We start from the raw sequence: 115,343 nt of genomic DNA on the forward strand, positions 1-115,343 counted from the left end.
GTTTAGGTGATTTATATTTTAATTAGACACTTTCAATACCATCTCCGCTACAGTTTCAACATGCACCGTCTGTGGAAACATATCCACCGGCTGAATACCTTTCACCTCATAGCCGTTCTTGGTTAAATAGTTCATATCCCGTACCTGCGTCTCCGGATTGCAAGAGACATATATGACACGCTTTGGTTTCAGCTTCACTACACTGGACAAGAACGCTTCATCACTGCCGCTTCGAGGCGGATCCATGATGACGACATCCGCTTTCTCACCACGGGCTGCCATCTCCACCATGAATTTACCAGCATCACCTTGATAGAAACGGGCATTTTTCACGCCATTACGCTTAGAATTTTGGATGGCGTCTCGAACCGCATCCTTATTCAGCTCCACCCCGATGACCTTGCCTGCTTTTTGGCTGGCAATCAAACCAATCGTACCGATACCGCAGTATGCATCGATTACCGTTTCCTTTCCGGACAATTGCGCCATCTCAATGGCTTTTGCATATAGCTTTTCCGTTTGAACAGGGTTGATTTGATAGAAGGATTTAGCGGAAATATCAAACTTCAGCCCACAAAGGGTATCCGTTATCGTCCCTTTTCCGAACAGCACCTTTTCCTGGTCACCTAAAACCATGCTTGTATTCCGGTTATTCACGTTCATGAGAATAGTCGTTATCTCTGGATGGGCCTTCCTGAGGGCTTTGACGAAATTATTCTTCCCCTTAAATATAGGGGAAGCTACAACCAGCACCACCATGATTTCCCCGCTGACCTTTCCGACCTTAACCAGGACGTGGCGCAGGAAGCCTCGTCCAGTATCTTCATTGTAGGGTTGGATTTTAAAGGACTTCATCATGTCTTTAATGGTATTCCAGATTTCATCCGCTTTGGGATCGTGAATAAGACAACGATCCATAGAAATAAGCTGATGACTATTCTGAGCGTAGAGCCCGCCAATAATCTGCCGATCCTTATTCAAGCCGAATGTCGTATGGCTCTTGTTTCGATAATCGTACGGATGGTCCATAGCTAAAATGGGTTCTGGTTTCCCGAACGGTTTCATCAATTTATCTATCGTTTCCTGCTTGAAATACTTTTGCGCCTGCTCGTTCATATGCATCAGTTGACATCCACCACACTCATAATAATAGGAACACATTGGCGTGACCCGGTTTTCAGACGGAGTTATTACACGTTTTAGTACTGCGTCAATCTGTCTGCCACTTGTGGACACCGTTATCTCAGCCGTTTCGCCAGGTAATAGATGCTCTATTTCCAGCTGCTTTCCTTCCCATTGGATAATGCCTTTACCCTGTTTGGTCAGGCCTGTGCATGTCACCTCTGCTGTTACGGTTTTTTTGTTGCGTCCGCGTTTATTATTGCTCAGGTTCTTCCCTTGGAATTTGTTGGCTTTATGTGTGTCAGGTTTTGAATGCTTTTTTGAGTGGGATTTAGTTGATTGTTTACGTTTTGTGCTCGATTTATCTCCACTGTTCTTACGTTTGTTCATAGGCACATCCCATCTTTTCTTCTTGTGACACTCCATTATATACTAGCCGAACAGAGTAGTAAAATGGACAATGAAAAAAGACTGCCACCAAATATTGGATTGGGCAGTCCCTTTCATTATATCCATTACACGTGTAACTTCGTATAGTAGTGCTAATTCTTAATGTAATAGCTAACAGAATCTTTTACCAGCTATTAAAAGCTTCGTTTTAAAGTATTGGATCCTCCCAATCAAACTGAACTAATGTGACATATAGTAAACAGACTGCACCATATCAACTTTATAGGAGTATGTGATACCCCCTTAGTATGCCCACATATCACTTCAGTTGATTGTTGAGATTATGTTTCTCGCAAAATTTTCTCCATCGCTTTTCCCTTTGCTAATTCATCGATTTGCTTATCCAAATAGCGGATTTCCTGCATAGTAGGTTCTTCGATGTCTTCCACACGGACACCGCAAATCACTCCTTTGATCAAAGCTCGCGCCGGATTCATTCGGGGAGCTTCTGCAAAGAAAGTCTCAAAGTCTGTTTGTTTTTCCAGTTGCTCTTCTAACCCTTCCTGGCTATAGCCTGTCAACCAACGGATGATTTCATCAACTTCTGTTTTCGTGCGTCCTTTTTTCTCCGCTTTCTTTACATAATGGGGATACACGCTTGCGAAACTCATTGTATAAATCTTATGTTTGGGCATGATTCACATCCTCGTATGTAGGTTTTTCTTCATTTTATCATGAAAAGTAGTTGGGAGACATCTAGCTCAGCGATTATACCTTCCCTATTACATTTTTTTATTTATCCGATATAAATTCTCTTATTACGCTGGCATACAATGCTGGTTCCTCGAATCTTGGGAAATGCCCGCTTTGTTTAAAGATAGATAGCTTACGGTTGGACTGCCCATTCGAAAACGCTGTCAGCTGATCCTTACTAGTTACCCAGTCATATTTCCCTTTCAGCAATAACATCGGACAAGTAATAGAATCAAGGTGAGGTAACAGTGATTCAAATACTTTCCCTTCTTGGTATAATTTTTGTTGATGATTCGCTGCCCGTTCCCAATTTTTTTGAGGTATGCCGGATTTTTCAACAAGATGGTCAAAGAAGTGTTTATCTTCTCCATACACATACAAATTGTCTTTATGCTCTTCCAAGTCTTGAAGAAACTCTATGCATTTTCCCCAGACCTCTTCTGTACCCATTATATTCACTGCAGTCAGGCAGTCCTTAATCTTTTCATCTTTGCCTAATCGTTCATACTCCTGAGCAGCCCCTGCGATAAGTGAGCGAGCAGAACTCCCCAAATCCAACATCGGACATTCCAGCAAAAGAGATGTCACATTTTCAGGATAATGCAACTGATATTGCACAGCCACATACCCGCCAAAAGAATGCCCGATGATACCCCACTTTTTTATACCGAGTTGCTTACGAATAGCTTCGCAGTCATCTACCAAATCAAATATTCCAAATGACTCATTATCTTCGATTGAATCCGAGCGAAGCACCCCTCTTTGATCGATTGCAATGATCCTCATAAATTTTGAAAGTCTGTGCCCTTGATGTTCAATGAAATCATAGGAACCAGCCCCCGGTCCACCATGTAAATATAAAAATACAGGTAAATGGACCTCGCCGTGAATCTCATAATAGATTTTCTTCTTATTAGTAAGCATTATGTATCCAAACATTTTTTCTCCTTCCGTTCTATCCAATCTATCGATTTCATTCAATCATTAACACTCCTTTCAATCTTCCTTATCGACTGTAAAAAATCTTTTTTATTGCACAGTATGGTTGTACCATGCATTAATATGTCTTCTTAAAAATACAACTCTTGTTTTAACGTAAACCATAAGTTCACCTATAGTCGTTAGCATATAGCACGCCGGCGTTTTAGCGTATTTCTCCATCTGATTCCTGTACCGAATTTACTAACTAATACCACAAGAGTTTTAAAGATGTCGAACCAAGCCTAAAACATAAAGGCGAAGTAAAAGTGGTTTCTTTTACGCAATGGAATTATTTCTGCGTCGAGTCTTCTTCCACACAAAATGTTTTTAATAGTCTCGCCTTCATTAAACATACGAATCCTTAGATGGCTTTGCTCGTATTAGATAGAAAATATCTGATCGGTAGCGTTCTATATGTAAAACTTGAAGATTTGATTGCTCCAAAACCATACTTAAATCTCTATCACAATGGCATCCTGAAATCTTTGAGTATAGGGGGTCAATTATTTTTTGTGTAACAGAAAGTAATCGATTGGTACTGAGTCCATGTTCCATAAGCAATACGATCCCATCCTTCCGACACCAACGATTAAATTGATTTAGTGCGGTAATAGGATTAGGATAGCTACAGAGGGAAAGGGTAGAAACAATGCTATCAAAAGAGTTCTCTTCAAATATCAGGTCTTCAACATCTGCTTCTATAAAGTTTGCTTTTACTTGATAAACGGAAGCAGCTTCCTTGGCACTCTTAATCATATTAGGGCTGAAGTCAACACCAGTTATCTCAACTTGCTCTCTATCATAGTAAGGAAAATTGGCACCAACACCAATACCAACCTCCAGTACTCTTCCAGACGCATGTTTAATCAGTTTATTTCTCCAGTCAGCAAGCATTTTATTTCTACGATGTCTTTCATACATCTTTACCTGATTATCATACTTTTTGATTAGCTTTACGTTTCCCAATTACTATCCCTCCCAAAATCGATTAAAACGTGGGAAAATTGCTTGGCAGGATAAGCTTCCGCAGGGCAAATTTGGTCTCTACAGTATAGTTAATTCCACATCTACAAGAGTTACTCCTTTAATTTAAAAGCAACGCCATTCAATTAAACAACATATTTATAAATGTCCCCGAATGTTTAAGAAACCAATTTAATTCCGGTTTGGCACTTCAGCTTAATTTTCACATTTTTTCATAAAAGGCAGGGATTTATTGCGCAGTATAAGTCTACTAAGTGATACATTGGTTAATCTATGTAGTGGTAAACAGCCTGTCATTCTGTAGTACACTTCTTGTCATTAGGTGGTAAATACTATGTCAGATGTGGTACATTTCAATGGCTGTAATCTGATTTCCAGTTCAAATGTTTATACAATCCAATTAAGCCTTTCACTAAATCTAATAACAAGCTTAGTTTTGTCGTTAAACTAAAGGTTACCAATAAAGTAATTGCCCCATTGATTTAATAAGAATTGTAAGCATTATATCATAATAGACTTAAATATTGATTCAACGATAATGAAACCTAACTCTGTCGTGCTTTCTATGACAAATTATTTTGTGACCTCATATTTTATGAATAAAAAAATCCCGATGTTTACATCATCATCAGGACTGAATTTATTTATTCTATAATTTTTTTTGCAGGAGATTCTATTTTCAATCTAAAATCATAGTTGGTTTCATTTTCAAACATTGGATCCAAGTAACTTGATTGTGTATCACTAGTTGAATTAAGTTTGAAATCATGAAAAGAAGTAAATTCTTCTTCCTTCCATACCCAAAGACCTGTTTTTCCTTTTTCTTTATGAAAAACATTTCTTCTTAGAACATTTTCATGATTCGTTGAAAAGTAGTTTGCAATAAAAATGCGAGATGACCCAGCGGTTAGGATATTTCTTTCTATCACATTGTTTTTTATATCATGCTGTAATAGTAGCTGCCCTCCTGCTAGCCCTTTCGTATCATTTCGATAGATAATGTTTTTTGTAATGGAAGAGTTTATCGTTCCTCCCCGATTTTCATCATATCCACCAATCGATATTCCTGAATAGTGGTTGTTATACACAATGTTGTCTTTTATTTGAATCTTATCAGCATATTGTTTTGCATGCTCAGAGGTTGCCTCAATTCCGATATCACAATTATAAATAGTATTCTTATTGATCGTTATACTTTTTCCACCATCGACGTAAATTCCACCGGCACTATATTCTTCTCCATATGCTGGATTACCGTACGAGGATATTTCATACACTTCATTATTTTTAACGATGCCATTCCGAACATAGTCAGCTTTTGGATCATTTGATATACCTTCATGACCAATTAGATCGATCCCAATATTATCATTTCTGCGAACTACGTTATTTTCAACATTAAAACCATCGATATTCCCATTAAGAACAAGTGATTCACTCCACCCGAGTTTTAAATCCTCTATTGTATTATTTATAATATGAATATCTTTCATCCGGCCAGTTCCGTATATAGCAATCCCATGGGCATTCCCATCTTCTGCATGCGTTTCTATTTTTCGTACAACATTATTTTCTAGGGTAATATGGCTGCTTGAGCCTGTTACATACATCCCTATTACAGTTCCATTCGTTAGCTTAGTAGTTAAATCCTGAATAATGAGCCCACTAATCGTGATGTGATTTTTATTGTCTATGTTAACAAGGGACGTATCCTCTTCTAGATTCTTTACGTCCTCACCAGTAAGAACAACCTTGCCTTGATTGTAAGCCTTAAACGTGATTGGTTTTAGTTTTGTTCCACTATACCTAACAATTAGCCTTTCATTATAGATACCTTCTTTTATGTAGACAGTCGTCCCCGCTCTTGCTTCTGAAGCAGCTTTCTTTAGTGTGCGAAAAGGTTTTGATTTAGTCCCATTATTTTGATCATTTCCATTTGTCGCAACGTATATAGCCTTATCCTGTGTTGAATCTTTTGCATGAAAAGCATAAACAAGTAAAATAGCTGCTGCCAAGAGGTAAAGAATCACCTTTTTCATTTCCTCATTCCTTTATAGTAATAGTAGTTCGTAACTTTCATTTCATACTAAAGCATAAAAAAGCGGTTTAGACAATATGTCTAAACCGCTTTTTTATTTCTCTCTTCACCACAAAGAGAATGACATGGTAAAAACACTGCCTTTTCCAAGCAAACCTTTCTACTTCAATCGGTCCTTAGCAAAGGTCAAAGGTCAACATCTTTTTGAGGAGGGGAGTCTATTAGATTAGATGGATTCTCATTCCGCTATTTACTTTAAAACAATCATTTCGGCATGACTTAGGATTCTCTCATTTTCCCTGAATTAATCTAAGTGTTGCTGCACAGTATCGGCCAAAGACGACAAAACGATCACCCTAAATAAGTGACCGTCTCATATGACTGTTTAATTACCAGTATGGTTGTACTGTGCAGCAATTGGATCTATTGTTTATCATTTTTCTTGTTCAACATAAGCCTCAAACGTTTAAAGATAACAAATCCCTAATTGATTAAGTATAATTACAATAAAATTTCTCATTTTTGGCGTATTTGGCAAATGGATTGTCGTCCCCTGCTAATTACAGAAAAACAATATATAAAGTATAATGAAATAACTATCCCGTTAACAGAGCTAGTTGTAATGTGCTGATAGATAGAGAGGTGTAAAGGATTGACTGAAAATACTTGTGTTAGAATACCAGATGGACTATGGACTGGGCTAAAAAAACTTGGAATTAATGCTCATGATTTGGTTCAGAAAGCAAAAATGCAGCTTACTGTGATTACTGAACCAATTGTCACAGTTGAACAATATTATGCATTATGGCAAGCGTATTCCGATACCATCGATGACATGGAAGCTGGAATGCTGCAACTTCCGACAGTATTTGAAACAACGCATTATCCCCCACCTGTACTGGTAGCTTACCATGCCCGTAATTATCGAGACGCTCTTGAAAGAATGGCTCGCTACAAAGAAATGTGTCCTCCTGAAAAATTACGAATGATAGAAGAAGGCACAAATTGTGCAATAGAACTGGAATTCTTTGATACTGAACAAGCCGTCCCACCCCTACTTGTTGGAACTACTCTTGCTTTTTTACTGGAACTAGGACGACGAGGCACCGGCTATTCTATAAAAGCGAGATCAGTAGAATTTACACAGTCTTTTAACCAAGTACAGGCGCTTGAAGAATACTTTGGCTGCCCTATCCACATTGGAGCAGAACGCAATAGGCTAACATTGGAAAAAAGTGACCTTAATCGCCCTTTTACTTCCTACAACTCCGAATTACTAGGGATCTTAACACCAGTATTGGAGAAAACATTGGAGGAGCAGCGACATAGTCACTCCACAACGGAGATAGTTAAGTGGATTATGAAACGCAATTTAACGGGAAAACGACTCGACATACATGAAACAGCAAGTGAGCTGCGAATGAGCGAACGTACCTTACAGCGCCGGCTTACCGAAGAAAACACCAGCTTTAAGGAACTGCTAAAGGAAGCTCGCCATGAACAAGCAAGGCAGTATTTGGCTAATCCCTCTTTAGATATTAAAGAAGTGGCATTTCTAGTTGGATATAAAGATCAAAGCTCGTTTTATCGAGCCTTCCGCAGTTGGGAAGGTGAGACCCCTTTAAATTGGCGTGCTGAACATGCACTTATAAAGGAACTACATTGATAACTAACTTAAAGGAGACACGTATCTTGGAATTATTACATAAAACCGCTTTAGTAACAGGCTCTACAAAAGGCATAGGTAAAGCAATAGCAAAAGAATTGGCTAAAGAGGGAGTTAATATTCTCATAAATGGACGTAATTATGAGGAGGTAGAACGAACTATCCAGGAAATCAAATCAGAATTCCCGCTAACCTCACCTCAAAATGCTATAGCCGATATTGTGGATGTTCAACAAAGAGAGGAATTATTTAAAAGGTTCCCCAATGTAGACATTCTAGTTAACAATATGGGAATTTACGAAATCATGCAATACGAGGATGTTACGGATGAAATATGGCAAAAATACTTTGAAACTAACGTACTGGCCGCAAATGGATTATGTAAGCATTATCTGCCAAAAATGCTGGACAATAATGATGGTCGCATCATCTTTATTGCAAGTGAAGAGGCGGTAATGCCCTCTGGACAAATGCCTCAGTATAGTATGACAAAGTCAATGTTGCTATCATTGGCAAAAAGCTTGTCTATACTAACAAAAGGAACAGAAGTTACCGTCAATACGATTTTACCTGGACCAACGCTTTCTGAAAATGTACAGGATATAATAGAGGGTATTTACATAGATGAAAACATAACCTTCTCAGAAAAAGAAAAACAATTCATGATCAATAATTTGCCCCAATCCGAAATACAGCGATTTATCAGACCGATTGAAATAGGAAAACTAGCTGCATTCTTATGCAGTCCCTATGCATCTGCTTTTAGAGCCTCCCCAATCCGTATGGATGGAGGAATGGTCCCTACCATTTTTTAATCAAAAGGGCAGTCAGTAGGGGAGCTTATTTAATTAGTTATAATTCTCGTGCAGCACTTACCCTTGAAGTAAACCTTCCGAATTTTTCTGGGCCTCTCAAAGTTTCGGCAAGGTTCGGAGCGTTTACTTTTATAAAACCTTCACCTCAAGAAGGCCTTGTATGGATTCATTCAATGTCTTTAAAACGGTTTCGTGGTGTACCTTCTAACGCAATCCCTCCTGATGTGAGAGATGCTCATTTAATTTGTTATAATCATAAATCATTAAACTCTTACAAAATTAAAATATGCTTGTTAATTGCTAAAATCACCATAATTCCCTCTCCGTAATCTTAAAGTGTCCATTTTTATATTTACTGGGTATAACATTTTCCTTCTGTTGCCAACCTGCCGCATTTGAGTATTCTACATATATAGTAAAAGCGGCGGTTTGTTGGTTAAGAAGCATTCCAACAATCATTAAGTAAATATATAATCCCTGACTTTTTATTTTGGTTACTAGTAAATGGACTAACAACTTAGTAAAATTTAAACACTTAAAAAAGCCCAATAGAGTGCTCTATTGGGCTTTTTGCATTTCAAACATAGATAAAATATCGGAAAGGATCATTCTGGTTTAGATGGCGACGAAGGCCTGTTTTCATTCTCTCCATTTTGATTTTGATTTGAATTTATGCTCTCTTCTTGAGGTCCCGTTTCATCCTTTGAAGTAGATTTATCCTTCTTTTTCACATCATTTGCATCCGACTTTGGTTGATTCTCTAAACCTGTTTCACTTCTTGGTTGGGTTTTATCATTCGAATTTGTTTGATTGTTCTCTGTCCTCGCTTTTGATTTCGTGTTATCATTCGAATTTGTTTGACTGTTCTCCGTCTTCGCCTTTGATTTGGTGTTATCATTGGAATTAGTTTTGTCGTTCTCCGTTTCCACCTTTTGATTCGCTTCATTATTTCTGCTATTCTCATTCACATCCCTAGTTGAAGGGGGCTTCGAAGACCTTTTATTTTGGGATACTCCTTTTTCCGGTGTTGAACTTTTATTGCTCGGTTTTCTGTCTTTTTGTTGTCTGCCTTCATTATCAGGCGGTTCTTGCCTCTCATCAAATGCAGGTTTTTGTTCAGATTGGTCTTCTTTTGGTTGTAATGTAGATTTGGACTGATTCTGACGTGATTCTGGATTCGATTTTGCGTTCTGTCCAGAATCCCCTTTTCCTTGGTCCGCCTCAACCGGAACCTTGTTTTCGTCTGCATTCTCCATGTCTTCTAATTGTTTAATGGATTTCTCTTTTACTTCCTCAATGTCCTGTACAAGCCCTTGACCGCGTAGGGTTTGATAATGTCTATATTTATTCATTGATATGCCTGCACGTTCGGATTGGTCGTAAAACTCCTCGGTTCCATTGAAAACCTGCACATTTGCCACAATGTTTTTACGTTGAAGTTGCGTTTCAATCACTTCTTTTAGATTACGATCTAATGGAGGATTTGTATCTTTCGTTATTTTCACAATAGTGGTCTCAATACTTCCTTTTTCATCTGTCGTTAAGTATCCTTTGGAAACTGATTGGGATAAGATAAGATCTACCACTCGATAAAAATTCACACCCTCCGATTCGATGGAGTCGACGATTTCTTTTCCATCGGTATTCAAAGGTAAAAGTTTTATAACATTTAAATCCTCGTCTAAATGAACCTCAAGACTCGGGTTGATATCAATAGCAGCAATATAATTCGTTTTGGAATGATTTTGAACCCCCTTATACGCTAAAAGGGCAATAAACAAAACAGCTACCATTGCTACAGTAGATGCAATCCTTAAAGATAGATTTCGCGCCTTCGCTGTATACGTCTTCCTTTCACCCAGCATTGGTATGTCATCTTCGGTTAGTGGTATATTTCGAAACGTTCCATCATCACAGAGAAGAACATATTCGTTCTCTGTCACTTTGGTCACGACGCCCTCAATTGTATATTTTTTCATTTTTTCACACTCCCAGGACCGACTTGAACAAACGTTGAAAGCCGTCTCCATTCCGGATGTAGTTGAATCATAATAATTGTAATCAAATATTTTCGGTGTCGCTCGATTGATTTGGATCGGAACCCTGTCCTTTTGGTAAATGATGTTACAGGAAATACCCTTTTATTAACTAATTCGTCTACTAAATCGACATGTTGCATAAATTCAGCAGCCATTCCCATGACTTTAATACGCGTTTTGCGTTGTTTCGGGCTATGGCTCTCTAGCTGCTCAAATGAAATGTTAAACTTGCTTAATTTTTGATCGAGTTCTAAAATTTCTTCTACAAGAGCTGAAGTATTAGTTGATTGCTGGTACGATTCTAATGAAGCTTTCAATTCGGCATTATCATGCTCTAATTGATAATTATCTGAAGCAGGGTGTAAATGGCGCTTTTCTTTTCGGAAGTAATCAATGATATCCCGTTGAATTAAAAGGTACACATAGTTTAAAAAGGCACGCCCTTTATCGAACTCGAACGTATCTATAGCACGATTAAAGGCAATTAGTCCAATACTAGTCTCATCACTGCTCCAAGTTACATACTTTTTACATACATGGCTGACAGCATTCAGAATATAGGGCTCATAATGACGAATTAATCGTTCTCTTTCTAATTCATTTCCGTTTTTAATTTCTAACAGGATCTCTTTAAGTTGTAAATTCCCCATAATGTCCCTCCATATAGAACCTATTGAAATTAAAAAGTTCTCTGCTCAATATATCGGAGGAAAAGGCTATTTAATAAAGGATAGTAACCATTACAAAATATGGTTACTATCCTTTTTAGTTTCTGCCTCAGTTGTTATGGTCTGCCTGATGCTCTTCCCTGTTGCTCTGAAGCTTTCTCTTGCGCTTTTTCTTGTTTCTCTTGTGCCTTTTCTTGTTGCGCTTGAGCTTTCTCTTGTGCTTTTTCTTGTTGCGCTTGAGCTTTCTCTTGTGCTTTTTCTTGTTGCGCTTGAGCTTTCTCTTGTGCTTTTTCTTGTTTCTCTTGAGCTTTCTCTTGTGCTTTTTCTTGTTTCTCTTGTGCTTTCTCTTGTGCTTTTTCTTGTTTCTCTTGAGCCTTCTCTTGTTCTTTCTCTTGTGTCTCTTCTTGAGCTTCCTCTTGTGCTACTTCTTGGGCTTCTTCAGCTTTCTTTCGGGCTGCTAGGTAATTTTGCTCGGCCTTTTGTTGATTCTCTAAGGCCTTCGCAATGCCTGCCTTTGCTTCTTCCGGAAGATCTTCACGCTCTAAAAGGGCTCTTAGGTTTTCTGAACGCTTTTGACTGTTTTCAACTAATGTTTCTTCTACTGTAGATATGTCTTCTCCATTTTCTTTTGCTGCCTCCATATCCTCTTCAGCCTGTTTCACATGTTCTTCGTAATCTTCCAGTAACTCTTCTGCGTTTGCTTCATCACCTTTATCAAGGGACACTTCCGCTTCATTTAAACGATCATCGGCATATTCATCTTGAAGAAGTGCCTTTTCACTATTTTCTTCAGTTAGCTCATATTCTGCTTCCTCTATTACACGAGAAGTATCATAGAGTTCAGAATTTGGATCGACAGCTGTTTCATCTTCAGCTGCATAAACATTCCCTGCAAATAATAAAAGCAAGCCTAACGTACTAGATACGATTGTTTTCTTCATTGTTATTCCACCTTTTTTCTTAATAAAATTGTACATTCTTTTTAAATTCCTCTATCACCGCTTGATTTTTTTCATATTCTTCAAAAGGAGTCATAAAAATTAAAATTCCTGTTTGTTCATCTCCGCTATCCAAATAAATGTCTGTCCGAACACTTTCTTTTCGATTCGATTTTAAGGAAAGATATTTCTCATTTTCCTCAATTGCCTCGGTATTTCCAAACGATGATTTCAATTCATTTTTGATTTCATCTAATGATTTTTCATCTGATACAAGTGTCAAAATGGCCTTCACATTATCATTCTGAAACAAAATATTTTCTTCGCCATCGTTACTTGGGCTGTCGTGCTTTGACCACCCTGATGTTTCAGTAACCTTCACTGTTTCGCTTTCATATAGATAGTTCTTTTCTTCCTGTTCTTGTTCGGTGCTTTCTTGAGCGTTTCCACCATTTTGGCAAGCTCCCAATACCAGTAAAAACATTAAAAATAATAACATTAAGCCAATCCTGGATTTCATCCTATCACCCCCGTCCTTATCCTTTAGACACTAGTTAGAAGAGAGTTTTAAAGCATTGTTTTCGACGGTAGCTGGCTGGCGTAGAAAAATTCCCTTAGCCCCTTTAGCTTTGCGTCATCATTTTTCAATGATTTTGCCTTTCTCTCTATTCACTTATCTATACGTAACGCTTGTTTGAAATTTTGGGGGGATGAAGAAATTTTCTGGCGGATGTGTGCCACCCTTTTTGAAAAGGACAATCTTGGACATATATTCTTTTTTATTCGACTAATGATAAATTCTTAATCTTATGTTCAGGAATCTAGGAAACCAAACACTCCTAAAAAATACTTCTTTACTTGTTGCTTAGTATGCGTCGATAACAAAATATAATAGTCTCTCTACAACCTTCTTATAGAGCAATGCCAAAAAAAATAGTGGATAATATCAATCATATTATCCACTACCCAAGAGCTTTTTCATTATTTTATACTTACTTTCGCCTGGTAAAGTCAATGTTATAAATGCCAATAAACAACCACTCAAGTCAGAACCGGAACCGTATCCTGTATCTTCCGACCAGATCCTGCCAATCTAAAAAAGTTGTTGATCCTGCCTTCCTGCAGCAAGTTCTCCAACTCTTCTGCAGCAGCGGAAACAAGGTAGGTGTTGCTATTAGCTTGCTTGCCACTCCAACGCTGCTTAACAGCGGCAGTATGCGGTATGGGTGAAGCTGTGATCAGCCAATCCTGCAATCGATTGAAATCTTCCTTAGAGAATGCCGTTTCACTAATTGTTTGTCGGTTGTCTGACTCCTTATATAACTGGACGAAATCTTCTAAGATAGCACTGGCAGTAGGCAATGCACCGGCCCCTGGCCCATGGAGTTTTATGTTACCGGCAAGATCACCTTCGATGGAAACAGCATTATCTACTCCTGCTACATCATACAGTGGATGTCCTTCTGACACCGCCATCGGCTCGACTCGAAGCTGTGCCTTTCCTTCATTGACCTGGAGACTGGCAATATGCTTGATTCTCCAACCGGCAGTTTCGACAGCCTGAATGTCAGCAAGCGTGATGTTGCGTATTCCGCGCCTTGTCACCTTCGTCCAGTCAGGCTGATTCCCAAGCAATAAATCGCTTAAAATCATCAGCTTATAAAAGGCATCCCATCCATCCACGTCATTCCGAGGGTCTGCTTCAGCATACCCTAGCTTTTGAGCAGCGTTTAATGCTTCTTGAAAGCTTACCTTGTTTTCTGCAATTTCGGTCAAGATATAATTGGATGTCCCATTTAAAACGGCTTCAACATTGGAAATGTTATTCACTTGCAACAGTTGCTGCAGTGTCCCTATTATCGGGACACCCCCCGCCACCGCTGCTTCATATTTCAGTTGAGCGTGTCCCTTATCAGCGGTTCGCCGTAATGTTTTCCCTTCGTGAGCAAGGAGTTCTTTATTGGCTGTCACCACATGAATTCCTCTTTCCAAAGCGCTCTGCAAATAACCGGCTCCAGGTTCAATGCCGTTTATCGCTTCGATGATTACGTCGATTTCACAGATGTTGATCAGTTCTTCGAAGGAAGAGGTTACCAAAATACCATCGGCGATATCACGTTGTTTTGTTTCGTCCTGGATCAACACCCCGACGATTTCCACTTTTCTTCCTATTAATCTTTCGAACTTGCTTTGTCGTGTTTGGATAGTCTGATAAACACTGCTGCCTACTGTTCCAAAGCCGAGCAAAGCCACTTTGATTGTCGTCATACTTTTCCTCCTGTTCCTTCAAGCTGTGTTATGAGGTTGCACTAACCTTGTCGAGCTCCCGCTGCTTTAGTTCCCTGCGCAAGATTTTTCCGCTTATTTTTGTTTTTGGCAGTTCTGCAACTACTTCTATTTCCCGTGGAGCAGCATGTGCTGCCAAATGCTCTTTAACAAAAACGCGCAAGGCCTCCAGCAGTTCTGGTGTTTCAACGTAACCGGAACGCAAGGTAATGAATGCTTTTACCAGTTCGCCGCGGAGCGGGTCCGGCTTGCCGATCACTCCCGCTTCTGCTACAGCAGGATGTTCAATCAACTTGCTTTCCACTTCGAACGGACCGATTCGCTCACCCGCTGAATTGATCATGTCATCGCTTCTGCCTTGGAAAAAGATATAGCCATCCTCATCCTGTACAGCCAAATCACCGGACACATACCAGCCCTCATATAAAAAATAGGAGGAAAATTTATCACGGTTGCCCCAGATTTCTTTCATCAGGCCCGGCCATGGGGTACGTATGGCAAGCTGGCCAATTGATCCTGCGGGAAGTTCCTCCCCGCTTTCGTCCAATATACCGACCGTAATTCCAGGGAATGGCCGTCCCATCGATCCAGGCTTAATCGGTTCAGACGGAAGATTGACAATCAAATGGCCGCCCGTTTCGGTCATCCACCACGTATCATGGATCCTCAGTGATAAGTTATCCCACGCCCAGTTGATGACTTCAGGATTCAACGGTTCCCCGACGCTTAAAATGTGCCGCAACGACTTCAGATTATATTGGTTATATAAATCTCCCTGCGCCATCAGCATACGGAAAGCAGTGGGGGCACTGTACCAAATAGTGACGCCGAATTCCTCGATGATTTTATACCAGGTTTCCGCCCGAAACCGGCCGGCCTGAATGACAACTGCCGCCCGGTTCAGCCATGGTGCGAACAAACCATACACACTGCCTGTAACCCAGCCGGGATGGGAGGTACACCAATATACGTCGTCCTCTTGGATATCCAATACCCAATGGCCGGATTGAAAGTGATGGACGACAGCCCTGTGCGCATGCAACACACCCTTTGGCTTTCCTGTCGATCCGCTTGTGTAATGAATCAACATACCGTCCTCCGGATCGACCCATTCGACCAGTTCTTCTTCCGTCACGACCCCCGGTTTGGCTGCTTCGATTTGATCGACCAGCAATACAGTCTTTAAACTGGGCATCTCTGATTGAGGTACACGGCGGACAAGTTCCTTGTCCGTAATCAAAAAAGTTCCACTGCAGTCATTGATCCTGTCTTTTACGGCCTCTTCCATAAATGCTTCGAACAACGGACCGGCAATAGCCCCAATCTTAATGATGGCCAGTATGGAAAAATAACAAGCAGGGGTTTTCGGAAGGAAAACAAACACGCGATCTCCTTTGCTGACCCCCTGTTCCTTCAATACCCGTGCATAATGATCTGTTTTTTCTTTTACCTCTGCGAACGTATAGCTCTCTTTGTATTCGTCCTGGACAAAATACAAAGCAGTCTTGTTTCCATATCCCTCTGCAACGTGACAATCGATCGTTTCATAGGCCGCATTCCATTTTCCGGTTTTGGAAAGATTTAGCTGAACTGCGGCTTGTTCCCATGAGAATTCCGCAGCCACACGACGATAGTCCGTTAAGTTGTGTACGCCTTTATCGGCCTCAATCATTTTCACATTATTCCCTGTCATGCTGAACCTCCTCTATGTATCCAGCTTGGTCAAGCTGTCTCTGTTGTTAAATCCAAGCTGGCAAGTATTTCCGCCTTATAAGCAGCCTGCTCGCTGCTTCCTCTTTCTCTCGGTCTCGGTTCGGAAATCGTGATTTCACGCTCCACCTTGCCCGGTTGGCCCCGCAGTACAATGATCCGGTCGCATAAATAAGCAGCTTCATCCACATCATGGGTTACCAGCACCATTGTCGACTGAAAACTTCTCCACACTTCAAGCAGCAAATCCTGCAGCTGCATTTTGGTAAACGCATCGAGAGCGCTGAATGGCTCATCCAGCAACAAAATTTCCGGCGACGTCGCCAGTGCTCGTGCAATTGCCACCCGCTGGGCCATCCCACCTGAAAGTTGTTTCGGATACAATTTTTCACTGCCGGCAAGTCCGACACTTTGCAAGTAACGGCCTGCCTTGTTTTGCTTTTCCTCTCTATTCCCCTCCAAGCCGAAAGTGACATTATCGAGTACATTCAACCAGGGCAGCAGACGAGGTTCCTGGAACATAAAACCAGTCGTTTTCTGTATGCCGTCCACTTTTTCATCATTGATTTCAATCACGCCGTCATATTCGGTGTCCAGTCCGGATATGGCACGCAGCAGTGTGCTTTTGCCGCAGCCGCTCGTTCCGAGAAGGCCGATAATTTCACCTGGTTCCGCACGGAAGGAAACATCCTGGACAGCTGCTTTTCCTGCAAACTTCCTTCCGACTCTCTCTAATTGCAGACTCATCGCTTTCCCTCCTTACGATTTTGCAGCCCGATCTTGCCAGTGCAAGGTCCGGATCTCCAGTATTTTCAATATCCAATCCGACAGTTTTCCGATCACTGCGAACAAGACAATACTCGCTATGATCGTTTCCGGCGCAAGAGTGTTCTGACCGACGACCAGTAAATACCCAAGTCCCTGGCTCGCGCCCATCAGCTCTGCTGCCACAACAAACATCCATCCCAACCCGAGGCCGCTGCGCAGTCCGACCAAAAAAGAAGGCAATGATGCCGGAAGAATGATCCTTCTTACCAGCTGAAATGTGTTCAACCCATACATTTTCCCTACCTCGATTAACTTTCGGTCGACGCCACCTATACCACTGACAATATTTAAATAGACCGGAAAAAAGACACCGACTGCAATCATGGCAATTTTCGATGGCTCGCCGATTCCCATCCATAAAATAAACAACGGAACCCAGGCAAGGGATGGGATTGAACGAAAGGCCTGGATAAGCGGATCAAACAATGCCTCCGCATGCTTATAAAATCCGACCAATGAACCGAGTACGACCGCTGCTGCTGTTCCAAGCAGAAATCCCATAAACACCCGGTAGCTGGTAATACCGACATGTCCCCAAAGCGTGCCGTCTTCCGCCATCCCGACAATCGTACCTAAAATAACGGACGGAGCAGGAAGCTGGTAGGCGGGAAAGACTTCCAAACGGCTTAACGCTTCCCATACAACCACCAACAAAAGGGGAAATATACTTCCCAATAAAAAGGGATGGGTGAACGGATTTTTTAGTTTAGCCGCTAATGGCTTTCTCTTGCCTCTTGCTGTAAAGACGCCGCTCACTTCGCTTTGATTTTTAGCCATAACTGATCCTCCTCTCCGATTTATTTATTCCGATATTGTCTCTTCCGCGAAAGATGGATCGATTAGTTCGTCTGTCAATTCTTCAATATTGGCTTCCGGATCAATCGTCTCGCTTCCCTGCAGTACTTTTCCTGCCTCAATCAAAGCGTCCCTTTGTGTTTCACCGGGAACAGGCTCAGAAAAATCGTTTCTTTCCAGTTGCTTGACCGCCACTTCCTCTTTGATCTCTGCTTCTTCAGCCAATAACTCGGCAGCTTCCCCCGGGTTCTCCTGGACCCATTTCCTCGCTTTTTCGTAGACCTTGATCACACGGTCAACGTAGTCAGGATGTTTTTCTGCAAACTCCTCACGGACATTCAGGAAACCGTACGTATTAAAGTCAGGATTCCGATAAAAAAGCGCTGCATCCGATTCGAGTTCCAAACGAGCCATATGCGGGTCAAGCCCAGCCCATGCATCCACCTGCCCGGATGTCAGGGCGGATGCTCCATCGCCGTGCTGCAGATTGACGATTTCCACATCCTCTGCCGGAACACCTTCAGCTTCCAAAGCGCGCAGCAGGAAAATATAGGGATCGGTTCCCAGCGTGGCGGCTACCTTTTTGCCCTTCAAGTCCTCGAGACTTGTAATCCCTGAGTCTTTCGCAGTAACCAAGGCAGTCCATTCCGGTTTTGAATAAATGTACACATTCTTGATCGGTGCTCCATTTGCTTTGGACATCAACGCCGCAGCGCCGGCAGTCGATCCAAAATCGACGCTGTCACTGTTCAAAAATTCCAGGGCTTTGTTGCTCCCTTGGCTTAATGCCCATTCAATATCGATGCCTTCTTCTTCAAACTCCTCTTCAGCCCAGCCGAACTTTTTCAACACCAGGCTGGTCGGTGAATAGTACGCATAGTCAAGCCGGATTTTATCTGGCGCTCCTTCTGAACTTGCGCTCGAGGAACAACCGGAAGTAACAATAATAATTACCGTCAAAGCTGTCAGAGCCAAAAAACTTCTTATATCTATCAATGGGATGCGATTCATCGATATCCTCCTTGTCTTCTGTATGGTTTTATATTTCACATGCATAAGTCGTTATTGTTCCACGCAAGCGTTGCGCTTCCTTGTACGTACAACGGTTATGGACAACCTGGAGTCCAGCATTTCGGGCTATTTCGGCAGCTTCGTCTGAAACCACTCCCTCTTGAAGCCAGAAAATTTTCGGCCGTACTTCCGCTGCCTCCCGGGCAATCCCTATTGCCGCTTCTGGACTTCTGAATACTTGGACGATGTCGATCGGTTCCGGAATGCTTTTTAAGTCGGGGTATGCCTTCTCTCCTAGAATTTCTGTTTCCCTTGGGTTCACCGGAATGATTTTATAGCCAAGCCGCTGCATTTTTCTGGCTAGTCGATGACTAGGTCTAGCCTCTTTACCGCTCAGTCCGACAATCGCCAGTGTTTTTTGACGCTGACTCTCTTTTCCGTCAGTTTCGACCCGTTCTGTCGGGGACTGCAATGCCCAACGGATAACTCCCTCATCGTTGATGACAATTTGCGGGCCGCTCTCCTTTTGTTGCCCCGTCGCTTTCGCCAAGGCCGCATCCAGATCATTGATCAAGTCTCTCACAGACTCGATCCCTACCGATAACCGGACCAACTCTGCTTTGACTCCCGTTGCTTCCAATTTCTCCGGTGACAGCTGCTGGTGGGTGGTAGATGCCGGATGGATGATCAACGATTTGGCGTCTCCGACATTGGCTAAATGCGACCATAAAGCCACGTTGTTGATTAACTTGCGGCCTGCCTCTTTGCCGCCCTTGATGCCAAAGTTAACGATCGATCCGTAACCATGCTGCAAGGTTTCACTTGCCTGCTGGTGGGATGGGTGGCCCTCCAACCCTGGATAGGATACCCATTCTACGGCTGGATGGTCCTTTAAGTAGCGGGCAAGCTCCAGCGCATTCTGGTTATGTCTTTCGACGCGTAAATGTAATGTCTCCAGTCCCTGCAGCAGTAAAAAGGCGTTGAACGGACTGAGCGAAGCTCCGAAATCACGTAGCAGCTGCACCCTTACTTTGGTGCTGAACGCCAATGTCCCGAAATCCACGGCATAACGAATGCCATTGTAGCTTGGATCAGGTTCGGTAAACTGTGGGTATTTTTCCGAATTCCAATTGAATCTCCCACCATCGACGATGACTCCGCCAATCGAAGTACCGTGTCCACCGATCCATTTGGTTGCCGAGTGAACGACAATATCCGCTCCAAGTGTGATCGGCTTGCACACATGCGGGGTGGCAAACGTATTGTCAATAATCAATGGCACACCATGTTCGTGTGCGATTTCCGCGACTTTTTCAACATCGAGCACGTGCAGGCTGGGATTTCCGATGATTTCACCATACACTGCTTTGGTTTTATCGGTAATTGCTTCGCGGAAGTTTTCTGGTTCGGTTGGATCGACAAAGTTTACCTTGATGCCGTAACGTGGCAGGGTGGTCGAGAACAAATTGTATGTACCGCCGTACAAGTTGGTGGCAGCTACGATTTCATCCCCGGCACTCGCCAAATTAAGTATGGATAGCGTGATGGCTGCCATTCCGGAAGATACACCTACTGCCGCCACCCCTTCCTCCAATAAAGCCAAGCGCTTTTCAAAAACGTCGACTGTTGGGTTGCCCAAACGAGAATAAATATTCCCCGGTTCATCAAGGGCGAACAAGCGCTCAGCGTGTTCTGTATCGTGAAATACATAAGAAGTAGTTTGATAGATAGGGACAGCACGCGACCCTGTCGTTGGATCTGGCGATTGGCCGCCGTGAAGTGATAACGTTTCTAAATCGTAAGTATTTGCCATGTTTTTTTCCTCCCGTAAAATAACTTTTTTTATCAGCCAAAATAAAAAGTCCTCTTCATAAGAAGAGGACTGTTCTAACAATCTCTCCTCTTATCTGCCAGGATTTCTCCTGCAGGAATTAGCACCTTTCAAGTCACAATCGACTTGAAGGTTGCCGGGCTTCATCGGGCCAGTCCCTCAGCCTCTCTGGATAAGAGTTCGTATCAAATTGTCATTTCCTTTGCGTATCAATGTTCCAATTCCGATTTGATGATGCTTCCCCATTTTTCAAATTCAACCAGAAAACCGTCATGTCCGAAACTGGTATCAATCAAGGTATATTTTCCCTCTTTCCCGTTCTGTCTCAGCTGGTGGATAAACTGTTCCAGCGAACCCGGCGGAAACAGCAAATCACCGCTGTATCCGAGTGCTGTTACCGGTGCTTCAATCCGGGAAGCGGCCTGTTGCCAACCGCCCCGTCCACGGCCGATATCATGCGTATCCATTGCCTTCAACAAATACAGATAACTGTTGGCATCAAAACGTTTGGTCAGCTTTTTCCCCTGGTAATCAAGGTAAGATTCGATTTCATAGGCAATTTCATCATGAAAGTTCCCGGCAGGGGCGCGCTGTTTTCTTGAAAAACGCTCATTGAACAAGTCTCCCGACCGGTATGTGATCATCCCCACCATACGCGCAAGACTCAATCCACTCTCCGGTATGGTGCCTTCGGTATAATTGCCATTGTTCCAATTCGGATCACGTAGAATGGCCAGCCTTGCAATATTGTTAAATGCAATCGCATAGTCAGTCAAGTATGGTGTGACAGCCAATGGGAGCAAACGGTCCATTTTGTCAGGGTACATCACTCCCCACTCCAGAACCTGCATCCCGCCGAGCGACCCGCCTATAACAGCAGCCAAATGGTCGATACCCAATTTTTCAAGTGCAATCTGTTGGGCGCAGACCATATCGCGTACCGTTATAAACGGAAACTTCGCCTGGTAGGCTTCCTCTGTCCGGGGATCGATACTAAGCGGTCCTGTCGAACCATTGCAGCCGCCCAGTACGTTGAATGATATGATTTGGAACCGATCACTATCGATATAGCCGCCAGGGGTGATCATGTCTGCCCAATAGCCTGGCATCTCCTTTTCACCAACTGCGTGTTGGCTGCCCGTCAATGCATGACAGACAAGGATGGCCGGTGCGTCGGTCAATCCAACCCGTTCGTAGGCAAGTTCCACCTCTTGGATCACGGTGCCGGATTCCAACTCGAGTTCTCCTATATTGACGGTACCGGTCTTCCTTTCAACAGCTGTCTTCACTTCCATGCGACAGATCCACCACCTTTCTTTTTTTCAATTGATTTGATCATTTCTCAATCCATCCGCAACAGCGAATCCATATGGACATTTTTTATTACTTTTTGCAGTTGTCTGTCTCCCAGTTAACTGTCCAGGAAGACATAAAAAAATGCCTCTCCAGAAGATAGAGAGGCATTGGTTATCAATTCACTCCTTATCTTCCAAGCTTTCGCTCAGCAGGAATTAGCACCTTTTTAAGCCGTGGCTTAAAGGTTGCCGGGTTTCATCGGGCCAGTCCCTCCACCTCTCTGGATAAGTATTCGCAATATTCCGTTTTGATTGTAAACAAAATTCTAGCATGTAGCAGCAAACGTGTCAACAGGTTTTCTGCCTAATTCATTTTTTAAAATCATTATTAAGAAAAAATAAGAATAAACCGTTTATTCCTCGTATCCTGCGGGAAGATGTTAACTGTCGCGAAAGGACGGGCCCGTCAGCGATATCGAAGTCAGAAGAACACAGATAAAATTACTTAAAAAGGTGGTTTTTCACTTGTTTTTTCACAGAAAAGAACTTCAGTATCATGCAAAACCAGAAAAATCCGATCCACTCTTTGCCAAACAGCTACAGGAAATTTTAGGTGGACAATTCGGTGAGATGTCCGTAGCGATGCAGTATTTATTCCAAGGCTTCAACACGCGCGGAAATGAAAAGTATAAAGACTTGATCATGGACACTGGTGCAGAAGAACTTGGCCACGTTGAAATGATCGCCACCATGGTTGCACGTTTACTGGATGGAGCGCCAATCAATGAACAGGAAAAAGCGGCCAAAGATCCTGTGATCGGTGCGATTATGGGCGGTATGAACCCACATCACGCGATTGTTTCCGGTCTCGGAGCCACTCCGGAAAACAGTGCCGGCGTACCATGGAGTGCTGGATATATCATTGCCAGTGGCAACTTGATGGCAGACATGCGTGCCAATCTTAACGCAGAATCGCAAGGAAGGTTGCAGGTCGCCCGTCTATATGAATTAACGGAGGATCGCGGTGTCAAAGACATGCTTTCCTTCCTGCTGGCCAGAGATACCATGCATCAAAACCAATGGATGGCAGCCCTGCAGGAATTAGAAGAAAAAGAGGGCGGCAAAATCACTCCTACCACTGTGCCGGCTGAATGGGAAGCAATGGATTTCTCCCATAAACTGTATAACTTCTCTGAAGGAGAGGATAGTGCCCGCGGTATTTGGGCTTCTGGCAATGCGCCTGATGGCCATGACTTTCAATATGAAAGCGAACCGGTAGGCTTTGGAGGAAAACCAGAACTGAAACCAGCTCCTCCATATGTACATTCAACACCTCCCCTAGACAAATAAACAAGTGAAATAGACCTGTGCATGACTTGGTGCACAGGTCTATTTTTTCTGTTGACTTATCGTTGTCTATTTATTGGTTGTTTTTTTCTTATTAATCCAGGGAAGTACATATCGTGACACTTTTCTTGGAGGGAATTATGATTTATTTGCGGGAACTGGAAGAAAAAATCGAAGCATTGCGACATAAAATGTATGAAGCATATAATAAAGATCCAAGTGGACAAGAAGTGCTGCAAATATCCCAAACGCTGGACGAAGCCATCAATCAGCTTGAGCAGCAAAAACGACAGCAATAATTCGTTTGGTTCTCGCTGTCTGTTCAATAGGTTGTATTTTACCTCTTGCATTCAAAAATTATATGACGTATAATAGTCGTTGTCAGTCGGCGCTGAATATCAGCAACGAACAACCCTATTATTTTGCGCTCGTAGCTCAGTCGGATAGAGCGGTGGTTTCCGGTACCACGTCTGTCGGGGGTTCGAATCCCTCCGAGCGCGTATCCAGAGGGACGGCCTTTTAAGTTATTTGTGACTTGAAGGTCGTCCTTTTTGTTTTGAGTGTTTATGTGATGCTTTTTTGTCTCTCCCCCTGTGATTACTTCTTGTTGCGAGGACCTTGTCGCTTCTCCTCCCAATTCTTCTTGCTGATTCAATGAAATTTCAGTAGTCTTCGATGTTTGCAAAAAGGACGCAAATCCGATAGTAAGTTTGAATCGAGACGGAAAAGGACAATGAAGAGAAAATCGATGATAGAAAACCAACCAAAATAATTTCATAAGGCTGTGAAGAGTGATTCCACGCTGTAATGCTGACAAAATCATTTCATTCCCCCTAAGTGCGTTTCTACGATAAAACATAGCAGTAACATCTTCATCCGCTCTATGAAGATAGAGCCAACGCTAAAATACTAGTAAAAAACACTTCATCAACCTGCTCTACTCCCCTCTCAAAATGGTTCGGCTTTTAAAAACACTGATTGATAGTCTCAATGCTCATCCTCTCCTCCTTCTTGCCTCCCCCTCCCAACACCCTCTCTTTTCCACTCTGTCATATACTTTTTATGAGAAAAATGAGAAAAACTCCACAAGCCCGTCATAGTATGTATAATAAGTAGATAATTCAGAAAAGTCCGATTTGTTAAACATCCACTATATTTTCGGATCATCGAAGAAAACACCCTCAACCAGTAAGGAGGTCGAGCATGAATTCCAAAACACCTATTTTGGAAGTCAATCAATTACATACCCACTTTTTCACCAAAGCTGGCGTTGTTAAAGCTGTCGATGGTGTTTCATTCGCCATCAGTCCCGGTGAGACACTTGGAATTGTCGGAGAATCCGGATCCGGGAAAAGTATCACCGCCATGTCGATCATGAATTTGATCCCTTCCCCTCCCGGAAAAATAGTCGATGGCGAAATTTTGTTTAAAGGGGAAGATTTGCTAAAAAAATCGGAAAAGCAAATGCGGAAAATCCGTGGTAAAGAAATTTCGATGATTTTCCAAGATCCGATGACTTCTCTTAATCCCGTATTCACCGTGGAAAAGCAGATGGTTGAAACAATTTTGGTCCATGAAAGAATGAACAAAAAACAGGCAAAAGAGCGAGCCGTCGAACTACTTGATCTAGTCGGAATTCCAGAAGCACGGGGCCGCTTGAAAAACTATCCGCACGAATTTAGCGGCGGGATGCGACAGCGGGTAATGATCGCCATGGCGCTGGCATGCAACCCCGAGGTCTTGATTGCCGATGAGCCGACTACTGCCCTTGATGTTACCATCCAGGCACAAATATTAGACTTACTGGCCAGACTGCAAAAAGAACTGGGAATGGCCATTATCATGATCACCCACGACCTCGGCGTGGTGGCAGAAGTTTGCGACAGGGTCATGGTCATGTACGCCGGAAAACCTGTCGAATACACAGAAAAGAATACCTTGTTTGAACTGCCAAAGCATCCCTACACGGTAGGATTAATGAATTCCATTCCTCGAATTGCATCCAAACAAGAAAAATTGGCCGCTATTGAAGGGCTTCCTCCTGATTTACGGGCACTTCCGGGAGGATGCAGCTTTGCACCACGGTGCAGTCATGCAATGGAAAGCTGTTTGAGCCATGACCCAGCATGGACAGAGCAAGCCGCAAATCACCATGTCCGATGCCTGTTATATGAAGAAGATGCAGAAAAGGTGGTGTCGGAATGAGTACCTTATTGGAAGTAAACAATCTCAAGAAACACTTTCCGATAAAAGGGAGCAGTTTATTCGAAAAACAAGACAGAGCTGTCAAGGCCGTAGACGGTGTTTCCTTCCATGTCAACAAAGGGGAGACATTGGGACTTGTAGGAGAAAGTGGATGCGGCAAATCGACTACCGGACGGGCGATTTTAAAACTGTTAGAACCCACTTCCGGGCAAATCCGCTTCAAAGGAGAAGATATCACTGGTTATCACGGCGAAAAACTCAGAAAGCTAAGGCGCGACATGCAATTGATCTTCCAGGATCCCTACGCATCTCTCAATCCAAGGAAGACAATAGAACAAATTATTACCGAACCAATGAAAATCTTTGGGATGCCGAAAGTAGAACGAAGGCAGAAGCTTGATCGACTGCTCGAGGTCGTCGGGCTCAGTTCCTACCATAAACAACGCTATCCGCATGAATTCAGCGGCGGCCAACGGCAGCGCGTAGGAATAGCCCGTTCACTGGCCCTTGATCCCGAATTGGTGATCTGCGATGAACCTGTTTCGGCTCTTGATGTATCCATTCAGGCGCAGGTAATCAACTTGATGGAAGAACTGCAAGAGGAATTCCAATTGACCTACCTATTTATCGCCCACGACCTCAGTGTCGTACATCATATCAGTGACCGTGTCGCGGTCATGTATCTCGGACAAATCGTCGAAATCGGCGATGTCGAAGAACTTTATGCTAATCCAAAGCACCCGTATACCCAGGCATTGCTGTCAGCCATCCCGGAAGCGGACCCGAAAATATCCCGGGAACGAATCACCATTAAGGGCGACCTTCCTTCTCCTTCCAACCCGCCTGAGGGTTGCAAGTTCCACACCAGGTGTCCGTATGCAGAGGAAATCTGCCGCAAAGTAAATCCGGTGCTTAAACAAGTTTCTCCGGAAGGTCAGCAGGCTGCTTGTCATTTTGTGAAAGAAGTGGCGCTTGAGTACTGACTCCAGCGTCAATTCTATAAAAAATTTTAAGGGGGATAAAAATGAACAAGAAAGTAATATGGACTTTTTTTGGCATGTTGTTATTCGTTGTATTAATTGCCAGCGGTTGCAGCAGTGACGAAGCCGGGTCAGAGGATACCGGGGACGACACAGCTGAAGCCAGTGACGACACAGAAAGCGGTGACGATGGCGAAAAAACGCTTGTTTTCGGACGCGGTGCCGACTCCGTTCAACTGGATCCTTCGAAAATTACCGATGGTGAATCTATTTATGTGACCAACCAGTTGTACGATACACTGGTCCGTTACAAAGAGGACAGCACCGAGGTAAGGCCTTCTCTTGCTACAGAGTGGGAAACAAGCGAAGATGGATTGGTTTGGACATTCCAACTGCGAGACGATGTGACATTCCATGATGGCAGTGATTTTACTGCAGAAGATGTCGTGTTCAACTTTGAACGCTGGGCTACATCTGCTGACTTCATTTACTATGGCTACATGTTCGGTGCGACAGAAGACAACTTGAAAGGCATCATTGATAAGGTCGAGGCAACTGGTGACTACGAAGTAAAATTCACCTTAACCGAACCGAATGCCCCATTCCTTTACACACTTGCCATGCCGCCATTCGGTATCGCAAGTCCTGAAGCAATCGAGGAGTATGGAGAAGACTACTTTAAAAACCCGGTTGGTACAGGTCCGTTTGTTTTTGAAGAATGGGTGAAAGACGACAGCATCACGGTTGTTAAAAACGATGACTATTTCGATGAGCCGGCTAAGGTCGACAAAGTCATTTTCCGGACGATTCCTGATAATGGCGCCCGTTTCATGGAGCTACAGTCCGGATCCATCGATGTTATGAACGGACTGAACCCACAGGATATTGAACAAGCGGAGTCCGATGAGAATCTGCAAATCATCCGCAGGCCGTCGATGAACGTAAGTTATATGGCAATGAACACGGACCAAGACGGCCCAATGGGCAACAAAGAAGTTCGTCAGGCCATCAACCTGGCCATCGATAAAGAAAAATTGCTGACTCTTTTTGAAGGGGTAGGAAAAGCTGCCAAAAATCCGATGCCGCCTTCCCTTTGGGGTTACAATGATGAAATCGAAGACTATGGTTATGACATTGAAGAGGCCAAAAAACTGTTAGCTGAAGCAGGCTATGCCGATGGATTCAAAGTGACGCTTTATTCCATGGCCAATCCACGACCATACTTGCCACAACCGAAGGTCACAGCACAGGCAATCCAGGAAATGCTTGCAGAAGTAAATATTGAAGTGGAAATCGTAGAAAACGACTGGGATACCCATCTGGCTGCCACAGAAAACGGCGAACACGATATGGCCTTCCTTGGCTGGACCGGGGACAACGGCGACCCAGACAACTTCTTGTATGTATTGCTTGATAAAGACAATGCCAAAATGGGCTCTGCAGGAAACGTTGCTTTTTACAAAAGCGATGAAGTACACGACTTGTTAAAAGCAGCACAGACAGAAATGGATCAGGAAAAACGATCGGAGCTGTATATGGAAGCACAGGAAATCATCCATGAGGATGCGCCATGGTTCCCGATCGCCCATACGACACCACCGCTTGCAGCCAGCAAGGATGTAGTCGATTACCTTCCGCATCCAACTGGAAGCGAACCGTTCAACTTCTTGGATATCAGTCGCTAATCCGTCTTATATGAATCTTGTCCAGAAGTTACTTTGGCTGCAGCCAGAGTAACTTCTGTTTTCACCCCGCTTTACCCATGTTACGGAAAGGAGGAAAAGTGATGCTCAAATATATATTACGAAGATTGGTCATGCTGATCCCGGTGCTTCTCGGGGTGTCGATTCTGACCTTCTCGCTGATCCATTTGATACCAGGCGATCCGGCAAGGAGCATGCTTGGGGAGAAATCGACGGAATCCCAGTTGGAACAGCTTAGGGAGGAACTGGGATTGAATGATCCTTATGTCGTCCAATATGGCCGTTTTGTAGGAAAAATCCTTCGAGGGGATTTGGGTGAATCAGTAAAGTCCCAAGAAGAAATAAGCGTCGAAATTGCTAGCAGACTTCCTGCTACGGTGGAATTGACGGTGTTTGCCATGATTTTGGCCATGGTTGTCGGGATACTGGCAGGAGTAATTGCTGCTGTCAAACAGTACTCCTGGTTCGACAATCTTAGTATGAGCGGAGCATTGTTCGGTGTGTCACTGCCGATTTTCTGGCTTGGTTTGATGATGATTTGGCTATTTTCCGTCAAACTGAATATATTGCCTGCTTCCGGGAGAATGTCGAACGACATTGAACTTCATACCATCACCAATTTCTATTTACTGGATAGCTTGATTACCGGAAACTGGGCAGCATTTAAAGATGTATTTTCCCATTTGTTGATGCCTGGAATTGCACTTGGAACTATACCGATGGCGATCATCGCGAGGATGACAAGATCCAGCATGCTGGAAGTAATGAAACAGGATTACATACGAACGGCAAGCGCAAAGGGCCTCGCCCGTCACCTGATTGTTTTCCAGCATGCACTGAAAAATGCGTTTCTTCCGGTACTTACCGTCATCGGGCTGCAATTCGGCCTCTTGCTCGGTGGAGCAGTACTGACCGAAACCATCTTTTCCTGGCCAGGCATCGGCCGCTATGTTTACCTTGCAGTGATGGGAAGGGACTATCCGGTTGTCCAAAGTTCCATCCTCATTATCGCGGTTATTTTTGTTCTAGTAAATTTGATCACCGATCTATTGTACAAATACTTTGATCCGAGGATCAGCTACGATTAAGAAAGGATGTGAATGTTAAGATGGCAGCAATACCACAAACCTCCCCGACACCACCGGAAGTGCCGGAACAGAAAACAACGGCGACACCCAAGTCCTCCAGTCTGTGGCTCGATGCTTTTAGCAGATTGATAAGAAGCAAGACTTCCTTTATCGGCCTGCTTATCATTTTGCTTTTGCTCGTCGTGGCAGCAATGGCGCCCGTTGTGGCTACCCACGATCCAACAGATCAGCAATTGCTTGACCGCTACCTCGCTCCTTCCGGCGATCACTGGCTCGGTACAGATGAGCTGGGAAGAGATATTTATAGCCGAATCGTATATGGGACACGTATTTCCATCCAAATCGGTTTGATTGCAGTCGGGATATCAGCAGTAATAGGGATTTTGCTCGGCGGGATCGCCGGATATTTCGGCCGATGGATAGACCAGATTATCATGCGCGTGATTGACATCCTGATGGCGTTTCCAAGCATCCTGCTGGCCATCGCGTTAGTCGCAGTGTTGGGGGCAAGCTTAACAAATGCGATGATCGCCATCGGCATTGTAGGCGTCCCGCAGTTCGCCAGGATCGTCCGTTCCACTGTTTTATCCGTGAAAGAAACGGAATATATTGAAGCAGCAAGAGCAATCGGAGCTAAAAACAACCGGATACTGTTCCAGCATGTTTTGCCGAATTGTCTTGCGCCAATCATCGTCCAGGCCACGCTAAGCATTGGGACAGCAATTCTTGATGCCGCAGGTCTTAGCTTTCTAGGTCTGGGTGCGCAACCTCCTTCACCGGAATGGGGCGCCATGCTCAGCGATGGGAGAGCAGCATTACAGACTGCCCCCTGGGTGGTCGCCTTTCCTGGATTGGCCATCTTCCTGGTTGTCCTAGGCTTCAACTTATTCGGCGACGGTTTGCGTGACGCATTGGATCCACGACTTAAACAATAAGAGTTCTAAGGGCAAGTATCATGGATGTCTAAATTTGATGTCCATCGAGTCACGAAATCGTGTAAACTAAAGGTAAAGCCTGGACTGGCTTTACCTTGTTTTGTTGGATACTGGAGGTTCAGTCATGAAAAAATCAAGCGCTGTCATCGGTTGTTTAGTCATTGGTTTCCTGCTGGCTGCCTCTCCTTTCGGCGGTCAGGATACAACGAATTCTTTCAATTCTTATCCGAATTTACCAGCACCGATTGGTGAAGAAAGTATTTTGTTCACCTCCGCAGGGCAGGCGCCCGAGAATCTGCTGTTGGCCAAAATCGCAGAAGACTTACATCTCGAGGGGGACTACCGGCCACGTGCTTTGGCATCGGACCTTTACGATTATCGGACGCTCGTCATCATCGTCGGTAGTAGTCCCTATGGGCTGCAATACCGAAACAGGACATTTACAGAAGAAATGGACAGGACCAAGCAATTGCTTAATGAAGCGGAATTAAGGGGATTACCGGTCATCATCCTGCATGTGGCCGGTGCCAAACGAGAGGATAAACAAACTGTTGAGTTGTTAAAAGCTACTGCTCCGTATGCTGATTATTTTCTAGGTTTGAAATCTATCGGCAGCTCCACAGAAATTATCGAATTAATGGATGCCGCCAATGTTCCTGTAACACTTGTCAAAGATTTGGAAGACCTTCATACACCACTGAATTCGGCATTCCGTTAGCGGAGAAGGAAGGGGGAAACATGGCAGAATACAAGAATAATACCATTCCTGGGCTGATTGGAATTTTTTTATTAACCTATGGATTATTTTTCCCTAGTCTGTCTGCAGAATGGGTTTCTTTCATCATAGACAGACTGCAGGAAAGCATGGACATCATGGATAGCGGGCAACTGCTGATCGCCTCGTTCGCCTACATATCCAGAAACGGCTTCCTTTATTTTTTGATCTATTTCAGCACCTTGCTAATTGTCAGTGCCTTAGCCAAGACAGACAGTACTGCTTTTTCTTTCCTTTATATTGGTGCCACCATAACTGTTGTCTTTTTGACCAATCAGTTTTATGGAGAATCATCCTCCTACGCACCGCATTTTTTATCATTGGGTCTGCTCTTGACTTTAAACACCTATATTACCAAACAAAGATATTATTATTTAACGTTTGCAGTCATTTTATTTTTTTTAATCACCGCTATGCAATGCTTAAATCTGATTCCCCTGCTATCTCAATGGAGCTTTGGAGCAGATGATTTGGCGGTCAGTTTGAAAACTGCCGACAGTTTTATCACCGAGGATCAATTATTTACAGCGCTTTACTTTGTCCTGTTCGCAATCTTTTTTCTTATTGCCGTTATCTTCACGCTGCTGGTCCATTTATTCAACATGCAAATAACCACACTGAAAAGGTTCCAAGTACAAGAAAAGGAACTCAAGGAAACCCGTTACGCGTTAACAGAATCAAAGGTGTACGAGGAAATCCATTCACTTGTCCATGACTTAAAAACTCCACTGGTTTCTGTAAGGGGATTGATCTCCCTAATCGAAATGAAATATGAAAAATCGAAAGATAAAAAACTAAAGGATTATTTAACACGCGTCGATCATTCGATTGAAAAGATGAATGAAATGATTTCGGAAATTCTTTATGAGAACACAAAAAAAGAGATCCATGTAGATGAATTTCTTCGATATGTAATCAGTCATTTAACGCTGGATGATCAAAAAATCCGTCTCGAAATGGAAGTGCAGGAAGACCTGCCCTGTATCCATGTCAATAAAATTCGTTTTGCAAGAGCGATTGCCAATCTTCTGGAAAATGCAATCATTTCTTTTGAAGGAAAAGCAGGATTTATCCAGATCAATGTCAAACAAGTGAATGATACGATCCGTTTTCAAATCAAAGACAATGGCCCAGGGATCAAGGAGGAGCTTATGCAGGAAATATGGAAGGAAGGCTTTAGCACGAAAGATTCTTCAGGAATCGGCTTATCCTTTGTGAAGCGGGTGGTCGAAAATCATCACGGCACTATTTTCGTTACAAGTACCCCCGGTAGTCATACACAAATGGACATTTACCTGCCGGTTTCTTCCGAGCAAGGAGGGGCCCACTATGATATTGATTATCGATGATAACGAAGATATTCGTTTTACTATCAAAGAAATTTGTTCTTTTGTCGAATGGGAGGCTTGTGAGGCTTCTACCGGAAAATCCGGCGTGGAGCTTTTTCAAAAAGTGGAACCCTCCCTTGTGCTGATCGATTACCATATGCCGGATTGGGACGGCTTGAAAACGACAAAAGCTATCCGTGAATTGGATGATTCCGTTCCGATTATTATTTTAACGGTTGATGAGCGCCATGAAATTGCCGATCAATTTCTCCAGGCAGGCGCCACCGATTTTGCTTTGAAGCCGATAAAAGCCCCTGACTTACTATCGCGCATCCGCCTTAACATGAAGGTCGGCAAGTTGACGGCTGGGCAAAAAGATGTTTTTGTAGAAAAAGGCATCAAGGCGGAAACATTGAGGACTATCAAGCATTTTCTTTACCAGCAGGAACGGCCATTGACGATTTCAGAAATACAAGCCGGTTTGCCCGTTGCCTATCAAACGGTCCACCGTTATTTGAATTATCTGGCCGAGCGTGGGGATATTACGGTCCTATCCCAATATGGCAGCAAGGGAAGGCCAAAAAACAAGTATAAAATAACGTAAACAGCCGACTTGTTAAGTTTATTTATCAAAAATCAGGGAACGATGGTTATAGACCAAAATTCTTACTGTGATTGCCGATGCATTCGGTTTTTTCAACCGGCAAAAAAGGTCGAACACTTCTTACATATGTAAAGTGTTTTTTGTTTGACCTTTATTGACCTATTAGAGTAAGATGAAATTAGTCATTCATCATAAGGATGAAAGAACTAAAAAAGGAGGAACTATCCAATGAATTTAATACCTACAGTAATTGAACAAACAAACCGTGGAGAACGTGCATATGATATTTATTCCCGTCTGTTAAAAGACCGCATTATCATGCTTGGAAGCGGAATCGATGACAATGTGTCCAATACCATCGTCGCACAGCTGCTTTTCCTTGCTGCTGAAGATCCGGATAAAGACATCTCGCTTTACATCAATTCGCCAGGTGGTTCAATCACGGCCGGCATGGCAATTTATGATACCATGCAGTTCATCAAACCAAATGTTTCTACCATCTGTATCGGAATGGCGGCTTCTATGGGTGCCTTCCTTCTGGCTGCCGGTGAGCCTGGCAAGCGTTATGCCCTTCCTAACAGTGAGGTCATGATCCATCAGCCGCTTGGTGGTACACAAGGCCAGGCAGCGGATATCGAAATCCATGCCAGAAGAATTATTGAAATGCGTAGTAAGCTGAACCACATTCTTTCTGAGCGTACTGGTCAACCATTGGAAGTGATCGAGCGTGATACCGACCGTGATAACTTCATGGAAGCTTCCAAGGCGGTCGAGTACGGTCTGATTGACAAAGTAATGGAAAAAAAGCCTGACTAATAAAACGGTGAAACAAAGAGACCGGGACAAAACATAGTGCCCAAAACAAGAACCGGACGATAATCCGAAATCCTAAGGATTCGAAATCGTCCGGTTTTTTCTTTTTAATCGGCTGTCTTTGTAAAAATGCAAACTGATAGTAACTGTAACGGGAAATTCCATTGCCTATTCAAAAAGAGTGTTAACAAACGGTTCGGCACCATACTCCGCTTTCCGCAGTGCCGCACTCCAACTCAATTAATCTAGAAGGTTAGGATGACTCACCGAAGCTATGTCGTAGCGAGGAGAAGCACTTACCACCCAATAAGTTGAGTAGACGTCTACTCATTCACAGTGCTTCCCCTGTGTAAACAACAACATCTTGCAAAACAGAGGTGAACGGCCGATAGCTTGAAAAGATTTTCCGGAAAATCAGCAGGCTGTCTCAGTTTCAAGACAGCCTGCTAAATGTTATTCCGTATGAATGACACGGGTGCTTGCAAATAGGTCGTGTACTCCTTGCTTTTGGTTTGTGAAGGCGACGACTGCATAGAGTACAGGGGTGAAAAACATTACTCTATGGATAAATCTTCCGACCACCTCACGAAACAACAGATCACCCCAGGTCAACGAACGGTCATCTTCCCGTATCACCCGAAGGCCAAACAGCATCTTTCCGAGCGTCTGTCCAAAGAACTTGGTCATCAAAAGAAAATACACATAAAAAACAATCGAGCCCAATATCCCGGTCACTGTCCAGAAGCCAACATCGAGTTGCTGGCCCCCATTGATAAAGTGAAAAGGACTAAGCAGGATGCCGTTGACACTAAATACTACGAGCAAGTCCGTTATGTATGCCCAAAATCTCATCCAAAATCCTGCATACCGTCTTTTCAACATGGCTTGTGTTGAGTGTTCAACCGGTTGTATGTTTTGATCTTGATAGCTCATCTACAGCACCCCCTATCTTGAATACAGATACATGGCCCGAGGAGCGTCTGACTCCCTGATTAATTCCCGAAGGCCAGCCAATTTCATATCCGAACCGAAGAAACTTTTTGCAGTCATTCCAAGCAGCTGGTCAAAATGAAAACCGGTCTCATACTGAACTACTTGTGCTTCTCCCAATTCATTATCCTCTTCCATCATCGCTATCGTATCATCTAGCGTGCCAAGCCCATCAATCAACTGGTTATCCAAGGCTTGCTTGCCAGTATACACTCTGCCATCTCCCAGCTCACGAACCGTAGCCTCTTCTATTCCTCGGCCATCGACAATGACTTGAACAAATTCATCATACAGTTCGTCGACCATCGTCTGGAGAATGGCTTCTTCATCTTCCGTCATCGGTCGGGAACCGGACATAATGTCCTTATATTTTCCACTTTTTATCGTATTAAAGTCTATTCCGTATTCTTCCGCCAGTTCAGCATAATTGATGCTTTCCATAATCACACCAATCGATCCTGTCAAAGTCGCCGCATTGGCGATAATTTTATCGGCGGGGGCTGATACGTAATAGCCGCCTGAAGCAGCCGTGTTACCCATTGATACATATACTGGCTTATCAGTATTTTCCTGGATTTCTACAATCTTATCGTGGATTTCGGCACTTTCGACGACCCCACCGCCAGGAGTGTTCACGCGGAGAATTATGCCATCAATGCTTTTGTCCTCTCCTGCCTTTTCAAGCATCCGCAAAAAGTTTTGGTGGTTGTACCCTGAATTATTCAGTAACGAGCCAGAACCGGTATCCTGAATCACTCCTTCTAGCGGTAGTACGGCGATCTTATTGCCGCTATTCCCACTTTCCACCACCGTTTCATTAAATAATTCATCCTGCTGACCGAAGACATTCTCAAAGTTCGTTGATGCCAGACTAGTTGCGAACTGAACGCCAATCGAAATTAAAAACAAACCTGCCGCTATAAGCAGTGCCAGCCAACGTTTTCCATTCATCATTAAATCCTCCTCTGTCGGCTTCTTTCTGTTTTCCCCTTAAAATAGTATCGTAAATGCTGCCAACAATCTAGTGCAGCCGATTATTCTTTTACAGAAACAGATTAACGGTTATTGGTGTGACAAGGACAGGTAGTAAGATGATCGTCATACACTCCGATAGCCTGCAAAAAGGAATAAATAATAACAGGACCGACGAAAGTAAAGCCACGTTTTTTCATGTCTTTGCTAATGACAACCGACATCTCATTCTGGGCAGGAACTTGTCCGGCTTCTTTCCAATGGTTCACTATTTGCTTTTGCTCACTAAACTGCCAAATATAAGTGGAAAAACTCCCATATTCCTTTGCCACCAGCTGTGCTGCCACAGCGTTTTTTCGGACTGCATTTATTTTCAGCCGATGCCGGACCACCTCTCCCGTTGATAGAATTTTTTCCAACTCATCCTCTGGCATAGCTGCACACTTATCGATATCAAAGTGATGAAAAGCCTGACGGTAACCTTCCCGTTTGTTCAGGATTGTGCTCCAGGACAAACCGGCTTGTGCGCCTTCTAGATTGAGCATTTCAAATAAGTACGTATTATCCTTACTTGGAATTCCCCATTCCTGATCATGATACTGTTTCATCAATACGCTTGATTCAGCCCAGGGACATATCTTTTGTCCACTCATCCGTTTTCCCACCTTTTTTAGATCTTGTTTGCATACATATGTGGACGAAAAACCTAGTCCATTACTGTAATACGTCCGGTAGCTTTGTTTCGTTCCATATTTTGCTCAATCGATTTAAATTATTCCATTACAAAAAGGAGAAAGCTGTCCATGATAACAGGACAAAAAAATAACCAAGCCTCTCTAAAAAAGGCCTGGTATTGTTTATACGGTTGGTTCTGCTTGGCCGGGATTGATGAAAGCCGAGAGTTGATCAATTGCTGTGGTTTCGTCGCTACCCTCGGCGATAAGGGTAATCTCCTCTCCCGTTGCTATCGCCAGACTCATGAGCCCCATGATGCTTTTGGCGTTGACACGCTTGCCATCTTTCTCGATAAACAATGCTGCAGAAAACCCGCTTGCCTTTTGAACAAATTGCGCTGCCGGCCGTGCTTGTAAACCGGCCTCCAACTCCACCACCATCTCTTTTTGCTTCATTCCGTTCCCTCCTTCAAAGAAAACGCTTTCATAGCTATTTAAAAAAATACTCTCTTATATAAAGAGAGCTGTTGCAAGCTTTGCTGCAACCTTTTAACTATTATACCATATACCGACTTGTCCGGAACACAGCTAATTTCCGAGCGGTTCACCTTTTTTTAGTTTTTCGGCATATTCGTCAATTTTGCGTAACCTGTGGTTGATGCCGGATTTACTAATTTTTCCGGTTGAAACCAGCTCACCTAACTCCTTCAAGGAAACGTCTTGATGCTGTACACGAAGTGTTGCAATTTCCCTTAGTTTTTCTGGAAGGGCATCGATCCCGACCGTTCGATCAATGAATTTGATATTCTCCACTTGGCGGAATGCTGCACCAATTGTTTTATTTAAGTTGGCAGTTTCACAGTTCACCAGGCGGTTGACCGAATTCCGCATATCACGGACGATCCGCACATCCTCGAACTTGAAAAGTGCTTGATGAGCCCCCATATAGGTAAGCAGCTCTGTAATTTTCTCTGCTTCCTTCATATACGTAATATAACCTTTTTTGCGTTCAAGCTTACGGGCGTGCAGGTTGAATGAATTCATCAATTCGCATAGTGCATCATTGTGTTCTTTATGGAAATTGTAAATTTCCAAATGGTAGGAGGATGTCTCCGGATTGTTTACCGATCCACCCGCCAAAAAAGCACCACGTAAATAGGACCTGCGGCAGCAATCCTTGCTCGTGAATTTTTCCGAGATAGAATGATTAAAAGAAAACGGTTCTTTAAGAATTTCCAAATCATCAAGGAAAGTGCGAACCCCCTCTTTCATCCTGACAATATAAACATTGTTCTTTTTCAACTTCATTTTTTTTCGGACAAGCAGTTCAACTGGATAATCATAGAGAGCCTTAATCAAAGTATAAATTCTTCGAGCTATCGCAGCGTTTTCTGTTTGGACATCAAGCAGGTACTCTTGTCTCGCCAAGGAAATCGCCCCATTCATACGTACAAGGGCAGCCAGCTCCGACTGAGCACAACAGGTGTCTGTCGAAATTTTTGTCAATTCTTTCTTTATCTCTGATGCAAAAGACATTCCCTCACCTCCCCTGTTTTGCGAGTTGTTAAATCAAGGAATACAACAACTCAGATACTTTAGCCGTATCATGACGCAGCATTTTTTTAGAATGGTCAATTATGTCGCCTTCAATAATTTCCAAGCCCATATCAAGCAGACGATCAGTATCATACACAACCGGCGCGGCATTTTCTTCGGCATACAGTTCCCGGACGTCTCCTTCTATCGGCTGGTTATGGACAATGATCGAATGAATACAGCCTTCTCCAATATGATCGGTAATCGCTTGTACGTGGTCGGCCGCTGTATAGCCGGATGTCTCGCCGTATTGGCTCATGACATTGCACACATAGGTGACTTTCCCTTTTGTATGGCGCAGGGCATCCCCGATTTGAGGAACAATCATATTCGGCAGCGTACTCGTATATAAGCTTCCAGGAGCGACCACAACTAAATCGGCTTGCTTGATCGCTTCCACTGCTTCCGGCAAAGGCAGTACTGGCTCCGGACTCAAAAATACGCGCTTGATTTTTTTATTGGCAAGGGGAATATTTGATTCACCGGAAACAATCTCCCCATCTTCCATTTCAGCATGGAGAAACATGTTTTGGTTGGCGATGGGATAGATCCTTCCTTTGACGTTCAACACGCGCGATATTTCTTTAATCCCATTATAAAAGTCGCCTGTTAAAGAAGTCATCGCTGCTAATAATAGATTACCCATCGCATGCCCGGACAATCCATTGCCATTGGCGAACCGATGTTGAAATAAATCAAGCAGCATCGGCTCGGCGTCCGACAGTGCCGCAATCACATTCCGGATATCGCCGGGTGCGGGGATGGCCATTTCTGACCGCAGGCGGCCCGAGCTCCCGCCATCATCCGCAACCGTGACAATTGCCGATAAATCAATAGGATAATCCTTCAGTCCCCGCAAAAGCACAGGCATCCCGGTTCCCCCTCCGACGACGACTACGTGTGGCTGTTTCTGTTTATTCATAACTTAATGACCCTTTCTCTTCTCGATATCTCGATGGCTGACATGGGTAACGTAATCGCCGGAGAATTTTTTCGCCAAATGTTCTGCAATTGCTACCGAACGATGCTGCCCTCCAGTGCAGCCAATGGCGATCACCAGTTGGCTCTTGCCCTCTTTTTTGTATTGCGGCATCATAAATTCCAGGAGGTCTGTTACTTTTTCCAAAAATTTTTGCGTGTCTGTCCACTTGAACACATAAGAAGATACCTCCGAATTGAGACCGGTCAGCGGACGCATATGAGCAACATAATGAGGGTTGGGAAGAAACCGGACATCAAAGACTAAGTCCGCATCGATCGGAAGCCCATATTTAAAACCAAATGAAACAGTGTGAACCGAAAAAACTTGTTGCTCCTTTTCAGCATAGGTATCAACGATTTTTTCCCGCAAATCCTTTGGTTTCAATGTCGATGTATCGATGATATTATGTGCGCGGCCACGTAATTCATCTAGAATCGAACGCTCCTGTTCGATTCCTTCCAAAGGCAGACCTTCTGGCGCCAACGGATGGGAACGGCGTGTTTCCTTGTATCGTGAAACAAGCGCCTGGTCTTTGGCATCCAGAAAAAGGATGTGCTCCTCCAGCCACGCGTCCTCTTTTCCCAATGCATCCAAGGCATCAAACAGCGTATCAAAAAACTCCCGGCCTCGGAGATCCATTACTACCGCTACTTTTCGTATGTTGTTCGTTGCGTCTTTCATTAATTCAAGAAATTTGGGCAGCAATGCCGGCGGCAGGTTATCGACACAATAAAACCCTAAGTCTTCAAAGCTTTGCATGGCGACCGTTTTCCCTGCCCCCGACATGCCTGTAATGATTACAAGTTGTGTTTCTTTATTTTTTTCTGCCAAGCTCGATCTCCCCTTTTTTGCCGCTTGTTCCAGAAGCCGGAAGTCCAGTCAAGGACCCGGCGGATCTAATCGATAATCGATTAATGCATAATCGCTTGTATAAGTAAATGTGCCATATAACACCTCACTGCTGGTGAGGAAGTGATTGATGATAAAGCGATCGCCATCTGCCATTGGCTTTTGGATTGCCTGATCGACAGGTACCCATTCCAAGTTTCCTTCCCGGCAGTCCTCGGTCATCTCTCCAGCGTATTCCTTACTGAAAAAGGTAAACATCATCCACTCATCGACAACCTTGTCTTCTTCTTTGATAATAAAGGTGAACACTCCACCTAATCGAGGATTGATCAATGTTAAACCAGTTTCTTCTTTATATTCTCTAACTGCAGCTTCTTTGATTGTTTCCCCTTGCTCCATCTTGCCGCCAGGCATGGCATACCAGCCTCTTCTCGGCTTTTGCAGCATTAACAGTTTATCATCATCCCGCAGAATACTAGTCGTGACTCGACGCATATCATCACCTCTCCCTGCTTCCAGGTCCAGCTGTTTATTCCTGTTGTGTTACTAACTGCCTGAAAGAAGACATCTTTATTCATTATACTATGTTTAAAAGCATTCCTACAATGTTTGGTTCCTAGACAAAACTTACCGGTGGCTGCTTCAGCCAATAATTATTCACAGACAATTAAATTTATAATTTCTATACAACAAAAAAAGACACAGGCGGAAAACTCCACCTGTGCAAAAAGAATATATTTATTAAAAGGGGGTCAATTAGTTATTTCTATTGTACCCAATAATTGTTTCGTCCGTGTTACAACAGGGTTAAAAAGTATTTACGTTTAACATTCCTGCTGGATCCCTTTTAATTGACTGCTTTCAATTCTTCTACCAGGTTTTCAATATAAGCCTGGGCGGACTGAGCAGCAATGCTTCCATCACCAGTCGCTGTCACGATTTGACGCAGCTCTTTTTCACGAATGTCTCCAGCAGCAAAGATTCCCGGCACATTTGTTTCCATTTTTTCATTAGTCGGGATATATCCTTGTTCGTTGGTGATTCCAAGCGATTTGAACGGTCCACTTAGCGGTACCATTCCAATATAAATAAATACGCCATCCGTGGAATGGTCATACTCTTCATCAGACTTTTGATTATGGAGTGTCACGCTGCCCACTTTTCCATCCTTGCCATTGATCGTTTTCACCACAGTGTCCCAGATAAAGTCGATCTTCTCATTGTCATAGGCACGCTGTTGAAGGATTTTTTGAGCCCGTAGTTCATCCCGGCGATGAACAATCGTTACTTTGCTGGCAAATCGGGTTAAATAGACACCCTCTTCTACAGCAGAGTCTCCGCCGCCGACAACAATTAATTCTTTGTTTTTAAAGAAAGCCCCATCACAAACCGCACAATAGGAAACGCCGCGGCCGCCAAGCTCTTCCTCTCCCGGAACCCCGATCTTCTTATATTGCGCACCTGTTGTAATGATCAATGCTCTTGTTTTGTATTCTTTGTTTCCCGCAATAACGGTCTTATATTCTTTGCCGTCGATGACTTCCTTGATATCGCCATACGCATACTCGGCACCGAATTTTTTTGCATGGTCGAACATTTTGGTAGAAAGATCCGGCCCTAAAATATGGTCATAACCCGGATAATTTTCTACATCCTCTGTATTCGCCATTTGTCCACCAGGAATTCCACGTTCCAACATCAATGTATCTAAGTCAGCCCGGGAAGTATATACAGCGGCAGTCATGCCTGCTGGACCTGCCCCGGCGATAATTACATCATAAATTTTTTCATCGGCCATTCTCGATCAGCCCCTTTTCTTCTTCTGCATCTTTGTCTTTACATGCCCATTATCATATGAATCCATGGCCAGGTCTACTATTCTGCTCAATGCCATTCGGTCTTTAATTATAGTATGGATTTATTGATGATTGTGTATCCAAGGACCTTCGTCCTTGCTGAGAAAAGGATGCCGTTTGCAGCCTTCTTCCCAGAGAGTCAACGCCTTCGATGGATTACCGGTATGAAAGGCGGCTATGCTGTACCATTTATAATAGGATGCATGGCCTTGCAAATAAGATTTTGGCAAAGCTTTAAACCGTTGCACTGCTTCCGGATAATAGCCAGTTCTTGCAAGTGTGACAGCCACACGCAGCTTTTGCTGACTGTGCAGCGGATATACATTGAACAACGCTTCGATATGCGCAGCAGCTTTGTCGGTTTCGCCGGTGCGGTTATAAAAAACCGCCAAGTTCGTATGACAAAACAAAGACTGCGGTTCCTGTTCAAGCCATTTTTCCTCTAACGCTATTGCTTCCGCTTCCTCGCCGGAAAAGAATAAAGCAAAACTATATTCATGCTTTGCTGTCACATGATCTGGAAACAATGCCATCATCTCATGCAGCAAAGGCAGGGCATGGTCCCATTCCTGGCGTTCCAGATGATAAAAAGCGGTTTCCTGAAAAATTAACAGCTCATCATCGATTCCGTCCCAGTCTTCGTCCTCGTCTTCTATATCGAGAAACTCCAGCAATTCTTCTGCTTCCTGCCTGAATTCTCCTTCAGGAGCTTGGTCCAAATATTGCTGGGCGCTTTTCAAGGCATCATTCATCAGTCCTAAATGCGCAAAATTGTTGGCAATCAAATAATAGCAGTCCACATATTCTTCCCCGTGTGCCTCCAACACTTCTGTCAGTACTTGGTTGGCCATATGGTAAGCGCCTGCTTCTGTATAGATGATGGAAAGCTGGCAGCGAAACAGCGGCTCCTCCGGTGAAGCTTCGACTGCTTTTTTCATCCACTTTACCGCAATATCAAATTTCCGTTTTTGAAAGGCTTCGACACCTTTCGTAAAATAAAAATCGCCCTCAGGGATAAAAGGGATGACTTTATCAACATTAAGTGGTGTTCTCATCTTTTGCGAAGTATGCATTCGTCTCCCCCTGTATTACTTAATTCAACCGTATATAATAAACCGCCATGAAAGCTGACGCTCCATGGCCGAAGTTATTTACAGACTGATACCGCTTGAAGTATAACATATTTGGGAAAGGTAATATATAGGAACTGACCTAAAACATGAAAACAAGCGAAAAAAGTTATTTATTGGGGATTTTCGCATCAAATCGACGCTCTCAAACCCAGAACCACATTCTCTGACTACCTTGAATGTATGACTGGACCAACGCTTGAACAACATACTTCACTAACAAAGTTTATAGAACCACCGAACTGTTATCAGCACAGGAGATTCACGGAGACTCCTGCGGAAGGAAAGACCTCGGAGAGCGTTAGTCCGAGGAGGCTCACCAGCGTCAGTCGAAAGGTATAAGGTATTTCCGCAGTGCGGGATTAGCACCCTCTTAAAAAAGTATCGAAACAAAGGATTATTTTATCCAACTTTTTCCAATAAAACAAAAGAAAAAGACCAAATCTTTTTTTCGATTTGGTCCGCTGAATCCATATGCCCTTAACATTGACAGATGGAACACCTATTCTTTTTCCTCTGTTAAGTGGAAATGGCTGCAGAATGATTTGTTTCGACAATCCGCTTAAAATAACGGATTGTCATCGGTTCGGCCTGATAAGTGCCGGAATTCCAAGTAGATTGCAGGTAAACTTCAGCCACATCCTTGTTCCGTCCATTGCCTTCAGCCGCATCTTCAAGAGCGACAGCACTTTCAAAAACGGCAGCGAACTTTTCGGCGATCTCCTTGCAATAATACGTCCTTATATCCCTATCTGCCTTTTTCACTTCTTCCAGCCAGTCTGCCATACGCTTTATTTCTAATTCCAGCTGCTCACGTAATCCTTGCAGATTTTTCGGAAGAGCAGCGAGCCTTCGACTTACTTCCTGAAAAAACAGGTGGTCTGCCTGATACTTTTCCACAAGCCTCAAGACTTCCAACCCTAATATATTCCCGGTACCTTCCCAAACGGTTAGCACTTGGGCATCCCGTAACAACCGGGGAGTGACGAAGTCTTCGATATATCCATTCCCGCCATGCATCTCCAGCGCCTCATGTGCAAAATGAATCGCCTGCTCGGCGGTCTCTTTTTTCAATATGGCAATATACAACCGAAGCAGGATTTGCTCTTCTTCTGGTTGGTTCGGATTAGCGCACAGCAGCTGATCAAAATGATGGATCATAGCAAATACCGCGCTCGTCTCGACTTGCTGCTTAGCTGCTAGTGTTGTCAATGTATCCTGGATCATTGGAAGGTCCGTGAGTTTACTGCCAAAGGCGGTCCGGTTGCTTGCATAATCCCGCGCTTCCAAGAAGGCGCGCTTCATGATTCCAAGCGAAGCTACCGCATTGCAAATCCGTGATAAATTCAACGCTTCCACCATGTAAGCAAACCCCTGTTCAGCCTCTCCTACAAGATAGGCCTTAGCCCCATCGAATTCGACTTCGGCCGAAGGAACGGCACGAACACCAAGTTTATCCTTCAAGCGGCGGATGTGCAGCTTTTGGTCCTGGCGGTTTTCTTCCCAAGGTACCAAAAACAAACTGAGTCCTTTCGTTCCCTCTTTGGCACCTTCGATTCTTGCCAATACCATAGCAACACCGCATTGGCCTGCATTACTGGCGAAATATTTTTCCCCGTAAATCCGGTACCCGTCAGCTGTCTCGAGCGCACGGACCTGGTTTGCCCCTACATCCGAACCGCCTTGCCGTTCGGTTAGGAACGTTGCCCCTTCATATAATTCGATTTCACCAGTCGCAAGTACATGCGGTAGATACCTTTCCCTCAACCCCTTATCGGCATAATGATCAATCAAATAGGCTGTCGCCATCGTCAACGTAACCGGACAATAAAACCCTGGTTCTGCATGGGAGAGCAAGTATCCCTGGGCAAATGAATAAACATAGTTACCCTTTCGTCCTAAATCGGGAATTTCCTTGTGGATATGTCCGACAATCCCCGTGTTGTAGGTTTCTTCCACGGTACGCTTGTATCCTTCATTCACCCAGACCCGGGAAACCTCTTCTCCCATCTTGTCGTATTTGACGAGACGTGGCTTTCCTTCCCGATCCGTATAGACAGCCCGTTCATCAATTTCTCCGGCACAATATTCACCAAAGGCATGTAGCTCCCTGTCAGCCCATTGATAAAAAGAAACGGGTAAATATTTTTTCAATAACGAAGAAAGATGCGGATCCTCCTGATAAAAATTAGCCATGCCACTCCTCCTTAATGCTGCGGCTGTTTACGCAGCTGGGCTTTTAACAATTTACCTGTTGCATTTCTAGGAAGCGCTTTCAATTCTTCGTATAAACGAGGTATTTTATAATCGGCAAGTTTCCCGTCAAGAAACCCTCTGCATTCAGAGGTTAAGTCTTCCACTTCCTGGTCCAATACCACATACGCTTTGACCGTTTCACCCCAGTCAGGATGCGGAACGCCAACAACTGCAGCATCAGAAATCGCGGGGTGGCTGAGCAGCATATTCTCTACTTCCTTCGGGAATATATTGACTCCGCCAGATATAATAATATCCTTTTTGCGATCGACCACCCAGTAGTAACCGTCCGCATCCCGTTTTGCCATGTCCCCTGTATAAAGCCATCCGCCCTTCAATGTTTCTGCTGTTTTATCCGGGGCTTTATAATATCCTTTCATGTTTCCTTCGCCCTTCAGAATAATTTCTCCTACTTGACCCTGCTCGACCTCCCGTCCGTATTCATCGACGAGCTTTATCTCACAGTTCAATGCTGCCCGATGACCAATACTGCCGGCCTTGTACGGATGGTCGTTGAATCCGAGCAGTGTGCCGTTCGGACCGGCTTCTGTCAGACCATATACACACATGAGCCTTTTTGTCGAAAATTTTTCCTGAATAAAGGTTACCTCTGATCCTGAAAGCGGGGAACCCCCGTAAACCCAATATTCCATGGAGGATAAATCATACTCCTCGATTCCCGGATGCTTGGCAGTAGCCAAGTATGCAATCGGTGCACCGAAAAAGTGGGTGGTTTTTTCCCTTGATACTGTTTCGAGCAGTAAGTCCGGGCTGAAACTAGGGACAAGTACATGCACTGCTCCGACATATGTGCCTGCCACCATAAACAAATGCAACGGAGCGGAATGACTGAGCGGCATCATATTCAGGATACGACTGTCCGGTTTCATCGTCATTTCGATACAAATCATAACGGCCACAGACAAAATATTCCGGTACGTATACAGCACCCCTTTTGGCGCACCGGTAGTACCAGAGGTATATAGCAAAGCCGCTTCATCATCTTCTGTCAGCTGGCAGGATATCTCATCGGACTCCCCTTCCAGAATCAATTGGTCAATCGATAACCATTGATCAAAGTGCCGTCCGGTCTTTGCAAATATCCCTTCCACTTTGTCAGGCAGGTTACTGACCGAAGAAAATACAGCTTCATGGGTGAGGAACAGCTTGGCATCACTGTGTTCCATAATAAAAGCAGCTTCCTGTTCGACCAGTCTTGCATTGATTGGTACGATGATACCGCCAATCAGCTGAACTGCAAAATAACAAATCAAAAAATCCTTTGTATTTGGCATATGAAGTACAACCTTGTCGCCCTTTCCCAATCCTAATTCAAGCAGACTGGAACTAAGCTGATTGACAGCTGTATTCCATTGGCGATAGGTCAATCGTTCGTCCAAAGTGACAATCGCCTCATGATCTGGATACTTTCTGGATTGAACCGCTAATAAATCCGGAATGTTCATGGTGGATACACTCCCAACTTTTAATTTTTCTTATTCAGTGAGTTTTTGCCTAAACTCCTCTATCAGGGTTTCCATCTCCTGCTTGACAGTCTCCAGTTCCTCTATTCGTGTTGATACCTCCTCGATTTTGTTATTACCATACTCAATCGTCTTTTGCAGTTGCTGTTTGCCGCTTGGATCCTTGTCAAACAACTGAATCATTTCCTTTATTTCCTCCAGTTGAAAACCGTACTTCTTGCCACGGAACACAAGGCGTAGCCTGGTTTTTTCCCTGCTGGTGAATAATCTCCTGCCGCTATCTGTCCGTTTAGGATGAAGTAAACCGATTTCTTCATAATAGCGAATCGTTCTCGGGGTGATCTGAAAATCAGCAGCAAGCTCAGAAATCGTGTACGTTCTTTCTTCCATACCATCACCCTTGTCTGGTGGTTTCTTTACTGACCGATAGAAACGATTTCACAGCAACCTTTTACATGCAGAGAAAGGCGTCCGTCCGCAAAAGTAATGCAAAAATCGGGAAGCAATCCAAATGGTGAATTTCTTTTATTTATTCTTTGATGATACGTTAAGCATATCACTTACGTTAACGTAAACTTCAATCCTTTTTTACTCTGCTGTCCTGCTTTTCAAGACGGCGAGGATAAACAATAACAGTGAATAATTGATATTTTCCGTTTCTGTCCACTCTAGGACCACGGAATCACCGCGGGAAAATCGTTCAGCATGTTCCAGAGGGATTGCTCCCGGCTTCATGAGCAGCAGCGGTTTTCCTGCTTGATCTGAAATCGAGATGAAATCCCGATAATCTTTAACAGCACGCCACCTGCTCCCCGTCTGGTCGATATATACCAGCAAGGTACCTTTCTCCTCCCCTTTTGCCCGGCAAATGTAACCGATACAATCACCAGCTTCGTTAAATACATAAGAACGCCAGGAAAAGCCTCCTCGTTTTTGCATATAAAACAGGACATTATCATCAGCGTCAAGTAATCGGAAGTTTTTAGGAAGGAATATGCCGGTACTGGAGAAAAACTGAACAACTTTTAATAACAGATTCCTTTGAAAACCTGTTTCTTTCAATACACAAAGCCGTTCGTCGTCCAGACTCATGATCGATGTCTCCGTTGATAATGACCCATCCATCGCCATAATCTTATCAAGCTGTCTGCTTACTGGTATCCCTTTCTCTTTTTGCATGGTCAAATGGGATTGCTGCCCAAGATGCAAGTCGCGTACTCCCCTTGAAAGGACCGTCCCACCGACCATTGCCAGGGCGATCGATAAAATTCCCGTCTCCCATTGATGAGCGAAAAATAAAAACAACATGATCATGCACACGCTGCCAAATAACAGAATAATACCGTTATATAATTGATGTTTTCCATCTTTTATTAATAGTTCGGACACGTTCGTCATCTTTTTTCCTCCCTTTTTAAAAGAGACATACGATTATCTTTCATTTTGGTTTCAGATTTCAGAAAAATCAAGCGCTTTTTCTGTAACCTAACACGGACTATGCTAAAATGGACGAAGAAAATGTAGCTATTTTTTGGGAGGGGATTAGATGAAAATCGTCGTTGTGGGTGCGGGTGCACTCGGTGCTTATTTTGGGGCAAGATGGCAGGAGGCAGGCCAAGATGTCACATTTCTGGTCCGGCCTAAAAGGGCAGATCAACTAAGAAAAAACGGACTGCGGATAAAGAGCCGGGAGGGGGATTACCAGCTCGAAAGACCAGTACTTGTTGAAGATGCGGGGGAAATTCAACAAGCAGATCTTGTTTTATTGGCCGTGAAAGGATACCACCTCGAAGGGACAATGGAACCATTGCAAGTCTTGGTAGACAAAGGAGCCAAGGTACTACCTGTCCTGAACGGGATCGAGCATATCTCCATTCTCCAGAAGAGACTTGGCAAAGACGCCGTGCTTGGCGGCTTGTCCTTTATCATTTCCACGCTGGATGAACAGGGGGGTGTCGAACATACCAGTCCATTCCACGATCTCGTTTTCGGCCCATTGAATCCGGAGCAGGAAGAAATCTGCCGGGAGATCGCAGCAGCTTCCGAAACCGCTAATTTTTCAGCCAGGTGGAGCGAGGACATTGAAACAGATATGTGGAAAAAATATATGTTTATCACATCATTTTCCGGAATCACCACTGCTGCAGACCTTCCAATCGGATCAATTAAAAAACACCCGGAAACGTTCGCTGTAGCCAAAGCTATGCTGGAGGAAATGAAGCAGCTTGCCAATAAAAAACAAGTCGACTTGACCGATGACCATGTCGAACAGGCAACTCAACAATTGAACGGATTGGACGACGCCGCTACTTCCTCGATGCATCAAGACCGGCGGAAAGGCATCAGCTTAGAGGTCGAGCATTTACACGGGGGCGCACTTCGACTAGCTGCTAAAGAGCAAATAGAACTTCCGACCATACGTGCCATTTATGGACTTATCAAGCCGTTTGCCTGAATCGATTCTTCCATTTTACAACTGATCAAGCTGCGAGACCGCCGTGCATAAGACTGTTCGGTTTTCCTAGCGGTCCGCAGTTTTCTCGAAAAAGGAATAGCGAGGTGTTGCTTTTATGAATGCTTATAAAATGATAACCGGTACCTTATTCATCCTGACAGGAGCTATTTTTCTATCAGCACAATATATCTCATCGGCCATTCTTTCCACCAGCCATACATTCTGGTCCAATACAGCTCCTCTTCATGACCTTGGCAATGCAGGGTACATCCTGCTCACTTTGAGTATTGCTTCTTTTTTAATCGGAGCTCTCTTTATCGCCTCCGCTGCCGGAAATCGTTTCGAACACTAAGAAAAACCGGGATAGTCGACCCGGTCCTTTTATGCTGGTGCATAAGAAAGGTTTCATTCACTGATTGCATCTGAACTACAGCGCCAATATAATCGCTTCGGTCGTTCCCTGCGATTTTCATGGGGGACGGCGTCATCTAACTTGATGGAAAAGTCCTCTTCATCATGTGGAGTCTCCGTTGTCGACCTCCGCTATAGGGATGTGCTGCAATGTTAGGATCTTGATGATAACAGACACTTAAAGTTATACTATCTTATCTTTTGAAAAAGGCTGTTACCTTCTCTTTGCATCCTCACCCTAAGACTCAAGATGTATTTTCGCAGAAGCTTCGCCTGTTTTTTGGAAATTGCCTATACAAGGATTGGAAAACATAGTATATTGTCACCAGGTACTAAATATCTGACATGAGGTGGCATTATGCAAGCGGTTTATATCGTACTGACAAACACAGGATCCTTGATTAACTGGGCGTTGAAATCGGTTACTTCCGCTCCATATAATCACGCGTCATTAGCGTTGGATAAGGGTTTCCGACGCATATACAGTTTTGCCAGACGGGAACCGCTCAATCCTTTCTGGGGTGGTTTTGTCCGAGAAGACTTCGTTAAAGGAACGTTCAGCTGGTATCCCGACTCCACCTGTGCGGTTTATCGGCTCATGCTGACTTCCAGAGAATACCGAAAACTCGAGCGGATCATCTCCGTCTTTGAAAAAAAGCCGAAACGGTACTTGTATAACTATGCCGGCCTTGTCGGCATTCCGATAAACTATCCGATTGAAATGCCTGCTTCCTACTTTTGCTCGCAATTTGTCGCGGAAGTGTTGAGCAGGGCGGGACATCGGTTATTCTCCAAGCGCAGTGCCCTGATTACTCCAGAGGATTTTCGCCATCATCCCGAGCTAGAGTTGGTATACCAGGGGGGATTATATCAGTATCCGGAGTTGTACTGCCAAGAAATATACCAGCCGAAACAATATCAAAACTTCCCGTTCCGCAAATATATGCTGCAGCAGCTGGATACAGAAATTCTCCGGCTGATGGATCGTGAACATAAGCAATATTATTTCCGCGATGGCTTCCTAAAGCCGAAAAAGATTTATTTAACCCGGCAAATCGGCAAAGTAAAACAGGTAAAAAAACTGTGGAAAGGATTCATCGGGTAAGAAAACAAGCTGGGGTTAAGTGTTTGTGCGAACATCGCTAACAGTGGGGGGTTTAGTGAGAGTTCAAGCAAAAACAGTTTTTTCCATTATGTTGTTCACTATCTCATAATTAAACCGAGCCGTCTGTTTGAACGGCTCGGTTTTTTTCATTTTCTCTTTTCTTAGGCAACCGGATGGACTGCTTCGTTTAAAAGCTGATCCAATTCTTGCGTATAGTCGGTTTTCTGCTCGTCTGTATAGTGGAAAATTTTCGCGAGATAGTCAATCACGTTATCTTTATGTTCGCGAACCCAATTAATATGGAAGAACAAGGCACCGGTTCGGCGGACAAAGAAATCGACTGGTTTGTAGATCAGTTCCTCATCAATCGCATACCGGAGTTGTGCAAATACAAGCGGTTCGATACCTGCTTCAGCAGCCTCATTTTGCAAATCAGTATACATGGCGAAAACCCGCTCTACATTAGAACCATAGGTATCGACAAGCGAAGCTGCTTCTTCTTCCGTCAACCCGAGAGCGGTACCTTCGTTGACTTTTTGCTGCTTGAATTTTTCAAAGCCTTTGGAACCGCCGACATCTCCGCCGGATATTGGCATATGCAGGGTTTCAGAAGAAGAATAGAGAACCCCTTCTTCTTCTTTCAATTGCTTCACAACTAAATCTACTGCACTAATGGCCATTTTCCGGTAACCAGTGAGCTTGCCGCCTGCCATAGAGATCAAACCGGAATCTGATACAAAGATTTCGTCCTTACGTGAAATCTCTCCTGGATCCTTGCCCTCTTCTCCGATCAATGGACGTAACCCAGCCCAGCTTGATTCCACATCCTCCGCTGTGATTCCTACTTCCGGGAACATATAATTAATCGCTTCAATAATATAATCGCGATCCTCCACGGTCATGACCGGATGAGCGATGTCTCCTTCATAAGCTGTATCGGTTGTTCCGACATATGTTTTCCCTTCACGCGGGATGGCAAATACCATCCGGCCGTCCGGGGTGTCAAAATAAATCGCCTGGGTAAGCGGGAAGGTTTCCCCGTCAAAGACAAGGTGGACACCCTTTGTCAGCTGAAGAGTTTTCCCTTTTTTCGATCCGTCTTTCTCCCGCAGTGTGTCCACCCAAGGACCCGCAGCATTGATGATTTTTTTTGCGTATACTTCTTGTTGTTCACCTGTAGTCAAATCTTCAACCACTGCTCCGGTAACTTTGCCGTCCTTGTCGTAAATAAACTCGGTAACCTTCGTGTAGTTAATGGCATGTGCTCCCTGCTCGGCAGCTTTTTTCATTACTTCCAGCGTAAGCCGGGCATCGTCTGTTTTATACTCGACATAATAGCCTGCTCCGCGTAATTCATCTTTTTTAATTAACGGTTCACGCTCCATTGCTTCTGAAGCAGAAAGCATCGTTCTTCTTTCACTTTTTTTAACTCCGGCAAGAAAATCGTAAACCCGCAATCCGATATTCGATGTAAAGGGACCGAACGTTCCACCTTTATGGAAAGGAAGCATCATCCATTCCGGAGTGGTAACATGCGGACCGTTCTCGTACACGATCGCTCGTTCCTTCCCGACTTCTGCCACCATCTTCACTTCAAATTGTTTTAAATAACGGAGACCGCCATGGACCAGTTTTGTGGAACGGCTTGATGTTCCGGCAGCAAAGTCCTGCATTTCCACCAATCCCGTTCTCAGTCCCCTTGTCACAGCATCTAAGGCAATCCCTGCCCCTGTGATACCGCCACCTATAATAAATACATCAAGCGGTTCTTTCGTCAATTCCTCGAAAATTTCTTGCCTGCGCAAGTTAGAAAATCTAGCCATTTTCCGACACTCCTTTATTCTTCACGGCTGAGAGAAATTATCTTATCTATTCTTTACCCGAAACATGCCTGGTTCATGTACCATAATCAAAAATCAGCATTCTTTCCGGGATAAATATGAAAGTAAAAAAAGAGACCGCGACAACTTCTATAGGTATCCCCATAGAATTGTGCGGTCTCTCCACTTCTCCGGCCGTTTCTTATTAACTTGATTTCATTATAGCACGGGTAGATTCCGTTGCATAGTATTTTACTTGAATACTTGTGTGGCTTCGATTGCTTTTTTCCATCCACGGTAAAGATCTTCTTTTTCTTTTTCGTCCATTTCCGGCTCAAATGTCTTCTCCATTTTCCAGTGTTGCTTCAACTCTTCTTTGCTTTCCCAATATCCTACTGCCAATCCTGCCAAATAAGCTGCTCCCAGTGCTGTTGTCTCTGTGACAGCCGGTCTTTCAACCGAAACACCAAGCATGTCGCTTTGGAATTGCATCAGAAAGTCATTCTTGACCGCCCCGCCATCGACGCGCAGCGATTTCAAATCCATATTGGCATCTTCAATCATGGCATCGACTACATCTTTCGTTTGATAGGCCAATGCTTCCAGTGTCGCCCGGACGATATGCTCTCTTTCGGTGCCCCGCGTAAGTCCGAACATTGCACCACGGGCTTCACTATCCCAGTATGGTGTTCCCAGTCCGACAAAAGCCGGTACCATGTAAACCCCGGACGAATCGGTGATCCGCTTGGCATATTCTTCGCTTTGTGGCGCGTTATCAATAATTTTCAACCCATCCCGCAGCCACTGAATGGCAGATCCAGCAACAAAAATACTACCTTCCATTGCATATTCGACTTCTCCGTTCAATCCCCAGGCAAGCGTGGTCAACAAACCGTGTTCTGACTTTACGGCTTTATCACCTGTGTTCATGAGAACAAAGCAGCCGGTACCATATGTGTTTTTTGCCATCCCGTCGTCGAAACAAGCCTGGCCAAACAAGGCTGCATGTTGGTCGCCCGCTGCTCCGGCTATCGGAATTTTATGCCCGAAAAAGTGGTATTCGACGGTTTCCGCATAAACCTCCGAGGAATCCTTCACTTCTGGAAGCATGCTCTCCGGGACGCCAAGAATGTCCAGGAGTTCTTCGTCCCACTTCAGCTCATGGATGTTGAACATCAAGGTACGGGAAGCGTTGGAATAATCGGTAACATGCGCTTTTCCTCCGGACAGCTTGTAAATCAGCCAGGAATCGATTGTTCCGAACATTAAATCGCCGTTATCGGCCTTTTCCCTGGCACCTTCTACATTGTCAAGTATCCATTTGACCTTGGTACCGGCAAAGTATGGATCGATCAACAGCCCCGTTTTTTCACGAAACAAATCATTGTAGCCTTGTTCCTTCAATTCTCGGCAAATCGGCGCCGTCTGTCTGGACTGCCAAACGATTGCCTTGTAAATCGGCTTGGCCGTATTCCGGTCCCATACCACCGTAGTTTCCCTTTGATTGGTAATCCCAATGGCCGCGATGTTCTCAGGTTCCACATCCGACTTGCGCAACACTTCGGCAATACAGGACGTGATCGATGTCCAGATTTCGTTGGCGTCATGCTCGACCCATCCCGACTTCGGGAAAAACTGTTGAAATTCCCTTTGTGCCGTCTCGACGATTTCGCCCTGGTGATTGAATAAAATGGCTCTTGAGCTCGTCGTTCCCTGATCGAGTGCCATTATGTACTTTTCCATAGCTCATTCCTCCCATAATATTGAATGTAAACGTTTGTTTGGTTATATTTCCCCATTCTATGGTCCTACTAACCTTTTTCTTCAAGAATGGGAGAATTCCTGCAGAAACAACACGATAAAAGGAAAGGAGAATCAGTATCATAAACAACCGAGAATAAACTTAGTAAAGCATCCCCTATGTTATCTCACATGTTTATATAAATAAGAAAAGCACCAATTCCAACTATAATAAAAAAGAAAATATAATATATTCTTGTAAAAATTCGCTTTTCTTTCCTTGTAAAAGGTAATTCGGATTCTGCATAGCGGATATAACTTACCAGAGCCAAAATCGTTAATAATGCAAGAAACTGTCCGAAGGAGTCTGAAGCCAAGATAAACCGTAAACCCATGATGGCCACAAGAAAAACACCAAAATATCCTAGGATGGTGTAGAAATACAATCTTTTCTTCTCTTCTGTCATGCTTTCTCCCCCTTTACAGCAATAGCACTTATTCGGTTTAAAAACACGTGGGGATACGATTCAATGATTTCTTACAACTCCTACTCATTTCCCGAGTATGGACCACCTTTAAATCTCCCGCCGATAGCTCAATGAAATGTAATTTTCCCCATCGGCGTTACTGTAGGCTTCTCTTTCGCAAACAAAGCGGAATCCCATCGCTTCATAAAAGGGAATCCCTTTATTATTTCCTTTTAACACGGACACCCATTGCTCCTTGGCACCCTTTTGGCGCTGAATTTCTGTTAAGTGGTTTAACAATTTAGTTCCTATTCCTTCTCTTCGGCGGCTGGGGTCCAAATAGAAAACAAATATCTGGCTCGTTTGTTCCCCAGTCATTCCTCCGCCAATTGCCCCTACCACTTTACCATTATCTAGAGCTACAAAGTAACCGTCCCAGCCTTCTGTTTCTTCTAGTTCACGACGGATACGGTCCTCATTATAAAATACTTGGTCATTCCTTCTTAAATTCTCGGGGCTTTTAATATGGCCGATGGCAGCCCATCTTCCCTCAATGCATACTTTCGAGATACCCTCCACATGTTCTGGCAATCCCCTTTTTACCTCAATCATATTTTCCCTCCTTTTCTTTTCTCCATGTTAGTTTCTAGGCACAGAACTTCTTTTCCTTTTTGAGTTTCTATCCTGGTCTTTCATAGCGTCAATGGTTATTTTCATAGAAATACAAAAAAGAGGCCGGGACAAAAAGCATGGACACCAAATTAAAAAAACCGAACGAATCGTTCGGTTTTTTTAATCACGTGCTTTTGTCACAGTCTCTTGTAATCCTTATCGGTCTTTATGCAGAAAAAACGTATCCTCATCCTGCCGTTTATCCAACTCTTCCTTGGAATAGATGACCCGCATCGGATTTCCGCCAACAAAGGTTCCTGCATCTACGTCTTTATGTACGAGCGTTCCCGCTGAAACGATGGCGCCGTCCCCGATGGTGACTCCTGGCAAAACCGTTGTGTTGGCTCCGATCATCACATTTTCTCCGATGACGACTTCACCGAGTCGATATTCGCGAATCAGGTACTCGTGTGCCAAGATCGTCGTATTATAGCCAATAACCGTATTTTTACCGACCGAAATTTTTTCCGGGAACATGATGTCCAACATAACCATTAAAGCGAAAGCCGTCTGGTCGCCGACCTTCATTCGCAGAAAAGTTCGGTACAGCCAATTCTTCACAGACAAAAACGGTGTGTAACGGGCAATCTGAATGATTGCAAAATTTTTAACTACCTTAAGGAACGGAACAGTTTTGTAAATATGCCATAGCGAATTAGCCGTATCCACCCGATAACGCTCGGTTTTACGCACGCTCATCACACTCCCAGTATATCCCTCAAATCGCTCATCTTTTCCAGCATGTAATCAGGGTTGTATGATTGTAAAAATTCCCGTCCTTTAACCGTCCAGGCTACGCCGGCTGTATGGGTGCCCGCATTTTGTCCTGCTTCAATATCATGATAGTTATCACCAACCATTAAGGTCTCGGAGGCTTTGGCATCCAGCTCCTGTAAAGCCTTCAAAATCGGTTCCGGATGCGGTTTAGCGTGGGTGACATCCTCTAAGCCTATCACCGTTTCAAACAGATGATCCATGCCGGTCAATTTCATTCCCATCATCGCCGTCGATTTGATTTTGGTTGTAACGATTCCGAGTTGATACCCCGCCTCCCGCAGGTGCGTTAAGGTTTCAACAACGGTAGGATAAGCCGTAACGTACCTGTCGTGATTTTTCAAATTATGCTCACGGTAGGTGTTGATCATCTCTTCTACTCTGTCCGGGTCGATTTTCATAAAGCTGTCTTTTAAGGGAGGGCCGATAAACTCCAATATTTCTTCCCGGGCATAAGGCTGCTTTGCATACTTGCCCAGCGTATGGGTGAACGAAGCGATAATCAGTTCATTTGTATCAATCAATGTTCCATCTAAATCAAAGAGTATCGTACGAATGTTCATGTGCGGGCTCCTTTCTCTGTCTCGTTTCTGCCCTGTTCCAAAAATAAGCAATGGCCGCCGTTAATAGAATCGCAGTCGCCAGCCGAATGGCCAACAGCGGCCATACTGGTATGCCCAGCGGAACGAACACCAGGGTATCCTCCACGACCGCATGACAGGATACAAGAAAAATAAGCGCTAAATACATATCCTTTTTCGAAACACCGTCTTCCTTGACCGCCTGAATCATCAAGCCTGCACCATAAGCAAGCCCGAGTGTCAAACCCGCGACTAGCGTCATGGAGGCGTTCTTTTCCATTCCAAGAAACCTGGTGAACGGTGCAAACCAGTTGGATAGTTTATCCATCCAGCCAAGCTCACGGAAAAACTGCATAAATACCATCAGCGGAATCACAATCAACGCCAGCTGGATTACACCCATAGCAGCCGTCTGCAGTCCTTGCGTAAAGATTCCTGTCCATGAATCGGGAACATGCTCCGCCTTGGATATTAAACCATATTGGGCAAGCTCTCCGCCGCCCTTCCAAAACAGGTTGATCAGCAATGCGGCAGCTAAAGCAAGCGAAACGCGGACACCGACGACAATCCACCAGCTGACACCAACTTTGGACGCCACGGTCGATTCAATCAACAAATTATGGGAAAACGACATCATCACAGCCATGATGAATACTTGCTTGACCGAAAAATCAAAGGAAACAATCGCTCCGATACCAGCATACAAATTCAGCAAGTTCCCCAGTACAAGCGGGACCGCTGCTTCACCGGATAATCCGATCCATTTCATCATTGGGCTGAGCAAATCCATCAACCATCCTAAAACCGGCGTAAAACGTAAGATGGTCACAATCAGGGTGACAGGAAAGATGACCTTTCCCAAAGTCCAGGATAGCGATAATCCAGCCTTGAATCCGCGTTGTAAAATTCCAGTCATGTGCCTTCCCTCTTTCTTCAGACTTTTCTTCCGTTGTATAGTCTATCTGCCCTGCCGGAATAACGACGGTAAATAATCAATGCGATGCCGAGTATCACTAATACAATCGAAATCACCTGGGCGGTACGCAGTTGGCCGATAATATACAAACTGTCGGTTCGCATACCTTCAATATAGTAACGTCCGATCGAATACCAGATGACATAGCTTAAGAATACTTCCCCACGCCTTGGATTGAATTGGCGCAGCACCAACAGCAGTACTAAACCGATCAGGTTCCAGACCGACTCATAAAGAAAAGTCGGATGATACATTACACCGCCGATACACATCTGGTTGGTGATAAAATCTGGAAGGTATTGCAAAAAGTTATCGTAAGCAGCTTGCGAAACCGGTCCGCCATGGGCTTCCTGGTTCATAAAATTGCCCCAGCGGCCGATTGCCTGCCCGAGGATGATGCTAGGAGCTGCAATATCCGCCAACTGCCAAAAAGAAACCTTGCGTACCCTGGCAAATATAATTGCGGTGATCACAGAACCAATCAAGGCCCCATGGATCGCAATCCCGCCTTCCCAAATGGCGAAAACATCCCACCAGGTACCACCATCATAGCGATCCCATTCAAAAATGACATAATAGATTCTTGCCGAAATGATGGCAATAGGAATTGCAAACACAATTAAATCGACGAACAAATCTTTATTCAAACCGAGCCGGTCTGCTTCTCGCGTTGCCAGCCACAAGCCGAGAAAAGCTCCAGCCGCAATAATTACTCCATACCAATAAACAGTCAATGGTCCTAATTCAAAAAACACGCGATCTAACGCGGGTGCACTACACGTCAAGTCGTCCGCCTCCTACTCCTGGATATCCTCGCTTTTTTCCTGTTGAATCATGTTGGTCAATCGTTCTGAAAACTCTTCTGCAGCATTTACACCCATCCGTTTCAAACGGAAGTTCATTGCCGCCACTTCGATAATGACAGACAAGTTTCTTCCTGGCCGGACAGGAATGACAGCCTTCGGTATTTCCACGTCCATGATTTTCATGGTTTCCTCTTCCAATCCGAGACGGTCATATTGTTTTTTCTGATCCCACAGCTCCAGATTGATGATCATGGAAATCTTTTTGTGTGACCGGACAGACCCCGCCCCGAACAGGGTCATCACGTTGATAATTCCCAATCCACGGATTTCCAATAAATGCTCGATTAATGGAGGTGAATTGCCGATCAGGCTATCGTAATCCTCTTGTCGGATTTCTACGCTATCATCAGCGACCAATCGGTGTCCCCGTTTTACCAGCTCAAGCGCGGTTTCACTTTTACCCACACCACTCTGCCCAGTTATCAGGACGCCTATTCCATAAATATCGACTAAAACGCCATGAATGGCGGTAAATGGTGCAAACCTGGTCTCCAAATAATTCGTCAGCCTGCTGGTCACCCTGGTCGTTTTATGCGGAGAACGCATCAATGGTACACCAGAGTTATCAGCCGCTTCAATCAACACCTCGGGAATGTCCATCCCTCTTGTTATGACGATTCCCGGTGTTATATCCGTGCAGAGATTTTCTACACGGTCCCGCTGTTCCTCGATACTCAGCTCGTTAAAAAAAGACATTTCGGTTTTGCCGAGTAACTGCAACCGATTTTTCGGATAATATTTAAAATAACCGGCCATTTCCAGGCCTGGCCGCGAAATATCACTCATAAAAATCTCCCTGTGCACGCCATTGTGGCCTGCAACAAGCTCCAGGTTGAATTGGTTCAATAAATCCTGGGTACGTACCTTTGCCATATGTATCCCTCCATCGTGCCTTGCTAATCACTGTATCCTATTGTAGCACTTTTTTTAGCCGGAGGCATTAGTATGCTGTCATCCAGATGGAAAGAGCAAATCCATACGTGAAATCCGTTTAAAAAACGTTTTACCGATTCTTTCCTCAGTATTTTAATTAAACGGAAGGACAATCCGGGCATGACGAAAGAAGAAATAATGATACAAAAAGCAGGCTGGCGAGATTATTCCCGCAACCTGCTTTTGTTCTATCTTACCGATTTAAATCAACCGTGTCTCTGATCAATCGATTCAGCAGCAAGTTCAGTAACGAAAGGATGATTGCCGCCAGAATCGCCAAGCCGAATCCATCGATAACAAACGAGCTGCCCAACAGTCCCTGGGTGATCATCAAGGTGATTGCATTGATGACGAACAGAAACAACCCGAGCGTCAAAAACGTTATCGGTAAGGTAAAAATAATCAAAAGTGGTTTGATGATCACATTCAAAATCGACAAGATCAAGCTGGCCAACAATGCTGTACCGAAGCCTTCCAGATAAAAGCTTGCAAAAAGCTGATCAACGACAATTAGAGCCACTGCATTCAACAGGATAGAAAGCAGCCACCGCTTCAGCATCAGGCAAACGGTTCCTTAGGCATAATAAAGATGGCCAGGATGTAAAGAATACCGAGCGGGAAAAAACCGGTAAAAACAAAAATCAACACGAACAATAGCCGCAACAGAGTGGCATCCATATCAAAATAATCTGCCATCCCGCCTAAAACTCCGGAAATTTTCCGATCTGAACGAGAGCGGTATAATTTTCTGGACATAAAACATCCCTCCTACTTAGTTGGTAACATCCATACAGAACCAGTTTTCGTTTCCGCTTCCAGATAAAACGGTTCCGTCTCTTTCTCCTGGTTGACTTCGAAATGCAGCGAACGATTGATTACTTCTTTTTTTTCTTCGATTACTTGATAATGAGCCAAATCGCAATGAATATTTCCTATTTTGGTTTCGGCTTTGCCGTCGATCCGGAGCTGATCTGGTAAAACCAGGCGGACACTGCCGGTTGTCGTTTTAAAGAAACCTGACTTCGGCTGAAGGCCTTCATGCCAAAGACAGCTGATACTGCCATTAACGAGCTGGGCATCGATTTTTTCGAAGGTGCCATCGACATTAATCTTTCCATTTATGGTTTCCATATCCGCCACTTCCCAGCGGCTATCACTAATATTGATTGTTCCGTTGGCAGTTTCGACTTCCAGTACGGTACCATTGCTCTCCGAGAGGTTGATTGATCCGTTGGTCGATTTGACAAGTAAACAATCCCCGGTTATTTCTTCACCGAAAAAGCTTCCATTAAACAATTTGATCACGACTTTCCGATAGTGCCGTTCCGGAACCTTGACAATGACTTCCGCTTTCACTTGCTGGCTTTGCAAAGAAAACTGGAGACGGTCCTCTTCCACCAGAAAAAACGTTTCTTTGTGGAACTTTTCGCGTGCCTGTTCCTGATTATCCACCTGATATACCTTCGCTTTGCATTCAACCCGGACATCGGTTTCATTCCATGGCTGAATCGTGACATTCCCATTGGCGATATCGAAATCGATATCATGGAAGACAGCGGTGTGGTGATGGAAGATATGCGATACTTCATAATTTTTTCCGAAATTAAGATCAAAGTCGACATTTTTGATTTTTTGAAATGCTTCTTCCACGAATCCGAAGATACTGCTTTTCTTATTTGCTTTTGCTTTATACTGCTGTTGTTTGTCTCCCTCTTCCCAATTCACTTTTGTGGAAACAACGTTTTGCTGCTGTTCCGCTTTTTCAGCTTCGTCAAGAGCATCTAACAATTCTTCCGCCTCTTCGGAACTGATCAAGCCATCTTCTACCATCTTAAGAATCTTTTTACGTTCCTCTTTCACGTTTTCCACCTGCCTTGTTAAATTACCAATCGTGAAAAAACCGCTGCAACTAAAACGTAAAACCTCGCCCCAGGTAATGTTTAGTTCAGCGGCTGCTGTTCCTATCCTCAATCAAATTTCCATGTGTAAAAACTTTCGTAGCCCAGCCGCTCCTTGGCAACTTCCTCCATATTGGCAGCAGATTCGGCATTTCCATTCATGCTGCCTAAGACTCCTTGTGCCTGGGAACGATGAGCCATGATCGTTCTCATCTTTTGATCGAAAACAGGTTTTACATTATTTATTACGTCCGGCTCTCCAAAAAGTTTCACATGATCATGGCTAATTGCCTGAGCCCATACTTTTGGACGGCTATCCGGATTCATCAACCGGACCGCCTCTATTGCCGCGGCTCCCATTGCATTATGGTCAGGATGGACGGCATGACCCGGAAAGTGAGTGATCACGAGACTTGGCTCGATTTCCTCCAATATTTTTTTCAAATGTTGTGCGATTTCATCACGGGACTCAAATTCCAGTGTCTTATCCCGATAACCGAGCATACGCAGCTCGACATCCATTACCTTGCAAGCATCGATCAATTCTTTTTTGCGAAAATCGGACAAGGTTTCCCGGTTGGCAAAGGTCGGATTGCCCATGTTACGCCCCATTTCTCCGAGTGTACCGCATAAATACGTTACCGGAATGCCTTTTTGCCTGAACTGGGTGATGGTACCGGACGCACCGAATGCTTCGTCATCAGGATGCGGATATATGACTACAACGTGTTTTTCCAAATCGATCATCTCTCCCTAACTAATTTTTAAACGGTTGTTCACTGATTTCCAGTGCGACCATTAATCGGCCTTCCCGATCATGGCCGGCCATCAAAAGTCTATCTTGCTCATCGAGCTCCCATTGATTGACTCCTTCTGCATAAACCCAGCCGATATCCAGTTTTAAACCGACGCGGTATGTACCATTGTCGCCGACAATTTTCCCATGCAGATAATTCACTTTTGCATTACGGATAAACGCCCCGACATTATAGGCATTTTCATTAAAATGGCTGGCATAGGCACCGTTGGTCGTTTCCAGGTGAACATAAACCTCTTTATTAGCAAGCCGATCCAGTTGTTTTTGTACTTCTTCTATATGAATAGGTTCCATTTCCCACTTTCCCTTCCTTCACCTAATACTATTTTTACCTTACCCAAAATCGTCTAAGGCGTCAAAGTATTAATCTTCGCGCACTTTATCTGCCAAGACAAGCAGAACAGGTGGACTCCAGTAAGACCGGAGCGCCTCTGAAGTTTCCGGAATAAGTCTCTTTGCTTCAGAAAACAAAGAATACTCCGGCAGTCCATTGCATCAAATGTTTAGAACCAGTCGTAAAGGAAAGAAGGGTAATAGAAGTCAAGATAAAGAGAAACTCAAGAAAGAAGGTGTAACAATGGCACTCCAAAAAACAATCCCTAAAGAGACCGGTATCGACCATAGCTTGGATTTACTGCGGGAAGGTTACATGTTCATTCCGAACAGACGTCATAGTTTTCAGCAAGATCTATTTGCAACTCGTTTACTTGGACAGAGAGCGGTATGTATGGGAGGAAAAGAGGCAGCCGAAATTTTTTATGATGAAACGAAATTTAAAAGGAGCAGTGCAGCACCAAAACGGGTTCAAAAGACGCTGTTTGGAGAAAAGGGAGTACAAACGTTAGACGGCAAGGAACACCGTCATCGAAAACAAATGTTTATGTCGTTGATGGAACCGGAACAGTTGGAGCTTCTTCACACTATTACGTACAAACACCTCGATTTAATGACAACTGACTGGGAAAAGGAAAGCAGTATGGTGATGTATGAAGAGGCAAAAAAATTGATGACCCGGGTGGCTTGTGAATGGGCAGGGATTCCGCTATGGGCAAGTGAACTGGATAAACGGGCGAAGGATTTAGGTACCCTCATCGAATCCTCCGTCTCCATGGGAGTCCAGTACCGTAAAGGGAAGAACGCCCGGAAACGTTCGGAAAATTGGATGAAGGATTTAATTGCTCAAGTGAGAAACAAAGAGAGGAATCCAGAGGAAGATACGGCATTATACACCATCGCTTGGCATAGAGACTTACAAGGAAAGTTATTGGAACCGGATGTAGCAGCGGTTGAATTGCTTAATATTATCCGGCCTATTGTAGCGATCGCCATTTATATCAGCTTTACCACTCTTGCCCTTCATCAGTTTCCTGAACAAAAATACAAACTGGAAGAATCCGAGGGCGAATACTATCAGCTGTTTGTACAGGAAGTAAGGCGTTATTATCCGTTTTTCCCTTTTGCCGGAGCACGAGTAAAGGAAGACTTCACGTGGAGAGGATACCATTTTAAAAAAGGAATGCTGACACTTCTTGATCTATACGGGACAAACCATGATGTTCATTTATGGGAAAATCCCGACAAGTTTTATCCCGAGCGTTTCACTGATTGGGAGGGAAGCCCTTTTGACTTCATCCCCCAAGGAGGAGGGAATCATTACCTTGGCCATCGTTGTGCAGGGGAGTGGGTGACTATCCAAGTAATGAAGGTGGTGCTTGATTATCTGGTTAATAGACTGGATTATCATGTCCCACTGCAGGATTTAAGCTTCAGTATGGTATCGATGCCAAGCATCCCAAAAAGCGGCATAAAGCTTAGTAAGGTTGAAAAAGTGTGACTATCTAATCCTACCTAAATAGTATAAAACCGTCTCTTTACGGAGACGGTTTTGTTTTCCTGTTACTTGGAACCTACTTTTTCTTGTTGCTTGACTTTATCAGCCATACGTTGACGATCTCTTTCCAAAATCGGTTTCAGGTATTTTCCTGTATAGGATTGTGGTGAGTCTGCTACTTGTTCCGGTGTTCCAGTAGCGATGATCTGGCCACCCCGATCGCCGCCTTCCGGTCCAAGGTCAATAATGTTGTCTGCCGCCTTGATGACATCAAGGTTATGCTCGATGATCAGTACGGTGTCTCCATTGTTGACCAATCGTTGCAGCACTTCCAACAGCCTGGATATATCATCCACATGCAAACCGGTTGTCGGCTCGTCCAAAATATAAAAGGACTTGCCATTTGAGCGACGGTGAAGTTCGCTGGCCAGCTTGACACGCTGTGCCTCGCCGCCTGATAAGGTGGTCGCTGGCTGTCCAAGCCGGACATAGCCGAGACCGACATCGAATATGGTCTGCAGCTTGCGCTGAATTTTCGGGATATTGGCGAAGAAATCAAGCGACTCCTCAATGGTCATGTCCAATACGTCGGCGATATTTTTTCCTTTGTACTTCACTTCCAACGTCTCACGATTATACCGTTTTCCATGACATACTTCGCAAGGCACGTAAACATCCGGTAAAAAGTGCATTTCGATTTTGATGATTCCATCGCCTCGGCAAGCTTCGCAACGACCGCCTTTCACATTAAAGCTGAACCGGCCTTTTTTATACCCGCGGATTTTTGCTTCGTTCGTCTGGGCGAAAACATCACGGATATCATCGAAAACACCTGTATATGTCGCCGGGTTGGAACGCGGTGTCCTGCCGATCGGAGACTGGTCGATATCAATCACTTTGTCCAGATGTTCGATTCCTTTGATCGTTTTATGCTTGCCGGGTTTTTGTTTGCCCCGATGTAGCTGCATCGAAAGGGATTTATGCAATATTTCATTGATCAGCGTACTTTTGCCGGAACCAGATACACCAGTTACCGCGGTAAACAAGCCGAGTGGAATTTTTGCATCCACTTTCTTCAGATTGTTTTCCTCTGCTCCTAGAACCTCAATTGCCCGATCATCGGGTTTTCTGCGTTCCTGTGGGAGCGGAATGAACTTTTTCCCGGACAAATATTGACCGGTCAAAGAGTTCTTATCCTTCATTACCTGCTTCGGCGTCCCGCTAGAAACGATTTGGCCGCCGTGCTCTCCCGCACCCGGTCCGATATCGATCAGCCAGTCTGCGGCATACATGGTATCTTCATCATGTTCGACCACAATCAGCGTGTTGCCAAGGTCACGCATCCGTTTCAAGGTACCGATCAAACGATCGTTGTCACGCTGATGCAGACCAATCGATGGCTCATCCAATACATAAAGCACACCTGTCAGTGCAGAGCCAATTTGGGTCGCCAGCCGTATCCGCTGTGCTTCCCCACCGGACAAAGTGCCGGCAGAACGCGCCAGCGTCAAATAATCGAGCCCCACATTGTTCAGGAAGGTAAGTCTGTCGCAAATTTCCTTTAAGATCATCCTCGCGATTTGCTCTTCTTTTTGAGACAATTCGACTGTCTCAAAAAATTGGAAAGCTTCGGTGACCGACATTTCCGTTACCTTGCCGACATGCAGACCATTGACCAGAACAGCCAGCGCTTCGTCTTTAAGACGGTAGCCGTCACACTTCGGACAAGGCTTTTGGGTCATGTATTTTTCCATTTGTTCACGAATGAAATCAGATGTCGTTTCCCGGTACCTGCGAGCGATATTTTTCAAGACCCCTTCAAAATAAATATCGTTTTCCCTAACTCTGCCAAAGTCGTTTTCATACCGGAAATGGATTTTCTCTTTTCCGCTCCCGTGCAAAATTTTGTCCATCTGCCGTTTTGGAAGCTGTTTGACCGGTACATCCATATCAATTCCGAAATGATTGCAGACACTTTCCAACAGCTTAGGGTAGTATTGTGAACTCGTTGGTTCCCAGGCAGCAATCGCCCCTTCTCTCAAAGTCAAACTCCGGTCGGGCATTACAAGATCGACATCGACCTCCAACTGAGTACCCAGTCCGTCACAGCGTTCACAAGCACCGAACGGGCTATTGAAGGAAAACAGTCGCGGCTCCAATTCGCCGATGGAAAACCCGCAAATAGGACAAGCATGGTGCTCACTGAACAGCAGCTCTTCTTCTCCGATAACATCGACAATAACATTTCCGTCGCCGAGCCCAAGAGCTGTTTCCAAGGAGTCCGACAAACGCCCGGAGACTCCTTCTTTAACAACAATCCGATCGACAACCACTTCGATCGAGTGCTTTTTATTTTTTTCCAGCTTGATTTCATCGGTGATCTCAAACATATCCCCGTCGACCCTTACCCGGATATAGCCTTCTTTTTTCAAATCCTCCAGCACTTTTACGTGTTCCCCTTTACGTCCAGAAACAACGGGGGCCAGGATTTGCAGTTTGGTTCTTTTCGGATATTCCAGAATCCGATCGACCATTTGCTGTACCGTTTGCGACGTTATTTCAATTCCATGAATCGGACAAGTCGGATGACCGACACGGGCAAACAGCAAACGGAGATAATCATAAATCTCTGTCACGGTGCCGACCGTTGAACGTGGATTTTTGCTGGTTGTTTTCTGATCAATCGAGATTGCCGGCGACAGTCCTTCTATCGCATCGACATCCGGTTTATCCATCTGGCCGAGAAACTGGCGGGCATAGGCCGAAAGTGACTCGACATAACGGCGCTGGCCTTCCGCATAAATCGTATCGAATGCCAAGGATGATTTCCCAGAACCCGACAGTCCGGTCAACACGACTAACTGTTCTTTCGGTATGTCCACATCCACGTTTTTTAAATTATGGGCGCGTGCCCCTTTAATCGTTATCGCTTTTTTTGCCATTCCTAGGTCATCCTTCCGCTTTAAGTTCCAAAACCAAATCACGCAACTCGGCGGCCCGTTCGAAGTTCAGGTCCCTTGCCGCCTGTTTCATTTCTTTCTCCATATCCTCGATTACTTTCTCCCGTTCCTTCTTGCTCATCTCTGACAGCTTTGGTTGTTCGGACTTGTATTCTTCTGTATCTTCGGCTGCAACAGTGGCGCGGATCACATCGCGGACATCCTTCTTAATGGTCTTCGGTGTAATGCCGTGTTCTTCATTATAAGCCTGTTGTTTAACACGACGGCGGTTGGTTTCGTCTATCGCCTTTTCCATCGAATCCGTCATTTTATCGGCATACATAATGACACGTCCGTTTTCGTTACGTGCCGCTCTTCCCATTGTCTGAATCAGGGAGCGCTCAGAGCGCAGGAAGCCTTCTTTGTCCGCATCCAATATCGTCACCAGAGAGACCTCGGGAATATCGAGTCCTTCACGAAGCAGGTTGATTCCTACTAATACATCATATTTACCCACCCGCAGGTCCCGGATAATCTCGATTCTTTCCAATGTCTTAATTTCTGAATGCAAATAAGCGACTTTGATGCCGATTTCCTTCAAATAATCGGTTAAATCCTCGGACATTTTTTTGGTCAGCGTGGTTACCAATACGCGTTCATTCCGATCGACCCGCTGATTTATTTCTCCAATTAAATCGTCGATCTGCCCTTCAATCGGGCGGACTTCGACTTCCGGATCCAACAAGCCGGTCGGCCGGATGATTTGCTCGGTCATTTTCGGCGTATGTTCGAGTTCGTAAGGACCTGGAGTCGCCGATACATAAACCATCTGGTTGATTTTCTTTTCAAACTCGCTGAATGTCAGCGGACGGTTGTCCATTGCGGATGGCAATCGGAAGCCATGATCCACCAACACTTGTTTTCTCGCTTGGTCCCCGTTGTACATTCCGCGGATTTGCGGCAAGGTCACGTGGGATTCGTCCACCACGATCAGAAAGTCATCCGGGAAATAATCGATTAGTGTATATGGTGTCGAGCCTGGTTCACGGAAAGTCAAATGACGGGAATAGTTTTCGATTCCCGAACAAAAGCCCATTTCATTCATCATTTCCAAATCATAATTGGTCCGCTGTTCGATGCGCTGGGCTTCCAGCAGCTTGTTCTGGTCCTTCAACTCTTTCACACGTTCGTTAAGTTCCTGTTCGATATTTTTTATCGCTTTTTTCAAATTTTCTTCTCGAGTCACGAAGTGGGAAGCCGGAAAAATCGCGATATGATCCCGGTCGCCGATAATCTCGCCGGTCAGTGCATCGACTTCCCGGATCCGGTCTATTTCATCTCCAAAAAACTCGATGCGCAAGCAATGTTCTTCCCTGGAAGCCGGGATGATTTCCACCGAATCCCCGCGGACGCGGAACGTACCGCGCTGGAAGTCAATATCATTGCGGGCGTACTGGATATCGACCAAATTACGAAGCAGTTGATCCCGGTCTTTTTCCATCCCGGTCCGGAGCGAAAGCACCTGGCTGCGGTATTCTTCCGGAGAACCCAAACCATAGATGCACGATACACTGGCGACAATCAGGACATCATTGCGTTCAAACAAAGCAGATGTTGCAGAGTGGCGCAGTTTATCGATTTCATCGTTGATGCTCGCGTCTTTTTCGATAAACGTATCCGTCGACGGAACGTACGCTTCCGGTTGATAGTAATCATAATAACTGACGAAATACTCTACTGCATTATCCGGAAAAAATTCTTTGAATTCACTGTAAAGCTGACCTGCGAGTGTTTTGTTATGGGCAATCACCAACGTCGGGCGATTGATTTCTTTAATGACATTCGACATCGTGAATGTTTTCCCTGTACCCGTAGCTCCAAGAAGCGTCTGATGCTTCTTCCCTTTTTTCAGACCCTCTACCAGTTCGTTTATTGCTCTTGGCTGATCTCCCTCAGGCTGATACTGGGCAACAAGGTCGAATTTATTTTCCACGATCGAACCAACCTCCGTTCTTTCTATTCCTGAACTATTTTATCACATTGTATTACTATTTTAACACAAAACCGAACAAACATTCGACTTATGCGTTTTTTCTTTTAATAAATGCCGGATGCCGGCACGATGACAGTTTAACACGTTCGATGAAAGGTTTATAGAAAAATGATTGACTTGGAGCAGTGTTCACAAAGTAGTCATCTACAAGCATTGTAGGATAGCATGCAATTGCCTATAATCGGAAATAGAGGCGCTCTTGTAGCGAGAAAGGATGAAGCTCTAAAATGAAACGAATTTTATTTTTCCTTGTTATCATGCTTTTTGGCCTTGCTGCCTGCGGACAATCCGACAACCAGGGTTCCGGCGATGACAGTGCCGACCCACAACCACTCGAGGTAGATTTGCAAGTGCCGGAACAAGCGGACAGCGGTGAAGCCGTCAGCATGACCGCCAAAGTCACACAGGGCGGAGAAAACGTCGGAGATGCCGACGAGGTGGAGTTTGAAGTTTGGCAGGAGGGCGCAAAGGACGACAGTGAAATGATCGAAGCGGAATACCAGGAAGACGGTGTCTATGGAATAGAAAAAACCTTTGAAACGGACGGAACCTATTTTGTTCAGTCCCATGTCACCGCCCGACAAATGCATATCATGCCAAAAAAGTCGATTGTAATCGGAAATGCAGAAGATAGCGATACAGATGATACCAAAGAAGATCATAGTCACGGGGACGAGGAAAGTACAGGAGATGATGACAGTGCCCATCATCATCATGACAGTTTGGCTGTCGAACTGGATACTCCGGAATCATTAACGGTCCACGAAGAAATCGGAGTGACAGTCAGCGTAAAACAAGATGATGAGCCGTTGAATGGCGCCAATGTCACACTGGAAATCTACCATAACCCAGACGAGGATCCTCAATGGGTAAATTTAACAGAAGGGGACAACGGCATCTATGAAGGAAATGTCACCTTTGAACATAACGGGACTCATGAAATCACTATTCATGTCAAAAAAGGGGACTTGCATACACATGAAGAGACCACATTAGAGGTAGAAGGGTAAGTTTATTGTGGCAAAGTTCCTAAACTTCATCACACTTAAAGAGGGTCCATTCTTCTCGAAGGAATGGACCCTTCCTCACTCATTTCCTTTATTGGATAGAGTGCTTAGGTTTTATCGTTCCTTTGGTGAAGAACCCAATTGTCAACACTATCAATCCAAGAAGTCCTCCATTAAAGTCTAGGAGATAAACATTTCCTTCCCGCAGAAATTTAATCAAACACCCGCCGCCGAATATAAACGTAATGATGATGCCAAAAAAGAAGAACCAATACTTCCCCCTATCTCCACTCTAAAAACGAGGTATCGTCACACACTTTCCACCTAGGCTAAGGGCTCTACCATCCATATTTTATAACCATCGGGGTCCGCAATGACAGCCTCCTTCACTCCCCATTCCCGGTCGATCGGTTCCTGGACAATTTGTCCTCCCGCCTCTCTTATGGCAGAGACCGTTTTGTTCAGGTTATCCACTTCAAATTCGATAACAATCCCTTTTTCAACTGGTTCTGGCTTATCGATAAGATGTAATAGAACCGTGACTTTTGCTTCTCCATAACCGACAGAATAAGAGGCCATCCCATTCTCCACAAAATCTTGTGATAGATGTAAAACATCTTTGTAAAATGTCATAGACCTTTCTAAATCTTTTACGGGGACAACGATCGTATTTAGTTTTTTAATCTGAAATTCTGCCATTGTAACCATCTCCTCTCCATCATCTAAAACTAAATAGAATAGGGTAAAAGATTGATTGAAAACGCATTCTGTGATATTTATTTTAACGTAAAATACCAGTTAATTTCTATGATTTTACAAATGAAATGGCTTTTTCTCTGAACAAACAGGAAGAAAGGTAAATAAAGGATAAAGAAGTGCTCCTGGTTTCCATGCGGATTAGTTTTCTACCGGTAATGGAATAGATAAAACGGAAATCACATTAGAAGATAAACTATCTCCATTCAACGGAGGAAAGGTACGCTGACTCCAGAGGGATGAGTGCGAGCAGAACCCGTGTCTGCGGGCAAAGCACCTTGCCGGAGTGGAGCGTTGCACGATTGGATAGAACGGTTTGCTTTGTAGAGTAGAGAACTGATTTCTAGAGGGTAGCCTTTCGGCTATCTTCTTTACTTTCAGTTCCCCCTCATCAAACCGTACGTGAGGTTTTCCCTCATACGGCTTTCCGACGTTCTTCTTCCTTTGGCTTTACGGTGTTAACTCGCCAACTTCACTAATAAGTATTTAGCTTCTTCCGCAGTATCTTGGAATTTGGCATGTTTATTCCGTCTATTTCTTTTCTTGTTATTAAACAGATTAAGACGAGTTAATACATACCAGTCGATGCGATTTAACCACTTCTTTCCCATCGGGGACAATTGATAGTAGTTCTTAAAACCTTGAAGTCTACGGTTCAATCCTTTCACTAAATCACGAATATCCATAAATAATTTATGGCGTGGTTCGGTGTATTCCTTGATTTTGGTTCGCATCTTTTTCATGGCCTTCTTTGATGGTACGTGGTTCATGATATAGAATGTACGACCACCTTTCTTGCGGATGGGAAACTTCCGGTGATGTAATCCAAGAAAATCAAATCCATCTTTGTCATCCCATATATTCACTAATCTCGATTTCTCCTTGTGAATGGTAAGGTCAAGTTTATTCATAATGGCCTTTATTACTTGCGCACTTTCCAGTGCTTCTTGTTTCCTCTTGCAGATAATCACAAAGTCATCCGCATAACGAATAAGTTTACCTAAATGACTGAACTTCTTTTCCCATAACGTGTCCATTGTATTCAAATAGATGTTCGCGAGAAGTGGCGAGATAACTCCACCTTGCGGTGTACCAGTTATGGAGTTTCTAAGCTTTCCTTCTTCCATAATTCCAGCTTTTAACCATTTTCGAATAAGCTTTAGCACTCTTCTATCACTAATACGCTGTTCAAGAAGTTTCATTAACTTATCTTGATTGATATTGTCAAAGAACCCTTGGATATCGACGTCCAATACCCAATAGGATTTCTTACTCTCTTTACGTATTTTAGCGATGGCTTGGTGTGCATTTCGTTTTGGACGAAAGCCATAAGGAACATTCTTGGAAGTCCGCCTCAAATATAGGTTCAATCACAAGCTTCGTTGCCATTTGAACTACTCGGTCCTTAATTGTCGGGATTCCTAATGGTCTTTGTTTCTTCCCATCACCCTTTGGAATGTAGGTTCGAAGAACTGGTTGTGGATGATATTTCTTATCTTTTAATTCTAAGTAGAGCTCATTGAGAAAGTTCTTCTCTCCATAAGCCATGATATCTTCCAGCGTCTGTTCATCTACGCCTCCACTTCCTTTTCTCCGTTTCACGCGTTGCCATGCATCCCACAAGATATCCGGGCGATAAATCTTATCATATAGTGCATGAAACCGACGAGTATCACTTTCCTTGGCACAAAGGTATAATGTTTTCCAGAGTTCTTGAGCTTTTGCATTACTGGCGTAGTTAGCCATTTTCTTGGCATTCACTGACTCTTACCTCCTTTGAACATATGAACGAAGTAGGGTATTGGCTTGTGCCGTCCTTCCCTAGACAATGTGGTGTTGTCCTTGTCCTCATTGGTACTATGACCCCCTCCGACTCCCTCTCAGTCCATCAACCATTTCACCGACAGCTTATAGGTATCTGTTTTACTTCTTTCGAAGTGACCGAGGAGGGGATCCCCAGTTCCATTAATTACTGTCTTAACATGTCGCTCTCCATACCCCCGAGGGATTCTTCAGTGCTGTACTCCAAGTTCTACGCACCTTCTATGGTCTTCGTCCATAAGAAAGAGGCTCGACTTCCCTTGTTCCTCCGAAGAGGGATTTAATTGACGAGGCTGCAAGATTCACTTCATGTTACAACCTGTTAAGTTGCTCGCACTCCGAAAGGAGTTACTTTGTCACAGGGCTTCAACCTTAGGATTTCTCCACCAGTCGCCTGTCAGCTACTGAGCGTCTTGGCACTTACTCAGACTGGACTTTCACCAGTAAGCAATTAATAGCGTGCTGGGCACGCTTCTTACAAAAAAGCCGAACGAATTGGTTATTCGTTCGGCTTTACTATTGGGCACGATGCTTATGTCCCAGTCTCTCCTATTTTATTCTCTCGTTTATTGATAGCTTTGATCGTACTGGTTCACTTCAAACAAATCAATGAGTTCGATATCCTGGTGTTTGTCATGGAACCAGCGCAGCGAAAAATCGTTTTTGAACAAGGCGAGGTACGCTCCTTCGCGGTCTTTGACAAGCAGGTTGCGTTCATCGAACATCGAACGGTCAACCTGCTCTTCCTTGAGCCAGCGTGGAATCCGCTCTCCAATAGACTCCAGCATGACCTCGACGTTGTACTCATTTTTCATGCGGTATTCGAACACTTCATACTGCAGTTCACCGACTGCCCCGATGATATAGGATTCGTCATTGGTGCCACGAAATAACTGAATCGCACCTTCCTGAACCAGCTGCTCGATGCCTTTCTTGAACTGCTTCGCCTTCATGACGTTTTTGGCCGACACTTTTTTAAACAGCTCAGGCGGGAACTGCGGCAATTCATCATATTCAAACGATTCCTTGCCTTCTATCAACGTATCGCCGATCCGGTATGCGTTCGGATCATAAATACCGATAATATCTCCGGCATATGCCTCTTCAACCGTATCTCGTGAAGAGGCGACGAATTGTTGGGATTGGGCCAGCTTAATTGGCTTATCAGTCCTTGCAAGTTTTACGCTCATCCCCCGCTCAAATTTTCCGGAGCAAACACGCAGAAAGGCGACCCGGTCACGGTGGGCCGGATTCATGTTTGCCTGGATCTTGAAAACAAAACCGGAAAAGTCCGGATTATCGGGGCTCACCAATCCTTCCGTCGACTTTCTTGCCGTCGGAGCCGGTGCCATGGAAATGAAGGTATCAAAAAAGGTCTGTACCCCAAACGGCGCAAGCGCGCTTCCGAAGAAAATCGGAGTCTGCTCCCCGCGCAATACTGCATCAAGCGAAAACTGATCGCCTGCTTCGTCAAGAAGCGCAAGTTCATCTTCCGTTTCTTTATAGGTTGCATCATTTACCAAGTCTGCATATTCCGGTTTGTCGAGGTCTGCATACGGAATATAACTTTCCTCTTCATTGCCGTTAAACCGGACAAATTGCTCACCATGCCGGTCAAATATACCTAAGAACCGCTTTCCCATTCCTACCGGCCAGTTCATGGGATAGGTTTCGATATCGAGTACTTCCTCAATTTCTTCCATTAATTCGAGCGGTTCACGACCTTCCCGGTCCAGCTTATTGATGAAAGTAAAAATCGGAATTCCGCGCATCCGGCAAACCTTAAACAGTTTGATCGTCTGCGCCTCGATTCCTTTGGTTGCATCAATAATCATTACCACACTGTCGACAGCAGTCAACGTCCGGTACGTATCTTCACTGAAGTCCTCGTGACCAGGGGTATCCAAAATATTCACTTGATGCCCTTTATAAGGAAAATTCATGACACTGGATGTAACCGAAATTCCACGCTGTTTCTCAATTTCCATCCAGTCCGATGTTGCAAATTTTCCCGACTTTTTCCCTTTTACTGTGCCCGCCGACCGAATCAGGTTACCGAATAACAATAGCTTCTCGGTTAACGTTGTTTTTCCGGCATCGGGGTGGGAAATAATCGCAAAGGTCTTCCGCTTGTTCACTTCTTCTTTAATCGACATATAAAAATCCCTTTCTTATAAAGTAATTGATATAAAGTTTCTGTTCAGCAAGGGATTTATTTTTACATTGGATGATTCTCCTTTATCTAAAATGCACCTGCCAGCTTAACAGGTGCGTCAAAATCTCTGCTTCGAGCAAACTCCTCCCCTTTGGGAGGAAAATTTTAATCCTATACTATCATAGCTAATTTGACTGCTGTTTATCAACCAGAAAATTGCAATTAATTCACTAACCTACGCAAGCCGCTCGTTATAAACCGAACGCATCCTTGATCAACAAAGCCGTTTGTTGTGCTGTCAGTTCCGAATTATCGATTCGCAGGTAGGATTTCCGGTTGATTTCACCAGGTCTGGAGTTCAACCGATGCTGTTCGTGTGTAATACGCAAATTGCTCTCTGACTGTTCCAAGTTACGCTTCGTCGGCTTTAGTGCCAGACGGTGCGGGGTTAAATTCCGCTCCAACCTTGTCGCCAAGGGCGATTCCAGTTCCACAAATATGATTTCTGCTCCTTTTGATTCGAATATTTCGCAGATTTTCTCGACAAAATCCCAGTCCTCCTGCTGATCGAACGCCCAAACATAAGTGAAAATCAGACCGGACAATTCACTTTTTGAAACTTCTTCAAAAATTTCGTGACGGAACATATTGACAAGACGCTGGAACGACTCCGAGTCAAAATCAAAAAATTGATTGACCAGCTCGATAGTCATATGATTATGAAACAACTTCAATCCAGTCAGTTTTTCGAGTTCCTGCCCCACAGTCATTTTCCCGACTGCCTGCGGTCCATACAGTAGAATGAATTTCATGCCCTCTCCCCCTTGGTTGATGCTGCTGGTTTGTTTTTTTCTAATGCTACCATAAATCTGCCTGGATTCCTTGCATGAATTTGGTGGATTTTCTCTACGATACTTCATCGCTCAACTTGCAGCCTCTGTTATAATAGAGAGATGACTATGTTTTTCAACAAGGGATGAGATAGAGTTGCGAACGTTTTTTTTAGACAAACAAGACATCGTGAAAATCACCGGCGAACGTTTTTATAAAAGAGGATTGGACTATTATCAGAAAGGCCGGGTGCACGGAATTACCTACAATCCGACGATCAATGCCTGGCGCGGCCAGGTCCGCGGCACAGAAACGTATAGTGTCCGTATTTTCTTTTTTGACGATGATGATTTGGAAGGAAGCTGCGACTGTCAGGCCTATGCCACGCATTATACCTGTAAGCACATAGCCGCTGTCTTGCTGGCAATCAGCAAGGAGTCCTGGAGTAAAGTACGTACCGAATCCGGCCAGGACGATTTCGTGGCTGAACAAGTTGATTTTGATTTTTCTTCAAGAATGATCGATGCTTTCACTGAAAGAGCGCCGAAACAAAAGCAGCTGTTGCAGGTAGAATACATCCTGCAAAGCAGGGTGAATCCGCATAATTCAACGTTTTTTCTTGAAGCAGAAGTGAGACTAGGCACCTCCAGAACCTATGTCATCAAAGACATCCGCGAACTGTTGTCCCATATTAAGAGAGGGGTTCCTTATAAAGTAACGCCTTCTTTCACCTATCAGCCGGGAAGCCACATATTCCGGAAGCAAGATCAACCAGTTATCGACCAGTTGATCGATGCCTATGATAATGAGACCTTATACGAAAATTCTTTTTCCAATCCTCTGGCTGATAAGCGATCGATTATACTGCCGCCGGCTTCCGCTGGGGAAATGCTCCTGTTGTTGGCTGAGACAGACAGTTATTATCAGGTAAGAGAAGAGAAAATGCCGATCGAAGTGGAGCAAAACGTTCAGCCTGTCCGCTTCCAACTAGACAAACAGGCCGAGGAAGCCTTTCAAATCGATATTTCCGATTTGGCTAATTATATGTACTTTCAGCATTACGGCTGCCTATTTTCTGACGGGACCTTTTACCTGCTCGACAAGGAGCAACATAAAATCATGGACCAGCTGTATGCCCTGCTTCCATACAGGACGGATAAACAACAACAAATCGCCGGCAGAGAGATGAGTTCATTCGTCAGCAATGTCATTCCCCAACTGGAAAAAATCGGACGGGTCCATTATGCAGAAAAAACCAAAAATGCGATTACGACCAGCCCACTGCGGCCGAAAGTGTATCTGGAAGAAGTTTCTGATTCACTTCAATTAAAGCTGGAATTCCACTATGGCGAGGACATCGTTTATCCTTATCAGGAAGACCGACTGTCAGAAAAGGTAATCAAACGGGAAGCCAATAAAGAGTTGGCGTTGATCAGCCTGCTGGAAAAAGCGGAATTTGTCTATTTAAACAATATGTATCAATTATTTAAAACCGATGCCATCTATCACTTCCTGCAGGAAACACTTCCACAGCTAAAAGAGATGGCCGATGTATACGTTTCTTCCACGGTGAAGACATTGATCAATACAAGTGAGCCGGTTATGTCCAGTTCTGTTGAAGTCAATCGACTTGAAGGAATGCTTGATATCCAATTTGATATCGACGGGATTTCTGCCGAGGAAGTCCAGCAATTGATGCAGGCGTTGATCGAGAAACGGCGTTATTACCGAATTCCGGAAGGAGCACTTGTCTCTTTGGAAGATGAGTCATTTGATTCTTTCCGTCAGCTGGCGGACAAACTCCAGCTTCAAAAAAGCCAGGTCGAGGACGGCAAAATCCAAGTTCCTATGGCCCGGAGTTTTCAAATTGAGGAGGCCTTGGATGATGACCATGCTGAATATGGCGAAACTTTTCAACAGTTGCTCACTCAGCTGAAAAACCCGGGAAATCTTGACTTTCCGCTGCCGGAAAAATTGGATGCAGAATTGCGCGACTACCAGCTGACTGGTTATCGGTGGTTTAAAACCTTAAGCCACTATCACCTCGGCGGCATATTGGCAGATGATATGGGATTGGGAAAAACCATCCAGACAATCACGTATCTGTTATCGGAAAAAGAAACCAACGGAACGATGAAAAGTCTCGTTGTAGCTCCCGCCTCCCTGCTATATAACTGGCAGAAGGAGTTCGAGAAATTCGCCCCTTCTCTCCATGTGGCAGTGATTGCCGGTACAAAACAGCAACGCAGGGAAATAATCAATACAAACAGTGCCGCAGATGTCTATGTGACTTCTTATCCATTGCTGCGCAAGGATACTGGTTTTTATGAAGAAACAGTGTTCGATCACTTTATATTGGATGAAGCACAGGCGATTAAAAATCATTTGACACAAACCGCCAAAGCTACACGGATGATTCAAGCCGGAAAACGGTTTGCCCTCAGTGGTACACCGATCGAAAATTCTCTGGAAGAATTGTGGGCGATTTTCCATACCATTTCGCCCGGATTGTTCGTAAATAAGAAGGCATTCCTTAACCTGGAACACGATTACATCGCTCGCATCACCAGGCCTTTTATTTTACGCCGGTTAAAAACAGATGTTCTTGAGGAGCTTCCTGACAAGATTGAAACAGTGCAATATTCTGATCTTACCAAGCAGCAAAAACAGGTATACTTGGTTTATCTGGAAAAAATGCAGCAGCAGGTCGCCGAAACAATCGAAGAAAAAGGGTTTGATAAAGGAAAGCTGGAAATATTGGCCGGTCTGACAAGGCTGCGCCAAATCTGCTGTCATCCCGCCCTGTTCCTCGATAATTATAATGGAAAATCCGGGAAGCTGGAACAACTGCTGGAAACAGTTCGAGAGTTGCAGGAGAGCGGAAAACGAGCGCTGGTATTTTCCCAATTCTCCTCGATGTTGGGCATTATTGAACAAAAACTTACCGAACAAGGAATTGATGTGTTTTGCCTCGATGGTTCGACCCCGTCTTTAAAGCGGATGGAAATGGTGGAACGGTTTAATAACGGGGAAAAGACCATTTTCCTGATTTCCCTTAAAGCAGGCGGAACCGGCCTGAACCTTACCGGTGCAGATACCGTCATCTTGTACGACTTATGGTGGAACCCGGCGGTAGAAGAACAAGCAGCAGGCCGAGCGCATCGGATCGGGCAGAAAAAAGTAGTTCAGGTCATCCGTTTGATAACAGAAGGTACAATTGAGGAGAAAATATTCGAACTACAGCAGAAAAAGCGTGAACTCGTGGATCAAATCATCCAGCCTGGAGAAACGATGCTATCGAAGCTGTCGGAACAAGAACTACGTGAGCTGCTGCAGATGAAAGTATAAGGATTCCCCAGGCTGTTCAAAGCCTGGGGACTTTATTGGGCATGGTAACTCATTATAGATGCAAAATTCTCTTACGTACACTGTGCTTGCAGAGAAATGGTGTAGTCCAACGCTGCGGAAACCCCTTCCACTTTCCGCGGGCGACTGGTGAGCTTCCTAGAGCTAACTCTCTTCTGGAGGTATATCGTAGTTATAGAATAAACAAAGTCCATATCTTTGTAAGATAAATTAAGAGGTACTCGGATGAGTACCTCTTTTTTACGAAAATTAAATTAACCGGACTTTTCCTGATTGCGTAAACGGTATTCTTCTTTGGCAAATAAAATGCCGAGTTCATGCGGATCACCCTGATACATCGCACGTTGTAAAAACCGAATCTCTCCTCTTTCATCGCGTACTTCTAATTTGCAAAATGCACTATTTCGCTGTAGTGCACTATAAAACTCCTGTTCATTTCTGATTTGTTGTCCGTTTGCCCGTTCGATTGTTTCCCCGACAAGCATGCCGAGCTGATCTGCTGGCGTACCAGGGATAATCCCCAGAATCAGCAGCCCTTTTTCAGATGGATGAAAGAAAGGCTGCTCCTGCTTGTCCATTTCCCTAAACCGAAAGGATATCCATTCTCTGCCGATTAAAGCTACTCCAAAAGCAGCAAGTGATAGAAACGGTTCAAAATAACTGCCGATGGCAAGTCCCAAAGTTAAAAATGCCAGGATAAGGACGGATCTGCCGATTCTTTTGGCAGCATGCACTGGTTTTGTTCCCTTGACCACTTGTTCAAGGCCAGTCAACAGCGGCAGAAGAATCAAGCCGAAGCTTTCTCCCTGGATATGTAACACCGGCCACCAGTCCGCAAATGGCTCGATTATGCCCGAGGGTACCAAGGTGAAGAACGGAATGACCGCCATTTTTTTGAGTCGATGGCGACCCACCCATTTTCCTCGATTTCCTTTTACTAGTTCCGGGTATGTAGCTCTACTTGTAATCCGCAAAAATAACAGGGCTTCTATGAGCAAAAAAGCAGAGAGCAGCAAGGCAAGTCCAGTGAAATTTAGTGACTGTAAATCCATCGTCCAAGCTAAATCAGTATATTCTGCTATCAAAGGTGGAGCAATTAACAAAATCAAGTAACTAAATCCAAAAGTATATGCAGCTGATAGCAGGGTGAATCGTCCTGAAATTGATAGCAGGATCATCATCGCTGACACCAACAGGAGGACCGGATAACTGAAGACAATGCCGCCACCCACTGCAGCTAGAGAGAGCAGGATTCCGCCAATCAAACTGACAGACCATGTATTTTTTGCTTCAGAGAAGACATCGAAAACTTTCAAACCAAACTGGCTTCGTTCTTGCTTAATTCGTCGGGTCGAAGCCAGCAATAATAAGATTACCGACCAGTACAGCAGTGGATTTAAAAACAGCTTCCCGACTCCCATTGCTAACTCTATCAACCATGTATCCAGTGCCATGCTATAACCCTCCCCACTCTATTCACAAACATACCGTGTCAAATATAGTACGTATATTATAGCATAGGGAAAAGCCTGTAAGACAGCAATATTAAGAATCACTGATAGAATCTGACAAACCAATAAAGAAATAGCAGATCGAATAAGAAAGATAATTGCTGGGGTCAGTCCCCCACCTTATTAGCGCTTTACCACTCTAAATCAGTGGGGGACTGACCCCAGGATTCTCACAAAAACACCCGCCGGCGGGGTAGCTGGCGGGTGGAGGCTGTCTATTGAAATAATACTTCCAATGCCTTTTCTTTTTGTTTATCGTTGTTGCCTTCTCTTATCTTTTCTACGATATCTGCCTGCAATTTGTTTGCAGTTTGTTCGTCTATTTTTCCATCGCTGTCAAGATTGTTGTCGGACTGGAAGCTTTTTACGGCATTCGCAGTTTTCTGGTCATAAAGCCCGTCCTTGTTGCCAGGTTCGTAACCGAGTCCATTCAACATAATTTGAGCATTTTTCACTTGATCGTTGTTTTGATTCAATTGAAGGGGTTCCTCTACTTGCAGCGGGTTCGTATAAAAGTAATCAGGCTGTTTGACTTCAATGGTAGGATCTATCCCTTTTTCATGAATCCAGTTCCCTTCTGGCGTCAACCATTTGAACAATGTCATTTTGATTGTGCTGCCATCTCCCATCGGGATAGCCTGCTGAACTGTTCCTTTACCGAAACTGGTTGTCCCCACTAACTCTGCATCGCCGGCTTCTTTCATCGCACCTGCCAGAATTTCTGAAGCAGAAGCACTTCCTTCGTCGATCAGGACATTGATTGGATAACCTTTCTTTTCATCAATCTCTGAGAAGTACCGTGACTTTTCTCCATTACGGTCTTCTATTTGTACATATGGTGTATCTTTCGGAATGAAATTTTTCAATATATCCTCTACGGCTGTGAACAAGCCGCCCGGATTTCCTCGGACATCGATAACCAATCCATCAATACCCTTGTCTTCCAACTTAGCGAGCTCTTCATCGAACCGTTTCGCAGTCCCTTCTGAGAAGGAAGTTATTTCAATGATGCCTGCTGTTTTTCCGTTTACCTCTTTCGTATCGGAATATACTGTCTCGAGTGGAATATCGTCTCTTGTCAATTCAATATTCAACGGATCGGAAACACCAGGACGATTGATTTCCAACGTAACCTTTGAACCCTGTTCTCCTCTGATTTTGGAAACAGCGTCATAAAGATCTAAACCTTCTACACTTTCCCCATCGACTTTCAAGATTTGGTCGTTCGGCTTTAATCCAGCTTCTTCTGCTGGCGAATCCTTGATTGGAGCGATAACAGTGACCTTGCCTTCCACCATGCTAACCTCGGCACCGATCCCTTCGAATGAGGATTCAATCGAATGATTGAACTCTTCTACAGTTTCTTGGTCCATATACACGCTGTAGGGATCTTCCAAGCTGTCCATCATTCCCTGAATCGCACCTTCAATCAACTTGCTGTCTTCTACATCTTCCAGATAGCTGTCCTTGATCAGGTTAAATGCCTTGTTTACTTTTGCCAGTTTTTCATTTCCTTGTGAAGATCCGATTAACTCCTGCTGCTCTTCCTCGCTTAAATCGGCGAATGTTCCGCCGTTCCCGCCTTGTTGAGCGGTTGAATCCTGTGACTGGGCGAGCTGGACACCGAAGTATGCGCCAACACCGCCAAGCAGGAGGGCAGCCACCATAATCGCTGCTATGTAGCTTTTTTTGAGATTCATGGTATTCACTCCAATGGATTTAATTCTATTTCTGCCTAAGTTTCTCCCTACTACTTTAACACGAAACAAATGCTGGTAGAGAAATAATGGGCAAAATGGATGAGGATGTAAGAAAAAGGCATCACACCGTAACTGTGCGATGCCTTTTCTTAATTCAGTTTATGCGGGACTTGTCCCAAACATGTCTAGTAAAGACTTAGAAATAACTATAAGGGTTTACTGCGTTGCTTTTCGAAATGTTCCACGGACCTTTATGCAATTCAAAGTGCAAGTGTGGACCAGTCGAATGACCGGTGTTACCCATTTGACCGATTTGGTCCCCTTGACTTACAGATTGACCGGTCGAAACGTTAAAACTGTTCAGGTGAGCATATACGGTAGTGTAAACTTGTCCATTAATATAATGGCTGATAAATACACAGTTTCCATAGCTGGAGGACTTATATGCCCGACTAACTACACCGCTAGCTGATGCTCTGACAGGTGTTCCTATCCCGCTTGCTATGTCAATCCCGGCGTGGAAACTTCCCCAGCGCATTCCCAAACCGGACGTATGGTCACCATTTGCCGGAATGATGAAATTGCCATTCCCACTTGTTTGCTGGGAGGAAGAAGAGCTGCTGCCGGAAGATGATTTGCTGTTACTGCTGCTTCCGTTTGATTCTGCCTTTTTGCGTTCTGCTTCTTCTTTACGTTTTTTCTCAGCAGCCATTTTTTCCAGTTCCTGCTTCTGTGATTGTGCCTGTTGGATTGCTTTTTGAATGGCACTTTCCTGGCTTGCGAGCAATTGTTGTTCTTCCTCTAAGGACATCTTATATTCTTCGAGTTCGTGTTGTTCGTCTTCCAACTCGTTCATATAGGACTCTTTTTTCTCCATTTTTTGACTTAAATCAGCTTTTAACGATTCAAGCTCCTGTTTTTGTTGCTGCAGGCTGTTCTTCTTGTCTTCCAACTGGGCTTGCTTCGTTTCCAACTGTTGTTTCTTCGTTTCTACCTCTTCTTGCTTTTCTTCCAGTTCGGCCTTTTCAGCACGGTGAGTTTCCATGATGTCTTTATCCTGATCCATGATTTTATTCACCGCAGTTGCCCGATTAATAAAATCACCGAAATTTTGAGCGCCCATCAGCACTTCCAAGTAACTGATGTCTCCGCCGTTTTTCTGGATATTGCGCAAACGACTTTTCAACAATTCTTCACGTTTGGCAATCCGCTCTTTCAATTCCTCGATATCGGCTTTCAACTGTTCAATCTCCTGCTTAGTCTGTTCGATTTCTGCAGTTGTCTGCTCGATTTCCTGATTGGTAGTACTTATTTCCGCTTCTTTGCTCGCAATTTTTTCTTGAGCGTCGGATAGTTCCTGATCAATTTTCTCTATTTCATTTGTTACCTTGTTCTGATTCTCTTTGTTTTGTTCAATCTTTTCTTCCGTATTGGATTTTTTTCCGCTCACTTCGCTTTTTTCACTGCTGACATCATTCTGCTTTTCTTTCAATGAGTTGATTTCATCTTTTACGCTGTCGATTTCGTTTGCTTCTACCTGGCTGACACCCGGTAACACAGTACCTAACGATAATGCAGTTATCATGATCAAATAAGCCGGTTTTTTCTTAATCATCTTCATAGTTCCCCCTGTTAGTACCTATTTATCGATTGATTTTTTCTTCCGTTGACTATTCCTCTGCCTACACCTTCAAGAATTTCCGTACACTCATGACACTGCCCCAGACTCCGATCACAGCACCTATTCCCAAAATAATCAGAGAAAGCTGCCAAGCAAACGGATTGAAAGGCATTAAGGAGACAAAATCAAATGTGATCAATTGGCTAACATTTGTGTCTAGATAATAATAACCTGAGAGAATCGCTGCTATCGGTATCACACTTCCCAGTACGCCTAGCAGCAGTCCTTCGATGAAAAACGGCCAGCGGATAAATGCATTGGTTGCTCCGACGAGTTTCATAATGCCGATTTCCTTACTGCGGGCCATGATAGTGATTTTAATGGTGTTTGAAATAAGGAAGATTGCCGTGAATACCAAACCGATGATCAAAGCTAATCCTATGTTTCTTGCATATTTATTGAAACGGAACAAATTCTGGACAACATCTTCTCCATAATTAACTTCCTGAATATTGTCAAATTCTTCAATTTCCGAGGCTACATCAAACGTATCAAGCGGGTCTGCCGTTTTTATGACAAACGCGTCATTCAACGGGTTGTCCTGTTCAAACATTTCCCAGGTCTCCCCTTGTTCGCCCATACTTTCAATTAAGCCGTTTAACTCCTCTTCCTTGGAGGAATAATCTACACTAGCTACTTCTGGAATATTTTCGATTTGTTGACGAATATCGTCTACTTGCGCTTCATCTGCGGTAACTTCAACCAGCGCTTTGATTTCGACATCTTCTTCGATATTGCCGGCAACCTGGTTTAAGTTGAGCATCAAAGCCAGAAATGCGCCGACCAGAATCAGCGTCGTAGTTACAGCTCCCACTGATGCTATGGTCATCCATCCGTTCCGACGGATATTTTTGGCGCCTTCACGAAGATGTCTGCTAAATGTATTAAATTTCATAGCCATATTCACCCCGATGTTCGTCACGTACCACTAAGCCGTCTTCGATAGCGATAACGCGTTTCTTGATAGTGTTCACAATCTCTTTGCTGTGAGTGGCCATTAGAATGGTTGTTCCTGCTGCATTTATTTCTTCAAGGATTTTCATGATTTCCCACGATGTTTCCGGATCCAGGTTTCCGGTTGGTTCATCAGCAATAACCAGTTGAGGATGATTGACAATCGCTCTGGCAATGGCTACCCGTTGTTGTTCTCCCCCAGATAGTTCGTCAGGGATGAAGCGAGCCTTGTTTTTCAAACCGACTTGATCCAACACTTCCATAACTCGCTTGCGGATTACTTTTGGGGTCTCCTCAATTACTTCCAGGGCGAATGCCACATTTTCGAAGACTGTCATTTTGGGGAGTAATTTAAAATCCTGGTAAACTACGCCGATATTTCTCCTTAAGTAAGGAACTCTTTTCCATTTCAGATCATGAAGCTTGTGGTTGTTGACAATGACTGTCCCTTTTGTTGGCTTCTCTTCTCTGAAAATCATTTTAATGAATGTAGACTTCCCCGCGCCGCTCGGACCGACAACATATACAAACTCACCCTGCTCAATGCGGACATCTATACCATTTAAGGCAGTAACGCCATTCGGGTAAGTCTTGTAAACTCCCTGCATATCTATCATAAATTTATCACCTTTATCTCAATATGTTATATCTTGTTGAATTTTCTAGCTAGCCGCCGCTGATTAATTTGTCGAATCAGCAATTCTTTTACATTATAACATCTCTTATTGATTTTTTTAGCCATAAAATTATTACATTTATATTTCAACGTTAGCAATGTCACAACAATTCGCATCAACGAAACTTCCAGGATTTTGACGGATTAATAGAATTAGACGGGAAGCTTGCCAGAAAATTTCAACTTCCTACCTTTTATCGGCAAATTTCTTGATTTGTTAAACGAAATTTCAAAAGTGCCCGAACACATCGATATTTCGACAAGTGTCTAACGTACAGTGCGAGGGAATAATCAGGGTATTTCCTATTGCACAAAAAAAGACGCCCTCTTCAGGGCATCCTTTTATTTGTTTCAGTCCTTCTTTTACTTTTTTTCCGCTAGCCAGGCAGATATCAACTCAGCATCTTCCCCTGTCGCTTGTCCAGGCGGCATGCCACCTCTGCCTTTTTCGATGATTTCCAGTATCTCATCCTGCGAATACTTGCTGCCGATTTCCCGCAAGTCCGGTCCGACATTGCCGCTCAAGTCAGCTCCGTGACACGACTGGCAGCTTTTCTCGTATTCTTCTTCAGCAGCCGCCGTATCGATGGTCCCGTTTGTGTCACCCGAATTTTCCTCGGTCTGCTGGTTCTCCGATGTAGATTGCCCATCATCCTCTGTCTGGTCGCCAGAACCACATCCGTTCAAGATGAAAGCTGCAGCAAGCAGAAAGAGAAATAAGATTTTTTTCAAGGTTTATTCCCCCATTCGCTACGTTGTCATCTCTATTATAAGCAAATCAGTGGTTTTTAAAACCCTCTCCAAGTACTTCCGTAGCATTCATGGCAACGACAAACGCTTGGGGGTCAATTCTTTTTACGAGTTGTGTCAATTTCGTGAATTCATTCTGAGCGACCACACACATGACGATCCGCCGTTCCTGTTCCGTGTACCCACCGGTTCCATTTAAAACAGTAACGCCTCTATCAACATCCTGTAGTAAAGCGCGCCGGATATCTTCAGTATAGTCCGTAATAATCAATACATTTTTCGATGTGTTCAGGCCTACCTGAACAAAATCGATCGTCCTGCTGGTTACGAACAGACCGATTAATGCATATAGTCCTTCTTCTACAGAGAAAACGAAGGTAGCCGTTAACACAATCATCCCATCAAAAATCGGTACACAAACACCAAGTGGGAGATGCGTGAATTTATGAAGGATTTGTGCAGCAAGGTCGATTCCACCAGTAGAGGCCTTTCCACGAAAAACAATGCCAAGTCCGAGCCCGACACCCATTCCGCCAAAAATGGATCCAAGCAGCGGGTCCGGCGTTGCTGGCGGGAAATCCCGCGTTAGAAACACAAAGAACGGCAAGACAACCGTACCGACCAATGATTTTAGACCGAAATTTTTACCAAGAATTATTACCCCGGAAATAAACAAAGGGATATTCAGTGCCCACTGTACTATAGAAGGCTCCCAACCAAACAATGATTTCGTTATCGTACTGATACCTGCCACACCGCCTGATGCGATATCATGAGGTAAGAGAAAAACATTAAATGCGAGCGCCACAAAAAACGCCCCGATAATAACCAACGAATATTCAATCACATGAACCAGCCATACCGGCATTGGATTCCGCCTATACTTTGCAATCATCATAACACCCCGTTCATCAAGTAGCAGAGAAGGATAACCCTCCCCACCCCAACCTTAAGGAGTATATCATGACGACAAGTCGGTAACAAGACTTTGGGGACAGTCCCTCACCGCGGTAGCGCATTAGCGCGCCAGTGCTTTACCACGCTAAATCGGTGGGGGACTGTCCCCTTTTACACTTGTTTTTCAGATTTTGCTTTGCGATGGATAAGGATAAACCGGTACATGTTGACAACGATCGATTTTCCCACTGCATAAGTTGGAACCGCCAGAATCAGACCGATAATGCCACCGAAGTTAGCAGAGACAAGCAAGATGAAAATAACGGTCAGCGGATGTATATCGAGCTTTTTTCCCATTACTTGCGGTGAAAAAAAGTTGCTGTCGATTTGCTGAACGATGATGATCACCAACAATACGAGCAACGCCTTAATTGGCGACTCCGTCAAACCAACAATGACAGCAGGTGCTGTCCCGATAAACGGGCCAATAAATGGAACGACATTGGTCACTGTTGCCACGACACCTAGGACGAGCGAGTATTGCAATCCAAGAATAAAATAACCGATTGTGAGCAGCGTACCGACACAGAGGCTGACAATCAGCTGCCCTTGAATATAAGAACTCAAAGCATGATCCAGGTCTTTTAGTACTTTTCTTCCCTCGCTCTCATATTTATCCGGGGTAAAGCGCAACAGCCGGTTCGGCAGCTTGCCGCCTTCCTTCAGCATATAAAACAACACGAACGGGACAGTGACAAGCAATACCACAATGTTGGTAATTGTAGTGATAACCGACACAATATTGGAACCAATCGACTCCAGTGAACTGCTAAGGTAATCGCCTACTTGGCTGCCGAGTTGGCCTGTCGAAACATTGCCATTCTCCTGAAAACGCTGAACCCAACCGTTGCTTTGGAAATCGGCTAGCCAGCCTTGCACACTTTCGACAAACTGGGGAATATTATCGACCAGTTTGGAAAACTGCTGCTGAAGTGGCGGCCCGATGAGAAAAACCAGGCCGGTCAATACGCCAGCGGCCAGTAAATATACAAGCAAAATCGCCAGGGAATCCGGCATATATTTGCTTCCAAGATGGACAAACGGCCTCATCAAGTAGTATAAGACACCAGCCACGATGATAGGTGCAGCCAGCGTCGTAAAGATAATTACAAGCGGAGTAAACACAAAGCTTACTAAATCAAGTAAAAAAATTATCAATAACAACAAAATAATACCCACAGCCGGGACAAACCACTTGCGTCTCGTCAATTCGTACATAACGTCACTTCCTCTTCTTTTCCTACCTATCCAAATAATAACCTAACAGCAAGGCCGGTAAACGTTGGAAGAGTTCGTAATGGGAAGGAATCCTTGGATTGGTAGCATGCTCATCAAATTCTGCAGAAAACCCTATGCTGAAAACATCCTTACTTTATCTCGTGTTACCAATACCGGGAGCACATGAGTGGCTTTTAACGTCTTCCTTTATCTCAAACTGGTTTTCACGTAGCCTTTGACCGTTTATAGGTTTACTTTAACGCACTTCAATCATCAATTCACACTTCATACGGCTCTCTCCAAACGAAAGTACTGGAGATGCCGGTCACGAAAAAAATTCTCAGACCGGGATCAGGCAAAGAACAGACAAATACAAAAAAGACCGGAAAATGCCGCTCGGCACCTCTCCAGTCTTTCTATCTCTTACATTTGCGAACGTAAATAAGCATCGATAAACGGATCGATATCTCCGTCCATGACACCTTGCGTATTTCCGATTTCATGATTGGTACGGTGATCCTTGACCATGGAATACGGATGGAAAACATAGGAACGAATCTGGCTTCCCCAGCCTATTTCTTTCTGTTCTCCACGGATTTCATTCAGCTCTTGCTGCTGCTTTTCAATTTCCAATTGATAAAGTTTCGCTTTTAGCATTTTCATCGCTTGTTCCCTGTTCTTAATCTGGGAACGCTCCGATTGACAAGTCACAACCGTGTTTGTCGGGATGTGCGTAATCCGCACAGCGGAATCTGTTGTGTTAACATGCTGTCCGCCGGCACCGCTGGAACGATAGGTGTCGATTTTCAAATCCTCTGTTTGCACATCTACATCGATGCTGTCATCCAGCTCTGGCATCACTTCACAGGATACAAAAGACGTATGCCTGCGTCCGGAAGAGTCGAAAGGTGAAATCCGGACAAGACGGTGTACACCTTTTTCCGCTTTCAAGTAACCATACGCATTATGGCCCTTAATTAACAAGGTCACGCTTTTGACTCCAGCCTCTTCACCAGGCAAGTAATCCATCGTTTCCACTTTGAAGTTCTTTCTTTCAGCCCAACGTGTGTACATACGAAGCAACATGCTTGCCCAGTCCTGGGACTCTGTTCCACCAGCGCCCGGGTGCAACTCAAGAATCGCATTGTTTTTGTCATATGGCTCCGACAATAAAATAAACAACTCGTAATTGTTGAGCGCTTCGGTCAATTCGTTGACTTCTGATTCTAATTCCTCACGTAAATCCTCATCGTTTTCCTCTTTGACAAGTTCATAAGATACTTCTAAGTTTTCATGCGTTTCCTGATGTTTATCAAAGTTTTCAACCAGTTCCTTCAGCCCGTTCACTTCGTTGATAACTTTTTGAGCTTCCTGCTGGTCATCCCAAAAGGTAGGGGCTGTCATTTCTTCTTCCAGTTCAGCAATACGGGCCCTCTTTTGTTCTAAGTCAAAGAGACCCCCTGAAGTCCGCTAATCGCTTAGCCATTTTATCCAACTCTTGCCTGATTTCCACTAATTCCATTGTGTCGTCACCTCAAATGATTGTTTATCAACTTTTTCCCGTTCATGACAGTGGAAAACACTTCTATTTAAAGAAGTGTCTTCCGTTCCATCCTGATGGAGCATTAACGCCCGTGACAGTTTTTATATTTTTTGCCGCTGCCGCATGGACATGGGTCATTTCTGCCTACCGTGTCTGTTTTGACATACGGCTTTTTCGTTTTCTTCTTTTCTTCTTGTCCGCCTGATACAGCCTGGGTGTTCTTGACCACTTCTTCACGCTGGAGGTTTTCCCTGATTTGTGCCTTCATGACATACTTGGAAACCTCTTCTTCAATGGCAGCGATCATTTGTTCAAACATCGCAAAACCTTCCATTTGGTATTCGCGAAGCGGGTCATTTTGACCATATGCACGTAAGTGGATACCTTGACGTAATTGATCCATTTGGTCGATATGATCCATCCATTTGGTATCTACCGAACGGAGAAGGATGACCTTTTCGAATTCGCGCATTTGATCAGGTGTCAGTTCTTCTTCTTTCTTATCGTAACGCTGCTTCGCTTTTTCGAAAATTAATTCAATCATTTCTTCCGGATCTTTTCCAGTCAAATCATCAACTGTTATGTCTTCACGTTCCAACAGGTTGGCGTGAAGATATTCAACCAAGGAATTCAAATCCCAGTTTTCTTCCACTTCATCAGAAGTATAGGATTGAACAGTACGCTCGATTGTCGACTGCATCATTCGTTCAATAATTTCACGTAAATTATCGGAATCAATCACTTCAAAACGCTGCTTGTAAATGATCTCCCTTTGCTCACGCAGTACATCGTCATAAGAAAGAATCGTTTTACGAGCATCAAAGTTGTTACCTTCCACTCGTTTTTGCGCAGATTCGACTGCTCTGGAAACCATCTTACTTTCAATCGGCTGGGTATCATCCATACCGAAACGCTCCATCATCGCTTTCATGTTATCGGAACCGAAGCGGCGCATCAATTCATCTTCCATTGAAAGATAAAACTGAGTTACACCCGGGTCTCCTTGACGACCAGAACGACCACGAAGCTGGTTATCAATCCGGCGAGATTCATGACGTTCCGTGCCAATAACCGCAAGACCACCGAGTTCTTTGACACCGTCGCCTAATTTAATGTCGGTACCACGACCGGCCATATTGGTGGCAATGGTAACGGCGCCCTTTTGTCCAGCATCCTCGATGATTTCTGCCTCTCGGTAGTGGTTTTTCGCGTTCAGGACGTTATGTGGAACGCCTGCTTTTTTCAATAGCTTGGAAATCAACTCAGACGTTTCAACGGCAACAGTACCGACAAGTACCGGCTGTCCAGCTTGATGCCTTTCTTTGATTTCCTCGACCACCGCACGGAATTTCCCTTCCATTGACTGATAGATAAGATCCGCTTTATCATCACGAATAATCGGTTTGTTGGTCGGAATCACCATAACATCCATGTTATAAATATTGCGGAATTCTTCTTCCTCCGTTTTCGCTGTACCGGTCATCCCGGCAAGTTTTTCATACATCCGGAAGAAGTTCTGGAAGGTAATCGATGCCAGGGTCATGCTTTCATTTTGAATTTGCAGACCTTCTTTTGCTTCAATCGCCTGGTGCAGTCCATCACTATAGCGACGGCCCTTCATCAAACGGCCGGTGAACTGGTCAACGATGACGACCTCCCCATCTTCTACCACATAATCGGTATCCCGATGCATCGAGACATGTGCCTTCAATGCCTGATTGATATGGTGCGTCAAGGTAACATTGTTCAAATCAAACAGGTTTTCAATGCCGAAAAAGCGTTCCGCTTTGTTGATCCCTTCTTCGGTCAGTTGAACCCCTTTGGTTTTTTCATCATATGTGTAATCCTCTTCATTGCTTAATGTTCGTACATAAGCATTCGCCTGTTGATAGAGGCTTGCCGACTTTTGTGCCGAGCCGGAAATGATTAACGGTGTACGCGCTTCGTCGATTAAGATCGAGTCTACTTCGTCAATGATGGCAAAATGAAGCGGACGCTGTACCATCTGTTCTTTATACAGCACCATATTGTCCCGCAGATAATCGAAACCATATTCGTTGTTGGTACCATAGGTAATATCCGCTGCATAAGCAGCACGTTTTTCTTCTTTACTCAACCCGTTGCTGTTGATGCCGACCGTGAGTCCTAAAAATTGAAACAGCTCGCCCATCTGGTTGGCATCACGTTCAGCCAAATAATCGTTGACCGTAACGATATGGACGCCTTTTCCGGTCAACGCATTCAAGTAAGCGGGCATAGTCGAAGCAAGGGTTTTACCTTCCCCTGTCTTCATCTCCGCTATATTTCCTTCATGCAGGGCAATTGCACCCAGTAACTGGACGGGGAACGGACGCATATTCAGCACACGCTTGGCACCTTCCCTGACAACTGCATATGCTTCCGGCAACATATTGTCCAGGTCTTCTCCATTTTGATAACGCTCTTTAAATGCTTCTGTTTTATTTCGTAACTCTTCATCTGTCAATCGCTCGTATTCAGGTTCCAGCGCTTCTATTTCATCTGCCGTTTTTTGCAGACGGTTCACTTGACGTTGGTTACCATCCCCGAAAACTTTCTTCAGTAATCCACGCATGTAAAACGCTCCTCTTTATTTAGGAAAGCTCACAAATAGGCTTTCTTTCTCCTATATTTTAAATCTGTAAGAAATAGGTTAGTCCAAACTTTATAATAACACTAGCGGGGAGCAATGACAAGAAAGCCCCCGGGGAATGGAATGACGCATTTCAGACAACCATTTGCATAGATAAAATAAGCAGCCCGGAGGAGCGGGCTACTTATTCAGGTGAGGGAGCATAGGGGTGACGTGCGAGGCTTGGTGAGGTACGGTGAAGCGGGGAGCTTGCTGTTGAAAGAAGTAAACCTTTTCTAACTCGGAATGCTTTGCTTCTAATTCTGCCAGCTTCCGATTAGTAACAGCGATGATCTCTAACAGCTGCGTAATCGTATCTTCGTGCTGCTTCAAAATATTTTTTTGGTGCTCACATTGTTTGCAATGGCTGACCGCCATATGCGCTCCCCCCCCCTTGAGGTATGGTATATATGTACGGAAAGGCCGGCGGGGCAAGCGTTGTCATTTTCATCCAGCCTGTTTCCGTGTTAAGTATGTTATACCATAAGGGAATTTTTCTGACGAATCACCATTTACCTAAAATCCATGCTACACTCCCCCTGATACGATACGTTTGCCGAGACGATTTTCGGGGTTTGGAGGGTAAAAAAACTCCCAAACTATAAGTTTCGGAAATAACAAAAGAAAATAAAAGAAAGATGTGAGGTGTCTGTTGTTTACGACTTGGAGAGGGTGAGGGCCGAAAGTGGCAAGGTTCGCGATTATACTATCGAGATGCCTTGAAGAAAGATAAATCACAAAACAACGGCCCAGCCAATTAATCCCCGCTGGACCGTTTCTTTACAAAGAAGCAACATTCCATTTATTTATCCTTCATAATTAACCTTTATCATTAAAAACAAGGAAGCAGTTAAGCTTCATTCGGCTCAATTAGTCCATACCGGCCGTCTCGGCGGCGGTAGACAACATTCGTATCACCTGTTATAGCATTAGTGAATACATAGAAAGCGTGACCCAGCATATCCATTTGCAGGACTGCTTCCTCCGAATCCATCGGCTTCAAGTTGAAACGCTTCGTACGGACGATCTCGACGCCCGCATCTTCTTCCATCTCTTCCTGGTTCAATTGGCTTTCCAACGCCTCCTGTTCGAGTTCTGCGAATACATGTTTAGGAGCGCCGTTTTGCCGGGATTTTCGATTTACTTTTGTTTTATATTTACGGATTTGCCGCTCTAATTTATCCACTACAAGGTCGATGGCAGCATATAAATCGTTGTGTCTTTCCTCTGCACGTAACAGCAGATTGGTCATCGGGATGGTTACTTCGATTACCTGCTCATCATTATAGACACCTAGATTCACATATACATCGGATGTTGGCGGTTTTTCAAAATACCGTTCTAGCTTACTGATTTTCTTCTCCACATAACTGCTGATGGATTCAGTCACCTCTAGATTCTCACCACGAATGTTGAATTTCATGTAAGTGCCTCCTTTTTAACCTTATGTATTTATTATTCCACAATACCCTGTCCAATTCCTGCCTAAACGAAGAAATATTTTGTCGAATTGGTGTCGAAATATTGATGGAACTGGCACTTAATGGATTAATATATACTTCATTCCTGTTACTCTTTCCAATATACTATAAAAAAGAGATGCCTGAACATTTTCAGGCATCTCTTTTTATTTTTTTTGATCTAAAAACATGCCATCATAATTTGCTAGCTGTTTATAAGGGTTAGTGTATTTGTTGTTAGAGCTTTTTTGCTTTTTAACAGTTTTCATTTCTGTTCGCAATCTTATCAATAACTGCTTCAGTTTGTCTTGAACTTCACGGTTAATGGGCAGTAAAGTACGTCCTGTTTCCATTTCTTCCTCAGAATATGGAGGTTTTATTCCTTCTATCATCTTGTCTCGATGTTCGAGGACACTATTAATCTCGGAAATGATCTCTTCACGCTGATCAGCTGGAATTTCACCCTTTAATTTCTGACTTAATTCCAAGGTAATATCATAAAGAGGCTGAATCCGATTCTTCATGCTTGAGCTCCCTGGCCGTATTGTTTTTGTCTATTGAGTTTAATGACTTCCTTCCAAGTATCACGGAACTCTTCCACTAATCCCACTACTTCTCCCAGGATTTCTTTATCGCTATTCATATTCGCTTCCATAAGTCGACGGTTTATATAGTCATAGATAGGCAAGATATCCTTGGAAATATCGGCTTTTTGATCAAGTGTAACCATTAATTCCTGGATGATTTTTTGAGCCTTTTGTATATTAATGTTTTTTTGTTCATGGCTTCCTGCTTCGATATCCCTAACTGCCTGTTTTATGAACTTGAGACATCCATTATATAGCATCAGCGTCAATTCTCCTGGCGAAGCGGTTGTCACGGAATTATTTTTATACGCCTGGTATTGCTGTTGCATTGACATTTGTGTAAAACACTCCCCATTACATATTATCCATTAAATTGTTGCATTAAATATGAAGATTGTTCATTCATTCTCTGAATTGCTTTCTCCATTGCAGTAAACTGGCCCCAATAGCGATCTTCGATCTGTGTTAACCGATCTTGAAAACGATCAATTCTGCTATCAACATCTTTCAACTGTTTTCCAAGTGTATATTGTTCCAGTGTGTGGTAACCTTTTCCAGCACGTTCTTCGATTCTCTTTACTGTGGAATTAATCGAATCATCCAGTCGGTTAATAATGCCACGACCATCACCTTCCACGTCATTGGAAAACAACTCATAAACAGAATCCGGATCATTCTGAAGTGCTTCACGCAGTTTATCTTCCGTTACGATTAACTTTCCACCATCCAAGTAATTTGGAGAGGTCTCAATGCCTATCTCTGATAAATGAGAATACTGACTGCCATTGTCAATTTGCGAATACCAATCCTGCCGCATGCTGAAAATTCCCGAGGAAAGTATCGAATCACCTTTTAATAAGCCACTTTTCGCTTTTTCTTCCCACAACTCAATTTCCTTTTCAGACATATCTTCCTTTTGAGCATTGGTCAGTGGTTTATAATCCCGGTATTTCTCTTCGCTTAGGCTTCCGTTTACCTTCTCAATAACTTCATTGTACTTATCAACGAATTTCATTATTTTTTCTACTGAGGCATCTACATCATTACTTACTGTAATATTAGCTGATCCATCTGTAACATCGTTGAATTTAAATGTTATGCCGTTTAACTTAGTCGAATTTGTTTTGGAAGTTAAAGTGACGGCACCATTATAAATAAACTCCGCATCCTGAGCTGCTGTCTCCTGACCTAACTGCAGTGTATCTGTAAAAAAGCCAGAAGTATCAGCGCTAAAGTCTATTTCAGCTCCACCTTCATTGTGTACTCCTGCTTCAGTTCTTTCCATGACAACTTTATCAGCTTGTACATCATAAAAAGCTCGCACACCATTATCCTGATCGGTAATTTTAGTTAACACACTGTTTAGCGTATCAGTTTCAGTTATATCTATATTATGTTCCGTTCCTACACCATTCTCATATGTAGTGAAGGTCATAGTGCTGGGAACTGTAACACCGCCTGTGAAATTCTGTTCAGAAAGTTTGCCAAAAGGGTCTACCTTCTCAGTTCCACCTGAAATCCCCTGGGTACTGACATTTACTGCAGCTTTCGCAAGCTGAGTAACTTCCATATTATATGTTCCATTTGAAGCTGTGGCGTCTGCTGTAGCAGTGATTGCGCTAGATTGAGAGGAAGTTGCTTGCCTAGTACTATAAGTCTTTTGATATTTCATATCTCTCAACATATTGTCCAATTCTGAAAGACTTTTATTTATATCACGGTAGGCATCGCGTTGCCATGTCATCCTAGTTTTATCCTGTTCCATTTTTTGCAGAGGGATGCGCTCGGCTTCCATTAAATCATTGACAATTTGATCGATATCCATCCCGGATGCCAACCCGCCAATTCGCATACTGTTCATACTACTCACATTGTTTACCATTTTTTCACCAGCCTTCATATCTTTTCATCGACTATAAATCCCATGAATTCAGCCATCGCAGCATAGACGTCAAGAAGCTTTTTTGGTGGTATTTCCTTGATGATTTCCTTAGTATCCGTGTCTATTACCGTCACATAATACTTCTCAAGCTTGTCATGCAATTCAAACTTGAGACCAGTATGAGTAGGCTCCAAAAATTCATTCAGAGCGTCGACTGTGTTTTGAACTTGTTTTTTATTATTCTCTTCCTTGTAAGCACCATTAATTACTTCAGGATCAGTTTGTTCACTAAAAGGTTCATTAATGGATCTTTCTCTTGCAGTTGTCGAAAAGCCAAGTTGTTCAGTCTTTTGCAGGAGTTGGGATCCAGATAAAATCTTCCCAACGTTCATGGCAAAAGCCACTCCTATTCTATGTAGTTTCTTTTTATATCGGCAAGAGATTTAAAAAGTAAAGGTCTTGCCAAAAAATATATTAAAAACGGATAGGTCAAGCTCCTATCCGTTCGGCCACTATTAGTCTACTAGTGTCGTTTATTCAGCCACAATACACCCGATTTTGCCAGACGCGGAAGTAATCCGGTCACCGGCTGCTGGAGCATGTTCCCAAAACCGTCTGATTTCCCCAAGGAGCCCAAAGCGCCTTTTAACTTTATTTCTTTCGGCTGTTCTGGGGCATTATCGTTTAATAATGCGAGCAGTACATCCGCAATCTGTTCCCCCTGCTGTCCAGCCAGCTGTGCACTGGGCGAATGAACAGAAGAAGCACAGTCACCCACAACATATACCGTTGGATGAGAAGGAACCTGATAATAATCATTCAGCACTATCTTATTCTGGCCATCCTTGGCAAACGGCAGCTCCCGAACCAAATAATTCGGTTGAACACCTGCAGTCCAGATTGTAACATCATTCACAAAACAAACCCCATTGTTGCAAACCCCGTCTTTTTCGACATATTCGACATTTGCCTTGTGAATGACTTCGACGTCATTTTTGGCAAACCATTCTTCCACGTAATTTTGAATTTTCGAATTGAACGCACTCAACACCGTTTCGCCGCGATCAAGCAGTCTCACATTCAAATCCGGACGGCTTTCCCTGATTTCGGATGCAACCTCAATACCGCTTAAACCGGCGCCGACGATGGCAACCTTGCCGTAAGCTTTCAAATCGCCGACAGCAACACTTCCGTGTCTGGCACGTGAAATGGTCTGCACACTTTCGGTAAACTCTGCTGCTCCTTCAATGCCATGGTAGTTGTCTTCACAGCCTAATCCGATCACTAAATAATGATAAAGAACAGCCTCCGTCAACCCCTGGACAAAAATCCGCTTTCCGTCCACGTCGATTTTTTCAATCTCTCCATAAACATAATCAACCTGCTCGTGCTCTGGAAATTCCATTCTTACTTCCCTGTCTGCTTTTGTTCCGGCAGCTATTGCATAAAATTCTGTTTTCAGTGAATGGTAAGGATTCCTATCGATCAGCGTGATATGAACATCTCCAGGTAATCCGCCATCCAAAAGTTTATTCAGAATCTTAATCCCTCCGTAGCCGCCGCCCAGTATCACTAATCTCCTCATACCTTAACCCCTTATCTGTTCTAGTTGACTGGCTATGTATGCGCCGTTAACGGACACAAGCGCTTACAGCGTTACCCCACTTTAAAGACTATCAAAAAAGCTGTCGAATGACTAGAGGGATTAAAAATTTAATCCCTCGTTACAATAAAGATATAATCATGTATTGGAGGAATTTGCTTTCAGCCATTTAGCCCCCCTCTAACCGTCCATCCAAATAAGTTTAGAATATAGTTATTCTAATAAATTATCCCATTGTAACGGCGTACCTTTGACAGCATTTTTCCGAGCCTTTTTTCCTATTACCAAATCATAATATTTAGGAGGTATCCCCAATCCCGGTCTAATAGCTCTCAAGTTATCTTTGGTAAATGCATCTCCTGCTTTTATGTCCTTCGTTATATATAATGATCTCCTCCGGGTTCGAGAGGCTTTTTCTTTCTCGGTGGGACCAAAAGTTATTTCCCCTAATGATTCCCAGGCTTTATTTGTTTCATTTACTAATTGCTGTAATTCTTTTGGTTCCAATGAAAAAACAGAATCCACCCCTCCTTCTTCACGCGATAAAGTAAAGTGTTTTTCAATCACTGTGGCTCCTAAAGCTACACTTGCAATTGCAACGCCGATTCCTTGGGTATGGTCGGATAAACCGACATTACTATTAAAAATCTGGCTCATCTGGGGGATTGTTTTTATATTTGTGTCAATAGCAGGTGCAGGATAAGTACTTGTGCACTTTAGCAGAATTATATCTTTACACCCGGATTCTCTTACAACCCTGACAGTTTCATCTATTTCAGACAACGTTGCCATACCTGTGGAAATTATTATCGGTTTACCTGTACTGGCAACTTTTCGAAGAAGAGGTATATCAGTATTTTCAAATGAAGCTATCTTATAACATGGAACATCTAACTCTTCCAAAAAATCAACTGCAGTTTCATCAAAAGGGCTACTGAAGGCAATTAAACCCAGTTCCCGACATCTATTAAAAATAGCTTCATGCCACTCCCAAGGTGTGTAGGCTTCCTGATATAGATTGTAAAGACTTTTCCCTTTCCAAAGATTGTTGGAATCCTTTATTACAAATTCTCCTCTATCGACATCCAAGGTCATTGTATCAGGTGTATAAGTTTGTAATTTCACTGCATCAGCACCAGCCTTAGCTGCTTCTTCTACTATCTGCAGAGCATTATTTAAAGATTGATTATGATTGCCAGACATCTCAGCAATAATAAACGGGGGACAGTTCGGCCCGACTTTTCTATTTTGTATAACTACTTCATTCATATGTCGCAACGACCTTTCTAACAATACTAATTTCTATAACCTATTATTTATTAATTGAGTTACTTTAATTGCTCCATCGTGATTTAAGTGATGCACATCAAAAAAGTCACGCTCGGAAACTAACTCTGAATCAAATAAATCAATCAGTTCAAAGGGATGTGTTGCATTCAATCGTTCAAGATGGCTTGTAAAATCTTCTCTCATCGTTTTAGAAAAATAAGCTGTATAGTCTTTGTGCTGTGGGAAAATCACAATAATTGGTTTAATTGCTTCTTCTTTTAATAAGTTTAGATATCTTTCTAGTATATGAACATTTTTCTCAACAGTCTCAGGATAGTCTTTATTTGAATGTCTCAATGCCAACTCTTTCCTTTCCCATTGAACATTATCAGCTTTTATATATTGATCCTCAAAATCATCAATCTTTTCCAAATAATCATGTTCAAGAAGAGTACCAAACACAGTTTGTAAATAGGGAACTTTATTTATAAATGTATCATCTGCATAAGCAGTACGAAGATTCATATATTTTCGATAATAATCGGTATTACTCTTTAAGTCTGCGTTTATTGGATGGTATCTTGTCACTAAGTATTTCTCTCGGGATTTTATAAGTTCAAATTCAAGACTATAATAGGCCAATCCAATAATAATTGTATTAATATTAGTAAGTAGCTTTCTGTTGCTTAAGTATTTTACGATTGAATAGTCATGGAATAAATCTTGGCTATTTAATGCAAAATTGAAAGATTCCCTCTTAAGTTCCTTGAGGTCTATCCCATATTTTGCATATGACATTCCAGTAATTAAACAATCATATTCAGATATATTTCTTACGTATTCATCCAGTTTTGTCCGTAAAGAAATGAAGTTTTGGTACTTATAGTATTCAAGTATCCTTTCTTCTGGTATTCCTATATTTAATAGCTGTTCCCTTATCTCTTCAAAATAAATGCTGCCAATTATAATATAATCAAAATCCTTACCTTTTATTTCCGAAGGTGAAATGACCGGTGTATCATTAATCCGGCTTCCAACCTTATCTAAATTATTATCTGCATAAGCAATAATTTTCACATTAAGTTTATTGATTACTCTTATAATCTTCTCCGCACTAATCCCGCACCCGAAGATAATAATATTCACTATCCACTCTCCCCCTTAGCATACAACTTTATAGGTTCAATTAAGAAAAGATAGTTTAGACTTAATTCTAGCTATCAACTCTGAACAATTTTCTTCTGCATCGAGTGCCGTTTCCCCTGTGCAGATCACGTGTCCGTAAACGTCTACACCTGAATTCAGCGGTGTCACCCAATTATCCGGAATATTTATAACGTATTCCAGAGGATTATAGGGTTCAATTGCATCTTTAATTTTTTCTAAATCATATTCAACTTCGGAACGTGTATTAAAGTAAAGCATCTCAACTGCAACAGGTTTATTTTTCGCTATTGGCAAATTTATCTTTTCACCTATCGCCAATTTAATTGCTAATTCAATAAGGTCAACACCCGAGTGGTATTTAACAATTTCCGGAAGTTTGGTGGCACCGATTCTTGCCCCTATTTCTACAACATATGGTATGCCGAAATCATCAATGATAAGGTCGATATTACTTGGTCCATTAGTAATCCCTAAGCTTGTCAAAGCCTTTTCGCATTCTTTCTTAATTTTGGAGATTTGATTTTCATTAAGCGAAGGTGGTAAGGAATGGCCAATTGGTATCATATTTTCAGAAAGTTTGTCATTATGTATAAAACACAATTCCATTTCACCTGAAACAGATAAACTTTGTGCTCCTATCTCTAATCCCTTTATAAATCTTTCAATGATGACTACTTTGTTACGGGAAAATTTCATAGCATAATTTATAGCACCCATAAGATCACTTGTACTTGATATTTTTTGTACTCCCCTGCTTCCAGAACTATCAGATGGTTTTACTATCAATGGATGTTTTTTCAAGATAGGCGTTATTTTCTCTTTTATTTCTAAAAGATTATCTTCTCTTGTAAAAATGAAAAATTCAGGAGAAGAAACCCCGGCTTTTTTGAACCTTTCTCTCATGATAGTCTTGTCAGTAACTGCTTCAGCTATTCCCCATCCCTGATTGGGAAGCCCTAACCGTTCGTTCACATAGCACACAGTTGGTACCGCAATATCACTTGAAACCGTTAATATGCCAGATACCCCATATTCTCTTGCGACCTTCTCTACCCCCATAAAATCAGTAGTACTAACCACTTCATAATAATCTGCATATTGAAACCCAACGGCACGAGGATTCATATCTAACACCAATGTGGTCAAGCCTAATCTCTTTGCAGTTTTAATTACTTCTATTTGCCCAAAGCTGCCGCCTAAAATCATCAATACCCTTTTATTCAAAATCATCACTCTTTATAAGGTTTAATTTTTCCAATATTCGTTCACTCCCTCGGCCGTCTATCAAATTTTGGCCATTTACAATCATTTTCTTTCTGACATTTGGGTCCTCCATTTTCTTTAAAGCACCTTTAAAATCGTGCAGGGTTATGGAAGTGTCTTTCCCCAAATACAAGCAAGTATGATATCTTTCCGCTAGGATTTGGGCTGACTTTTGGTTTTCAGCGATTTGAATGACTATACTTGGAAGGCCCATGTATGCCATTTCGAAAAGGGTCGTTCCTCCTGCCGTTATAGCAAAGTCAGCCCAGTTAAATAAGGATGGTATATCTTCGTCATCTTCCACTATTTGAAGATCTAATTTGAATTGGGCTAAGTTAGCATTTATATATTCCTTGTGTTTATTCGCAGGTCCAAGTAAAACCTTTACTTTCATGGTGAAATCATTAACTTTTTCTAAAAGCTTAATCACGGAGAGTGTGACATTATTAGGATCCGCACCACCCATGGAAATTAAAATATTTGACGGAGTTGCCTTTATCCTTGGCTTTACACCTTGCCAATCCAGAAATTCTTTACGTAAAGTTGTAAATTGGGGACCGATTAACAATTGCGAATATTTATCTATGTTTGTGTACATCTCTTTGTTTACAAAAGTCCCTCTGTTTAGAATAATGTCAGCACAATAATAATCAAGGTTAGCAAAATCATCAAAAAGTAATACTCTAAACCCACTTCTCTTTAATCCGTTGATGAAACTTTCGTCAAAATGATAACCATCCAAGATTATCCAATCTACTTGTTTTGTTTTTGCTATTTGAATCGTTTGATTTAAATCCTCTTCACTTCCAGGAAGAACTGGAAGAAAATCAATGGTTATGCTTTCTTTGTTTAAAAGTTTTACTAGATTAGGCGTTATCTCAGAACACAAAAATTGAATGGAAGAATCTACCTTCACCACTTGAGCTAGTGCCAGAGTTCTCATAATGTGCCCAGTCCCTATAGTAGCTGAAGCATCTGCTCTAATAATAAACTTTGCTTTCGCCATGGAACCACCTTCCCGGATAAGTAACTGAGTTTTCCTGTATTAAATTCTTTTCTGTTCAATATTTTGGTTAATAGTAAGCAAAGAAGGACGTTGCTTTAAATACGTGACAATATCGTTCATTTTCAAAGAAGAATTAGGCTTATATAGATTTTCCAGGATATTAGCAACAACCTCAAAGTCCTCTTTGGTATCTACAGTTAATCTATAATTACTAAGATCCTCTTCGTTTCTGACTCCAAATGTTCTATACCTCCCTGGAACTCTATATAAATATGAAGTGACATGTTCTCTATCACTTTCGCTAGTAGCATATGCATTAATTTCCTTTAATGTCCGATAAGATAGAACACCAGTGTCCATACCCCTAGGATATGTCCGTTCTATCGTGTTAGATACATAGTCATACTTCTCCTTATGTTTTAGATAATCAAGAATAACCTTGTCAATTACCAATGGATCAATTAATGGACAATCAGCAGTCAGCCTAACTATAATATCTCCTTTATATTCGGTTGCAGTTTCATAAAATCTCGATAAAACATCATGCTCAGATCCTCTAAAAGTTGGAATGGAAAGTTTCTCACATAAGTCAACAATTTTATCGTCCGATCTATTTTTAGTAGTCGCAACGATTATTTCATCGATTAAAGCAGCACATTTCACCTGTTCAAGTTCATATTCCAATAAAGTTTTATTTAAAACCTCTTTCATAACCTTTCCAGGAAGTCTAGTAGATCCCATTCTTGCCTGTATGATAGCGATAATTTTCATTATATCCCCCTATGAACTTTCGGAGTAATTCCACAAAACTTTTTTTACAGCAAAAATAACATCCTCTATATCTTCTTCTGTCATTGCGGGGAAAAGTGGTAAAGAGATTATGCATTCATACAAATCCTCTGCGTTTGGACATATACCTCTTTTATAACCCAGTTCATGATAATACGGAAGAAGATGCACCGGAATGTAGTGCACATTAACACCAATATTCTCGCTTTGCAAGGCTTCAAAGATTGCTTTTCTACTTATGGAGATTCGACTTAAATTCAATTTTATAACATATAGATGCCAACTTGATTCTTTTTCATGGTTCTGAAACGGAATATCTAACAAATCCATTTTGGAAAAAGCTTCATTATACATAGCAGCATACCTTTTTCTTAGTTTCAAAAAATGCTCATTTTTTTTAAGTTGGCTAATACCTAATGCAGCTTGTATATCTGTCATGCGATAATTATAGCCCAGAAACTGCATTTCGTAATACCATGGCCCGTGGCTATCTTTAATTTTATTTTTGTCCCGAGTAATACCATGAGAGCGAAATTGTATCAGTTTATCGTAATAAGCACGGTTATTTGTAGTGATTATGCCCCCTTCTCCAGTAGTGATTTGTTTTACAGGATGAAAACTGAACATTGTCATATCACTTAATGATCCAACTTTTCTACCTTTATATGTTGCCCCTAAAGCATGTGCGGCGTCTTCAATGACAATAAGGTCATTTGCTTTAGCAATTTCATGAATCTCATCCAGATCTGCCGGTTGGCCTGTAAAGTCAACAGGAATGATAGCTTTTGTCCGATCTGTGATAGACTGAGCAACTTTCCTGGAATCAATATTATAGGTATCTCTATCAATATCTACAAAAACTGGAGTTCCGCCTTGATAGAGTATACAGTTTGCGCTAGCCGCAAAGGTCATTGGTGTAGTAATTACTTCGTCTCCATCCTGAATTCCAGCAGCAAAACAAGCGCCATGAAGTGCTGCTGTTCCACTTGAAAATGCTACCGCATATTTGGCATCTACATACTTTGCTATGGCTTGTTCAAACTTATCAATATAGGGGCCTGTTGTCAGATAATCTCCTCTTAACACATCGACAACAGCTTGTATATCTTCTTCACTAATCCATTGTTTGGAATATGGCAAATAAGCCTCACGTGATTTATTATTATTCTTTTTTTGGATAAATTCATTTTCTGAAGTCATTTAACTGACCTCTTCCACGAGTGTTTTCAATTCATCCACCGACAACCAATCCGTATTTGTGTCACTTGTATATTTGAATCCTTCGGGGAGTTTCTTTCCTTCTAGCTCATATTTATTCGTCCACCAGGGAAATTCCGGTTGAATGACATAGTATGTTTCGTATTCCAAGGTTCTTCGTGCATCATCCTCTGTTATCATTGTTTCGTGAAGTTTCTCACCAGGACGAATACCTACATAATTGATTTCACAATTCGGAGCAATGGATTTAGCTAAATCTACCACATTCATGCTTGGAATTTTGGGCACAAAAATTTCTCCTCCTTGCATTCTTAATAAACTATCTAGAACAAACTGCACGCCCTTATCTAAAGTTATCCAAAACCTTGTCATCCTTGAATCTGTAATAGGTATTTCTCCAGTAGCTTTCAGCTTTTGAAAAAAGGGCACTACACTGCCTCTACTACCAACCACGTTTCCATAGCGAACAACTGCAAACCTAGTATCTTTATCACCTGCATAAGAATTGGCCGCAACAAACAATTTATCGGAAGCTAATTTGGTAGCTCCGTATAAATTAACCGGACTAGCAGCTTTATCGGTACTTAAAGCAATAACACGCTTAACTTTACAGTCAATTGCAGCCTCTACAATATTTTGAGCTCCGTTTATATTTGTCTTTACTGCTTCAAAAGGATTATACTCGCAAGCACCAACATGTTTCATAGCAGCAGCGTGAATAACAATATCCACCCCATCAAAAGCTCTGTATAACCTTTCTTTATCCCGTACATCTCCAATAAAAAAACGTAGTCTTGAATCTGAATACTCCTGAGCCATTTCATATTGCTTAAGCTCATCACGACTAAAAACGATTACTTTTTTGACGTCTTGTTTCAGTATCCTTGAGATAAACCTTTTCCCAAATGATCCAGTTCCACCGGTGATCAAAATCACTTTATTCTTTAAATTCATAGATTGGCACCTCGAGTTTTTTTATAGCTTTGTTCAAACGTCGAATAGACAGGTTTAATATTCTTAGCATCTATTTTACATTCAGATAAAAACTTATTAAATATCTTCACAATGGTTTTGCCTTTAAGCACTTGGTCCTTAGTAAATCTGATAGATTGAATATTTTGAATGGTCACTTCTAATGTGATTCTAACCATAGGCTTTATAAAAACTTTATAATATGAATTATCGCTTAATCGTTTGAATTCTTTATCCAACTTATTAAACTGCCTCTCCAGATTGTTGACTTGATGTTTATTCACTAGTGAGTTTATTTGGTCTAGTATTTTCTCCAAGTTTTCTATTAGAACTCCATACTCCTTAAAAGATGAATTCATCGCTTCCTGTTTTTCCTTTACTTTATCTATATCATAATGAATATTAAGTTTTGTAAACCAATTTTCCTCTACAACGGGGAATGATAAATGATTTAATATTAACTCATTAAGAGGTATGAATGTTGTTCCTTTTATGCTTGCTCCACCGACAGTGGTATTAAATACTTTTATATTTGTTGATGAGATATATTGTTCCAACTCCTGCTTCATGTTGAAAAAACCTTTACTTGTCAAAATACTATTTCCATCGACATCTTTTATAGTAATAGCTTTGTTTTTAACTTCCTCTGTTATGGAGTACTCTTTTCCCATACTACTGTAATCAATTCCCTTAGAATAAAACTCGCTGCCTTTATATGCAAGATTTTGGCCAACAAGGATAATGGAACTCACCTTTAACCTAACTAATAATTGTAGAGTTACGATTGCTATTGAAGATGCATCGTTTATTACAGCATCTGTTTCTTCTTTTCCTAGATAATACTGGGAGACTGTATCCTGGCTCATGATCATATGAGCTTTTGGTCCTGAATACCTTTTTATAGTTTCATAACCCACACTACTGCCAAAGATAAGAGGGACTTCCAGTCCCTTATTAATTAACTCTTCATAAACTTTATAATTGTGATCTTGCGGGTCATACGTACATACTGCATCAGGAATAATATCATTGTTTATTAGAGCTTTATTTGCTGAGCCAACTGCGAAAATATAAGCCAATTTATTTTTCTTTATATATCGGAGATTTTCTAATTCATTACTCAAAGAAGGGCCGGCTGCTACTAAAATAACCGGCAGTCCTTCCATTATACTTGAATTTCCAGAGTTTAAAATGTTTGGTGTGCTTAAAACCTCTGGGAAATTTTTCATGCTGTTGATTGTCCAAAGCTTTTCAAATGCTAAATTAGTAAAAAATGAAGTTTTTTTATCCTTCATCTTATTTTTGAATAAATTCAAAAAATAATGATACTCTTTCTCGAATATTTTTTCATAACTAGGAAGGGAAACAAAAAGCACGTTATTACCCAACTGATTAACAAATTGACTCACCATTCGTTTTACATCATCTTCGGAAGTTCCTAAATAAATATTTTTAATTTGTTTTTCATTAAAATCTTCTATTTTTTTATTAGCAAGAAAATGGTAAAAAACAGCTGGTTGCGGTTCATATAATGTATAAGTAAGATTAGGGTGTCTTTCCATAAATGCTTTCACGTGATAGCCCATCCCGACTCCGTAGAAAAAGACTTGTTTATATTGATGAATGTTCTTTTCATACTTTTCAATTAACCGCTGTGCTTCTTTCTCAGGATCATACTTGCTATGTATAGATACCATACCAGTTTCAGACAATATTTCTAGGGAAGGTTGTCCTGTTCTAGATTTCACCACGTTAATAGGCTTAGCTAATAATTCATCTTCATTATTTTTCAAAAAGGCACGAATAGATCGATAATGTTTTCTTAAATAATTTATATTATCAATTAACATTCAAACGTTCTCCTTCTCGATCAATTGTTTCTGTTACCTCAGTTTTCAAAGCAGAAATTATTTCCAGGATTTCATATTGTAGTATGTCAGCAATCAGTATTTGGTCCTTAGCTTCCATTGCTGCTTCCAAAGCATTCAGTTCTTTTTCAAATGTACTCATTGCTTTTAAATATTCATTCCAGTTTCCTGGCTTATGCTTACTGCTTTTGATAATCTCGAATAGTTGGTTGATCCATTGCAACCCTTCCATTAATTGCCCCAGTTTTACCCACGAACTGCTAGTTGGTCCCTGATAGAATTCATCAATCAGTATTTGTAGTTCAGGATTTACCCTTATTAAATAATTCTCGGCAGAAACTAATAAATCGTTGATAAACTCACCGACTGTTTTCATCACTACCTTTATATATCTAATGGAAGTGACTTTTTCTTCAATTCTAAGCTCAAAATCTTCGAAAATCTCTTCTCCATCAATAATTAAATGACTAAAAGATAGTTCCGATTCATTTACCCCTGATTCAATTTCCTTTATTATCCGTTCAATTGAAGATAGACTGTTTTCCAATTCAATCATACGCTCATTTATTTCCACTAACATTATAAAAAACCTCCACCATAAAAGTCATGTTATTATACTATTTATATCGGCAAAAATCGACATTTTTCAATAGAATTGACTACAAACTCTTTAAATTTACGATGGGATAGACAGAGGATATAAAAAAAACACCGTCACTATGACGGTGTTTTTTTTATTACTTATTGAAGAAGTTGTAGTACGCCTTGTGGCTGTTGGTTAGCTTGAGCCAGCATAGACTGGGAAGCTTGAGAAAGGATGTTATTCTTAGTGAATGCCATCATTTCTTTTGCCATGTCAACGTCTCTGATACGAGATTCAGCAGCAGTTAGGTTTTCAGAAGAAGTACCTAGGTTATTGATAGTATGCTCTAAACGGTTTTGGTTAGCACCCAATTTGGCTCTTTCAGAAGACACAGTTTCGATTGCAGTATCGATTGTTGTGATCGCAGCGTTAGCTCCAGACTGGGAAGAAATATCAACGCTGGCTACAGAAATACCGCTAGCAGACATATCATTTACGTCCAACGTGATATTCTGATCAGCATTGGATCCAATATGGAAAGTAACTGCTCCACTTCCAGCAAGGTCACCGTTAAGAAGGTTCTTACCGTTGAATTGCGTATCTCCAGCAATTCTGTCGATTTCGTCAACTAGTTCACTTACTTCTTTTTGTAGCTCTTCACGATCTTTGTCGCCATTTGTATCGTTGGCAGCTTGAACAGATAATTCACGCATACGCTGTAAAATGTCATGAGTCTCGTTCAGTGCACCTTCAGCAGTTTGAATAAGACTTACACCGTCTTGAGCGTTTTTAGAAGCCATATCCAACCCGCGGATTTGTCCACGCATTTTTTCAGAAATTGCAAGACCTGCAGCGTCATCTCCGGCTTTGTTGATGCGAAGGCCAGAAGAAAGCTTTTCCAAAGATCCTTGAGTTGCATTTTGGTTACCTGTTAGTTGGCGGTGTGTGTTTAACGCCGCAATGTTGTGATTAATTCTCATTATTTTTCCTCCTTGAATAAGTAAATACTCCCACTTCCTTGTGGTGAGACCAATGAACCAAAGCGGCCGTCTTTGGTATCGATTGGCTTACATTTATATTATCGGTGGCAATTCGATAATGTTTAATCTTTTTTTGCATTATTTTTTAATAAATTCAATAAATCTGTTGAAACTTGCGCAGCTTCACTGTTTTCCCTTTGGATTTCCAAGTATACTTCCTTACGATGAATGTCGACGTTTTTCGGCGCTGAAATCCCCAGCTTCACCTGTTCTCCGTCTATTTCAATTAATGTAATCTCTATATCTTCGCCTATTTGTATTGCTTCGTTTATCTTCCGGGTCAATACGAGCATTATTAATCCTCCTTTTCCTTAGAGGAGGCCGCAGCAATCAACGGTTCTCTTGTACTATAATCTTTTTTATTGGTGATGAATTGCTTTCCTTTCCGTTTGGTCATGTTAACAACAATAGGTGCCTGCAAATTCATTGTACTTTTTTCAAACGGATCTTTCAGGGAAAGAATCGATAAGATAACAACATCACCTTCCTGTTGTATTTCTAATGTTTCTACTAAACTTCGATCTAAATCAATATCATAATCAGATCTAAAATGGAAAGGATTTGTCACAATAAATGCCAGCTGCTGGTTTTTGACAGACTGCATGATTTGGAACACAGGATTTTCAGGAAAATCCAAAAGTATAAATTCTCTCTCTGCATTGAAGCCAGGAATGCCTTGAGGGAATTCTATCGTTTCATTTTGGTCTACCTCAACTGAACCTATGTACTTTGTTTGTATTTTCATCTAATCATCCTTTTATATCATCATTTCAAAGTTGAGATTTTTAAATTTTAAATTGTTAAAGTCGATGGAAAGGCTTTGTCTTTCCAAAAGTGACGTTTCTACTTCACCAGGTTGATTATTGATAATTGGCTTGTTTGGCTTGTTTTCAATTATCGGCTCATGCGTTTGGACATTTATCTTCAGCTCGGACGGCTGGTAATCGGTTTTTACGGCAAAATGGGATGGAATCCAGCCAATATTGAAATGCTTCATTGGTTTTTCCCCGTTTTGTTTTCCTTGAACGGCTATCGGGTTTCCTCCATTTTCGATTTTCATCAACTGCTCCCCTTGGCTCACTCTTCGCTGCATGCCCTTATACACTGCCTCTTTCCCCTTTTGTGCTGCTTCAGAAATGCTCTTGGCTGCACTCTTAAGATTCATATCCTCCCAAGCCTTTGATTGATCAATAGTCATTTTAGATGGTCTTCGTTGTATCGTAATTTCAGCTTTGGGTTGCCTGATTGTTTGATCTGCTTTTGGTTGTACAATGGTTTGCTGTACTGGCGTCTGTGTGATTTGAATCTTTGCCAGTTTAGATTGCATCCTGACCTGAGGCAGCTGCATAATTTTCCTCCATTCCCTTCATAGTAAAAAGCCTTGCCGCTCATACAGAGGGCAAGTGCTTTCACCTAATTATTTATCGTAGAAAATCTGTCAAAGTTGGCTGTATAATCCGTGACCCGGCACTCAGTGCTGCCCTATGAACACTCTCCTGAGTAGTTAGCTTCATGATGACTTTTTCTAAATCGATATCTTCATTATCTGACATCATTTTGTTAGCCGTAACTTCCTGAGAAGAAAGGCGATCTTCTATAAGGTCTAACCGGTTCATACGTGCACCTAAGTCAGCACGCTCATTTACTACATTATCGATATGGTTATCCAGCGAAGCAATATTGGCATCCAGTTCTCCATCAGGTATATCAGACCTTAAGGCATCAGAGAAAGCTTGAATATCGTCAAACAAATCACTACTAAATACTTCCCCAGCATCAATATTAGCCTTTAACTTTGTACCACTGGCCACTTCAACTACAACGTCTCCGCCACCCTCCTGGACTACACCATCAATAACAGGAGGCGTATCGGTTTTCGTACCATTGAAGATATATTTACCGTTGACTTTCGTATTGGCAATATCAGCCAAATGATCACGCAATTGATCCACTTCTTGCGCAATGTTTTCCCTTTGCCCCTCTTCATACGTACCATTACTACCTTGAACAGCCAATTCTCTAAGTCTCTGAAGAGCTTGCGTAGCTTGATCCAATGCCGAATCAGAGTTATCCATCCAATTATGAACTTCACTAGTATTTCGTTGGTATTGTTCAATTTCAGTCACTTGTGTGCGGTAATTCATCCCTTTCATGGCGACAACCGGGTCATCAGAAGGGCGATTAATCTTTTTACCTGTAGACAACTGGTCCATATATTTCCCCAAGCTATCATAACTGTTACTTAAATTTCTTAGCATATTATTCGATAACATACCTTGTGTTACGCGCATTTTCTGTCACCTACCTTCCGACTAATCCCATATTATTGATGATTCGGTCGAGCATTTCATCCACGGTCGTCATATTTCTTGCTGCCGCGTTATAGGCATGTTGGAATTTAATCATATTGGTCATCTCTTCATCCAACGATACAGCACTGACCGATTGTCTATTTTCATCCACTTGGTCACGGAGCACGGTAGCATTCCCTTGCATCCGCTCAGCTTCCTGAGCAACTACAGCCATTTCCCCGATAATTCCTTCATAGTAGGTTTGTATCGAAGAGTTCTGGCCTAAATCGCCGACGCCTTTTTTACGCATTGCCTCAGCCATCGCAAGCGCATTTTCACCATTACCGCTATCTCCATTGGCACTGACGGCAATCAAGTCACTATCTTCTTTAATTGCCTCAGATACTGTTATAGATGCTGCAGCATTATCTGTATCGTCAATAACAAAGAATTCCTGTCCAGGGTCTCCATTGGCGTCAATCCCCTGAGAATGAACTTCATTAAGTGCGGCAGCTAGGTTTCTGGCTAAAAAGTTCAATTCTTCCAACATATCCGGATATTCCCCGACTGCTTCACCACCATCTATGTAACCGTTGGATTCCATGAGGGCTTTCATTTTACCCTGAGAAGAAAAGTCAGCCGCAGCAATGGAGTCAGTCGATGTTTCATTGCCATCCTTGTCAATGGTTGTAAAATTGAATTGCTCTACATTTTGTTCATCATCGAGGCCTATTTCCATTTGCTTATATTCGCCAGATGAAGCGTCGATCAAGGTGGTGTCTGTATCCTTTCCTTGTCCGTCAGCCAAAGTGATGGTTGCTTTTCCCTGTGCAATCGCACTTGGCTGTCCACCGCTGCTTTCATAGGAAACATTGATGTTCACGAGGCCAGAGAGTTTATCGATACATCTGTCTCGTTCATCATATAAATCATTAGGTACCAGACCGTGGGGTTCAATCTCCCCAATTTGTTTGTTTAAGTTGTTTATCTGCCTGACTAATGAATTTATCTCCTTTTTCGTAACATTCATTTCTTCCTGCAAATTGCTTCTTTCTGAATTTAAAGAATCGGAAACATAATTAAACGTCTCAGCCACCGCAGTACCCCTTTGCACCGCAACAGATCTGGAGCCCTCATCTTTATTTGTAGCAAGGTCTTGCAGCGATTGCCAAAAGCGATCCATTGTCTTGGATAGCCCTTGTTCCGTTGGCTCGTTCATGATACTTTCCATTTGCTCCATCGCACTTGCTTTGGAATCGTAATAACCAAACTTGGCATTCTCACTGCGGTACTGCTTGTCTAAAAATTGGTCACGAACACGTTCAATCGAGCCTGCCTGAACACCGCTTCCAACTTGTCCAGGAATTTCCGGTCGGTTCCTCGATGCTGGAGGGTACGGGCCGGTCTGCTCAAAATTGACCCGCTGTCTGGTATAACCCTCTGTATTAGCATTGGCAATATTATGACCGGTTGTATATAAAGCGGACTGTTGGGTGGTTAGCGCACGCCTGGCTACCTCTAATCCATTAAAAGTTGAACTCACACTGGTTACTCCTCTCTCCTGCTACGCTTTCGAATCAAACAGCGACCGTTTCGATGGTTGTGGTTGCTGCTGACTTTTGGTATTACCGTAATTCATGTTTTTCAAAGATGGATCCATCATATCGATCGACATTTGGATGAATTGCAAAGACTGCTTGGTTAAGTCCCGATTCAAGTTTTCTTGTTGTTTTAGATCATAAAGTACATTTGTCAGTTTTAAAAAGCGACTTTCCAGATCTATCTTCTCCTGTTTATCTTCCAAGCTTTCGAGAATGACAGATACTGTGGCAGCTTCCGGTTCGATCTCGGCTTCGCTTGCCCACTCTCCCACTTCCTGTTGCCGTTGCTTCTCGACCTGATTAATCGCCTGTACATGCTTTCTTTCCTGCAGCATCAACGTTTGCAGTTTGTCCGTATCTCCATCTTTCAACGTTTCCGTTTTTTCCTTGGACAAGGTCAACAAGCTTTCATGAAGTTTGATCAAACGCTGTAATGATTCAACTACGGGTTGAACGGACATACGATGTCCTCCCTTTTTTTACGGTTGGTTATTCCAAAACGCAATCATTTTCCTGGCTGTCTGTTTTGGATCGATGTTATATTCGCCAGACTCCACTGCCTGCTTGATTTCCTGTACCCGCTTTTGCCGCGCAGGGTCAGGTTTGGCGGTTTCCTGCAGTTGCTTTGCCTGACTCGATATTTGCAATTTATCTTCTTTATTTTTCATTTCCTGTTTCACTTCCGCCTGCTTTTGCAGTTGTTTTTGGTACGGATTAAAGTTGGATTGAATGGTACCATTAATCTTCAATGCACTGCACTCCTTTCACGGTTAACTGGCGTACATGCTCTTAATTTTAATATCGGCAGGTTGGGAGTATTGTTTAATAGAAAGTCATTGTTTTTTTTCGACTGTATAGTAGGTATTGACTTCGGGCACGTTTTGTCTATTACGATCGGAAATTTCATCTAGTTTTTTCTGTTCATCCAAGTCGGATTTCATCTCGTTCATGCAATTGTTGCATAACTTGCCGTCGGAAATCTTCGTTCCGCAGCGTTCGCACGGAAAGGTCAAATTTGGAAACTGCGACGCCCGTAAGCGTCTTTCTTTAACAAATTTAAAGATAATTTCCTCATCGACTCCGGTTGCTTCAACAATTTCCGGGACAGTTGCCTGCCGGTTTTTTCGCGGACGCAGAAAATCGTAAACCGTCGTGTAAGCACGCTCCTCCTCTTTGTAACAATCCTGGCAAATTGAACGGACGCCAGACACAAAAAGTGTACCACAGCGTGGACAGTTCATTAATTCTCCCATCGTAGTTCCCCCTAAAAGCATTTTTCGTTCATTATAGCACATGACCTCCCGAACAGTGACAAGAAATTGAGATGTTTTGGAAGGCGAGAGGGATGGGGGTCAGTCCCTCCGAAGCGAAGATAAGATCTTCTAGCGGACTTGGGGACTGACCCCAAAACAGGTGTTTTCCTTCTCCATTTACTTAGAAATGCTGAAATATCGGAGATTAGAGTGGAAGAAGGTCTGTCACCAATTGGGTGTTTCATTCCTGTATTAGGAGTTTGGGGCCTGACCCTTCAACTTTTATTAGGAAGCCCTTTTTGGAGGGACTGTCCCCTGCTTAGCTTCGGGCGAGGGTGAGGGAGTATACTTCTGGGCAGCCGTGGCTCTTCAAGGTTCGTGCGGCGTGGCGTAGGGTGGTTCCGGTGGTGTAAATGTCGTCGATCAAAATAACTGGTTTGTCGGTCGGCTTAATTAACGTAAAGGGGTTTTCGGTATGAATTCGCTGCCGGCGTGTCTTCTTGGACTGTTTTTCCCCATGTGTTCTTGTCAACAGCTGCTCCGCTGGTTTCCCCAATACGTCAATTATCGCTTCTGATTGGTTGAAACCGCGTTCGTACAGCCGCTCTTCGCTTAATGGAATCGGAACCAAAACCGCCTGCTTCCGGAGGTGCTTACTGAATGCTTTCCGAAAAGTATCCTGTAAACCAATCCCGAAGACTTCGCGCAGTTTGTAATCGCCACGATATTTCCACTTGGCGAGCATGACTCGCATCCGCTCGTTATAGACATAAACGGAACGGTTTTGTGTAAGGACTCCTTGCCATTGTGACAGCTGCTCCCAACGGCGGCAGTCTCTACAAGTCTCCCCTCCCCGTCCA

The 115,343-nt window shown here is 43.1% G+C and carries 106 protein-coding genes, 1 tRNA gene and 3 riboswitches (1 of these 110 running past the window's edge); of the genes, 20 read left to right on the forward strand and 87 right to left on the reverse strand.

Annotation, left to right across the window (positions count from 1 at the left end; genetic code table 11):
• Positions 1–18: 18 nt before the first annotated feature.
• From rlmD to BLR82_RS08165, 5 genes are all read right to left on the reverse strand, one after another.
• On the reverse strand, positions 19–1,512 hold the full coding sequence (gene rlmD, locus BLR82_RS08145; RefSeq protein WP_074598523.1) for a 23S rRNA (uracil(1939)-C(5))-methyltransferase RlmD: 1,494 nt from the start codon (positions 1,510–1,512) through the stop codon (positions 19–21).
• Positions 1,513–1,853: 341 nt separating this feature from the next.
• A complete protein-coding gene (locus tag BLR82_RS08150; protein ID WP_074598524.1) occupies positions 1,854–2,207 on the reverse strand; it encodes a DUF2200 domain-containing protein in 354 nt (117 codons plus the stop codon).
• Between the two features lie 97 nt (positions 2,208–2,304).
• A complete protein-coding gene (locus BLR82_RS08155) occupies positions 2,305–3,246 on the reverse strand; it encodes an alpha/beta fold hydrolase (RefSeq protein ID WP_074598525.1) in 942 nt (313 codons plus the stop codon).
• A 345-nt stretch (positions 3,247–3,591) separates the two neighbouring features.
• Positions 3,592–4,212: a class I SAM-dependent methyltransferase gene (locus BLR82_RS08160; RefSeq protein WP_074598526.1), complete on the reverse strand. Its 621-nt coding sequence runs from the start codon at positions 4,210–4,212 to the stop codon at positions 3,592–3,594.
• A 662-nt stretch (positions 4,213–4,874) separates the two neighbouring features.
• Complete coding sequence (locus tag BLR82_RS08165) at positions 4,875–6,269, reverse strand: right-handed parallel beta-helix repeat-containing protein (RefSeq protein ID WP_074598527.1); 1,395 nt, start codon at positions 6,267–6,269, stop codon at positions 4,875–4,877.
• A 651-nt stretch (positions 6,270–6,920) separates the two neighbouring features.
• On the opposite strand from BLR82_RS08165, the gene BLR82_RS08170 reads away from it, so the two are divergent.
• On the forward strand, positions 6,921–7,934 hold the full coding sequence (locus BLR82_RS08170; RefSeq protein ID WP_074598528.1) for an AraC family transcriptional regulator: 1,014 nt from the start codon (positions 6,921–6,923) through the stop codon (positions 7,932–7,934).
• 26 nt (positions 7,935–7,960) lie between these two features.
• Positions 7,961–8,749, forward strand: a complete 789-nt coding sequence (locus BLR82_RS08175; RefSeq protein ID WP_083334769.1) for an SDR family NAD(P)-dependent oxidoreductase — start codon at positions 7,961–7,963, stop codon at positions 8,747–8,749.
• Between the two features lie 605 nt (positions 8,750–9,354).
• Here the strand turns inward: BLR82_RS08175 and BLR82_RS08185 are convergent.
• From BLR82_RS08185 to metX, 11 genes are all read right to left on the reverse strand, one after another.
• Positions 9,355–10,728 carry an anti-sigma-I factor RsgI family protein gene (locus BLR82_RS08185; RefSeq protein WP_074598530.1) on the reverse strand — a complete coding sequence of 458 codons (1,374 nt, stop codon included), beginning with the start codon at positions 10,726–10,728 and terminating at the stop codon, positions 9,355–9,357.
• Entirely contained in the window at positions 10,725–11,438 is a 714-nt protein-coding gene (gene sigI / locus BLR82_RS08190) for an RNA polymerase sigma-I factor (RefSeq protein ID WP_074598531.1), read from the reverse strand. The genes BLR82_RS08185 and sigI overlap by 4 nt, the downstream gene beginning before the upstream one ends.
• Before the next feature lie 134 nt (positions 11,439–11,572).
• Positions 11,573–12,397: a DUF5667 domain-containing protein gene (locus tag BLR82_RS21020; RefSeq protein ID WP_175486780.1), complete on the reverse strand. Its 825-nt coding sequence runs from the start codon at positions 12,395–12,397 to the stop codon at positions 11,573–11,575.
• A 19-nt stretch (positions 12,398–12,416) separates the two neighbouring features.
• Entirely contained in the window at positions 12,417–12,914 is a 498-nt protein-coding gene (locus BLR82_RS08200) for a hypothetical protein (RefSeq protein WP_074598532.1), read from the reverse strand.
• Between the two features lie 63 nt (positions 12,915–12,977).
• A riboswitch (cyclic di-GMP riboswitch) is annotated at positions 12,978–13,062 on the reverse strand.
• 373 nt (positions 13,063–13,435) lie between these two features.
• Entirely contained in the window at positions 13,436–14,662 is a 1,227-nt protein-coding gene (locus BLR82_RS08205; protein ID WP_074598533.1) for a homoserine dehydrogenase, read from the reverse strand.
• A 28-nt stretch (positions 14,663–14,690) separates the two neighbouring features.
• Entirely contained in the window at positions 14,691–16,373 is a 1,683-nt protein-coding gene (gene acsA, locus BLR82_RS08210; RefSeq protein WP_074598534.1) for an acetate--CoA ligase, read from the reverse strand.
• A gap of 29 nt (positions 16,374–16,402) precedes the next feature.
• Entirely contained in the window at positions 16,403–17,137 is a 735-nt protein-coding gene (locus BLR82_RS08215; protein WP_074598535.1) for an ABC transporter ATP-binding protein, read from the reverse strand.
• Positions 17,138–17,149: 12 nt separating this feature from the next.
• A complete protein-coding gene (locus tag BLR82_RS08220; protein WP_074598536.1) occupies positions 17,150–17,995 on the reverse strand; it encodes an ABC transporter permease in 846 nt (281 codons plus the stop codon).
• Between the two features lie 24 nt (positions 17,996–18,019).
• Positions 18,020–19,024 carry an aliphatic sulfonate ABC transporter substrate-binding protein gene (locus tag BLR82_RS08225; protein ID WP_083334771.1) on the reverse strand — a complete coding sequence of 335 codons (1,005 nt, stop codon included), beginning with the start codon at positions 19,022–19,024 and terminating at the stop codon, positions 18,020–18,022.
• 28 nt (positions 19,025–19,052) lie between these two features.
• On the reverse strand, positions 19,053–20,837 hold the full coding sequence (locus tag BLR82_RS08230) for a PLP-dependent aspartate aminotransferase family protein (RefSeq protein ID WP_074599050.1): 1,785 nt from the start codon (positions 20,835–20,837) through the stop codon (positions 19,053–19,055).
• Between the two features lie 87 nt (positions 20,838–20,924).
• Positions 20,925–21,034, reverse strand: a riboswitch (SAM riboswitch).
• 30 nt (positions 21,035–21,064) lie between these two features.
• Positions 21,065–22,150 carry a homoserine O-acetyltransferase MetX gene (gene metX, locus BLR82_RS08235; RefSeq protein ID WP_074598537.1) on the reverse strand — a complete coding sequence of 362 codons (1,086 nt, stop codon included), beginning with the start codon at positions 22,148–22,150 and terminating at the stop codon, positions 21,065–21,067.
• Between the two features lie 184 nt (positions 22,151–22,334).
• Positions 22,335–22,442: riboswitch (SAM riboswitch) on the reverse strand.
• A gap of 233 nt (positions 22,443–22,675) precedes the next feature.
• Here metX and BLR82_RS08240 point away from each other — a divergent pair.
• The 12 genes from BLR82_RS08240 to clpP all read left to right on the forward strand — a co-directional run bounded on the left by BLR82_RS08240 (position 22,676) and on the right by clpP (position 33,931).
• A complete protein-coding gene (locus BLR82_RS08240; protein ID WP_074598538.1) occupies positions 22,676–23,500 on the forward strand; it encodes a manganese catalase in 825 nt (274 codons plus the stop codon).
• Positions 23,501–23,613: 113 nt separating this feature from the next.
• Positions 23,614–23,796, forward strand: coding sequence for an aspartyl-phosphate phosphatase Spo0E family protein (locus tag BLR82_RS08245; protein WP_139186921.1), 183 nt, complete (start codon positions 23,614–23,616; stop codon positions 23,794–23,796).
• 125 nt (positions 23,797–23,921) lie between these two features.
• Positions 23,922–23,997: transfer RNA gene (locus BLR82_RS08250), tRNA-Arg, on the forward strand.
• Positions 23,998–24,700: 703 nt separating this feature from the next.
• A complete protein-coding gene (locus BLR82_RS08260; protein WP_074598540.1) occupies positions 24,701–25,702 on the forward strand; it encodes an ABC transporter ATP-binding protein in 1,002 nt (333 codons plus the stop codon).
• Complete coding sequence (locus tag BLR82_RS08265; RefSeq protein WP_074598541.1) at positions 25,699–26,685, forward strand: ABC transporter ATP-binding protein; 987 nt, start codon at positions 25,699–25,701, stop codon at positions 26,683–26,685. The genes BLR82_RS08260 and BLR82_RS08265 overlap by 4 nt, the downstream gene beginning before the upstream one ends.
• Before the next feature lie 41 nt (positions 26,686–26,726).
• Positions 26,727–28,367, forward strand: a complete 1,641-nt coding sequence (locus BLR82_RS08270) for an ABC transporter substrate-binding protein (protein WP_074598542.1) — start codon at positions 26,727–26,729, stop codon at positions 28,365–28,367.
• Positions 28,368–28,468: 101 nt separating this feature from the next.
• Positions 28,469–29,473 carry an ABC transporter permease gene (locus BLR82_RS08275; protein WP_074598543.1) on the forward strand — a complete coding sequence of 335 codons (1,005 nt, stop codon included), beginning with the start codon at positions 28,469–28,471 and terminating at the stop codon, positions 29,471–29,473.
• A gap of 20 nt (positions 29,474–29,493) precedes the next feature.
• Positions 29,494–30,408, forward strand: a complete 915-nt coding sequence (gene nikC / locus BLR82_RS08280) for a nickel transporter permease (protein WP_074598544.1) — start codon at positions 29,494–29,496, stop codon at positions 30,406–30,408.
• Between the two features lie 124 nt (positions 30,409–30,532).
• Entirely contained in the window at positions 30,533–31,126 is a 594-nt protein-coding gene (locus BLR82_RS08285) for a DUF6305 family protein (protein WP_074598545.1), read from the forward strand.
• 20 nt (positions 31,127–31,146) lie between these two features.
• On the forward strand, positions 31,147–32,532 hold the full coding sequence (locus tag BLR82_RS08290; protein ID WP_074598546.1) for a sensor histidine kinase: 1,386 nt from the start codon (positions 31,147–31,149) through the stop codon (positions 32,530–32,532).
• On the forward strand, positions 32,513–33,115 hold the full coding sequence (locus BLR82_RS08295) for a response regulator (protein WP_074598547.1): 603 nt from the start codon (positions 32,513–32,515) through the stop codon (positions 33,113–33,115). Before BLR82_RS08290 ends, BLR82_RS08295 begins: the two co-directional genes overlap by 20 nt.
• 228 nt (positions 33,116–33,343) lie before the next feature.
• Positions 33,344–33,931, forward strand: a complete 588-nt coding sequence (clpP, locus tag BLR82_RS08300) for an ATP-dependent Clp endopeptidase proteolytic subunit ClpP (RefSeq protein WP_026772301.1) — start codon at positions 33,344–33,346, stop codon at positions 33,929–33,931.
• 450 nt (positions 33,932–34,381) lie between these two features.
• Here clpP and BLR82_RS08305 read toward each other — a convergent pair whose 3' ends face one another.
• From BLR82_RS08305 to BLR82_RS08370, 14 genes are all read right to left on the reverse strand, one after another.
• On the reverse strand, positions 34,382–34,861 hold the full coding sequence (locus BLR82_RS08305) for an RDD family protein (protein WP_139186922.1): 480 nt from the start codon (positions 34,859–34,861) through the stop codon (positions 34,382–34,384).
• A gap of 12 nt (positions 34,862–34,873) precedes the next feature.
• Entirely contained in the window at positions 34,874–35,869 is a 996-nt protein-coding gene (gene sppA, locus BLR82_RS08310) for a signal peptide peptidase SppA (RefSeq protein WP_074598548.1), read from the reverse strand.
• Between the two features lie 104 nt (positions 35,870–35,973).
• Complete coding sequence (locus BLR82_RS08315) at positions 35,974–36,543, reverse strand: DNA-3-methyladenine glycosylase I (RefSeq protein ID WP_074598549.1); 570 nt, start codon at positions 36,541–36,543, stop codon at positions 35,974–35,976.
• A gap of 204 nt (positions 36,544–36,747) precedes the next feature.
• Positions 36,748–37,020 (reverse strand): HPr family phosphocarrier protein, encoded by a 273-nt coding sequence (locus tag BLR82_RS08320; protein WP_074598550.1) that lies wholly within the window; start codon positions 37,018–37,020, stop codon positions 36,748–36,750.
• A 132-nt stretch (positions 37,021–37,152) separates the two neighbouring features.
• The gene (gene whiA / locus BLR82_RS08325) at positions 37,153–38,100 is read right to left on the reverse strand and encodes a DNA-binding protein WhiA (protein WP_074598551.1); all 948 of its coding nucleotides are present in this window, start codon (positions 38,098–38,100) and stop codon (positions 37,153–37,155) included.
• Positions 38,101–38,128: 28 nt separating this feature from the next.
• Positions 38,129–39,082 carry a gluconeogenesis factor YvcK family protein gene (locus BLR82_RS08330; RefSeq protein WP_026570918.1) on the reverse strand — a complete coding sequence of 318 codons (954 nt, stop codon included), beginning with the start codon at positions 39,080–39,082 and terminating at the stop codon, positions 38,129–38,131.
• A 3-nt stretch (positions 39,083–39,085) separates the two neighbouring features.
• Entirely contained in the window at positions 39,086–39,973 is an 888-nt protein-coding gene (rapZ, locus tag BLR82_RS08335; protein ID WP_074598552.1) for an RNase adapter RapZ, read from the reverse strand.
• Positions 39,974–40,021: 48 nt separating this feature from the next.
• On the reverse strand, positions 40,022–40,486 hold the full coding sequence (locus BLR82_RS08340) for an 8-oxo-dGTP diphosphatase (protein ID WP_074598553.1): 465 nt from the start codon (positions 40,484–40,486) through the stop codon (positions 40,022–40,024).
• A 352-nt stretch (positions 40,487–40,838) separates the two neighbouring features.
• Complete coding sequence (gene trxB, locus BLR82_RS08345) at positions 40,839–41,789, reverse strand: thioredoxin-disulfide reductase (protein WP_074598554.1); 951 nt, start codon at positions 41,787–41,789, stop codon at positions 40,839–40,841.
• Positions 41,790–41,909: 120 nt separating this feature from the next.
• Positions 41,910–42,920: a tetratricopeptide repeat protein gene (locus BLR82_RS08350; protein WP_245693715.1), complete on the reverse strand. Its 1,011-nt coding sequence runs from the start codon at positions 42,918–42,920 to the stop codon at positions 41,910–41,912.
• A 576-nt stretch (positions 42,921–43,496) separates the two neighbouring features.
• Positions 43,497–45,173 (reverse strand): acyl-CoA dehydrogenase family protein, encoded by a 1,677-nt coding sequence (locus tag BLR82_RS08355; RefSeq protein ID WP_074598555.1) that lies wholly within the window; start codon positions 45,171–45,173, stop codon positions 43,497–43,499.
• An 11-nt stretch (positions 45,174–45,184) separates the two neighbouring features.
• Positions 45,185–46,699, reverse strand: coding sequence for a class I adenylate-forming enzyme family protein (locus BLR82_RS08360; protein ID WP_074598556.1), 1,515 nt, complete (start codon positions 46,697–46,699; stop codon positions 45,185–45,187).
• Between the two features lie 30 nt (positions 46,700–46,729).
• Complete coding sequence (locus BLR82_RS08365) at positions 46,730–47,107, reverse strand: MerR family transcriptional regulator (RefSeq protein WP_074598557.1); 378 nt, start codon at positions 47,105–47,107, stop codon at positions 46,730–46,732.
• Between the two features lie 198 nt (positions 47,108–47,305).
• Positions 47,306–48,115, reverse strand: coding sequence for a hypothetical protein (locus BLR82_RS08370; protein WP_074598558.1), 810 nt, complete (start codon positions 48,113–48,115; stop codon positions 47,306–47,308).
• 148 nt (positions 48,116–48,263) lie between these two features.
• Here BLR82_RS08370 and BLR82_RS08375 point away from each other — a divergent pair, with 148 nt between their 5' ends.
• The 3 genes from BLR82_RS08375 (at position 48,264) to BLR82_RS08385 (ending at position 50,688) form a co-directional block, all read left to right on the forward strand.
• A complete protein-coding gene (locus BLR82_RS08375) occupies positions 48,264–49,172 on the forward strand; it encodes a ketopantoate reductase family protein (RefSeq protein ID WP_074598559.1) in 909 nt (302 codons plus the stop codon).
• Between the two features lie 115 nt (positions 49,173–49,287).
• Positions 49,288–49,524: a hypothetical protein gene (locus BLR82_RS08380; RefSeq protein ID WP_074598560.1), complete on the forward strand. Its 237-nt coding sequence runs from the start codon at positions 49,288–49,290 to the stop codon at positions 49,522–49,524.
• Between the two features lie 417 nt (positions 49,525–49,941).
• Positions 49,942–50,688, forward strand: coding sequence for a C40 family peptidase (locus tag BLR82_RS08385; protein WP_074598561.1), 747 nt, complete (start codon positions 49,942–49,944; stop codon positions 50,686–50,688).
• A gap of 161 nt (positions 50,689–50,849) precedes the next feature.
• Here the strand turns inward: BLR82_RS08385 and BLR82_RS08390 are convergent, their stop codons facing one another.
• The 14 genes from BLR82_RS08390 to BLR82_RS08455 all read right to left on the reverse strand — a co-directional run bounded on the left by BLR82_RS08390 (position 50,850) and on the right by BLR82_RS08455 (position 62,526).
• Entirely contained in the window at positions 50,850–52,511 is a 1,662-nt protein-coding gene (locus BLR82_RS08390) for a glycerol-3-phosphate dehydrogenase/oxidase (protein ID WP_074598562.1), read from the reverse strand.
• Between the two features lie 249 nt (positions 52,512–52,760).
• Positions 52,761–54,251: a glycerol kinase GlpK gene (glpK, locus tag BLR82_RS08395; protein WP_074598563.1), complete on the reverse strand. Its 1,491-nt coding sequence runs from the start codon at positions 54,249–54,251 to the stop codon at positions 52,761–52,763.
• Between the two features lie 185 nt (positions 54,252–54,436).
• Positions 54,437–54,715: a hypothetical protein gene (locus BLR82_RS08400; RefSeq protein WP_074598564.1), complete on the reverse strand. Its 279-nt coding sequence runs from the start codon at positions 54,713–54,715 to the stop codon at positions 54,437–54,439.
• A gap of 108 nt (positions 54,716–54,823) precedes the next feature.
• Positions 54,824–55,327 (reverse strand): GNAT family N-acetyltransferase, encoded by a 504-nt coding sequence (locus BLR82_RS08405; RefSeq protein WP_074598565.1) that lies wholly within the window; start codon positions 55,325–55,327, stop codon positions 54,824–54,826.
• 216 nt (positions 55,328–55,543) lie between these two features.
• Positions 55,544–56,080, reverse strand: a complete 537-nt coding sequence (locus BLR82_RS08410; RefSeq protein WP_074599056.1) for an acyltransferase — start codon at positions 56,078–56,080, stop codon at positions 55,544–55,546.
• A gap of 5 nt (positions 56,081–56,085) precedes the next feature.
• Entirely contained in the window at positions 56,086–56,724 is a 639-nt protein-coding gene (gene ppaX / locus BLR82_RS08415; protein ID WP_074598566.1) for a pyrophosphatase PpaX, read from the reverse strand.
• Positions 56,699–57,658: a nucleoside recognition domain-containing protein gene (locus BLR82_RS08420; RefSeq protein ID WP_074598567.1), complete on the reverse strand. Its 960-nt coding sequence runs from the start codon at positions 57,656–57,658 to the stop codon at positions 56,699–56,701. The genes ppaX and BLR82_RS08420 overlap by 26 nt, the downstream gene beginning before the upstream one ends.
• A gap of 17 nt (positions 57,659–57,675) precedes the next feature.
• Positions 57,676–58,503 carry a prolipoprotein diacylglyceryl transferase gene (lgt, locus tag BLR82_RS08425; protein ID WP_074598568.1) on the reverse strand — a complete coding sequence of 276 codons (828 nt, stop codon included), beginning with the start codon at positions 58,501–58,503 and terminating at the stop codon, positions 57,676–57,678.
• 12 nt (positions 58,504–58,515) lie between these two features.
• Positions 58,516–59,457, reverse strand: a complete 942-nt coding sequence (gene hprK, locus BLR82_RS08430) for an HPr(Ser) kinase/phosphatase (protein ID WP_074598569.1) — start codon at positions 59,455–59,457, stop codon at positions 58,516–58,518.
• 253 nt (positions 59,458–59,710) lie between these two features.
• A complete protein-coding gene (locus BLR82_RS08435; protein WP_074598570.1) occupies positions 59,711–60,076 on the reverse strand; it encodes a phage holin family protein in 366 nt (121 codons plus the stop codon).
• On the reverse strand, positions 60,076–60,273 hold the full coding sequence (locus BLR82_RS08440; RefSeq protein WP_074598571.1) for a PspC domain-containing protein: 198 nt from the start codon (positions 60,271–60,273) through the stop codon (positions 60,076–60,078). The genes BLR82_RS08435 and BLR82_RS08440 overlap by 1 nt, the downstream gene beginning before the upstream one ends.
• Positions 60,274–60,285: 12 nt before the next feature.
• Entirely contained in the window at positions 60,286–61,377 is a 1,092-nt protein-coding gene (locus BLR82_RS08445; protein ID WP_074599058.1) for a DUF4097 family beta strand repeat-containing protein, read from the reverse strand.
• A gap of 107 nt (positions 61,378–61,484) precedes the next feature.
• Entirely contained in the window at positions 61,485–62,153 is a 669-nt protein-coding gene (gene bshB2, locus BLR82_RS08450) for a bacillithiol biosynthesis deacetylase BshB2 (RefSeq protein WP_074599060.1), read from the reverse strand.
• A gap of 19 nt (positions 62,154–62,172) precedes the next feature.
• Complete coding sequence (locus BLR82_RS08455; protein ID WP_026570942.1) at positions 62,173–62,526, reverse strand: YojF family protein; 354 nt, start codon at positions 62,524–62,526, stop codon at positions 62,173–62,175.
• Positions 62,527–62,809: 283 nt separating this feature from the next.
• Here BLR82_RS08455 and cypC point away from each other — a divergent pair, with 283 nt between their 5' ends.
• Positions 62,810–64,066, forward strand: coding sequence for a CYP152 family fatty-acid peroxygenase CypC (gene cypC, locus BLR82_RS08460; protein WP_074598572.1), 1,257 nt, complete (start codon positions 62,810–62,812; stop codon positions 64,064–64,066).
• Between the two features lie 62 nt (positions 64,067–64,128).
• Here cypC and uvrA read toward each other — a convergent pair whose 3' ends face one another.
• A complete protein-coding gene (gene uvrA / locus BLR82_RS08465) occupies positions 64,129–67,005 on the reverse strand; it encodes an excinuclease ABC subunit UvrA (protein WP_074598573.1) in 2,877 nt (958 codons plus the stop codon).
• Positions 67,006–67,012: 7 nt separating this feature from the next.
• Positions 67,013–68,995, reverse strand: a complete 1,983-nt coding sequence (gene uvrB / locus BLR82_RS08470; RefSeq protein ID WP_074598574.1) for an excinuclease ABC subunit UvrB — start codon at positions 68,993–68,995, stop codon at positions 67,013–67,015.
• Between the two features lie 287 nt (positions 68,996–69,282).
• On the opposite strand from uvrB, the gene BLR82_RS08475 reads away from it, so the two are divergent.
• Complete coding sequence (locus BLR82_RS08475) at positions 69,283–70,065, forward strand: FixH family protein (RefSeq protein ID WP_074598575.1); 783 nt, start codon at positions 69,283–69,285, stop codon at positions 70,063–70,065.
• A gap of 321 nt (positions 70,066–70,386) precedes the next feature.
• On the opposite strand, the gene BLR82_RS08480 is transcribed toward BLR82_RS08475, so the two are convergent.
• The 5 genes from BLR82_RS08480 to BLR82_RS08495 form a co-directional block, all read right to left on the reverse strand.
• The gene (locus tag BLR82_RS08480; protein ID WP_074598576.1) at positions 70,387–70,761 is read right to left on the reverse strand and encodes a VOC family protein; all 375 of its coding nucleotides are present in this window, start codon (positions 70,759–70,761) and stop codon (positions 70,387–70,389) included.
• 515 nt (positions 70,762–71,276) lie between these two features.
• Positions 71,277–72,188, reverse strand: coding sequence for a reverse transcriptase domain-containing protein (locus tag BLR82_RS08485; RefSeq protein ID WP_342721370.1), 912 nt, complete (start codon positions 72,186–72,188; stop codon positions 71,277–71,279).
• Positions 72,106–72,579 (reverse strand): reverse transcriptase family protein, encoded by a 474-nt coding sequence (locus tag BLR82_RS21295; RefSeq protein ID WP_245693717.1) that lies wholly within the window; start codon positions 72,577–72,579, stop codon positions 72,106–72,108. The genes BLR82_RS08485 and BLR82_RS21295 overlap by 83 nt, the downstream gene beginning before the upstream one ends.
• 626 nt (positions 72,580–73,205) lie before the next feature.
• Positions 73,206–74,795: a peptide chain release factor 3 gene (locus tag BLR82_RS08490; protein ID WP_074598577.1), complete on the reverse strand. Its 1,590-nt coding sequence runs from the start codon at positions 74,793–74,795 to the stop codon at positions 73,206–73,208.
• A 250-nt stretch (positions 74,796–75,045) separates the two neighbouring features.
• Positions 75,046–75,606, reverse strand: a complete 561-nt coding sequence (locus BLR82_RS08495) for a DEAD/DEAH box helicase family protein (protein ID WP_074598578.1) — start codon at positions 75,604–75,606, stop codon at positions 75,046–75,048.
• Between the two features lie 175 nt (positions 75,607–75,781).
• On the opposite strand from BLR82_RS08495, the gene BLR82_RS08500 reads away from it, so the two are divergent.
• Positions 75,782–78,973: a DEAD/DEAH box helicase gene (locus tag BLR82_RS08500; protein ID WP_074598579.1), complete on the forward strand. Its 3,192-nt coding sequence runs from the start codon at positions 75,782–75,784 to the stop codon at positions 78,971–78,973.
• Positions 78,974–79,245: 272 nt separating this feature from the next.
• Here the strand turns inward: BLR82_RS08500 and BLR82_RS08505 are convergent, their stop codons facing one another.
• The 36 genes from BLR82_RS08505 to BLR82_RS08680 all read right to left on the reverse strand — a co-directional run.
• On the reverse strand, positions 79,246–80,445 hold the full coding sequence (locus tag BLR82_RS08505; RefSeq protein ID WP_074598580.1) for a PDZ domain-containing protein: 1,200 nt from the start codon (positions 80,443–80,445) through the stop codon (positions 79,246–79,248).
• A 272-nt stretch (positions 80,446–80,717) separates the two neighbouring features.
• A complete protein-coding gene (locus BLR82_RS08510; protein ID WP_074598581.1) occupies positions 80,718–82,202 on the reverse strand; it encodes a S41 family peptidase in 1,485 nt (494 codons plus the stop codon).
• 196 nt (positions 82,203–82,398) lie between these two features.
• Positions 82,399–83,817 (reverse strand): murein hydrolase activator EnvC family protein, encoded by a 1,419-nt coding sequence (locus BLR82_RS08515; protein ID WP_074598582.1) that lies wholly within the window; start codon positions 83,815–83,817, stop codon positions 82,399–82,401.
• A 67-nt stretch (positions 83,818–83,884) separates the two neighbouring features.
• Positions 83,885–84,778, reverse strand: a complete 894-nt coding sequence (gene ftsX / locus BLR82_RS08520; protein WP_074598583.1) for a permease-like cell division protein FtsX — start codon at positions 84,776–84,778, stop codon at positions 83,885–83,887.
• A complete protein-coding gene (ftsE, locus tag BLR82_RS08525; protein ID WP_074598584.1) occupies positions 84,768–85,454 on the reverse strand; it encodes a cell division ATP-binding protein FtsE in 687 nt (228 codons plus the stop codon). Before ftsE ends, ftsX begins: the two co-directional genes overlap by 11 nt.
• Before the next feature lie 422 nt (positions 85,455–85,876).
• Complete coding sequence (gene cccB, locus BLR82_RS08530) at positions 85,877–86,245, reverse strand: cytochrome c551 (RefSeq protein ID WP_074598585.1); 369 nt, start codon at positions 86,243–86,245, stop codon at positions 85,877–85,879.
• Positions 86,246–86,291: 46 nt separating this feature from the next.
• Entirely contained in the window at positions 86,292–87,158 is an 867-nt protein-coding gene (locus tag BLR82_RS08535; RefSeq protein WP_083334775.1) for a YitT family protein, read from the reverse strand.
• Between the two features lie 173 nt (positions 87,159–87,331).
• Complete coding sequence (locus BLR82_RS08540) at positions 87,332–88,438, reverse strand: AI-2E family transporter (protein ID WP_074598587.1); 1,107 nt, start codon at positions 88,436–88,438, stop codon at positions 87,332–87,334.
• A gap of 423 nt (positions 88,439–88,861) precedes the next feature.
• Positions 88,862–89,960, reverse strand: a protein-coding gene (prfB, locus tag BLR82_RS08545; RefSeq protein ID WP_245693719.1) for a peptide chain release factor 2 whose coding sequence is annotated in 2 segments (ribosomal slippage) — positions 88,862–89,896 and positions 89,898–89,960 — 1,098 coding nt in all. Because the reading frame shifts where the segments join, the coding sequence is not laid out codon by codon here.
• Positions 89,961–90,063: 103 nt separating this feature from the next.
• Entirely contained in the window at positions 90,064–92,574 is a 2,511-nt protein-coding gene (gene secA / locus BLR82_RS08550; RefSeq protein WP_074598588.1) for a preprotein translocase subunit SecA, read from the reverse strand.
• A gap of 198 nt (positions 92,575–92,772) precedes the next feature.
• The gene (locus BLR82_RS08555) at positions 92,773–93,009 is read right to left on the reverse strand and encodes a hypothetical protein (protein WP_074598589.1); all 237 of its coding nucleotides are present in this window, start codon (positions 93,007–93,009) and stop codon (positions 92,773–92,775) included.
• 472 nt (positions 93,010–93,481) lie between these two features.
• Complete coding sequence (hpf, locus tag BLR82_RS08560) at positions 93,482–94,054, reverse strand: ribosome hibernation-promoting factor, HPF/YfiA family (protein WP_074598590.1); 573 nt, start codon at positions 94,052–94,054, stop codon at positions 93,482–93,484.
• A 204-nt stretch (positions 94,055–94,258) separates the two neighbouring features.
• Complete coding sequence (gene fliT, locus BLR82_RS08565; RefSeq protein WP_074598591.1) at positions 94,259–94,615, reverse strand: flagellar protein FliT; 357 nt, start codon at positions 94,613–94,615, stop codon at positions 94,259–94,261.
• Complete coding sequence (fliS, locus tag BLR82_RS08570; protein ID WP_074598592.1) at positions 94,612–95,013, reverse strand: flagellar export chaperone FliS; 402 nt, start codon at positions 95,011–95,013, stop codon at positions 94,612–94,614. Before fliS ends, fliT begins: the two co-directional genes overlap by 4 nt.
• A gap of 26 nt (positions 95,014–95,039) precedes the next feature.
• Entirely contained in the window at positions 95,040–96,578 is a 1,539-nt protein-coding gene (locus BLR82_RS08575) for a flagellar hook-associated protein 2 (RefSeq protein WP_342721376.1), read from the reverse strand.
• Positions 96,575–96,952 (reverse strand): flagellar protein FlaG, encoded by a 378-nt coding sequence (gene flaG / locus BLR82_RS08580; protein WP_074598593.1) that lies wholly within the window; start codon positions 96,950–96,952, stop codon positions 96,575–96,577. Before flaG ends, BLR82_RS08575 begins: the two co-directional genes overlap by 4 nt.
• A gap of 131 nt (positions 96,953–97,083) precedes the next feature.
• Positions 97,084–98,145 (reverse strand): NAD(P)/FAD-dependent oxidoreductase, encoded by a 1,062-nt coding sequence (locus BLR82_RS08585; protein WP_074598594.1) that lies wholly within the window; start codon positions 98,143–98,145, stop codon positions 97,084–97,086.
• 231 nt (positions 98,146–98,376) lie between these two features.
• Positions 98,377–99,432: a pseudaminic acid synthase gene (gene pseI / locus BLR82_RS08590; RefSeq protein WP_074598595.1), complete on the reverse strand. Its 1,056-nt coding sequence runs from the start codon at positions 99,430–99,432 to the stop codon at positions 98,377–98,379.
• 33 nt (positions 99,433–99,465) lie between these two features.
• A complete protein-coding gene (locus BLR82_RS08595) occupies positions 99,466–100,578 on the reverse strand; it encodes a D-alanyl-lipoteichoic acid biosynthesis protein DltD (RefSeq protein WP_074598596.1) in 1,113 nt (370 codons plus the stop codon).
• A gap of 36 nt (positions 100,579–100,614) precedes the next feature.
• The gene (locus tag BLR82_RS08600; protein WP_074598597.1) at positions 100,615–101,823 is read right to left on the reverse strand and encodes an ATP-grasp domain-containing protein; all 1,209 of its coding nucleotides are present in this window, start codon (positions 101,821–101,823) and stop codon (positions 100,615–100,617) included.
• On the reverse strand, positions 101,816–102,868 hold the full coding sequence (gene pseG, locus BLR82_RS08605; RefSeq protein WP_074598598.1) for a UDP-2,4-diacetamido-2,4,6-trideoxy-beta-L-altropyranose hydrolase: 1,053 nt from the start codon (positions 102,866–102,868) through the stop codon (positions 101,816–101,818). The genes BLR82_RS08600 and pseG overlap by 8 nt, the downstream gene beginning before the upstream one ends.
• Positions 102,869–102,907: 39 nt before the next feature.
• Entirely contained in the window at positions 102,908–103,639 is a 732-nt protein-coding gene (locus BLR82_RS08610; protein ID WP_074598599.1) for a cytidylyltransferase domain-containing protein, read from the reverse strand.
• 9 nt (positions 103,640–103,648) lie between these two features.
• The gene (gene pseC / locus BLR82_RS08615) at positions 103,649–104,857 is read right to left on the reverse strand and encodes a UDP-4-amino-4,6-dideoxy-N-acetyl-beta-L-altrosamine transaminase (protein ID WP_074598600.1); all 1,209 of its coding nucleotides are present in this window, start codon (positions 104,855–104,857) and stop codon (positions 103,649–103,651) included.
• Positions 104,858–105,829 (reverse strand): UDP-N-acetylglucosamine 4,6-dehydratase (inverting), encoded by a 972-nt coding sequence (gene pseB, locus BLR82_RS08620; RefSeq protein WP_074598601.1) that lies wholly within the window; start codon positions 105,827–105,829, stop codon positions 104,858–104,860.
• A complete protein-coding gene (locus BLR82_RS08625; RefSeq protein ID WP_074598602.1) occupies positions 105,826–107,697 on the reverse strand; it encodes a motility associated factor glycosyltransferase family protein in 1,872 nt (623 codons plus the stop codon). The genes pseB and BLR82_RS08625 overlap by 4 nt, the downstream gene beginning before the upstream one ends.
• The gene (locus BLR82_RS08630) at positions 107,687–108,295 is read right to left on the reverse strand and encodes a DUF8042 domain-containing protein (RefSeq protein WP_074598603.1); all 609 of its coding nucleotides are present in this window, start codon (positions 108,293–108,295) and stop codon (positions 107,687–107,689) included. The genes BLR82_RS08625 and BLR82_RS08630 overlap by 11 nt, the downstream gene beginning before the upstream one ends.
• 161 nt (positions 108,296–108,456) lie before the next feature.
• Positions 108,457–109,278, reverse strand: a complete 822-nt coding sequence (locus BLR82_RS08635; protein ID WP_074598604.1) for a flagellin N-terminal helical domain-containing protein — start codon at positions 109,276–109,278, stop codon at positions 108,457–108,459.
• Between the two features lie 122 nt (positions 109,279–109,400).
• Positions 109,401–109,631, reverse strand: coding sequence for a carbon storage regulator CsrA (gene csrA / locus BLR82_RS08640; protein WP_074598605.1), 231 nt, complete (start codon positions 109,629–109,631; stop codon positions 109,401–109,403).
• A 2-nt stretch (positions 109,632–109,633) separates the two neighbouring features.
• Complete coding sequence (gene fliW, locus BLR82_RS08645; protein ID WP_074598606.1) at positions 109,634–110,083, reverse strand: flagellar assembly protein FliW; 450 nt, start codon at positions 110,081–110,083, stop codon at positions 109,634–109,636.
• Positions 110,084–110,095: 12 nt separating this feature from the next.
• Positions 110,096–110,686: a DUF6470 family protein gene (locus BLR82_RS08650; RefSeq protein WP_074598607.1), complete on the reverse strand. Its 591-nt coding sequence runs from the start codon at positions 110,684–110,686 to the stop codon at positions 110,096–110,098.
• Positions 110,687–110,759: 73 nt separating this feature from the next.
• On the reverse strand, positions 110,760–111,629 hold the full coding sequence (gene flgL / locus BLR82_RS08655) for a flagellar hook-associated protein FlgL (protein WP_074598608.1): 870 nt from the start codon (positions 111,627–111,629) through the stop codon (positions 110,760–110,762).
• Between the two features lie 10 nt (positions 111,630–111,639).
• A complete protein-coding gene (gene flgK / locus BLR82_RS08660) occupies positions 111,640–113,172 on the reverse strand; it encodes a flagellar hook-associated protein FlgK (protein ID WP_074598609.1) in 1,533 nt (510 codons plus the stop codon).
• Between the two features lie 21 nt (positions 113,173–113,193).
• Complete coding sequence (locus BLR82_RS08665) at positions 113,194–113,691, reverse strand: flagellar protein FlgN (RefSeq protein WP_074598610.1); 498 nt, start codon at positions 113,689–113,691, stop codon at positions 113,194–113,196.
• Positions 113,692–113,709: 18 nt separating this feature from the next.
• Positions 113,710–113,979 (reverse strand): flagellar biosynthesis anti-sigma factor FlgM, encoded by a 270-nt coding sequence (gene flgM, locus BLR82_RS08670; RefSeq protein WP_074598611.1) that lies wholly within the window; start codon positions 113,977–113,979, stop codon positions 113,710–113,712.
• A gap of 84 nt (positions 113,980–114,063) precedes the next feature.
• Complete coding sequence (locus BLR82_RS08675; RefSeq protein WP_074598612.1) at positions 114,064–114,483, reverse strand: TIGR03826 family flagellar region protein; 420 nt, start codon at positions 114,481–114,483, stop codon at positions 114,064–114,066.
• A 319-nt stretch (positions 114,484–114,802) separates the two neighbouring features.
• Positions 114,803–115,343: the 3' portion of a ComF family protein gene (locus tag BLR82_RS08680; RefSeq protein WP_074598613.1), read on the reverse strand. The gene runs 152 nt beyond the window's last position; 541 of the gene's 693 nt are visible here — the last part of the coding sequence; the start codon falls outside the window, past its right edge — the gene reads right to left on this strand; its stop codon occupies positions 114,803–114,805.

This window comes from Sediminibacillus halophilus (assembly GCF_900103695.1).
In the GTDB taxonomy this organism is placed as follows: Bacteria; Bacillota; Bacilli; order Bacillales; family Amphibacillaceae; genus Sediminibacillus; species Sediminibacillus halophilus.

Coding starts and splice junctions, on each gene's coding strand:
- rlmD (WP_074598523.1), bottom strand. CDS start 1,512: ATGAACAAACGTAAGAACAGTGGAGATAAATCGAGCACAAAACGTAAA.
- BLR82_RS08150 (WP_074598524.1), bottom strand. CDS start 2,207: ATGCCCAAACATAAGATTTATACAATGAGTTTCGCAAGCGTGTATCCC.
- BLR82_RS08165 (WP_074598527.1), bottom strand. CDS start 6,269: ATGAAAAAGGTGATTCTTTACCTCTTGGCAGCAGCTATTTTACTTGTT.
- BLR82_RS08185 (WP_074598530.1), bottom strand. CDS start 10,728: ATGAAAAAATATACAATTGAGGGCGTCGTGACCAAAGTGACAGAGAAC.
- sigI (WP_074598531.1), bottom strand. CDS start 11,438: ATGGGGAATTTACAACTTAAAGAGATCCTGTTAGAAATTAAAAACGGA.
- BLR82_RS21020 (WP_175486780.1), bottom strand. CDS start 12,397: ATGAAGAAAACAATCGTATCTAGTACGTTAGGCTTGCTTTTATTATTT.
- BLR82_RS08200 (WP_074598532.1), bottom strand. CDS start 12,914: ATGAAATCCAGGATTGGCTTAATGTTATTATTTTTAATGTTTTTACTG.
- BLR82_RS08205 (WP_074598533.1), bottom strand. CDS start 14,662: ATGACGACAATCAAAGTGGCTTTGCTCGGCTTTGGAACAGTAGGCAGC.
- acsA (WP_074598534.1), bottom strand. CDS start 16,373: ATGACAGGGAATAATGTGAAAATGATTGAGGCCGATAAAGGCGTACAC.
- BLR82_RS08215 (WP_074598535.1), bottom strand. CDS start 17,137: ATGAGTCTGCAATTAGAGAGAGTCGGAAGGAAGTTTGCAGGAAAAGCA.
- BLR82_RS08220 (WP_074598536.1), bottom strand. CDS start 17,995: ATGGCTAAAAATCAAAGCGAAGTGAGCGGCGTCTTTACAGCAAGAGGC.
- BLR82_RS08225 (WP_083334771.1), bottom strand. CDS start 19,024: ATGAATCGCATCCCATTGATAGATATAAGAAGTTTTTTGGCTCTGACA.
- BLR82_RS08230 (WP_074599050.1), bottom strand. CDS start 20,837: ATGGCAAATACTTACGATTTAGAAACGTTATCACTTCACGGCGGCCAA.
- metX (WP_074598537.1), bottom strand. CDS start 22,150: ATGGAAGTGAAGACAGCTGTTGAAAGGAAGACCGGTACCGTCAATATA.
- BLR82_RS08260 (WP_074598540.1), top strand. CDS start 24,701: ATGAATTCCAAAACACCTATTTTGGAAGTCAATCAATTACATACCCAC.
- BLR82_RS08265 (WP_074598541.1), top strand. CDS start 25,699: ATGAGTACCTTATTGGAAGTAAACAATCTCAAGAAACACTTTCCGATA.
- BLR82_RS08270 (WP_074598542.1), top strand. CDS start 26,727: ATGAACAAGAAAGTAATATGGACTTTTTTTGGCATGTTGTTATTCGTT.
- BLR82_RS08275 (WP_074598543.1), top strand. CDS start 28,469: ATGCTCAAATATATATTACGAAGATTGGTCATGCTGATCCCGGTGCTT.
- nikC (WP_074598544.1), top strand. CDS start 29,494: ATGGCAGCAATACCACAAACCTCCCCGACACCACCGGAAGTGCCGGAA.
- BLR82_RS08285 (WP_074598545.1), top strand. CDS start 30,533: ATGAAAAAATCAAGCGCTGTCATCGGTTGTTTAGTCATTGGTTTCCTG.
- BLR82_RS08290 (WP_074598546.1), top strand. CDS start 31,147: ATGGCAGAATACAAGAATAATACCATTCCTGGGCTGATTGGAATTTTT.
- BLR82_RS08295 (WP_074598547.1), top strand. CDS start 32,513: ATGATATTGATTATCGATGATAACGAAGATATTCGTTTTACTATCAAA.
- clpP (WP_026772301.1), top strand. CDS start 33,344: ATGAATTTAATACCTACAGTAATTGAACAAACAAACCGTGGAGAACGT.
- BLR82_RS08305 (WP_139186922.1), bottom strand. CDS start 34,861: ATGAGCTATCAAGATCAAAACATACAACCGGTTGAACACTCAACACAA.
- sppA (WP_074598548.1), bottom strand. CDS start 35,869: ATGAATGGAAAACGTTGGCTGGCACTGCTTATAGCGGCAGGTTTGTTT.
- BLR82_RS08315 (WP_074598549.1), bottom strand. CDS start 36,543: ATGAGTGGACAAAAGATATGTCCCTGGGCTGAATCAAGCGTATTGATG.
- BLR82_RS08320 (WP_074598550.1), bottom strand. CDS start 37,020: ATGAAGCAAAAAGAGATGGTGGTGGAGTTGGAGGCCGGTTTACAAGCA.
- whiA (WP_074598551.1), bottom strand. CDS start 38,100: ATGTCTTTTGCATCAGAGATAAAGAAAGAATTGACAAAAATTTCGACA.
- BLR82_RS08330 (WP_026570918.1), bottom strand. CDS start 39,082: ATGAATAAACAGAAACAGCCACACGTAGTCGTCGTCGGAGGGGGAACC.
- BLR82_RS08340 (WP_074598553.1), bottom strand. CDS start 40,486: ATGCGTCGAGTCACGACTAGTATTCTGCGGGATGATGATAAACTGTTA.
- trxB (WP_074598554.1), bottom strand. CDS start 41,789: ATGGCCGATGAAAAAATTTATGATGTAATTATCGCCGGGGCAGGTCCA.
- BLR82_RS08350 (WP_245693715.1), bottom strand. CDS start 42,920: ATGCATACTTCGCAAAAGATGAGAACACCACTTAATGTTGATAAAGTC.
- BLR82_RS08355 (WP_074598555.1), bottom strand. CDS start 45,173: ATGGCTAATTTTTATCAGGAGGATCCGCATCTTTCTTCGTTATTGAAA.
- BLR82_RS08360 (WP_074598556.1), bottom strand. CDS start 46,699: ATGAACATTCCGGATTTATTAGCGGTTCAATCCAGAAAGTATCCAGAT.
- BLR82_RS08365 (WP_074598557.1), bottom strand. CDS start 47,107: ATGGAAGAAAGAACGTACACGATTTCTGAGCTTGCTGCTGATTTTCAG.
- BLR82_RS08370 (WP_074598558.1), bottom strand. CDS start 48,115: ATGACGAACGTGTCCGAACTATTAATAAAAGATGGAAAACATCAATTA.
- BLR82_RS08375 (WP_074598559.1), top strand. CDS start 48,264: ATGAAAATCGTCGTTGTGGGTGCGGGTGCACTCGGTGCTTATTTTGGG.
- BLR82_RS08380 (WP_074598560.1), top strand. CDS start 49,288: ATGAATGCTTATAAAATGATAACCGGTACCTTATTCATCCTGACAGGA.
- BLR82_RS08385 (WP_074598561.1), top strand. CDS start 49,942: ATGCAAGCGGTTTATATCGTACTGACAAACACAGGATCCTTGATTAAC.
- BLR82_RS08390 (WP_074598562.1), bottom strand. CDS start 52,511: ATGGCTAGATTTTCTAACTTGCGCAGGCAAGAAATTTTCGAGGAATTG.
- glpK (WP_074598563.1), bottom strand. CDS start 54,251: ATGGAAAAGTACATAATGGCACTCGATCAGGGAACGACGAGCTCAAGA.
- BLR82_RS08400 (WP_074598564.1), bottom strand. CDS start 54,715: ATGACAGAAGAGAAGAAAAGATTGTATTTCTACACCATCCTAGGATAT.
- BLR82_RS08405 (WP_074598565.1), bottom strand. CDS start 55,327: ATGATTGAGGTAAAAAGGGGATTGCCAGAACATGTGGAGGGTATCTCG.
- ppaX (WP_074598566.1), bottom strand. CDS start 56,724: ATGAACATTCGTACGATACTCTTTGATTTAGATGGAACATTGATTGAT.
- BLR82_RS08420 (WP_074598567.1), bottom strand. CDS start 57,658: ATGACTGGAATTTTACAACGCGGATTCAAGGCTGGATTATCGCTATCC.
- hprK (WP_074598569.1), bottom strand. CDS start 59,457: ATGGCAAAGGTACGTACCCAGGATTTATTGAACCAATTCAACCTGGAG.
- BLR82_RS08435 (WP_074598570.1), bottom strand. CDS start 60,076: ATGCTGAAGCGGTGGCTGCTTTCTATCCTGTTGAATGCAGTGGCTCTA.
- BLR82_RS08440 (WP_074598571.1), bottom strand. CDS start 60,273: ATGTCCAGAAAATTATACCGCTCTCGTTCAGATCGGAAAATTTCCGGA.
- BLR82_RS08455 (WP_026570942.1), bottom strand. CDS start 62,526: ATGGAACCTATTCATATAGAAGAAGTACAAAAACAACTGGATCGGCTT.
- cypC (WP_074598572.1), top strand. CDS start 62,810: ATGGCACTCCAAAAAACAATCCCTAAAGAGACCGGTATCGACCATAGC.
- uvrA (WP_074598573.1), bottom strand. CDS start 67,005: ATGGCAAAAAAAGCGATAACGATTAAAGGGGCACGCGCCCATAATTTA.
- BLR82_RS08475 (WP_074598575.1), top strand. CDS start 69,283: ATGAAACGAATTTTATTTTTCCTTGTTATCATGCTTTTTGGCCTTGCT.
- BLR82_RS08480 (WP_074598576.1), bottom strand. CDS start 70,761: ATGGCAGAATTTCAGATTAAAAAACTAAATACGATCGTTGTCCCCGTA.
- BLR82_RS08490 (WP_074598577.1), bottom strand. CDS start 74,795: ATGTCGATTAAAGAAGAAGTGAACAAGCGGAAGACCTTTGCGATTATT.
- BLR82_RS08495 (WP_074598578.1), bottom strand. CDS start 75,606: ATGAAATTCATTCTACTGTATGGACCGCAGGCAGTCGGGAAAATGACT.
- BLR82_RS08505 (WP_074598580.1), bottom strand. CDS start 80,445: ATGGCACTGGATACATGGTTGATAGAGTTAGCAATGGGAGTCGGGAAG.
- BLR82_RS08510 (WP_074598581.1), bottom strand. CDS start 82,202: ATGAATCTCAAAAAAAGCTACATAGCAGCGATTATGGTGGCTGCCCTC.
- BLR82_RS08515 (WP_074598582.1), bottom strand. CDS start 83,817: ATGATTAAGAAAAAACCGGCTTATTTGATCATGATAACTGCATTATCG.
- ftsX (WP_074598583.1), bottom strand. CDS start 84,778: ATGAAATTTAATACATTTAGCAGACATCTTCGTGAAGGCGCCAAAAAT.
- ftsE (WP_074598584.1), bottom strand. CDS start 85,454: ATGATAGATATGCAGGGAGTTTACAAGACTTACCCGAATGGCGTTACT.
- BLR82_RS08535 (WP_083334775.1), bottom strand. CDS start 87,158: ATGATTGCAAAGTATAGGCGGAATCCAATGCCGGTATGGCTGGTTCAT.
- BLR82_RS08540 (WP_074598587.1), bottom strand. CDS start 88,438: ATGTACGAATTGACGAGACGCAAGTGGTTTGTCCCGGCTGTGGGTATT.
- secA (WP_074598588.1), bottom strand. CDS start 92,574: ATGCGTGGATTACTGAAGAAAGTTTTCGGGGATGGTAACCAACGTCAA.
- BLR82_RS08555 (WP_074598589.1), bottom strand. CDS start 93,009: ATGGCGGTCAGCCATTGCAAACAATGTGAGCACCAAAAAAATATTTTG.
- hpf (WP_074598590.1), bottom strand. CDS start 94,054: ATGAAATTCAACATTCGTGGTGAGAATCTAGAGGTGACTGAATCCATC.
- fliT (WP_074598591.1), bottom strand. CDS start 94,615: ATGAAGAATCGGATTCAGCCTCTTTATGATATTACCTTGGAATTAAGT.
- fliS (WP_074598592.1), bottom strand. CDS start 95,013: ATGTCAATGCAACAGCAATACCAGGCGTATAAAAATAATTCCGTGACA.
- BLR82_RS08575 (WP_342721376.1), bottom strand. CDS start 96,578: ATGAAGGCTGGTGAAAAAATGGTAAACAATGTGAGTAGTATGAACAGT.
- flaG (WP_074598593.1), bottom strand. CDS start 96,952: ATGAACGTTGGGAAGATTTTATCTGGATCCCAACTCCTGCAAAAGACT.
- BLR82_RS08585 (WP_074598594.1), bottom strand. CDS start 98,145: ATGAGGAGATTAGTGATACTGGGCGGCGGCTACGGAGGGATTAAGATT.
- pseI (WP_074598595.1), bottom strand. CDS start 99,432: ATGAATGAAGTAGTTATACAAAATAGAAAAGTCGGGCCGAACTGTCCC.
- pseG (WP_074598598.1), bottom strand. CDS start 102,868: ATGGCGAAAGCAAAGTTTATTATTAGAGCAGATGCTTCAGCTACTATA.
- BLR82_RS08610 (WP_074598599.1), bottom strand. CDS start 103,639: ATGAAAATTATCGCTATCATACAGGCAAGAATGGGATCTACTAGACTT.
- pseC (WP_074598600.1), bottom strand. CDS start 104,857: ATGACTTCAGAAAATGAATTTATCCAAAAAAAGAATAATAATAAATCA.
- pseB (WP_074598601.1), bottom strand. CDS start 105,829: ATGAATTTAAAGAATAAAGTGATTTTGATCACCGGTGGAACTGGATCA.
- BLR82_RS08625 (WP_074598602.1), bottom strand. CDS start 107,697: ATGTTAATTGATAATATAAATTATTTAAGAAAACATTATCGATCTATT.
- BLR82_RS08630 (WP_074598603.1), bottom strand. CDS start 108,295: ATGTTAGTGGAAATAAATGAGCGTATGATTGAATTGGAAAACAGTCTA.
- BLR82_RS08635 (WP_074598604.1), bottom strand. CDS start 109,278: ATGAGAATTAATCACAACATTGCGGCGTTAAACACACACCGCCAACTA.
- csrA (WP_074598605.1), bottom strand. CDS start 109,631: ATGCTCGTATTGACCCGGAAGATAAACGAAGCAATACAAATAGGCGAA.
- fliW (WP_074598606.1), bottom strand. CDS start 110,083: ATGAAAATACAAACAAAGTACATAGGTTCAGTTGAGGTAGACCAAAAT.
- BLR82_RS08650 (WP_074598607.1), bottom strand. CDS start 110,686: ATGCAGCTGCCTCAGGTCAGGATGCAATCTAAACTGGCAAAGATTCAA.
- flgL (WP_074598608.1), bottom strand. CDS start 111,629: ATGCGCGTAACACAAGGTATGTTATCGAATAATATGCTAAGAAATTTA.
- BLR82_RS08665 (WP_074598610.1), bottom strand. CDS start 113,691: ATGTCCGTTCAACCCGTAGTTGAATCATTACAGCGTTTGATCAAACTT.
- BLR82_RS08675 (WP_074598612.1), bottom strand. CDS start 114,483: ATGGGAGAATTAATGAACTGTCCACGCTGTGGTACACTTTTTGTGTCT.